Origin of the sequence: Candidatus Alistipes pullistercoris (assembly GCF_027665465.1) — a bacterium.
Taxonomy (GTDB): Bacteria; Bacteroidota; Bacteroidia; order Bacteroidales; family Rikenellaceae; genus Alistipes_A; species Alistipes_A hominis.
Window position 1 is genome coordinate 13,010 of sequence record NZ_JAQDED010000004.1, and the last position, 115,343, is coordinate 128,352.

Sequence of the window (115,343 nt, forward strand, 5' to 3'; positions counted from 1 at the left end):
GCCTTCCCGGCGCCGGGTTACGGCCTCGTGTTCTTCTCGCACGGCAGCGGCTGGCTGCCGCAGGGCGCCCTGCAAAGCCCCGGCCGAACGTCTTCCGGCACGATAGGCAGCCGCTCGATGGGCCGGGACGAAAGCGACGAGCAGACGCCGCACGCGGAGATGGAGCTCGAAGAGTTCGCCTCGGCCATCGCCGACGGCTCGCTCGATTTCATCGTCTTCGAGGCGTGCCTGATGGCGGGGGCCGAGGTGGCCTACGCCCTGCGCGACAAGGCGGAGTGCATGCTAGCTTCGTCGGCCGAGATACTCTCGCCGGGGTTCACGCTCGTCTACGGGAGCGCATTGAAATACCTGCTCGACGCTTCGGCCCCCGCCCCGGAGTGCCTCGCGGCATTCGGCAGTGCCTATATGGGGCATGTCGCCACGCAGACGGGCGTCTACCGCTCGGCGACCCTGTCGGTCGTAGACCTGCACGAAATGGAACCGCTGGCCGCCCGGATGGCCGAGCTGCCGACCCTGTCGATCCGTGAGTCTGACATAACGGACGACCTGCAGCGTTTCGACCGTCCGGGCAGCTACGGCGACAATCCCGCCGTGGCCCGGTATTTCGATCTGGAAGAGTGCGTGCAGCGCCTGGCGGGCGAGACCGGGGCTTTGCAGGAACAACTCCGGCGCACGGTGGTGTGGAAAGACCAGACCGAGCGGTTCATGGTCGGCGACGACGGCAACTACGGCCGCTACAACGGCTTCGACATCACGGCCCACTCGGGACTGACGGTATACCTCCCCCGGGCGGAACTGGCGGCGCTCAACGAAGCCTACCGCCGCACGGCATGGTACCGGGCGGTGTCCGGGCAATAACCGGGGCGGGAACAGGACAACGGAACAGGAAAACACAAACATGAGAAGGCAAGAATATAACAACGATAATATAACTAAAAAATAAACGCGCATGTTACAGCTTATACGAAACATCCGAAGTGCGGGAAGAACCTGGGTGCTGGCGCTGACGGCGCTGACGGTCGTTTCCTGCGCGAAGGATCTCGGGGCTCCCGAGATCGTCGAACGGGCGGGCCTTACCATCAGCCTGACCGTCCCGCAGAGCGTGGAGCGGGAGATGAGAAATCCGCGCACCTATGCGGGGACGGAACCGGGCTACGGCCAGGAGAGCGTGATCAACTCGCTCTACATCGTCTTCTACTCGCGCAGCAAGGAGGCGCTCGGCGCCCGGGCCGACTGGAAAGAAGTAGCCACAAAAACGCTGGAGAAAGAAGACCTTCCGAGCTTTACCGGGACGACCGGGGGTAACCCTACGAGCACCTTCACGGTGGAGGGTATTCCGGTGACCCCCTCGGCGCTGGATGGGGGCACGGAGCTCAGGGCCGTGATCTACGCGAACTACAACCAGAATCCGGATGCCATCACCGCCGAGAGCGACCTCTGGAAGGGCTCGACGCTCAATCCGCTGTTCTTCACCGGAACGGGCGTGTTCGGCAAGGTGAACGACACGTGGACGGCGAATGTGAACCTGACGCGTCAGGTCGCCAAGCTGCGCATCAAGGCGGGCATCCACCCCGACGCCGTGCCTTCGACCCTTGAGATCGATCCCCGGAGCATCAGCGTGACGGTTGAAAAGATGGCTTCGGCATCCCCCACGACGGACGACGGGAATAATCCGGATCATAAGGACTACGATCCGGGAGATACTTTCGCAGGTATGGAGCAGACGATCGTCCGGAGCACGACCTCCGGCACGCCGCTGCGCATGGAGGAGAACTGGGCTTCGGGGATGAAGATCGACTCGCTGTACATGCACCCGCACGACGCAAGTACGGACAAGGAGAAGGCCACGGTGGTCAAGATCAGCATGAAGGTCTCGGACCCCGTTTCCGCCGAGAGCAAGACCCTGACGCTCGAATACCCGCTGGGCAAGCTGAATGCGGAGACGGGGCAAATGGACTATACGATCAAGCGCAACACGATCTATACGCTCGACGTTCAGGTGCAGTCCATCGAGAGCGGAGGGAGCCTGAACGCCAATCTGGAGATCCATGACTGGGACGACGCGGTCATCGACATCGACGCCCCCTGGGGCGAGGCCGTGACCTCGCATTCGGCGCTCTACGTCCTGCCGGGCGAAGGATCGACGGTGATGACCGTCGCCGCGGGCGGCGGTACGGAACCTTTCTCGGTCACGCTCATGAAGCCCGACAGGTCGGGAACGTTGGACGCCTCCTTGGCGTCGCTCTACCGCGACGGCTCTTTCGCTGCGGGCAACACCTTCCTGCTGGAGCCTTCGTCCAAAGCGGAGGTGCAGTTCACGGCCACGGAGCAGTTCGCCGGGGCATGGCTGAAGATCGTCAAGACCAAAGGGGGACAACCCGCCGGGCTGGCGCGTTATATTCCCGTGGGCAAGGCTGAATTTTCGGCCGCAAACGGGAGTGCGACCTATGCAGGCGGAGATTTCGCCTCGCAGATCGTCTGCCGGGCCGCTATGCCCGACGGCACGACCGAACCGCTGGAGTGGACGGCCGAGACCGTGGATGCGGGCGGCGCTTCCGCCCCGGTTCCCGACTGGCTGACGATCCAGACCTCGACGGGAAACCTCTCGGGCAGCGTGGCGGCGCAGGAAAACAGCCATCGCATGCAGACGGAAGCCGCTGTCGTCAACTACGACCTCTCGACACGCGACGGACTTATGAACACCGCCAACTGCTATCTCGTGCATGCTCCGGGTACCTACTCGCTGCCGCTGGTCTACGGCAACGCCATCAAGGACGGGGCCACGAACGCAGCGGCTTATACCTCGACGGCCAGCGGGACGAACATCCTGAATCCCTTTTTCAACCACTCGGGTACAATTACCAATCCCTATATTTCCGATAACGGCATCACGCTCACGGATGCCAAACTGCTGTGGCAGGACGTGAACGGGATGATCGAGGAATCCTCGGTACAGCTCAGCGGGAATCGCCTCGCGTTCCGGGTAACGGACAAGATCGACTACGGCAATGCCGTACTGGCGGTCTTCGCAGGCAATACTATCGCCTGGAGCTGGCATATCTGGGCTACGGACTACGACCCCTATGCCGCGGACGCCACCAAGACGGTGCAGAACCGCACGTCGCCCAACACGCAGTTCGACTTTATGACGCAGAGCCTCGGCTGGTGCCCCGAAAAGGAGTATGCTGCGCGGGAGGCACGAGTCAAGGTTACGCAGTCGGAGACGGGCGCGACACGGATCATAACGGTACAACAGGACTACGCCTTAATATCGGCCAACAGCACCTGCTACCAGTGGGGCCGCAAGGACCCGTTCCCCGGATCGAATGGCAACGTCAACAAGCCCACCTACGGGCCGAATGCCTGGTCTTCGATCACTGGCGCTCCGCGTCAGATCAGTACAACGTCCATTCAGATGTATATCAAGAATCCGTCTGCGTTCTGTATCATCTCCGGTATGGATGGACAATATTACAACCTCTGGTCCGCAAACAGCAACGTTACCAGCATTAATACCAATCAGGTCGTCAAGACGGTCTACGATCCCTCGCCGGCCGGGTTCTGCCTGCCGCCCAGCGGGGCTTTCACCGGGTTCACGACTACTGGTAACGTTACCTCCACCGTTACCGATTTCAATGTTTCCGGCGCATGGGACAACGGCTGGCACTTCTACTGCAATACGGACGGTACGGGCGAAACCATCTATTTCCCCGCTTCGCGCCCTCGCTACTACACGATGGGTACCCCTTTCGCCGTCGGCAACTATTACTGCTGGTCCGCGGGTTCGGGCTCGGATAATGGTACGGGTAGTAGCATGTACTGCAATCAGACGCGCGTCGACACGCAGGCCAACGCCTTCCACCGCAGCTACGGCTTCTCCGTCCGCCCCGTGAAGGAGCAATAGAGACCCCGAAGGGCGAACGGTAGATACAGGAACGAATAAAAAGCGAACCCTTTCGATAAGCCGGGTGCAGAGCCGAACCCGTTCGGACTCTGCCGGGGCGGAAAAAGATACGGAAAACGAACAGAAAAACGAAAAATAAAAGCAACGGATCAATGCAACGGACAGTATTAAAACAGAGACTATGTGCGGCGCAGAACGTCGCACGGCGCTCCCCGGGCGCGGCACTCCGGGGACTGCATTCCCTGCTCCGCCTGACGGCGGTCTTCGCGCTGCTGCTGGGGAGTTGTGCCAAAGACCCTGTCGGGCCGGGCGGTCCCGACGAGGGCACCGATCTCGCCCTCTACATTCCCGCCCCGGAGCGGGTGGAGACCTACTCGGGCGCGACCATCGACGAGTGCCGCATCGAGAATGCCGTGGTGCTCGCGTGGAACAAGACGGACGACCGGATCACGGGTGCCGAGGTCGTGGCGACCGTCATGGGCAACGGCACGCAGCAGCCCACGCTGCGCTTTAGAAAGCTCGCACCGCAGAGCGGCGAGACGATCGTCGTGCTGTGCAACCTCGACCCGACAACCGTGAACCAGGCGGAGGGACTCGTAGGCCAAAATATGGCTGCGGCGCAGAATACGCTGAAGCCCCGCAGCGCCGCGGGCGGCACTTCGGCCGATATGAAAGCCCCGCTGACGATGGCCGGCGATGCCGTATGGAACGGCCAGAACGTACAGGTTCGCATGAGCTTCCAGTGCGCCAAGATCAGCGTGGTGCTGGACCCCTCGCTGACCCAGACGGGCGGGCCGCTGGCGTGGACGACCGTCCGCACCACCTACCTCGACCACATGCCCGCAACGACGCAGTGGACAACGGCAAGCACGCCGGCTTCGCAGAACGAACAGGGTGCGCTCTCTCAGAGCGGCACGCCGGGCTACGACCCGGATGCCGACCCGATGAGTTTTCCCGCGCTGTACACCTACGAGGCGGCGCAGCCTGCTAATTGGCCGACGAACCGGGCGTTCAACTACGTCCTGCTGCGGGTCGCCGAGACCGAGAGCGGCCCCATGCAATACTACTGCCTCACATTCGACGACACAAATCAGGGCACGATCGCAAAACGCAACGCCTTCGAGCGTGGCAAGCACTACGTCTTCCGCGTGAAGGACATCTACAAGCGGGGTTACGATAATATCGAAGAGGCGCTGGACAACCCCTCCAACGCCGTCTATGAGATCGGGATTCTGGATGACTGGAGCAAGAATTGGGAGTACAACGGACAGTACGGGGTGACGGCCGACCGCGATACGGCCTACGTGTGGACCGCAGCCGAGGCGCAGCCCCTCTACCGTTTCTCGTGGCCCCAGCCCGAGAACGACCCGGACGGAGCTCCGGCGACCAGCACCGTGACGCTGCTCAATGCCGCCCGAACGGCTCCCGTAGCGACCGAGCTCGTGCAGCTGCTGGACAAGGACGGGAATAACATACCGAATAACACCTTCACCTTTAACGGCCAGACCTCTCCCGAGGAGGGCTATCAGTTCTCTTTCAAGACGGGGGACAAGGCCACGGCGCAGGGCATGTGGCTGCGCGTAAAGTGCGGCAATATCGAGCGGTTCGTACCCGTGGGATGGGCGACCCTGACGGTGCATGATGTCTCGGGCTACCAGCTGGGCGGATCGTTCAGCCAGCGCGTGAGCAGCAACGTCGTGATGCCCGACGGAACGAGCAAAGAACTGCCGTGGGAAGCCGGGTTCGTCGACAAGGATGGTGTCGGGACGAGCCAACCGAACTGGATCACGGTGGATAAGACGTCGTTCCCGGACGGCTCCGGCGACTTTTCCATTGCCTTCGATCCCATGCCTCTGACAAAGACGGAAGACCCCTATAACGAGCGGCTCAATGGTCGCGACTTAGTCGGCACTTCTACCGAGCCCAACCAGGATTCGTCTCCGCGATACGACCTTTCGAGAGATCACTCCCAAGGGCTGGATACCCGCGAGACGGCCAACTGCTACATCGTCTCCGCACCGGGCTACTACCGCATACCGTATGCGTACGGCAACAGCCTTATAGGCGAATGCGTCGACATAACGGACGAGAACACCACCTCTTACAACAGAAACACTACTACTACTACTACTACTACTACATGGCTGAGCTGGTTCCTGGATTACGATAATCGGAGGATCCATAGCGGCTGGATTCAAAAGGACCTGCAATATAACGATACGCATCAAGTCGCGGTAACGGGTACGGACGCTGCTCATTCGAACGGCCATCCCACCCGCGTCGACGTGCTCTGGCAGGACAATCCGAATATGATCTCCAGGATGTTCTTCACGGAACACCCCGACTGCTATATCTGCTTCGACGTACCGAAAAATACCAATTTGAAGACCCCCATGCAGGGCAACGTCGTATTTGCCGCGTACGATCATAATGACAAGATCATCTGGACATGGCATGTCTGGATTACGGACTACGATCCTGAGGAAGCTCCGGCAGTGCAGGATACCTATAGCCCGTACGACCCCATAAAGGACTGCAAGATCACGAACGCAACGGGACAAGAGTTTATCCTGCAGGGCCAGAACCTGGGTTGGTGCAGCGGCGATGTCAACGTCTACGAGGGCCGCAGCGCGATAGTGCGCATCACGCAGGCGAGCGGCCTTACCCGGGATATCACGCTCGAACAGCCCCGTATCGAGATCGAGTCCTCCGGCAACAACCCCTTCTACCAGTGGGGGCGCAAGGACCCGATACCGGCGGCTGTGAACCAAAACGGCTCGATAGTCAACAAGACCGTATATAACAAGGATGGTGCTCCGCTCGCGACGCCTTTCCGAACAAGTTCAACCCTATATACGATCGGCCAGGCCATCCAGAATCCGAACAGCTTCGTCTGTGGTGGGAGTATTAGTAATTGGATTGCTGCAGCATCGGATGGTGCTGCCGTGAACTACTGCAACCTTTGGAACGCCCAGCTTACGGGCAGCTCCGGCTACACGATCGGTGACGGCTACAAGTTCGCCAAAACCGTTTACGATCCGTGCCCGAGAGGTTACCGCATTCCCGATCCGGATGTGTTCACGGGTATGACATATGATGGGAGGACGTATACCCAACCGCTGGGAAGCAACTCCTATTTCGGCGATATTTACAACTCGCCCTTTACGGATAACTCCGGACTCCGATCCGTCTACGGCTGGGTGTTCTATGCCAATCTCATGTCAGGGAGGGGAGCATACGATCCCTCGGGAGGAGTATACTACCTGAGAGCAGGCGGATTTCGCCATAAAGATAACTTAGAATCGGAGGCAGTAGGCCGTGTCTCCTACTATTGGACAAATATGCCCAGTAGCACCACTGCCGCAGGTAACAGGGATAAGGCTTATACTCCGACGCTTCGCATAGACAATGGCACTATAGCAACGACGGTAATGCCGCTGAACGCCACCGCACAATCCAAAGCCTTCGGTTATGGCATAAGGTGCATCCGGGATAATGTGCGCAAATAGGATCCGGCATTCCCGCGGTCTGCGCGTCCCGGCCCGAAAGGCCGGGGCGGCGCGGAACGATATGCCGGAAAAACGGACGGTAACGGAAAGAAAGAACGAAAAAACGCAATATGAGAAACGAGATAACCCCGGCCGATCGTAATGGTCGGTTCCCGAGAGAGTGTTCATGGGCAAAAAAAGAGATACATACCGTCCGAACGATCCCGAACGCTGGGAGGACTACCGCCTGAATATGCCCATACTGGACTATAACGGGGATGTAAGGAGGCTGCACAGGCGGGAACGGAGACGGGCGAGGTTCCGCCGGTACTTCGTCCGGCTGCTGTGCCTCGCGGGTATCGTGCTCGCATTATGGCTGTTGATACAGTAAACGCCGCGCGGGACGGAAACGGCAACGTACGATGGCAAAAAAGAGAAAGAAAAGAAAACCGACCGGAACGCGAACACGCACGGAACGAAAACCGATCGCACCCGACCCGATGAACGGGACGAAGCCGGACACGCCGGAGGAGGACGGCGGAAGGCAATCCGCCGCCGAGCGGATCGTGGCGGTCGCAGCGGCCGTGGTCGGCATCGCCCTGTGGGGAGGAGCGCTGCTCTATTTCTCGATCATGGAGCTGATCGCCTGGTGGGAAAAGTAGCGCTGCCGGCAGCTTCGGATGATTATTCGACAACTTAAAAAAACGGATCTTATGAAAAACATGAAAAAACTGCTTCTTTCGGCCCTGCTGCTCCTTTGCGGCCTTGCGCCGGCCCATGCCGACGGACATGAGGAGCCGATCACCTTCGACCGCCTGCCGCAGGCGGCGCAGACCTTCCTGAAAACCCATTTCGACACGCTGACGGTGGCCTACATCGTGGCCGACCGGAAGTTTATGGGTGTCGAGTACGAGGTGAAATACACCGACCGCACGGAGGTCGATTTCCGCTCCGACGGACAGTGGGAAAGCGTGGAGCGCAAGTACGCTCCCGTTCCCGCAGCCATCGTCCCGAAGCAGATCTCGGATTTCGTGGCGGCGAACGAACTGTTCGGCCGGCAGTTCATCAAGAAGATCGAGCGCGACCCCTACACGTGGGAGATCGAGCTGTCGGGCGGCCTGGAGATCAAGTTCGACACCAAGTTCAACGTGATCGGCTACGACGATTAACGATACGACAGCCCGACCATGAAGGATGCCCGTTCTCCCATAAGCCATGCCCTTCGCCGCGTTCTGCAATGGCTGTTGGACCGCTTCGGTGCGTGGTTGCAGTGGTTCCATACGGTGCCGCAGTCGGAACGGTTGGAGGATTTCACGGCGCAGCACCGCCACCGCCACGAGGGAATCGGCCTTACGCGCAAGCGGCGATGATCCCGCAGACGGTGCATCTCGGTTCGGTCCCCCTGCTTCTTAGATAAGACCCCAATTTTCACCTATTATATAAATTTTCACGAACAACTTTATGAAAAGGAACACGATTTTGATGACCTTGCTCGTGAGCACGTTGGCTCTGGCAGGTTGCAACAAGGACGAGGACAACGGGTCCCGCGAGCCCGCCGTAAGCAAACAGGCGCAGGCCGCTCTGACAGAAAAGTACCCCAACGCTACCAATGTGCGGTGGACGGCCAAAGACAAATATGTCGTGGCGAGCTTCTCGCTGCCCGAATCGCGCGCCGCCGAGGCAGGCATCGACCTCGCGGCGTGGTTCGACAACGGGGGCGCGTGGTACATGACCGAAACGGACATTCCCTTCACGGCACTTCCCGAGGCTGTGCAGACAGCTTTTGAGGCCAGTGAATACGCTTCGGCTCCGTGGCGCACGGACGACGTGGATATGCTGGAGCGCGAAGGCGTGGAAACGATCTACGTCATCGAAGTAGAGAAACGGGAGAACGGCATCGAAACGGAGATCGACCTCTACTACTCGGCCGACGGCGTGCTGGTCAAAATGCTGACGGACTCGGCACCCGATTACGATTACGGAGACTATATCCCGTCGACGCCCGCCACGGGCATCGAGGAGTACATCCGCACGAACTACCCCGACGCCCGCATCACGGAGATCGACTACGAGCACGGTATGACCGAAGTGGATATCATCGACGGCCGCACGCCGCGCGAGCTGCTCTTCGACGGCAGCGGCGCGTGGGTCTACACCAAGACCGAGGTTTGGCGCAGCGATGTTCCCCAGACGGTGATGCAGGCTCTTCAGAACAGCGAGTGGGCCGCTTACCGGATCGACGACATCGACCACTACGAGACTCCCGACAAGGAGTTCTACCGCTTCGATCTGGAGTCGGCGCAGGGCGACGTGAAGGTGGACGTCACGCTCGACGGCACGGTGACGCTCAAGCAGTCCGACATGCCCGCACAGGGCAACGGCCAGTTGGTCGATGCGGAAGTCACCGGGTTCATCTCGTCGAAATACCCCGGGGCGCGGATCGTGGAGTACGATTACGACAAAGGTCTTCTGGAGGTCGAGATCTGGCATGAGAACCGCGAGAAGGACGTTTACTTCAACGGACGGAACGAATGGGTCTACACCGAATGGGACATCCGCCGCAGCGAACTTCCGCAGGCCGTTACTGCCGCTATCGCGGCTTCCGAGTGGGCTACGTTCTCGATCGACGATATAGAGTACGTGCAGACCCCGACTGCGGAATACTACCTCGTGGAACTCGAACGCGGCAACCGCGAGATCGAACTGCGCATCGCCGCCGAGGGTACGATCCTTTAAGCCCGTTCGATGATGAGAGCGTTGAAATCTATGACGGTGCTGGCGACGATGGTCGCCAGCCTGCTTTTACTGACCGGATGCGCTTCCTCGCGCATCTCCTACCGACGATTACCCGCCGAGGCCAGGACATTTATCGAGCGGTATTTCCCGACCGAGAGTTGCGTTTATGCCGAGCGGGAGCGCGATGACGGCCGCCGGGAGTACGAGGCGAAACTGTCGAACGGTACGGACCTCGAGTTCCACGGCACGGGCCAGTGGAAGAAGGTGGACTGCGGCTATTCGTTCCTTCCTGCCGGGATCGTTCCGCAGGCTATCATCGAAGATCTGGCCGTGCGGTATCCGGGGGCGAAAATCTACAAAGCCAAACGCGAACGGGGTGGCTACGAGATCAAGATCACGGGCGGGCTGGAGCTGATCTACTCGGCCGACGGTACGTTCGTGCGGGAGGATCGCTCCTAAAGAGAACGTATCGGAGCCTGAAAAACAGAAAATGGTATGAAAAAGTTGAAGAAACGATATTATGCGCTTGCGGCGGGCGTGGTCGTCGTCGGAGCTGCGCTGTACTGCGCGTTGGCCGAGATGCGCATTCCTTGTCTCTGGCTGCCTTCCGGGGCGAAGACTTTCATTGCAACCTATTTCCCGGATGCGAGCTGCATCTATGCCGAGCGGGAGCGGGAGGACGGACATCGCGAGTTTGAGGTAAAGCTTTCCGACGGCACGGACATCGAGTTCCACGCCTCGGGAGAGTGGAAAAAGGTGGACTGCGGCTACTCGTTTCTGCCTGCTGGTATTGTGCCGGCGGCGATCGTCGAGGATCTGGCCGTGCGCTATCCGGGGGCGAAAATCTACAAAGCCGAACGCGAACGGGGCGGCTACGAGATCAAGATCACGGGCGGGCTGGAGCTGATCTACTCGGCCGACGGTACGTTCGTGCGGGAGGATATGTACTGACCCGTTGAGCCGCGGTAGTGAAAGGTGAAGATCTATGCGGCGATTCCGGGCTATATCCGGTGCCGTAAGGGCTCGGCTTCGGACTTTCGTCCCGAGCGGGCGGTCGTGTGTGGGACGGTCTTCGGAGATCTTGGCCGGAACCTTCGGGAAGCTCTCCGGACCAACGATATAGAAAATAGAATGGATGATCGCGGATTCCGGGTTTCTGTGCGGTACAGGAGCCGGAAATTTCGTGGATTTATAGTCCCATAAATCTAAAGATATAGATTATGAATAAGCAAGTATTGGTTCGGGACGTCGCCCGCGATCTGGGCAAATCCCAGCAGGAAGTTTCACTTGTCGTCAACGCGCTTTTCGCCCGGCTGGCCACGGCAATCCTCGACGGGGAGAGGATTACGATCTCTTCGTTTGGAACGTTCACTCCGAAAGACCGGCCCGAGCACAACGGCTACGATCCGCACCGAAGGGTTTCGATGAGGATTCCTGCGTGCAGGACGGTTCATTTTACCGCCTCTTCGGTGCTGCAACGCCGTATCCGTGAACGTCATGACGCTTAATGCTCCCGGTCCGGAAGTTTTTTTGCCACAACCGTAAACATATTCCCCGGCGGGGCCTCTATCCTTCCATAAACCATAAAAACACGAGATATGACGGAAGAGAAGAGTTTGACCCTGGAGCAGCGTGCCGCATCCGCGAGCGCGTCGAGGGTCTGAAAGCCGAGCGCAAGCTGCGTAAGGTGTACCCGATGGCAGTCTTCGGGGACACGGAGTGCGGGGAGAGGAAGGTTTACGTCGCCTACCTGGGCGAGCTCACGTTCCCGCAGTTTTCGAAGTTCATAGCCGCATCCAAGAAGGACGAGGTCATGGCTATGCGGACCTTGGCCCGCGACTGTTTTTGGAGGGTGACCGCGAGCTGGTCGACGACGATTTGCTGTTCCTGTTCGGGCTGATGGGCCAGCTCGCGGAGATCATCCAGACGCATCAGTCGGCGCTGGTAAACTGATCAACGGGGCGGCGGTGCAGGACGTGCGCCCGTAAGGGCACTTGATAAATGTGTGTAGCATACACCAGGCGCGTGTTTATATGCCTGTAAGCAACCGACTTATCTGAAAGGGAAACTGGACAGGGAGTGTAGCATGTCGGGAAAGCTATAAGTCAGTAAAATGTCATACTGCGACTGAATGGGGAGCTGAAACGATAGATATAAGGATAAAATCTGGATTGATTGAATGATAGCCCAAGCGGTACCCACTGCGACTGCAACGGAAGACATTTATATACGTTGTATTGCAATGCCCCAACCTCTCGTCTGGGGATAAGGCATAAACAAATTGCAGCGCATGTGCGATAAGCATAAAACGGCGAAAGTCATATCCGAAAATCTATCACGCTAATAGTTATTAAGTGTCTAAACGGGGATTACCTAAACCGGAACGCCGCAAGGCTATGGAGTCTGCTCCTGAATATCCGGCATGGTAACGGAGCCGCCGTAGTAGTCCGAGCGCGGGAAAGCCTCGTACATGGCGATTTGACAGGACTGATTATTGAGAAAGAGGCGGATAATCCGGATGAAAAAGTCAATCCGACATTATTTCCTGTGGTTTATTCGGATACTATGTATAATGCGACAGAAGTTGCAAGTTGGTGGTTGGTAAATTCATTTTTGACATCAAACGGATTGCCATCTACAATGCCTTTCCCCGATTTATTGTATTGGTACAAGGCATTCTTATTTAAAGACATTGCAGAATATAGTATTGAAAAGGAGTGGCGGTTTATATGTAAATGCGAAGCAAAATCAAACGATCCATTTTTAGAAATATCTTGCGGCAACAGGTTAAAAGCCATTTATTACGGGCCATATATCGAGGCAGACATAAAAGACCATTTACGCACATGGGCTTATAGCCACAAAATTGAAGAATACGATGTTTCACTTGACAATAAAAGTGACAAGTTTGATTTACTCGTACATCCATTGAAATAACATACACATGTATGTTCTTAACGAATAAGATATCCCATACGGCGGTCTGCGGGCGGGTGTTTCTCTATCCCGAAGCGGGAATGCGTGAAGTGCTGAAACAGAACTACCGATCAAACAAGGATCGGTAAACAAAAGAAACGGCGGACTGAAAAGTCCGCCGTTTCCTATTTCGTTCTAATCTCTTTGAAAAAATCCTCAAAAGAAATCTGATAGAATTTACACAACTCGGATAAAGAACTCATCGTAATATTAGAATTTCCCGATTCTATGCGTCCTATATGAATCTTGGTTTGTCGGTAAACTTCTACTTGCGTCAATTTTTTCGCACTTCGCAACTCTTTCAGCTTTTTCGCGATCATCCCGAGTAATATGTCATTGCGTCTTTGCTTTCTCATATAACAAAGAACCTGAATAATGACATATCCTGCTTTCGTGTATTTGTCATTGAAATTTATTTTATATATATTTGCTTTTGATAACGGTGTAGGTCTGCGATAACAGACTTCATAATATACAATTAGGAACGGAAATAAACACTCCTGCCCCTTAATTGTTTTTCTTTATTCGTATTCTATTCCGTCTGCGGTTCTTTCCGCCCGACATCGAAACTCACGGTCAGTTCGGTCTGCTGTCCGAAATTATCCCGGACGATGAACCGTACCTCGGCGTTTTTGTCCGACAGGCTGCGATATCACAGGGTAAACACCTGCCGCATCGGATCGCTCCGGTCGATCCCGGCATATCGTCCAGCGCATGGAACTCGCGGTTTACCAGCAGCGTATGGAAGCGGGCGACGGACGATCCGCTCTCTTAGCGTCAGCAACTATATAGTACCTGTTGTTTTCGATGACACGATTTGCATTTGTAGCGTTGCCTGCCGTTGCTCTGCGTTCCGTCTTTTACACATACTCCTCCGCAATATTTACATTCTATTTTTACTATTCCCTAGTTTGAAACATGAAGGTCAAAAATCCACTCGGAGAATTCATTTTCGAAGGATTTAAGGGTGCAAAAATAATAAAAGCGACTGAAATAGTCGCTTTTAATTTGTTGAAACGATGAAGATAATTCTTGGTAATCAATGTTTTAATCATTTGATTTTATCAATCCCCTAATTTGAAACATTACCCGCCCATAAAACAGTCGGGATTGTGTTGACCGACACTGCGAAGTTAACCGGAATTTGTGTAACGACAAATCAGCTTCGCGTTTTTGATATAATCTAATTCCCATATTTGATAAAATGATCCGGAATTAACAGCAAATGCCCTTCAAATGCAAATTTAGGCGAGGTTTAAGCCAGCTACGCAGTTTCGTCTACCCGTAATCCTCCCATTACCAAGATTCAGTCTATAAAATCTTCATTATATCGTCATCGAAAGTATCTTCGTTTACGGCCCGGCCCCGGGCCTTGCTCCTGTAGTTATACACCGATTGGAGCGTAATGCGGAAAAAGGAGGCGATCTGTTTGTTATCGGCAACGCCCAGTCTTACCAGCGCCAATATACGTAACTCGGTATTCAATTTATTGGCCGAATTCTGATCGTACGTATATAATTGATTCGGCTTGAGCAGTTTATTGACCTCGTCGGCAAAATGGGGAAAAAGGTCGGTGATCGATTTGTCAAAATCGGCCAATAGGCTATTATAATCCTCGTTCATATCGAACATAGAGGATATATCCTGCTTTATTTTTTCGCAAGACGTACTGCCGTTTAGCATTTTCAATAGCTGTTTTTTGTATTTTTCTGCCTTTTCTATCTGTACTAAATTTCGGTTGATGAATAATTTAAGATATGCCTCCATCCTCAATGCGGAATCCTGCAGGCGGGCATTCGTTACCGACAATTTTTTACGGTTGTTTTTGTTTTCTTTGTTGCTGCGCAGCAACAAAAACAGAAAGAACCCCAGCGTCACTAAAAAGATGGAAACGACAACAGCGACTATTTCTAACGTTTTTTTGCGCGCTTCAGCTCTCTCCAGATTGATCTGCAATGTGTAATAATAGGTGGATTTGATAAGATCCGCTCTATAACTGTCTCCGAAAATAACCGCATCTTCGACGGCAACATTTATGTATTCATCGGCCATGTATGCGTAAGGATTGTCAGAATTGATCAGCAATCTGCCTACATATAAAAGTGACAGCAAATTTGTCATAGCCAACTCATTGGAAATTATCGCGCTTCTTATGAATGCTTCGAGAGACACACGCTTATAGCTATCCCCCAGTTCGAGATAAACCAACCCCAGATAATACAGATATTCGGCACTCATATAAGGCTTGACGTCATCCCTTTTCTGCAGGGTTTTAATGGTATTGATGGCTTGTTGGTAATTTTTTTCCAAATAAAATTTGTAAGCCTGGACACTTAAATATTCCGATTCGTCGCCTCTTTCCAAGGCTAGGTATGAATCCGCATTCCGAAGCGCCAGCTCTATGTATTTATCCCTGTAGTGAGAGTCATTCTGAAGCTTGGTGTAACTGTGGCATACGTGCATATACACTTTATAATACGTTTTCCGTAATTCAACGGGCAGCTTATCGGGATCAATTGATTCCAGGATGGAGAGGGACTCGTGTGTAAGCCCTGAAAAGCGCAGGTAGTTTGCCCGGCGCAGGAGAGATTCCGTAATGAGGTTCCGGTCGCCCAATTGCCTGGCTATCTCCAGACATTGGTCGGCATAATATAATGTGGGGGCGTTTTCATAATTGCTGTATTGAGAGACCAATTCTTTGGAAAGCTCATATTTCTGTTCCAGCGAAGCAGCATTGAGCAACCGGTTTTTGAGCTCGATCAATGTATCGTTCTTTTGCTCTATGTAAAACGAACGGTTAGCGATCGACGCATCCAACCTGATGAAAAGCGAGTCTGGCGCCAATGATTCTCCGGACGCCACGCGGCACCCCAAGAGACATAATATCAAAATTATAGTCTGTTTCATAATTTCCGTCACAAAAACAACAATCCCTTAAACATGTTGACAACTGCCGTTCATTCGTGAAAGTTACACGCGGCTATATGAATTTGAATTGTATGCCAAAAGTATGCATTTTCCGTGCAACTAATCCCCATACCCTTTCTCAATCTGCATTTACCTTCAATCAATCGAATTAGAGACCTACTATACTACATAACATATACATAACATTATATAATTGTAAATCATATGTATGTCGCTGATAATTAATCGTTTTTCTGATTCATGGCACTTAACCAAAATACTAATATTACAGCTAATTACCACAAAATCAGGCATAACAAAGTCTAATTTTACAGCGTTTTTCACTAAATCAAAGATGACAAAATTTAAAGAGTTTATCCGCAACCAGTTATGGCATTCTCTGTACTCCTGAAACTGATTGAACACGAATATATTTCTTTGTAATTATCAGCACCACATTAATAAAAAAATGAACAGATTGAACAGACATATATTATGGCGCACGCTCATGTTGTCCTGGATATCACTGTTTTTTGGGGCGACAAACTACAGCTATGCCGCGTCTCCCGGGTATCGGCAGGATACATTGACTGCGGTATTTTATTTTGCCAACAACAGTTCGCTTCTGATGCGGGAGTACTGCACCAACCAGGCCGAATTGAATAAACTGGAAGAAATATTCCGGGATATAACGGTTAGATCCGCATTGGATTCCATTGTCATTCAAGGAAGCTCTTCCCTTATCGGATCGTTCCGGACCAATTCACGCTTATCGTACGAACGTGCCATGGCGGTAAGAAGTCATATACGATGGAAATTCCCCGATGTGGAGTTGAATGAACAGAAAATATTTATAAAACCGTCGGTTATCAATTGGAGCTACCTTTTCGAACAGGTCCGACTTGACAGGATGGTTCCATACAGGGATGATCTTCTGCGCATACTTTCGATGCCGCTTGATGAAGAATCGAAGTTCATTAAGATAAAGTGTCTGGGCGGCGGCGCAACAGAGAATTACCTGACACGCAACTTTGCCAGGCTTATGCGGTCGGGAACAAGCGTTGTTTTCTATTTAAAGGAAGAAAACCCTGAAAAGGCGCAGCAACGGGAAGAGATTGTCACGGTACCCGTCCCGTCAGACAGTCCCGCGATAGAAACGACTATTGATTTTCCCGGGCAGGTGGTGGGGCCGGAGGCTGGCAATGACTCGGTAAACGATCCGAGCGACACCTTGTCAATTCCATCGTTGCCGACAATGGCACGCAAACCGCTTTTTGCGATGAAAACCAACCTTCTGTACGATTTAGGATCTGCGGTCAATGCCGGTATCGAAATCCCCATGAGGGAGCGCTGGTCATTGGCTATGGAATGGGTGTTCCCGTGGTGGCTTTTTGAAAAAAAACAACACGCCCTGGAAGTGCTGAACGGGAACATGGAATTGCGTTACTGGTGGGGCGAGCGTACAGGACGCAATCAAATGACGGGATGGTTTACGGGCCTATATGCGGGCGGCGGTTATTATGATGTGGAATGGAAGACAAAAGGATATCAGGGCGAGTTTGTTTCAGCGGGTATTACCGGAGGTTTTGCCCACAGCATCAGCAAAAACTGGCGGATGGAGTATTCGCTCGGTTTAGGATATATGGGAAGCAAGTACAGGGAATACGCTGCCGAAAAATGCGGAGAGGACGATCAGTGGCACCTTATTCTCAAGAGCCGGGGGAACTTCCACTGGGTTGGTCCGACCCAATTGAAGGTATCCCTGGTATGGATGATTAACCGCGGTTACCGCAAGTAAGAATAAGAAAGCGAATAATGAAACGCATATACAATGAATATACAGTATTGATACTGGCCGTCGCGCTGCTTTTCAGCAGTTGCCGCCGCCCTATTGAAGAAGTGGTGGATCTGCGTGCCGTTATCCCCATGGGAACGCTGTGGGAGAAAGCCGGTATAGTCCCGCAAAACGTAACCGCATTGTTTTACAGTAAAAATGACGGCAAATTGGTTCTGGAACACCGTTTTGAAAACAGCGCCAACCGGATACAGACCTATGCCTATGTGCCCGAAGGGGGCTACACGGTTGTCGTTTTCAATGAGATCCGGGGACAGCTATATGGGGTCGGTATACGCGGATATGAGAATCTGTCGACACTCGAATCGTACGCCACGATCAATTCCAACCCCACCGTACCGTTAAGGTTGGGCGATGTTCCGTACGTTTACGAACCAGATATCCTGGCTTCGGTTACGGTACGTGATTTCGAAGTGAGTTGTGCAATGGTCAGGTATACCCAGAATCCAGAAGGGCAGACGCCTTCTCCGGGGATGCAGGAATCCATCGAAGCCCTGGTAGGATTGATACCCGAACGTAAGGTGCACGAATTGAATGTCACTGTCCATGTGGAGGGTTTGAATAATGCCCGTATGCCGGCATTGATCGATTTGAACGGGATGGCGGGGGCTTATAATTTCAGCGGGGACAGGAGTACACTGCAGGCCGTTAGCCAGCAGTTCACCATAAACAACAGAACCTATAACCCCGGCTCGACCACGGCGGGTACGATTTCAACCACTGTCCGCACGTTCGGGATCCCGGGCCAACAGCCCTCGTCGCTTACTCCCCAGCCCGACCGTCAGATCGCAATGGACTTTTTCTTCATCTTAAAGGACAGAGACCGGACCGTTGTGCACCTGCGGGCGAATGTTACCGGGCTGATCCGGTATCTGCCGGGGCAGCATGGGGCGACGACTCTCGAAGTGGAGGTGGACTTGCCCGAGCGGCTGCCCGATGTGGAGCCCGAGGAAGGAGGTTCCGGTTTTGACTCGGAGCTTATCGATTGGGATGTGATAGATGTACCCTTAACCTCGAAATAAGATATTGGTTATCAATAAATAATATTGTTTAAAGACGTGATAAAGTAAAAAAAAAGCGATTACCGACCGGACAGGGGAACACTCCTAATTTTCACCTTTGCAAGGCGAAAGTGAAAATAAAGAAAACAAAATTTTAAAAGATTAACGAACGACGCATAATTCGAATCAAAATGAAAAAAATCTTAATGGCTCTGGCAGCGGCGGCCATATTAGCAGGCTGTTCGAAAAACGAACAGGAAAACGTTGACGGATTCACTCCGAAGCAGATCAAATTTACCAACCTGAACGACAAATTGACCCGTGCCGCAAACGATGGGAATGATCCTTACCGGGTTTATGCGGCTTGGAGTGGTGGGACAGGCTGGTTTATCAACGATCAGGTAAGTGCAAGCGATGTCCCCAGCGGCGGCCCTTACTACTGGCCCGCTTCCGGTAGTGTGGATTTTTACGCATGGGCTCCGGCAGACGTTGCGGCGACCGGAACTTATCCGACTCTCTCAATCGCCTATGAAGTTCCAGCAAATGCCAACAAGGATTTTACCATTGCCGCTCCTCAACTGGGCCTGACTTCCGGCACTGTTGGTTTGGCTTTTTCCCATATGTTGGCCAAAATCACCGTTACAGCCCAATTGCATGATGACTTGTCAGATGCTGGCTACCAACTCAGCACAATAGGGCTTACTGCCAGTCTGGATGTTCAATCGACAGGAGGAACAATTGATCCGACGGCCACTACTCCTGCATGGGCCTCTCCTAATTCAACGTCTGCAACCTATGCAGGAGCAGCGTCTTACATGATTATGCCGCAAAGTTCGGCAGGATGTAAAGTGAAGATTACAGCCGGCATAACGATAACGAAAAACGGAACCACAATCTACAGTGGCGATCTGCAGCAGTATACGATTGCGACTGGCAATATCCCCGCCGATGAGTTCGAAAAAGGCAAGCATTATTTGTTGAAGATGATTATTGACGCCGATTCGCACGGCGGCGGAACGGATCCGATTTTCAATATAATCGAATTCGAGTCTTCCATTGCTGAAGATTGGACTGCTGTGACGCCCGATCCCGAACTTCCTCAGCCATAAATAAAGGAGACGTTTTGGTAACACAGACCGGAAGAGGGTGATACCTCTTCCGGTCACTAAAGATTTAAAAATAGATACGGTTATGAATACTATCAGATTTATAATAATAAGCTTGACCGCAGCTGTTGCAGCTGTGTCCTGTACTAAAAACGAAATGGAAGGTTGCGGGTACGGTGACGGCAGGATCGGTTTCATTGGTAACCCGGGTGATGCCTTCACCCGCGGAATGCCGGTGGAATCGGTAGCGGACATCCCGAATATGGGAGTATTTGCATATTATACCGGCAACGGAACATCCAATAACTGGGCGGCGAACGGAGCGACAGCGACCCCTGATTTTATGAATAACGTGAAGGTTTCCCACAACAGCGGCTCCTGGACCTACGACAATCCGGCCTACTGGCCTCAGGCCGCGGATGCGAATATCAGCTTTTTCGCCTATTCGCCCCACGCTACCGCTACTAACGGGATAACTCCAAATGTTACTACCGGCATTCCGACCATCAGCTATACCGTTCCCACGAACTGCTCCGACCAGCCTGACCTAATGGTTGCGGCTCTTGTGGCAGACCGCAACAAAACCAATAACGGCTCTGCACCTGTCAATTTCCAGATGAGACACGCTCTGACATGCATCGGATTCAAGGCTTCCGGCAATGGACAGCAAATCACTAAGCTTGAAATACAGGGGGTTAAGACCAATGGCATCTTGACAACCAATGCAGACGGAACATTCTCATGGAATATCGCTTCCTCCTCCACAGGAAATTTCGAAGCCACGGTGGATACGGATGTATACTTGGATCCTTCGTCGCAGCTGGTCAATACCGGCGGCGGTTACTTGATGATGATTCCGCAGACTCTCCCGGCCGGCGCCAGGCTGATCGTGGGTGTCGATGACGGGCGTCCGGATGTTGAATTCGACCTGAGCGGAATTACATGGTCGTCCGGGCAGCGTATCAATTACAGTTTATCCGTATCCCCCGATGCCATCATTATGCTTACCCCGGAAAGAATCGTTCTTCCGCCTATGGGAGGGTTCTCGCAGTTCAACGTGATCGTGCAAAACGAGTCTCCCAAGACCTGGACCATATCGGGCACCAATTTCTATATCTGTGACAACTTCGCCGACCTGCAGGGCTGGGCGGCCGGAACGCTCACTGCCGCCAATGTGAAAAATCTGGATGGAACCATTCCGGTTATTGGCTCTTACAGCGGATCGGGAACGACGACGCTCTATGCATGGAAACCCACCTCTAACAACAGTACGACGAATGAAATAACCGGGACTATTGTTAACACGGACGATACGGACATAAAAATCAACCTTGTGCAACTGCCCGACTATGCGTCATCAGTGATACACGCCAGCTATATCCACGATCAATACGTCGGAGCATACTGGAAAAACAATCAGAAAGGGGAGCGTATCATACGCATACCTGTCAGTTCATCATTGCTTGCGGGAAGCTGGGATGCATCGGTGTTCTGGCTGGGCGACGGATGGAGCCCGGGTGATATTGTATTCAGTACGGAGGATTCCGACGATGCGGGCATAACTTATAACCGCAGTACTGAAACTCCGGTCGATATGCTTTTGCCGGCCAATGACGCCACTTTTAGCGTTTCCGGGCATTTGTCTTCGGCCTCAGGAAGCGTTGTCAGCGGAGCCGGCAACTATATTTCTTTCCGCATAGGCCTGACCTCCACCTATACGCCTACCACTTCTGTCCCAGTCCGCTATGCTTTGGTGTTGCTGCGTTACGGGTCTCCCCAAAAATATCATGTAATATTTATACGGCAAGGGGAAGAGGCCGACTACCTGATGTACCCTGGCGATGGCGGTCGCGGTTTATCGGCTGTGCGTTTTTCTGCCTACAATGCCACGGCATCAGATATGGCCAATTCCAGTATTTATACCGATATCCTGGGAAATCTGTCGAATGCCGCGTTCACGGATTATCCTTCACAGGCCGGCGCTCTCTTCCAATGGGCACCTCTCTCTTATCCGCGACGCACTTATAATGCCGACATTACGACGGTACCGACAGGGTGGTTGTCTCAAGCAAACCCAAACTTTTGGGAAAGTATAAAAAACACATATGAAACTTGCCCCCCGGGGTACCGCCGGCCGAATGACGGTTTGACTTCTGCAGTCGCGTTGAATAACTCGGCATCAAATATATCCAATTCGGAAATCAGGCAGTCTTTGTACGCCGACCCTCCCATTGGGGGGAATCAATCAAACGGCAATATGAGATGGGGCTTTTATGCGGACGGTTTTTTTGACCGGAGAGCTCACAATAACCCCTATGTAGGGCCAGGCGTAAATGGGTATGATGTCAGGGAAGGCAATACGGCCGTGGCATGGGGTACCAAAGACATAGCCTATATAGGTACGCTGTTCTTCAACCCATCAACGAACAGTCCCCGCCGAAATGCGTCCATTTTTGTGCCGGGCGCCGGATACAAATATTCTTTCGACGGAGAACTTATAGAAGCTGGACAGTGCGCGGCCCTATTAACGGCCTCGGCTCCCGACACAGAGAATATGTGGTATCTGATAGGTACGGCTAATGCTCAACAACTTGAGAGTTCGAAAGCTTCCGCTATGAGTTTACGGTGCGTCAAGGCGGAATAAGAAGGGGTAAAATGGAGAGGATATTCGATTGTACAGGATAACGTAAAATCTGCGCAAACCAATATCTTGTTGCTAAGATAACCGATCTCTGTTTTTATACCCTCCTGCGTCAATCTTTTAAAAAGCTACATATTGTATCGCCTTAAAAAATTTAACCGCATTATAATCCCGACAGGTCCACTTTATAGTAGGCAGGAGCCGTATTCTCTTTTTCGAGGAACATCGCCATATAGACGGGAGCATAGACGATCTTACCCGCGACCCTCAGGTTGTCGTTATTGAATACGACAGCCTGCTGCAGGTCGTATTCCTTGCAATCCATAATGTTGGACAGGGCGCGGTGCGTTTCGTAGTCCTTGCCCGACTTTACCTCGATGGGCAGAACCTTACCGCCCAGTGCGATGACGAAATCCAACTCGCCCCGTTTCTTGTTGTTGTAATAATATGTGGCGATGCCGTGCGCCGCCAACTCCTGCGCTACGGCGTTCTCATAAACCGAGTCGAAATTGATGTCCTTGTCTCCGTTGATAATGCGTAGCTGGATGCCCTCGGCATACTGGCTGGCCAACAGTCCCACGTCATTTTGGAAGAGTTTGAACAGGTTGCGCGAACGGGCCAGTAAAAGCGGGACTTTCGGTTCCTCCACGTTATAAACCGGCAACGCCGTTCCTGCGTTGGTCAGCCACAGAAAACTGCTTTCGACCCGATCGAATTTCGCATGTTCGTTCAGCCTCTTCAGAATGAAGCGTTTGTTTTTGGCATTCAGCTCGGGCGGAATCAGGTTGAAAATCTCCTCGATATAGAGTTTGTTGCCCGGGTCGTACCGGGCAATGTCCCGTTTGTACAGGCGGATGATGTCTTGCTGTACGGCCATTACCTCCTGAAGATTATTGCTCTCGATGTACCTGCTCACAGCGGCCGGCATACCGCCCACGATGAGATAGAGCCGGAACAGTTCCATGATCTTGCCGTGAACGAACTCATTGACGGCCTCGCGGCGCTTCCACGCTTCGCGCAGCGACCCGATCACGGCATCGCTGATACCCACGCATGAAATGAACTCCTCGAAATCGAGCGGGTACATATCCTTGACACCAATATATCCGACCGGCTCCGAACGCAGGTCTTTCAACTCCACCCCCAACAGCGAACCGCTGAGGATATAACGGTACGAGCCTTCGTCCACAAGGAATTTGATCGCCGTAACGATCTCGGGACACTCCTGTACCTCGTCGAAAAAACGAGCGTTTCCCCCTTGATAAGCGGTACGGAAGTCAGGGCGGACAAGCGCAGCAGCATATCGCCGCTGCTCTTCGCCCCTTTGAACAGCTCCACCGCTTCGGGCATCTCGATGAAATTGATCTCGACGAAACTTTTGAACGATTTGCCGAACTGACGGATCGAATAAGTCTTGCCGATCTGCCGTGCGCCGGTAACGAGCAGTGCGTTACGGGTCGTTTCATAATAATTCCGGATGTAGTCGTCTGAGCATAACTGGCTTTTATTAAGGCTGTCTGCCGACCTATTTGGTACTGAATGCCGTTTTTCCAATGATAATTTCCGCGTATTCGCCTCTTTTCAAAGATAAACGTGTTCGTTATCATCGCGGCTTGCGATTTCTTCGGGCAGATGCCACGAGGTCAGTCGGAAGGGATAAGCCTGCTTCACGTCGATTTTATCGTTGCAGGCCCAAAGCGCCAGCGCGGTCAGCAAGACCGTACAGCCGGCCGCTATCGTCTTTACCATAACGGTTTCCATTTTTTTCGTTTCTAATGAATCATAATCCTCAGCCCCGCGCCCAGCAGCGTATGGAAGCGGGCGACGGACGATCCGCCCGTTACCCGCTCTCTTAGCGTCAGCAACAGCGCCACCCGGTCGCACAGATACGCTTCGCCTCTCAGGGCGATCTCCCCGCCGTAGACGAAACCGTTTCCGCTGACCAACGTAGCCCCGTCATAGAGCCGCTTCCCGCCCCGGTTGACCGTCTCGTACCCCAACACCCCGGAGAGCCCCGCCGTTACCAGAAAATTGTCCCGGCGGTCACGCGCAACGGGAACGAAGTATCCCACCCGGCCGTAAACTGCTCTTTGGGCAGCATCGCTTCCCGATACGGGTAGTCCTTTCTCAGATACCCGGCTCCGAACTCCCAGTAACGGGTTTTCCGGACATAGCGGACTACCGACAGTTCCGCATGAAAGCTCCACGCTCCGTATTTGTCGCGCAGCAGGAAACCGCCGCAAGCGCCCCCGCCGAGCTGAACGCCCGTCTGTCCGGGCAGACACCGCTGTGCGGATAGTTCGGCCGCCGGCCCCAGCAGTCCCGCCGCGGCCAGCAGAATAAAAATTCTCCTTCGCATCGCCTATTCGATTTTCAGTTCATCCATCTCGCGCGCTCCGACCAAACGGACGTTTTCGATTTCGAAATGCTGGTGACGTCCGCCGCCCCGCTCGTAAACCTCCATGACCAGCACCTTATCGTCCGGAATCGTAAACTTGCGGAATACAAATACGTTCCTTACCATAGCCTCCGCATCCACGCGCGTGATCTCGTCGAATACCCGTACCGGGTTCACGAAGGTCTCCTGCACGGCCGTCCGGCGTGCCGTTTTCCGGTCGCAGACCTTAAAGCGTATGTAGTCGATGTCGAAAGCCACCTTCGAACGGTTCCGCATCAGCACGTGCAGATAGAACAGATCGCCGTGCACGTAGACTCCGCGCAGCAGTACCTCCATTCCGAAACGCTTGCTGCCGACGCTTCGGATGTCCCGAGCGTTCCGCCTGAGAATCGTGTACATGATCCGGTTGACCGTAAGGGGCGTCTCCCCGGCGAGTTCGTCGAGACGTATGTACGTCTGCCGGTTCGCAAAATCCGAGTAGGGATCTTTGTGCAGTCAGTCCTCCATCTCGATGTTGAGCCGGGAAGGATTTTCGGAATAGACCGCCGTGAAAGAGTAGAAGCATCCGTCGGCCGTGATGACCGAAAAGTTCGTCTCTTCCTCGAAGCCCTGTTTCGCGGCTTTGACGCGCACGACGTTCCGCGCCCCGTCCGCCTTGTCCGCGATCAGGTCGAGACTCCCCAGATCGACATAGACCGCCTCCGAGGGGAAAAGGATGTGGAGCGTTTTGCTGAAAGCGACCTCCACCCGGCAGGGCTCCACGACCTGCCGCTGTGAAAACGTGCGGACGGTATCCTGTGCCGGTGCTTCCGCAAAGTGTGCGGCTGCTCGCTGAAAAAGGATACCGACATCGAGATCAATCCCAAACCGACCCTCGTGGTGGAATACCGGTACACCGATAAAAAGGGAAATAACACGACGCATGAAGAGGTCGGACATATGGCCTCCCTGCTGTTCGACCCTACGGGAGTGTTTCTGCGGGAAATAACCGCTTTCGGGGAACGCTTTACCGACTCGATGGCCTTGCGATCGGAAGAAGAGACGATCGCAGAGATTTCTTTGTCCGACTACCTGGTCCGGTACGGCGAACGGATCGATTATCACTGCGGTAAAGAGGTGATAATTCCGATCCACATCGACGTCACATCCTCTGAAATTACCGTTACGGTCAGCGACTGGGACGAAGGAAAGGTGCAGATTCCCGTGCTGGGGAAATAGAATTAAGGTAAATGTTACTCGGGGCTTAATTATCACCTCGTAAATACAGAGGGTTTTAGCAAATTGATCCGTTTATTGTTAGTATTCATATAGTAATAAAAGCTACACAATAACTTTTTTTATTTATCTTTATTTACAACTACAACCAGAGGACTTGTTTTGTTATTTCCGCAGGAGCGCAGGAACACTGTGATAAGCTTTATTTTTATCAACGTCGGAATACATGCTGATTCTAAATTCTACAATACCCCCTTTAATTTGGAGAGTTCATCGGAGGTAAGCTGAAGCTTCTTGAGTTTTTGAATAGTTTTCATGATTTTACGTTTTTAATGTCAAACTAAGTAAGAAGTTATTGTGTGGCTTTTGTATAATTTAAAATGTATTCATACATACCTTTATACGAATCCTCTTTTAAAATTTTAATTTTCTCCGATGGATTACATTTGTTTGCATCAAAATTCCCAGAATAAGAATGTTGACTGCATGTGCCGAAGCAAACAGGGACTAAAATGTAATTTTTACATTTCGTATTGTCAAAGGGAATCTTTATGCGTTCATAGTAAGATTTATTCCAAACCGGAATGCCATCGTTTTGTAATTCTCCAACACAAGCTTTAGAGTCTTTTCAAAAATCACAAGCTGTGCATTTATATAATATTTCTATCGTAGTTAATGACAATTTGATTGTAAGAATCAGCATGACATCTGTATTTCTTACCATAATCTCCTTGATTATAATCCTCACAAGTAGTGAGTAAGCATCTTTTAGCTAAATCATATAGTCCATAATTATGCTGTCATCAGTAAGTTATGGACTTTTTTATGAATTCACCATATGTAGCAAAACCGAAACACAAGGGTAAAATGCATCCCTATGCGTCCCAGGTCTTCGTGTTTCAGGCTATTCGGTTAGCAAGGGTATGTGGTCCGTTATAACCTCTATGTGACCCAAATCCTCTCCCCGGCAGTCTGATAGTCGGTGAGCGATCCGGCTGGCACTTTAACGCAATCATCTGAAATAGCGTTATTAAATGGTGTCGGATTATTGGAAACAGTGACAACTTGCAGTATGTACCTTGCCCGGCAAATTACCTTTTTTACCGATTCCCGTTCGAAAACGATTCTTCTGGGGCCGTTCGATTGTCCGGAAGAAGACGGCCGCAGATGTCAGACCCTCCGTTGCATGTCGACAAACAGACAAATAAGCGTATCTTGGGGCCCTTATGTATCATTTCAGACACGGGTAATGCCGCAAGGAAACAGAGAAAAAATGGAAAACTACAAATACCATCATGCAGAATTCCCGATGCTTCCATTCGAAGGGCCGTAGTGGGAACACCTGCACTTATGCTTTCGGGTGTGCTTTACCGGTGTTTATCGCAAGAGTTTATAAACCGATCAAAGCACAACGCAATGAAAACCTCCATTACCCCCAGGCTCAACTACCGACCAGACTCGGCGGGGCGCCGTGCGCTTATCGTCCAGGTGATCCACAACCGCCGCCGCAGCATCCTGACCACCCCTTACCGCCTGCGCCCCGAAGAGTTCGACGCCCGGAGAGGGCGTGCCGTGGCTACGAACCGCGGCAAAGCCCACCTCACCTTGATCCGCGATGCGAATGAGTGCATCGAAGAGTATATCCGGCAACTGCGAGCCATCGCCGACCGCCTTCACGAGACCGGCAAACCTTACACGGTATCGGACATCACTGGAACGTATAAGCTCGGCGGCGACAACCGCTACGTGGAGATCTTCGCAGAGCATGTTGCCCGCGAACTCGAAAATGCTGGACGCTTCGGCACGGCCCGCTCGTACCGCTCGCTCCGGAGCGCGTGGGTCAAGTTCGCGGCCCACCGCCAATGGCGCTTTTCGCAGCTCGACGGCGGTACGGTCTCCGCCTTTGCGGCCTACCTCGAAAGCCGGGGCCGCAAGCGCAATACGGTAACATTCTATCTGAGGACCCTGCATGCACTCTACAACCGCGCCCGCGTGTACGGCTGCGCCCCCATCCACCGGGACCCGTTTCCGAACGTGTCGTTCAAGCCCGCCCGAACCCCGAAACTGGCCGTCAACCGCAGTCTGCTGCGTATCCTCGCCACCAGTGATTTCGGGGACCGCGAACTGAACGAGGCTCGCGATATGTTCCTGTTCAGTTTCTACGCACGGGGCATGTCTTTCGTCGATATATGCTATCTGCGTAAGGAGAATATCCGTGGCGGCACGCTGCACTACGAGCGGCAGAAGACGCACCAGCCGTTCAGCGTGGCCCTTACGCCGCAACTGCAGGAGATCATCTCCCGCTACGACGATCCCGCCTCCCCGTGGGCGCTTCCCTGCATGGGGCGGGGCATGATCCGCTCGGCATTCAGAAACGAAGAGATGGCTGGCGACATGCCACCCGGAAAACTATATACCTTTTACCGCATGGCCCTGCAATACTATATCACACAACTGAAGAAAGTCTCGCGGAGCGTGGGCTGCCGCCGGCTGACCTTCAACGTGGCCCGGCATACGTGGGCGACCGAGGCCCGGGGCATGGGCGTCCCGATGCCGCATATCAGCGAAGGCCTGGGCCACACCTCGGAACGGACGACGCGATGCTACCTGGCGCAACTCGACAGCGGCACGGTGGACCGGATCAACGAAAAAGTCACGAAGCTGTATTGAAAAAGAGGGAACGGGGGAAACCGCCCTAAGCATGCGATTCGCTATGTTTAGCGAAAAACCAAAGTAAAATCGCTATGTTTAGCGAAAACAAAAGATAAAATCGCTATGTTTAGCGAATCTTGTCTGATTTCGTATCCTTGCTGCCAACAAACAGACAAAACCGGACTGGTCTTCATTTTATGATACAAAAATATATATTATCTGCGTTTTATGCAAGAAAAAATATAAAAACAGTAAATCAGAATAGTCCGGGTACGGAGCTTTCTTGATAAGTCCGTCCGTTTTACCGCGTCCCCGATTGTTTTACCGCATCGTGTCCTATTCGTACCTGTTATCGCCATGCAACCGGTCCCTCCACAAACCGCACAGTAAGCGGTCTGGGATGCTTTTTTTTCGTACATCTCCGAGCCGTCTTGCAGTGCATTGTTTTACCGTTTCGATATTTGCCGGTCTCCCGCAGTCGGGTTATAACCAATGCATTATGTCCCGTATCATTTACCCGGAAATGCGATTTCGTTCCGGTAAAACATTGTCCGTGATATTTCAGGCTGCGTATAAGCGCATTATACACAGCAATCGTTTCTGGTTTTTCGCTAAACATAGCGAATTATTTGTTAAATTGCGGCATATGGCACCATAACCGGTTAGTTTTTAACACAAAACGAAACCCGTATATGGAGAAAAGGCTGTATATGCTGTGGCTTACTCTCTGCCTGTGTTTCATAGGTGCAGGGGCTTTCAATCTCCTTCGCGCCCAACAGTCGGCGTCAAGGCCGATCTATCGTACGGAGAGTGCTGTCATCGGATACCGATCGGTTACCGGTATCTATAGTCTTTTTATAAAAAAATCACAGTTTTTTTTCGAATCCACCGGCTTGCATGGTGGGAATGCCAGTTTCCGATATAGTTCGGGAAAGACACCGCATGTCGTACGGTTCTCGGGAGAGGGTCCGTACCGGTGTTTAGAGAATGCGATTTGTGCCGGCAATGTTTTGTACGCCGGAACGAAGGCGTCCTTTGTATCAATTGACTCCCGCCGCTTTCCGGAGGTGTCTATCATCATACCTATCAACGATACATGCCAGACCATGGAGTTGCCGTGTCCGTCTGTATTGCCGCTTTTTATTGCCTGGGCTGAAGCATCGTAGTTAGATATTTGAATAAATGATATGGTAAAACGATAAATAGAAGATAGAAAATGAAACGCGCGCTTTTATTGTTTACGATAGTCGTTTCCTGTGTCTCGCAGGAACTCTATGCGCAGAAGGTGGCGGTGAAAACCAACCTGCTTTCCGATGCTTTTTTCAGCCCGAATCTGGGCGTTGAAATAGGGTTCGCCCCCAGGTGGACATTGGACGTGAGCGGACAGTTCAACGGATGGACGCTTTCGCATGACAGGCGGTGGAAGCACTGGGCAGTGCAGCCGGAAGTTCGCTATTGGCTATGCGACCGCTTTGGCGGACACTTTTTCGGTGCGCATTTACATGGCGGACAGTACAACATCGGCGGATTCGACGGGAAAATCAATATGTTGGGCACTGACTTCCGGAAGCTGAAAGATACCCGCTATCAAGGCTGGTTTATCGGTGCGGGCGTATCATACGGCTACGCCTTTATCCTTGGCCGCCATTGGAATCTGGAAACGGAAATCGGTTTGGGCTATTCTTATACCCGCTATGACAGGTATCGGTGTGCCGGATGCGGCAAAAAAGTGGAAACGGACAAGCCCCACCACTACATGGGCCCCACCAAAGCGGCCATCAACCTGGTTTATCTATTCTAAAAAATGCAACTAACATGAAAAGAACAATACTCATACCGGTAATCCTGTTGGGATTGGGACATTTGCCAGAAGCGGTAGGACAAAATACCGATACTGTCATACCTGGTGTTTCCGTCGAAAATTCCAACATGAATCGAGAGGGAAAATACCTTGCCGTGGAGATAAATTTGGATATAAACAAACTCGATGTGGATGCCAACCGTGCCGTGCTGCTCACGCCGCGTTTGGTCAACGGGACGGATTCTCTTGACCTGCCCTCGGTGGGAATTTACGGGCGCAGGCGGTATTACTATTACGTACGGAACGGCATAGGCAGTATCTCGGGTGAAAATGAAACGGTCTATCGCGCGTCGGGCAAACCGAACAGTCTGGCATACAATAACCTTACGGAGTACGAAGACTGGATGGACGGGGCAACGCTTAAATTCCACCGCAGCGATTGGGGGTGTTGTCACGAAATATTGGCGGAATACGAAGGCGTATTGGGGCGTCATCGAGAGGCTTTCTTCCCGGAATTGATATTTGTGCAACCCGAAGCGGAAATCATGAAAAGCCGTTCGTTATCCGGATCGGCATACATAGACTTCCCGGTCGACCAAACGGCGATTTATCCCGATTACCGTCGCAATACGGTCGAATTGGGCAAGATACAGGCGACTATCGACTCCGTACGCAACGACAAGGATGTCTCCATCACTTCCGTGTGGCTGAAAGGTTTCGCTTCGCCGGAAAGTCCCTACAAGCACAACACGGAGCTGGCCATCGGGCGTACAGCCGCACTTAAAAAGCACATCGGGCAGCTGTACCACTTTGCAGACAGTATCATCCGGACAGACTACGAACCGGAAGACTGGGCGGGCCTGCGCCGTCAGGTGGAACAATCGAACATTAACCATCGCGGGGAGATTCTGGCTTTGATAGACAGCGACATGGAACCGGATGCCAAGGAGGCAAAGATCAAGCGCACTTACCCGGAAGAATACCGCTTCATGCTGCAACATTTCTATCCGGCGTTGCGCCATACGGACTACCGCATAGACTACGCCATACGCACGTTCAGCGAAGTGGAAGAGATAAAGCGCATTATGGCTGAGCAGCCGCAGAAGCTAAGTCAGAATGAGTTCTACCTCGTTGCCGGAAAGTATGAGCCAGGCACGGATGAGTTTACCGATGTCTTTGAAACAGCCGTGCGTATGTTCCCGAACGATGAGATTGCAAACCTCAATGCCGCCAATGCCGCTATCCGGCGCGATGATTTTGAAACGGCACATAGGTATCTCGACAAGGCAGGCGACTCCGCCGAGGCTGTCTATGCACGGGGCGCATTAGCCATACGCAAGAAAGATTATAACACGGCACGCCGGTACCTGAGCAAGGCGAAAGAGATGGGATTTGAAAAGGCCGGCAGGACGCTCGACGAACTGAACGAAAGATTGCAATGACCTCAAATAGACAGGATAAACCAAGAGATAAGGAACAATATTTTCAAACATTTTAATTTATCGACAATGAAAAGAAATTTTTTATTCATGTCCATGCTGGCAGCCCTGTTTATGGCAGGATGCTCACAGGAGGAGATTACTCCTGGCGGCGAGGACAACGGTAACGGTGAGGCCAATACCAGCTATATGGCCGTAAACCTGATGTCCTCTGATGTGACAGGTACTCGTGCCGCTGCCGGTTACGAGGATGGAAGTGAAGCCGAAAACGATGTTGAAAAAGTCCGTTTTTATTTTTTCACCGCGAACGGCGCCGTTGCTAACGTTAAACTTTTAAACGGCAGCTATGTAAACTTCTATGACTGGGAACCCACTGATGCGGATCAGACGTTTCCTGACGGAAATGGCAACGATGATATCGGAAGTAAACTCAAGGCCACGATTGTCATCAGTACCAAGGACGGAGACAGACTTCCGCAGAGAATTGCGGCTGTGCTGAATCCTCCCAGAGATGATGATGGTAATGTCCTTTTGGGTAACACATCAATGAGCCTTACCAATCTGAAGGCTGTTGCCGCCGATTATGCCGCCACCGGTCTGACCACAAAAGGCAAATTCGTGATGTTCAATTCCGTATATGGGGAAAATAGCGCAGAGGTATGTGCTGTCCCTATCGAGTCTGACCATCTACAGAAAACTGAAGCCCTTGCCAAGGCCAACCCCGTCACAATCTATGTCGAGCGTAGCGTGGCCAAGGTCAGCGTTGCCCTGGGTTCTGCTGTAAGTGCTGCCGGCAGTGACAAACTTGCACTGAAAGATAAGGATGGTAATGACCTCAAAGTATCAGTAGATGGAGAACAGGTTTACCTGAAACTCAACGGTTGGAGCCTGACCGCCGAAACCGATGAGGGCAGATTGGTCAAGGCTATTGATCCCACATGGACAAGTAGTTGGTGGAACGGCACACACCGCAGTTTCTGGGCCATCAATTCTGAGGATGCCGCGAACGACTATGATACTTACAACAACACTATCAATAATGCCTTTAGCACTTCATTGTACACCAATGAGAATGCTTTGGATTATGCGAGTTCCTCTATCAACCGCACCAAGGTTATCCTCAAGGGGACTCTTTGTAAGGCAGACGGTACAACGCCTTTCACTATTATAAGACACTTGGGTATCTATTCTGCCGACACATATTCTACGACCGAGTCTTCAAACCTCCCCGTATTGAAGGCAAGTATTCTCAATCAATTGACAGCCGGTGGATATACTTACTATTCGGGAGACAACACGACACGTACAGGGCTTAGTGCCAGCGATCTTAAGATTGTAATCGTGGGACAGGCAACATCCGAGCCAAGCGATGGAAAAGCGCGCAACTGCTATGTATATGCCCAGTTGACAGATGTCGCAAAAGCGAAGAAGTGGTACACTTCTTCAAACACCGCCGTGACGGCAACTGTTTCATCCGATGTCATTAACGGCAAACTTGCAGACAAGGATATAGTTGACAGGGCTCTGGTCTGGAAGTCCGGTATGACCTACTATTACTATGAGATTATTCATCATAAAGAAGCTAATCAAACTAACGAAACGGCTACCAAAGGTATAGTTCGCAATCACATATATAAAACAACCGTGACTAAGATCGCCGGTCTCGGCACCCCTGTTTACGATCCCGACCAGGTAATTTATCCCGAGAAGCCCGAAGACAATGACCACTACATCGCTGCTGAAATCGATATCCTGTCTTGGCGCATTGTCGAGAACAACTATGAGTTGAAGTGGTAATATGAACCCGGACGCCCGAAGGCGTTCCTGATACATACAGTGTGGGAGGCGGCTCCCGTCTCCCACACATATTAATTAAACAGAATAACGAATACAGTACCCGCCCACCGGTACACAAGGGAGGTGCGGCATCGGAGACCTGAACGCAAGACAGGTATCCCATTTGACGAGAAAATCCGGATGCGGAAATTCCGCACACAATATATAAATATCAAGAAAGAGTAAACGATATGGATATACGGGCAATGATAAGGAATTTGGCAGCCAAGGTCTGCGTGGCGTCAGTCTGCCTGTCGGCTCTTCCGTCCTGCGACAGATGGTTCTACGAGGAAGAAGGCGACTGTTCGGTATATTACCGGCTCAAATTCCGTTACGATAAGAACTTGAAGTGGGCTGATGCTTTCGCAAACGAGGTTTCATCAGTTCACCTGTATGCCTTCGACAAATCGGGTGTACTGGTATGGCAGCGTGAAGAACAGATAGATCCGACTACGGCGGAGAACTACTCGATGTCGCTCGACCTGCCCGCCGGCGATTATCGACTGTTGGCATGGTGCGGTCTCCGGAACGATGGCGAGCGTGAAGAGTCTTTCTCCGTACCCGAAGCCCGTGTCGGCGAGACCCGTATGAAGCAGTTGCAGTGTGCCCTGAACCGTAAGTACGACGAGTCCGGCGCATACAGCAAAGAAAGGCTTTACCGGCTCTTTCATGGCACTTTGGATGTGTCGCTGCCCTCGAACGATGACGGGGGCAGTTACGATTACACCATGTGCCTGACCAAGAACACCAATCATGTCCGCGTCATACTGCATCACCTTTCGGGAGAGGATGTGGATGTGAATCAATTCGCCTTCCGTATAGAGGACGAGAACGGTTTGATGGCTCATGACAATGAATTGATGGAAGACGAGAACATTACCTACCGTCCTTGGAAAACGCAGAACGGCGAGGCTGGCGTAGGAAAAGATGATACCCGTGCCGTCATCCAAGTAAAGGGGGCCATCGCCGACCTGACCGTGGGACGTATGATGGAAACACATCGTGAGAAGATGTTTCTGACCATCGCCGGCAAAGAAGACGGCGAAACGGTGGCCCGCATCCCGGTGATAGACTATGCGCTGTTGGCAAAGGACTATTACGAGGAAGAGTACAACCGTTCGATGACCGACCAGGAGTTCCTGGACCGCGAGGACGACTATGTGATGACATTCTTCCTTGACGAGGACAACCAGTGGATCAACAGCTACATACTGATTCACTCTTGGCGTGTGGTGCCGAGTAACATTGAAATTGAATAATCAGGAAGAAGGGTTGGACTGATGAAACCGAACATTATACATAGCATTGTAATCTGCCTGACGGCATTCGCATTGCTTTTTATGGTGGCGTGCAGCAGTCAGGAAGAATCCTTGCCGGACAACGTTACGGAAGCTGCCCTGTATCTGAATATCGCCACCATAGGACAAACAAGGGCGAGTACGGCAGAACTGCCCGACAACGAGAAGATGAACAGTGTACGCGTGGTTGTACTACATGCGGCTGACGGAACGGTGGAACATAACCGCCACTTTTCGCTGGAGGGTGCGCAGGCACAGAAAACCATCTTACTCAAGGTAACACCGAACGAAAAGAAGAAGATATTCCTCTTCGCCAATGAAGAGAGCGTGTCCACGGTAGAAGGTGTAACTGTAGAGGGTGAAAATCAAACGCTGACCGCTTTCTTCAACAGTTATACAGAAGGAATGCCCGGCTTTGAAGCCGCGGTGAACAACCTCTATTTCGCTCCGGACTATTCGGGCGGAAAACCCATCCCGATGTCTTCCATGTACGAGATAGATTTTCCTGAAAAAGGGAATTTCGACGGGACGTTCTACGTGGTACGTGTCGCCACCAAATTCATGGTGAACTTTATGAACTGGCGTGGAGAGGAAGTAATTGTGGACAATTTCACCATAGCGAGCCATGCCGACAAGAACTTTCTGATGGCGCATGTCAATGACAGCGAACAAAACGAGCAACTTTTCAACGGAAAAACTTGGATAGATTGGTTGAAGGAGGTTTCCGACGCCTCGTCCGAAAATGACGATTACGCCGTCACGGAAGCCGCCGGCTGGCTGAAAGACTACGAACTGCCGGCACAAGCGGATAAGGCAATCACCTATACCCACGGGACGGTTACCGTTGGAAAACCGACAGTGGATATAGACAACCCCGATAACTCGAAACCGGGTGTGGCGAAGAATATTCCCGTTTTCTACCTGCCCGAAAGCAAAAGCCCCAAAGCGGGAGCAACAGACGGCGAGCAGGAGTACACCCTGACAATCAAGATAACCGGAAGGGATGAACCTTTCGTCTGCAAGTTACCCAACTTGAAGGCACTTTTCCGCAACACCCATGTCGTGGTGGATATAACAATGTATAATAGTAATGAAATCATAGTGGATGTGATTCCATATAGCGAGGTAATCCTTGAACCGGAATTCGGATTATAAAACAATAAATAAGTATATGAAGCATTTTGTACGACATACCGTTCTCTTCCTGATGATTTCAACCGTTACAGGTTGTTATGACGAATTTATGAAGGAAGAAACCATAGGTGAAGGCAAGGCAAGTATATCTGCCACGCTGGACTTCAAACCCATGTCCTCGGCACTGAGCCGGACACGGGCTGCCGGAGATGCATTAAAGGGTATCAATAGCTTGCATATATTGTTGTATGATCACAGTACAAAGAAGTTAATAAACAGTTGGGAGATAGAAGAATATTCCGTGTCCGATGAAAAACGTGATGATACGAATGCTGAAAACGGGAACAGTGCGGAAACAAGTACCAAACGCGCCACTTTCAAGCTGCCGGAGGAAATCAACTTCGGCAAATATTATATGTATGCCGTGGCGAACATCCCAGACCTGCTTACAAATACGGCCTATTCTGATGCCATACAAACGATAGACGAGCTCAAAAGTATTCCCCTCACATGGGACTCCGAAAACGTGACCAACAATGGCCAGATGATTGGCTTTTTCACTAAAAGCTCCGTTCCTGCTCTATCGGCGGACGACGAGTCTCTTGTAGTAAATGAAAAAAGCATAAAACTCCACGCGTGGCTACGCCGTGCGGCTTCTAAAGTGACCGTGGCATACGACGGTAGCGCATTGAAAGAAGGAGTGTTTATCTATCTCCAATCCGTGCAGATTAAAGATATTCCTTTGCAATGCTATTTGGGAAAGGAAAATAATGTGGGAAAAGAGGGGTACACCTTGGATGTACCAGAGACCGGGCCTGATATGATTGATGGAGAAATCATTACTTATCATGAAGGAGATATAACAGAGGATTTTGAATACGGGGAAGGCTGTGCAGACCATCGTGTCACGGTAGGTAGTCCCCATTTCGGTTCTCACGATGAAACAGCTCCCGCACTATACTTTTACGAGAATATACAGGGAGCGGGTAGTAGTATGCCTGACAAGAGGCAGGATTCAGACGGTAACGGGATATTGGATTTCCCCGGATTGCCGAACAAGCCGGATAAATACCCTGATTACCGCCTAAAAGATAACGTACCTTACGGTACATACATTGAGGTACATGCGCACTACATCTCCAACAATTCCGAGCGATTGGGTAACGGGCACATCATTTATCGTTTCATGCTGGGACAGGACGTGATACATGATTATAATGCCAAGCGCAACTGCCACTACAAGCTGACATTGAAATTCAAAAACTTCGCGAACGAGGCGGACTGGCATATCGAGTACGAGGAGCCGGAGCCGGGCGTGATGACTCCTGAGCCCTATTATATCTCATACCTGTACAACCATTCCATGATGTATCCCATTAAGGTGAATACTGGCGGTCGAAAGATAGAGTACATAAAAGCGGAAATCAAGGAAAACAATTGGGCGCCCCATAACGCCAGCAGCGATATTTATTATACGGGTGCTCTGAATGGTGTTGACGCACCGTGGAACGGTTTCCTGTCATTACATAAAACAACGGAAACGGTCCTATATGCAGATAAAATCGGAACAAATGAGCAATACTACAATACTGTTCCTAAACGAGGAGAACGTGAATATAAAGATTTTATTTTGCCCGACGGTAAAATATCCGAAGATTTTACGACTGCCGGTTCTGAATCGGACGATAAATACCGTGTAGAGAAACATCCTACGGAAGAGAATACATACAACATATATATTCCTATGTACACGTGCGCCAAGCAGATGATATCAACGACCGGATACACCGGAAACAATCCTTACGTGGCATATCAGAGATTGGCGAGAGTCGAGATTACAACTAAGCTGGAAGGATTGGATGAGTGCTTTTATAATGAAGTTCCGATATACCAGGTACGTCGTGTCGTGAATCCGAAGGGCATATATCGATCTTCCGAAAATAATAAGTCGTTTCATGTCGTGTTGAAGCGATTGCCGAGAGAGAATGACCAAATATTCAAGACATTCCAATCCGAAGGCCCATGGAAAGCCTATGTCATCAAGAGATATAACGGAGATGGAATCACCCTGTCGGTAACATCGGACAAAACAGAGTTAAAGGATGATCCGGAATATGGAAAAGCCATATATGGTAAAACCGGCAGCGAGATTGACTTCAGCGTGGATTTCTCCGGGAGTTCGACAGAGAACCGTTACGCTATTATCCGCGTGGAATATCACAATTATACCTGCCAGCATCTGATTTTCATACGGCAAGGTGACAAGCCTGACGATTTGGTTACAGGCGGCGTGAAGTGGTATGCCAAGAATATGAAGACTTCGACCGACCTGGCTTCCACTCCGTTGGACGAAGGGTCGCTGTTCAAATTCGGAAATTGGAATCAGCCGATAGACGCATTGAGCAATAAAAACCCATTTGAACCGTGGATAAATGTCACGCCGGAAGATTTCAAAGTATATCCTGAAGATGGCTTTACCAATGCAGGAACTGGAGTCAAAATGGAGTGGACAACCATTACTAATCTTGGTAAGGACAATAAGTTCGGTGCTCCTCAAATGGCGAATGCCAGGGTGGCTACAGCCGCAGACTTTTGGGAATTGAGGGCGGATAATGTAGAGCAGGGATACGGTGTATTGTACGGAGATGATGCCACGGAAACGGCCGATGATATCGTAGATGCTTACGGCTATGACTATGAACACAGTACGTCTGGACGTGGAATGAGAGGCTGTTTCGCGTATAACAGCGATACGGGCAAAAATCTGTTCTTCCCCATTGGCGCCTCCGGCTACGGACACAGAAAACAAAGCTATACTGCCAGTTGGGGAGATCCTGAAATCCTCAATGGAGTATTAAGATATGCTGGCGGCCGAACAAAATTATATCCAGATCCTAAAGATCGTCCGTTGTTTTACGACATATACAAACGACCGGGAGCCATCTATTGGTTAAACGCGGAGATTCCTAAAGACTACTTTACGCCGACGGATGGTGCCAGCCTGGGATGGGATATCAACTATTTTTCATTTGATTTCAATTTTATCAGTACGGACAACCTAATTAGATCCGGAGGTTCGGATGCTTGCTTTGTGCGTTGCGTAGTAGATCCATAATCATGGGAGAAGAATCAAATTTGACGATTAGCGGTGATGTAAGTAAATTGTGTATCAACGGGAAAAGTAGAATAAAATCGGAGCAGCCTTAAAAGAGAACAAATGTAACCGGACAAGAGAGTGCAAGCTGGAGATGGAAGCAAAATATCATCCGACACTGAATTGTACGCAGCCACCGACCTCTCCTATATCGAGATATGCCGGCAGTGCGGGGGGACTCTCAACGGATTTTCCCGTTATGTCAGTACCTACCATCGCCATTTGATGCAGGAACGCAACGGTATCAAATGAGTCCTGAGGAAGCCGGTAATATCAAGATGAACCAGCGGCACGGAGTTCTGAAACCCTACCTCGACAGTCTGACTGAAGCGTTAATTAAAAGGGTGAAACGTGGGAAGAAAGGTCGGAAATAAACGGCCGGGCGGGGATTGCATTCCCAATTACGTGTCCTGTGTAGGTTGGCAATAATAACATAGGCAACACAAAGAGAAAGGACAGAGTTTAAAACTTACGCAAGGCACATTGAGTATTCAATGAAAAAGCACTTGCAAAGGAATTTGCAAGTGCTTGATTTTTAAGCTCCTCAATAAGAAATTTTGCAATTTTTACAGTGTGGTGTATTTCAGTCTTTTATAAAGATGTCTTTCCCGTTTTTCTCCGATTTTGCACTATGCCAGTCGCTTTATACTTCTGACTTTTGCACATCATCAGTTAATATTTGGTCTTTCCAAGATCAACTTCATTTGCAAATATATATGTGTTTTTTGAAAAATCCTAGTATCGTCTTTATTTTAGTTTATGCTTTTGATATATTTGTAAATAAATAGTTCTAATGTACATGCAATGAAATTTAAGAGCATAATATCTCACATTGAATCTTGAAGTTGCTATGGTTAAAATTAATACTAAAGAAAAGAAATTCACGCGTGTTGGTATAAAATGCCTGATGGAGCAAAAATCTATCATATCTAATATTAATTGAAATAAAGAGTCTCATAATACGTTCTCAAAAAATTTTATAAAAATGATTTTCTTATCTCACAATTCAAATGACAAGCCTGTTGTAGAACAGGTTGCACTAAAATTAAAAAACATTTACGGACAAGATAAAGTATTTTATGATTCATGGTCAATTCAGCCCGGGGAAGGGATAGTTGACAAAATGGATGAGGGATTGACCAATTGTAGATACTTTTTCTTTTTTGTTTCTGGTAATAGTTTAAAAAGCAATATGGTTAAACTGGAGTGGCAAAATGCCTTGTTCAAAGCTGCACAGAACAGAATCCAGTTCATTCCTATCAGAATGGACAACTCCCTAATGCCCGCTTTATTAACTCAGTCTCTGTATATAGATTTGTTCTCTCATGGATTAGATGTTGCCGTGAGACAAATTGTTGATGTCGTTAACGGAAATAATACTTATCGAGAACCTCTAAAAATGTTCTCAAATATGGTGGCCTACAAATACAGAGACGGCGATAAGTTAGTCGTGGAATGTCATGCAGAACATTTTTTTGAACCTATTTCGTCGTTTTTGTTTTGCACACAACAGAATGTAAATTCCATTTCTGCTCACATTCGAAAAGCAACATTATACAGAACTAATGAAATGAATGATTTCCGATTGGAAAATGGCTATAAAACGAATGTGATCATGCGAAGTATTCCAAACGGAACAGTGCCGGGGTTTCCTTTTATTGTTGAGTTTAAGTCTAAGAATAATACTCCTTTTGATATTGAAATTGTTATGCATGAAAAATCTCAAGGTATGTATTATCCTATTCCAATAATTAATGGTAGGAAGGAATAAGACAACGTTACGGTAATTCATGCCGGAGACGCTGATTGTATTTCATTGACAGATATAGCCAATATAAGTCGAATGAATCGGCTATCGTGATCCGAAACTGGTTACGAAACCGAAAATTATTGAATATTTAGGGATATGGGAAAGTTTATATAACCCCGGTTTTAAATCCCTCGAATTCGAGGGGTTTAAAAAGCAAGCCGGGTTAAATGCTTTTACGCTTTCGCCTCAGAAATAGGTTAATGCAACCGGGGCTATCGGTATCATATCCATACCGACGCCGTGAAACAGCATCTTGTACCGCCGCAGCTTACTCCAGCCCAGAGCACAGCGTCGTATCGAGCCAGAACTACCTCGATAAAAATCCCGACAACCTGATCGACGAATCCGGGATCGTCATACCGGAAAACGACGAGTAATCATAGATCACCCCCCTTATTGGGTGGCTATGCTATAATTGATTTTCAGCTCGTCATTATGGTATCTCCGGCGTAAGAAATGCTGAATTTCATGCACGTATTCAAAGTCCTGTTCGCGTACCAAATCCTGAAGCGTTTTATCGGAATTTTCTAATTTTACTTTAGCAAAGGCATCGAGATAATACGTGTAATCCGTAGTGTGAACCGGGACAGGTTGACCGGGAAGAACAGTCGATCCGGCAATGATCGGTCTATAATAAATAATACGGTCTTCTATCCCGTCGATTTTTATCGGAAGAATATCTTCTGTCGTTACGGCTTGTTTCAACCCGGACAAATTGAATCTATCCGGATTTACAGCAGCAATTTTAAATACATTTTCATTGAAAATGAATGATTTGTCTATTTTTTGGGGATTGACGAGTTTGACTATATCCCCGATCTCGAATGAAGTGTTCATAATAATGTAAATAGTTAATATATTACGTTTTCCGCAAAGGAAAAACCATTCGGCACAAAAAACAAATTTCTGACGGAATAATTTGTGTATCTTTTCTTTGTCTAATTCAATCAATTAAAAGAATGGCAAGATTGAACTGTTTTAAAATAAGTGTCAAAAAATATGTTGCCCGAACTAACGTTGTTATCTTTGTATTTTGGAAGATGATAAAAAAAGGCGGGTGTTATTTGTGAGAGGGGACGTACTTATGTACGGAACAGGGGATTTACTTTCGGTAAATCCCCTGTTTATGTTTTGCGGTTCGCAAGTACGCAAACCAACGATCCGTACAATTTTAAAGTAGCGACGCGCAAATATTCCGAATTGCGTCCAGACGGGCAAGCGTTTTTTGATCTTTACGGGCGAGGGTAAAGTTGTAGCGGGTTTGCATCCGGCCCAACAAATCGGCACTGATTCCTAATGCAGCTTCGACACTCAGGGCAAATTCGGCGGAAACCGGTCGTTTGCCATTCAGTATTTCATTCAACATAGAATAGGGCATACTTACTAATTCGGCGAATTTCTTTTGTGAAATCTGCCGGTATTCCAATTCTTCTTTAATAACCGCCCCCGGATGGGTGGGAATATATGCTGTCAATTCGTTCATGGCTGTTATTTATAATGGTTCGTAATGTCAAGTAAAATACAAATAACGATTATCGGTTCTTTACCCTCTTGGTCGATAGTAAATTCCAATCGGTACTGATCGTTTATCCGCACGGATGAAATTCCTTGTTTATCCCCTTCGAGGGTTTTATAGTTTAACGAGTTGAGCGGAAATAGTTGTTCCACATTTTCCGCATCACGAAGCGTATCTACCCGACGAATATAATTTTTAATCACTCCCGGTTGGAACCGGTGTTTTTTATCCGAACATTTACCCGTAGCATAGATTTCTTCCAAATACTCCTGACTAAATTTTATCAGCATCCTGTCATTTGTTTAACGTAACAAATATAATGCTTATTATCGAATATTCACTAAAAAAGTGATTTCCTTAGTGCTTCGATGAATTTGTAAGGAATCTTTAAAGGTTCGATTTCCTGAAAAAGATCATTGTAAAAAATTACTACTGCAATATTCTGATTCTGAGAAATTAAAGCGGCAGCCCTTGCGGATTCCAAAATAATCCGTATGTTTGGGCCGTTATATTATCGTCAAACTTGATTGATTATGGAGACTATTGCAGATAGTGACAGGTGTGCCGATAGGCGCATGAACCGTAGCAAATAGTCCATTCCCTCACCCGGCATGGACTGTTTCGGCCCGTGCCCTTTCCCACATCTTACATACAAAACTGCTAAATCCCGCGCCCTACGTTTGGTCCGGGAGACTGGCTGGCTTTATCCAAAACGGGACATTTCCTTTCCGGTCCGATTTGATGCAAACAAATTGCGAATCAGAAAAATGCCCGAAATCGCGGAAAAAGCAAAATAGTTCTTAAAAAGACACAAAATCGGAATACTCGGTTGTTGTTCATTGCGATTTGTTTCGTATATTTGAACAATGATTCGCCGAAATAGGTGGGTTGTTGGCTTTGTCCGCCCTTAAAATCTGGTACATTTTGAGAGACGAAGCACAAGAAAAGCCCTCACGCATTGGCCTACGCCTAATGCGGGGCATCCGATTTTGATTCCACGCATAGGCGTGGGCATCTTGTGCTTATATTCTCAGTAGGTTTACCAGAGCCTTAGGGTGGTATTTGTCACAATGATGCTCACGTTCTTTTTTTCGACGGATAGGAAACTTTAAAAATTATAAAGTTATGCTATCTTTGTGTGGTCACAATACGGTTTAGATCGTAACATATTGTAAAGGTTAAGACACCTTTATGCCTTTGGGTAAACTTACGAACTGTTATAGCGATATAACAGGTTTAGTCCGGCGTAAAATTGTCTGAAACCTGAGCTATGCCCCGGCACGTGCTGTCGGGGCGGGCTTGGGCGTAAGGATGATTACCGGAGAAGGCATCGTAAGGCCGACCCAAAGGGATTGTCCAAGCGTCCTCGCCCTTTTTTATTGCCTTACCGCAACGGGCCGGACGCCGGGAAATCGAATGAAGTATCAACTTCTATCCCGGTTACTATGTTACGGCCAAAATCGAAACCCTGTCATTTATCCGCAGCCGGAGAACTCCGGCCATGCGCGGCGTATTCCGATCCGAGCGTTCGGGAAAGCCCCGTATTTCCAAACCGAAAACTAAGGGAGTGCGCGGCGTTCGCCTGTTCCTGTGGGGGCGGCAGGCCGGGCAATCCCGTGCCGTCGCACTCCCTTTCCAATACAATTTTTCTCTACACCGATATAGGCCGGACACGCCCTGATCGGCCTTTTCTTATTCTTACCCACCGCTATGAGAATCGAATATGACAACCTGCAAATCCTGAGCGACATCGATCCGTCGCGTGCGGCAGCTTTTTCAGGCTACCGAAAGGAGAAAATCAAACTGACGGAAACGGATGCCGATTACACGTCCGTCCGCGAACGCATTGTCCGGCGCACGGCAAGCGCAGTACTGCTGCTGCACGATCAGGGGTACGATACTTTCCTCTGCGGCATGGCTACGGGCTTCGACCTGTGGGCGGGGTTGGCGGTGCTGTCGCTGAAAAAACAACTGACCGACCTGCGGCTGATCGCCGTGGTGCCGTTCCGGGGGCAGGCGCAAGGTTTTCCCTACGAGTTTAAAGAGCTTCATTCCGCAGTGCTGGCCGCAGCGGACTGTCGGGTGTGCCTGCATCAAAACTTTACTCGTTCGTGTTTCCATGAGCGCAACCGGGCGATGCTCGATCATGCGTCTGCGCTGGTGTGTTACTACGATGGGCAGCCCGGCGGCACGGCCTACACGGTGGACTTAGCCCGTAAGCGGGATATGACGGTACTGAATCTGTGCGACGACGCACCGGAGTATAACAACAAAGCGGACGACAGACTGATTACGGAGATAATGAAGATAAAATAAAAGTGATGTATTGTGTTTATAACAGGGCACGAACCGAACTTGTCTTTGCTGCGCAGGCGATTGGCGTTGCCTTGGATGCTGAAGGCAATACGGTTTGCGCTTTTTTTATTAACCATTTTATTTAAATAATTATGAAAACGAAAAATCCACAATTCAAAGGTTCGCCGGTCGCCGCCGCCAATTTCAGGTGGAGCCTCGACTTTTTCCGGAACCACGACGTTACAACCGTCGGGTACAATTTAATTCCCGACGAGGTGTTGGAAGCATGGGTCGCGCCCGATCCGCAGCAATTACTCTCCGACATGGCCGACGGGAAGGCTGATCCGGACAGCACTCTGCCGTTCGCCGTTTATTCGTGCGCCTACGGTTATCACGACCAGATTTACGCCGCGATGCTCAACGATGATTCGTACAGTACGCCCTACGAGAAGGTCGTCGAAGATTTCTTTCCGTTTCAGGAAGCGTTGCATTATATCGTGGAAATGAATAAAAAGCGGTTTTATTTCCTGTCGTTTCCTATCCTGCATTTCAAAGCCCTGCCCGAAATGCTTCCGCTGTTAAGAGAAGCCGCCCGAAGATTCGGCATTTTACAGAAATAAAGCCGATTTGTCCGTGCGGTAATCAGGCTTACTTTCCAATTCCGGACAAAACGGCAGGGGAACGGGACGTACCGGGATACCCTTTCCCCTTTTTTGAACCTACTACCTTTTCATCATAGCCCGAACCGTTTACCCTCTAACCTGATAATTAATGAAAACGGCGACGGCCCAAGCCGGACGGAGCGATCCGACCGGCTTTTTTATTTACCGCTACATGATTCTGTAACTATATCGGGCCACAGTGAACGAAAAATAATCACAAAAAAATCAGACTTCACAGAAAATGCGGACAGATTGCAGATACGAAAGGTAAAAAAAGAAAAATGATTAGTTAAAGATTAGCGTTGTTGTTCCGATTCATATATGGACATAAATGTTTCTATGTTTTTTTCTTTCCTTCTTAATGTTGGAACACGTTCTATTTCTTTTTGTAACTTTTCGTAAACTAGTTTTTTATCAAACAACTTACAGAATGGTTCGTAGTATTTAGATTCGCCATTGTAAATTAATGTATTAATTAATTTTGCGATATTGAAATCATCTTTGGGGATATGTCGACGTATAAAATCTTGATATTCCTGTTGGTTTGCTTTTTGCCACACGGGAAATAATTCGAGTATGCAGATTTGCCCTAAATCAAATAAAGCGGTTTCAGATTTTTCTTTAATGAATCGTTTTATAGCAACCATGACAATTTCGTTTAATCTGTCTTCGTTTCCATAACCGGCAAATCCTTTTCTTAAAAATTCGACAACAACAAACAGACTAAATAAAGCTGGAGAATATTTAGTGATTTCCTGTAAAGTCGTAAGGATCGTATCGAAGTCTTTGATAGGCGAACCTTCGTTGTCATAATTATTTATATGGATATTGAGCGTGTCTACAATAAAAAGCTCCCATTGTTTGGCATGATCTGTTTCCGTGAATCTAGTACGGGAGCTATTGCTTTTTAATAATGATAAAGCAACACATAGTTTGCCGATATTTTCTTTTTGTAAAGTTCTTTTATAGAGAATCAATTGTAATACACGGGTAAATTCATCTATGGAATACTTCTGGATATAGTAATCGAACGTACTATTTAGGCGCTTTGCATCAATTGATGTTTTGATTTCGTTGGTTAAAACATCAATATTGTCTTCAGAAATAATGTTCGAAGGAGTGTCGTATATAAAATACTTTTCAAAATATCTTTCAGAGCATAATCTTTTGGATGAGTCATATTCTAATGTAGGAACTGTGGAAGAATAAAAATATGAAGGAAGAATTTTTCCAAGTAGATAATGTAACTCATATTGGTAATGATGCGGAGTATTTATTGTTAACATTTCTATGAAATCCTGTTTTTCTTTCTCTGCGGCCTCTTTTCTTTCTTGATCAGAAGCAAAGCGAACTAACATATAGACACTATCAGGCATTTGACCTAAAATTCTTGCTTTGTTGTTTCGTATTGTTTTATATGCTTCGGGACTGACAATTTTTAGCGCTTCTAATAAGCATAAATCCGAGATGTTAACTTCGGTATATAGTAGTGGCAACGAGAATGACAAGACATTAATGTATTGAATTATTTGTCTGGCAGTTTCAAATAAAGGTAATGCATATTTATGAATGTTGTATTGAGCTTCTAATATTTCCCGCTCGTCAATTAAATCTGTATTTGGCAGATTGGACAATATTGCTTTGAATTTTAAGGTAAAATATTGTAACAACTGACCTTGCGAGATTTTTGGGAGGTACAACTGTGCTTGGATGATCTTTTCTATGAAATTATGTCCAGCTTGAATGTCTCCGTTTTCATAAAATGAACATAGTGCTTTCGCAACCATTTCTTTATCCATAGCGATAATAAAAATGGTATTGTCGAAACTAGCCGTTTGTTTAATCAATTTGAATAGTGCATGTATTTCACTCTTATCAAGTCGATCAACGTCATCAATTATAATTACTAAATGTTTCTGAGATTTTACAATCTCTTCACTTAGCTGTTTCTTTCTTGAATTAACATTTTCTTTTAAATCAGGAAGTTTGTCTATAAATGTTGTAACACCTTTCTCCATCATTGTTCCTGCGCCCGGAGCGAAAATATTGACTAATCCCGAAAGTCCTAAAGATACAATTGGGGCATATTTTTTTAATCCCTTTACAAAATCTTGACTTATATTTTTGCCGTCTATCGAATTGAAGAAATCTAATAGTAAGGATTCTTGATCTTTAAATAACCATGGGTTGAAACAAGAAATAATTATATTTTCTTGTTGGTTTAACTGTTCAGAAATGAGGTTAAGAGTCGATGTTTTACCGTCTCCCCATTTTCCGTATATTCCAATCGTAAAACAAGTATGTTTCGATTGAGATTTATTGATAATAGTCTGTACAACTGCGTCAACAATTCGTTTACGTCCGAATACGTCATCTTTTGCTGTTGTTATAGGAGAATCTTCTGAAATGTTAAATGATAAATTGGGATTCATAGTTGCTTATACTTATGTATGTTAATACAAAGATATGATATAGTCCGTAAAAAAATACACACGTAAAATCAAGTATTTATCAAAATACAATCTCGTTATTTTTTACACCTCGTTTTATAGATTGAAACGGTCAAATATTAGTAGGTTACAATACTAATATACTTGCATTTGAAAATGATGGTTAATTTACCGCACTATACAATCTCCCTAAGGGAAAACCTTTAATTGGCCGTGAGTTAATGAATTGAGATCAATAAGCCTGCAAAATAAATTTAAAAACGCTTTACAAATTTTATGTAAGGCGTTTTTGTAAGTTGTGTGCAAATTGTGTGCACCAAAAAGAAAAGGGGTTGCGATTTTCATCGTAACCTCTTGATTTTCTGGCTCCTCAACTAGGACTTGAACCTAGGACCCCCTGATTAACAGTGGCCTAAAGTCTTTTTTATCATTCATCATAAATTTGTTAAATGGTTAAAAAACAGATTATTATGATAGAAATTAGTTTTTCGGTTTCACAACTTTGTACTCCTTTTTACGGAGCCATTAGGCACTTTTTTAGGCACATTTTAAAGGTTCTTCAGACTCCGTATGATTGCACATTATCAGTACTTTACTGTCTGTTGAAACAATCCGCTGATAAGCCTATAATTAGGCACATTTTAAAGATTCTTTGGATTCGACTTTATGGTTCATTTTCGAACCCTTGTTTTAAACTAAAACAATCTCCTAATTCGTTTTATAATAAGTATAATAGCTTGTATTGTAAACTATTGTGTTTGCGATATTGTGTTGTTAAGTCTTGTTTGAATCCAATAAAATCTTACTGAAACGATGGAAACAATTAATAAATATGTAACGGCCACACTAAGGTTGGACAAACGTAGATTGCTCAAAAAATCAAACAAATATCCGATTAGGCTTGAAATCTATTTTCATTCCACAATTAAAAGATATTCTACAAGATATTTATGTACCGAAATCGAATGGAAGAAAATAAATGCAAAGCATTTATATGATGAAAATTTGAAAGAAATACGACTCGGTATCACTGAAATCCAAAATAAAGCAAATAAAATTATCAAAACGCTCGGTGCTAATTTTTCTTTTGAAGGTTTCGACAGATTGTATTTAGGTATTGAGGCCAAACCTTTTAAAGACAAGCAAAATGTTTATGATGCTTTTCGCAGGAGGTCGAATGAACTCATGCAGGAGCACCGTTTCGGTACTGCGAAATCTTACAAGAATGCGCTTGTTTCGTTAATGAAGTACAAAAATAGATTGAATTTTTCTGATGTGACTGTTAATTTCTTGAAAGGATATGAACGGTTTATGCTTCAACAAAATAGGTCTACAACGACTATTGCAATGTACATGCGTTATCTACGGGCCATTGTCAACGAGGCTATTGCAGACGAAATAATGTCTGCCGATCAATATCCGTTTGGTTCTGCGCGGAAACGAAAATACGAAATTCCAGAAACTAAAAAGGTAAATAGTGCACTTGATCTTGACGGATTGAAAGCGATAATAAATTATAAACCTGAATTTGAATCGGAGGCGAAAGCGCGTGATTTGTGGTTGTTTAGTTTTTATTGCTGCGGTATGAATATGAAAGATATTTATAACCTGAAATATGCTAATTTACAAAATGGTTTTATTGTCTTTTATCGTCAGAAAACTATTCGTACTCGTAGAACACATGTACCGATCCAAGTATTCATAACGAAACCCGTGCAGGACATCATCGACTTTTGGGGGAATGAAGATAAGAGTTTAGACAATTACATCTTCGGAATATACAAGAAGACTGAATCCGACGAACGGAATTACGAACTTGGAAAATTGTACACTCACGTAATTAACGAACGTATGAAAGAAATCGGGAAAAAGGTAGATATTCATGTGAGCCTGACTACCTACGTTGCCCGGCATACCTACGCCACTACTTTAATGAGAAAGGGAGTGAATATTGCTTTTATCTCAGAAAGTTTAGGTCATACCTCGCTAAAAACTACTGAAAGTTATCTCGATGGATTCAGACGGGACGATAAAATGGAAATCGCGGCAATGCTAACAAAAATTGCCGAATAATATTTTAACTAAGATTTAAGTCATGGACGAATTTATCAAATCCTTTGAAAAGTATTTCAAAGAATGGATGCGAGAAGTTTTAAAAGAAAAACCGTATTCCTCAGAATTTTCAAAACCAGCCTTACCATACACTTGGGCAAAATTTGTGAAAATCGAAGAAGCCAGTCTAATAACCTGTTTTAGCATTGGTACGCTTTACAATCTTGTAAACAAGAATAAGATCCCGTTTCATAAAGTTGGGCGATCCATCCGATTCGATCCGGAGGAATTGCAACTATGGATGAAAAAGGACCGACCGGAGATCGTAAAGCTGGGAATCCGAAAACTAAAAGAAGAATAAACACTGACAAAAGCAACGAAAGGCATCGGTTTTTCGTTGCTTTTTCATCTATTATTGCTAATAACCACGTATATATGATTAATTTAGATGTGTCAATTTAGGTTCTTTAGTCATACGCTACAAATATCCCAACTTATTATTCACTTCTAATTTAAAATGCTATGAAAGAATTTATTTTGGAATGCGAATCATCGTGTGAGTATGATGAGAAACTAACTCAATTAGGACTTACCGTAGTTTTGAAAACGTTTAATTCATGGATTAAAGAGTTTTACAGTCAGGAATTTAATCTTGCAAAACGACTGCGAACCATCCGGCAGATCAAGACCAACATATCAATGTTGGTAAAAAAAAACACCGCCTAAACATGCTGATTACCTATTACTGCTTTTGTCAATCGAAGAAGATATTACGGCGGCGTTGATTCGAGATACACGTCAAATTTATATAGGTCCTTCCAACCATTTTTCATCCCCCCTTAAATGGAGTGGATCGGCTATCGACCTTGCCGAATTAATCTACGCTCTTTTTCTCTCTCAATCTTTAAATAACGGCGACATTCCCATTAAAGAGATCGCCGTTTGCTTCGAACAATTCTTTCATATTAAACTCGATGGTGTTTACCAAAGGTTTTCTAAAGCACGTTCGCGTAAGAAAGAACGCACTTCATTTATTAATAAATTGCTTGATATGCTGACAAATAGAATGGATGAATTAGATGGTTGAGCGCAATAATTTGTAAAAAAAAGCGGGTAAGTTACCGGGTAACTTATCCGCTTTTCTTTTGCCGTTACTCCACCTTTGCTTTCGAATAAAACGATAGTTCCATGCAAAGAATCGAAGATATGTTTATAACGATTAAATCGCTGCTGGATCGGATCATGGACGAACTGCAAACGATTCGTAACGAGATTAAAGATAATCCTCATCCGGAATCTGCCGATGATGTATTTCTCGACTTTAACGAAGTGTGCGAAATCACTAAAATGAGTGAACGGCAGGTGCGGCGGTATCGGGAACAGGGAAAATTGATCGGGTTCCAACTCGATGGCCGCCGATTATACCGTAAATCGGAAGTATTGGATTTTATAAAAAAACGTGTGAAAGATTCCGATGGCTGGGTGCGGAACAGACCAAAAGACGGTATCCGGCAAATTCCGTCAGAAACTGTCGATCTCGACGATTTCGATATAGACAACGATCCGGAGGGTTTCGATGATGAAACCGACGATTTTTAATCTTATAAAACTTACATTATGGAAAAGAAAGAGTATGTATTGGTCGAACGCGAAACGGTCGTTCAACTGATTAAAAAGAATTACCGGGCTATGTACATGATCCTGATTTTGGAATATGTAGCCCAACAGAAGAAAGCATTTATTACTTTATCCGCCAACGAGGTATGCGAAATTTTGCATATCAAATCCCTTCAGTTGGATGAATGTCGGAAACGAAAATGGATAAAATCGGTTCGGCTGACGGATCAGACTTTCTTGTATAGTGCATACGATGTGGCATTATTAGCTGAAAAAATCAGACGCAGAAAAATTCTAAGGACAATCGCCAAAATTCCGACGGTAAACAATGCCTAATCAATAAAAAAGACTGCATAAGCAGTCTTTTTTATTGATTACATATCAGGATGCCTTTCCTTAATATTTGTTTTAAGTTTCTCAAATATAGTTTTATAGACATCACGCCAATCCTCTTTATTCTCATTTTTAAAGGGGAGGTATTCGACACCAAAAGCAGTCAATAGCTGTTCTTTACTTTTAGAATCTTGACTCAGTATATCGTAATAATATATATTATTGCTATTTACAGATTTTCCTTTGATATAACGTGCTCGCCGTTCCAGTAACCACCATAAGTCCGTTTCGGAGTAATCCATACTTAACCCGATAATATGAATATCCGTTGTGAAAAATAATTCTATCCATGAAAGAGTATCGTACTGATCCTTTTTCAATTTATTAGTAATTCTATTAATTTTTTGATTTTCAAACTCCAATTCCCCGATCGTATAAGCTATTACTTTACGTGTGGCCGCACAATATTGATCGAATCCAAGTTGAATCGTATTTTCTTTTATTGCATTTCCATGAATGTGCCAAATTTTGGTATTTGTACCCTCTATTTCCATGTAAGTAAAAATGCTGTACTTAGTTTCTTTCCCGTTGTATTTCCATGCATATCCATCTTTCTTAAACTGTTCTTCCAGCGTAAAATCATAATTGGTCGTAAGATAATTTTGAAGTCCGAACTCCGATAACATTTTATAAAATTCATTGATTTTATTTTGTTTAACAAATTTTACCACTTCACTTTTAACCTCTTTTTCGTCTTCTAATTTTAAAAGTTCATTTCTTAAAAACAGTTCTTCGTAGACCATCGGATAAGGTTTGTGGTCGGGAATCAAATCATTACCATATTTATCAAATAATTCTTTAAGAAGTTTTGTCCATGTTTTTTGTGGTTGAGATATTAAATTCAAACCGTTCCCATACAAAATAGTTGCTTCCATAATTTTTCATATTACATTTTATCCGTCTAAATTACCCAATTATCAGACAATTTCAAATCCCTCATCCTAAGAATACATATCTGTTTTGGTATCGTGTAAATGTCGGTACTCGCTCATTTCCTCTCAAAATTTTGTATAGAAAAAATCTGACCGCTCCCTGCGGTCGGGTAGATTTTTTCGACAAAATTTTGAAGCCGGAACCGCTCGCACCGGGTTTCTAACACGAAACCATAAACAAGTCGATAGAGAAAGAATAAATAGTTTTCTCAAAAGAAATTCAATTTTCTAATAATCAAATTATTAATCGCCGAGAATATTATTCGCGGCTTAAAACTTTATGCCTATGGATATAAAACAGATTGTAAATGAACTGCTGAAAGCAATCGCGGATTTCGAACAAACAATCAATCCTTCAGCGGAAGAAAAGCGAATGATCGAAAAAGTTAAATCCGGACTTCGGAAAGTGTCCGAACGGGCAGATGAAGTCCAAAAACCAATTAAGCCATTATAAACCAATAAATTTTAAAGTTATGAAGACTAAAAAAGAAAGTGCGAAAACAAACGAAACGATGAACGCAGAAAAAATGGTCGAGGTGATTACCGCCGATCTGAACGTTCAGCATGTGGAACTGTCCCGGATCAGACCGAATCCGAACAATCCGAGAAAACAATTCGACGAAGATTATTTGCTGGGACTGGCCGACAGCATCCGATCCGTCGGAATTATCAACCCGATCCTCGTCCGGCCGCGAAAATCGGAACAGGACGGGGAATCCGTCGTAGCCGATACGTTCGAAATCATTTGCGGCGAATGTCGCTACCATGCTTCGGTCATGGCCGAAAAACAGACGATTCCGTGTTTTGTAGCCAATGTTTCCGATTTGACGGCAAAAGCGATCGCCATAACGGAAAACACCCAGCGGAAAAATATGACGATCTGCGAAGAAGCACAGGCGATAAAAGATTATCTGGAACTTTCGGACCGGGATATTGCGGCTGCCGCCGCAGTATTCGGATTCAGTAAGGCGTATATACAAAACCGACTGAAACTGCTCGATTTGATTTCCGAACTCCGCGCCTTGCTCGACGAGGAAAGCATTACCGTCTCGATGGCGTTGGAGCTGTGCAAATACGAATCGGAAGTACAGCAGGAAGTTTACGACGAACATTTGAAAGAGAATTGCCTGCGGGGATCGTGGCGGCCGCTGAAAACGGCCGATTTCGCAAAGCAATTGCGCGACGCTTACACTACGAAGCTGGACGATTTCTATTTCGATAAATCTGAATGTGAAACTTGTCCCCAAAACACACTTTCTCAACTACTGTTCCGGTGCGATACGGACTGTGCACGATGTCTGAATAAAAGCTGCCTGCAAGATAAGAATACGACCTATGTAATAAACACGGCGGTAGAGTGGGCGGCAAAAAATTACGAAATCGGCGTAATGAAATACAATCATAACACTGAAGCGGTCAATTATCTGCTAAGTGTCGGTTATGAGATTACCGAAGTAGATTATTATTCCAACCGGTTTATTTACCCGATGGACAGACCGGAGGAACCGAAAGCCGATCAATTCAAAGACATAGAAGAATACGAATCGGATATGCAACGGTACAAGACACTTTCGGAAGCCTACAAAGAGCAGACCGAAGAAATCGAATGGGGCGTTAATGAGGAAACGCTGAAACCGTACATTGTCGTAAAAGAAAAACAGGTCGTTTTCTGTTATGAGAACCTGCTTTTCGATGCAATGAAGCCGAACGCCGGATCAAAAACGAAAGAGCAGGAATTGGAAGAAAAAGCGAAACGGTTCGGAGAAATCAAAGTGGAGCATATTATCGAAGATACCAAGAAAATATTCTCCATACAGAAAGTACCCAATACTCCGATCTGCGGCGTCGAGGAAAAGATCAGCTATTATGCCATGATCCAAGCGATAAAACCGCGTTACCGGGAATTGCTCGGATTTAAAGGGATCGAAGAATTCAGTATGCCCGACGATGCGCTATTGGCTATCGTAAATAGGCTGACGGCCAAACAAAAGAACCGGATTCAGCGGGTATTCATTATTTCCAATCTCAGCGACGTGTACCGAGATTCTCCGCGATACGGCTTTTTTGAAGAATTTGCCGCCCTGCACTATCCGGAAAAGCTGGAAGAAATCAAAGCGATTTACAGCGCCAAATACGATCCGAAACAACAGCGGGCGGAAATGGAACTGGAGCAATTCAAAGCATCGAAGCCGACGGAAGCCGAAGAAATGGAAGCGAACGAACCGGAACAAACGGAAGTCGAATCCGAAGAGATCCCGGAAATCGTTGAAGTTCCGCAGGAAGACCAGCCTCAGGCGTCGCCGACGGAGGACGCTCCGGTAGTCGTTCCGGAAGAACCGCAGGACAATCCCCTGCAACCGGAATTGCCGGAAAAGCCGGTCACGGAACCCGATGAGAAACCGGAGCCTGAAAGGGAAGACGCGCCGGATGTACAGTTACCCGAATCTGATGACGATTGCCCGTTCATCGAACCTTACGATCTGATCGAACCGGTAAAAACGAAAAAATCGAAACACGGCCGCCGGAGCCGACCGGCAGCTTGACATATTTACCGATAACCGTAAAAGGGTGGAGAAATCCACCCTTTTGCTTTTTGTCTAATCTTTAAAATTATCATTATGAAATACTTTGGAACAATTATGAGTTTTGCCGATCTGAAACGGCAGTACCGTAAACTGGCAATAGCAAACCACCCCGATAAAGGCGGTTCGACACAGGCCATGCAGGAAATCAACGCCGAGTTCGAAACCCTGTACCGCATCTGGGAAAAACGCCGGGACGAAGAACCGAAAGTGGCCAACGGTTACGAAAACGACTATAACGGCGCGACGGCAAAAGAATATACTTCGCACGTATATAACGAGTACCGCTGGCAGGGCAAGAACTACAACGGGCAGCGCCCGTCGGAAGTCGCCGACCTTTTCCGCAAATGGGTAAAAGAAACCTATCCCGGTTATAAATTCTCAGTACGGGTACGCAATTACGACAGTATCACGATTCAATTACTCGTGGCAGATTTCGCCCCGTTCACAGAATCGTCCGGAATTACCTGCAATTGTTCCGTAAATCATTATTATATCGAACGTGACGATGATTTGACCGACCGGGCTAAGGAAGTGATGCAGAACGTTACCGATTATATCATGTCGTACAATTACGATGACAGCGACCTAATGACCGACTACTTCAATACGAATTTCTACCTAAGTCTGTATATCGGTAGTGGTACGCATCCGTATAAGATCGTTATTCCCAAATCCCGGCGAACAGGCGGCCAAACCGTTCCTGTTTTCAAACGGCCCGAAGGTCCGGCGAACAAGGCAATCCGCCAAGCGATGGGGAAAGCCATATTCAGCAATTACAATTCCCAACGGCACGGACAGCAGACTTTGTTGGGTGTAATTCGCTATTCTTCAAACGGAGAAAAACATTTTTATCCGCTTAGTTATGCAAGTGAAGCGACGGCTCGCAAACGCATGGCAAAACTCGATGTCGTAGGCATAGAAACCCGCACGACCGGGTATAACGGCGGCTATATCGAATTTATCCGGTTCAAACCGGAAACTTTCGAGAAACTGACGGAAGAAGATCGGCAGGCAGATGAAGCCGAAAGACTTTGGAAAGAAAAGCATAAATCAGCTTAACGATACGGGCAACCCCAGAAAGGGTTGCCCTCTTCAATCAAATAACTAATCATGTACAGGAAAAATTAAACCCTGCTGTACATAGGGAAATCAAAATGTTATATATCATTGATTCACATTGAACCATACAGTCTTTACTATAAAATCCGTTCTATCGTGCGGTTGCGCGGTAGAACGAATTTATATTGCTTAGATCGTTAATGAATGTGATTTTAGAGCCATATAATCAGTGCATTGTGCATTATCCAGAAACAAAACACAGCATTTTGTCCTATTCTTACTGCTCATATATACAATTCCATTTATGGACGGTTTTATATTGTATCGGAAAAATTCAGTCATTACCTGTGTCGGAACATACTCCATAGTGTTCCTGTTGGAAATAGGTTTCGATACTTCTTTCGTAAACTCGTGCAAAAAACGAATACCCCAATAGTCGCTTTTGTCGAAAATAGTAGGACGCCGGGGAATATCCACAAGATTTAAAACCCTTATTTCTTTTACAAACTCGAATTCTCCTAAATAGGCATATTTATTTCCGCTTCCGTTTTGCGCTTCATCAAGAGGTGTCTGTTTATCCATTGAACCGTAAAACATTGATACCCCCGCAGGACTCATACGGTTTGGAATAGTTGCATATTGTACCGGTGGGGATGCTAATTTACTCAGACAGATTTTTTTCAGACGAGTCGAATATTTTACACAGCGGTATATCAAACAGCCTTTATTCAACGAATCAATCAGGAATTTTTTGTTACTTTTAACGATGGTAGCAACTTTTCTTAATACATTTAAGTTACTCTTTACCATATCTTGAATACTCATTCCGTTCGCAGACTCTTTCATTGTCTTTCCACAGAATTTTTGCCATTGCGACTCCATTTCCTCGCTTTCGGTATTCCCGTATGGATCATGGTACACCCACCTGCAATACTTAAAACATTCAATAATATCTTCGGATAATTTATCGTCATACGTCCAAAATTCTTCCGCTGAAAAAAGTTCTTCACCAGTCAATAATTTCCGATCGCCAAACAGTATATAACCATTATAAGAAGTTATTCCGGGAGCATCCTCTTCAAATCCCGAATCAAATCCGACACCTTCGTCATCCGGATCGCCGTAATAGTCGTTAATTGTATCCCTAATCAAAATAACAATCTTTTTCAGATGGACTACATTTGATTTTTTTCCGGTATAACTGCACAAACCGCTTTTCCCATTCTTCCGGATATAATTTTTAATAAAAGAGTACGGGAACAATCCTGCTGAAACCATTTTGTCAGGCGGGGTGTCAAACCCCTGACTCATTTCTTCACATATTTTGTCTTTCCAATAATTCATAGATTAAATTTTATATATAAGATTCAATTAAAGCTGTTTACAAAAATACAAAATCCGTGTTTTTATTTCAATGGACAGATTGTTTTTATTTATGAGTGACTTAATTGCGTATATTTGTGATACCCAATAAAACTTATATAATATGGAAAAGGAACAACCGGAATATTTGTACCATTATACTACCATGTCGGCACTATTCGCGATGCTGAATAACATAGATAAAGACGACTCCATCAAATTCTGGGCATCGCATATCTCATATATGAATGATCCCACAGAGTATAATTTCTTTATTTCGGCACTGTCAAATGCAATAATTCAGTATGAAAAACGAAAAAGTTTACCAATAAAATCTTTTGCTTTAAAAAAGATATATGATACCGTTGCGAAAATGGCCGGAGATATGTTTGTTTTATCTTTATCAGAAAAAGAGGATGATATATCCATGTGGAGAGCATACGGAGCCAATGGACGAGGTGTGGCAATTAAATTTAAAGCAAAAGACATAAAACAGATAGTCGAAGAAAAAAAAGACGGTTGTAAAATAAAACAAATACAATATTTTGATAAAAGAACACTGATAAAACAATTTAATGAACAAGAGATTCAGGACGAATACGAAAAATTAAACCATCAAAATTATTTAATAAACCCATCAATCTTAGAAAAAAGAAGCATTTTCAAAGATGAAACATATGCGGATGAAAAAGAGTGGCGTATCATCAAACAATGTGTAGATTACAATTTCAGAGAAAAAGGTGGTTTAATCGTCCCTTATGCCGAAATAAATATTCCATTGGAAACAATAGACTGTATTATAATTGGACCATGTGCCGATTTCGGATACTCCAGAATGTCTCTTGAAATGATGTTAAAAAAGAAATTTCATAATCCGAATATTGATATTCCAATTTGGAGTTCCGTTCGCCCGTATGTAATTCGATGATGATAATTATATTTTAAAAATCAGCGGTTTGTTGCTAAAATAAACAATTATGAAACATTGGTTCAAATTATACGTGTGCACTTTAAGAAAAGATTTGTCGATCATTCTGGCTATTGCGATTCTGTTCATATTTGTAATGGATATGTGGCTTAAAAACATTCCGGCTCCCAACAGTTTTTTTGTAGCGATAGGAAATTTCTGGTATGCCCTTTCAATAGCTTATGTATCTTCATTCGTATTCTATTTTTTCGTAGTGCATTATAATAGGCAGAAAGAAAAATCTTTACTTTATGGATATATAGGGGGCCTATTTAATATGATTATAAATGACGGTAAAAGTATTTTTGCCGATATGGTAAAAAAAGCAGGACTAAATATTGATCCGAAAAAAATGACACAAGAGCAAATTGAAATAATGTGTTCTTCTACAAATCCACTTGCTCCATCTACCATTATGGATTTTAATGGCACTCATTATATTAATTGGCTCGAATATTTGGACTATTACAGAAATCGAAAAGAGGAATATCTGAACAAAATATTAAAGCAGATGCAATATCTCGATGTTGAATTTGTCAATATTCTTAATCAATTCATATCACCTCAGATTTTCATATCCTTGGATTTGCAATTATATATGTACCGGCATAATAAATACGGGAATAAAAAATTTTGTAATGGTATTGAAACAACTTTTGTTGAATATTACTTCCTTTTAAAGAAATCAGAGGATTATTATAAAAAAGTATTTAAGTTATATGTAAGTGAAATTAAGACAGAAAAAGAAAACGATTAGCTTCCTTTTTCTGTCTTATTTTACCCTTGCCTCAGATTGCAGCAATCGTTCGGATTCGGATTGACTGTTTGCGCTCAGTAATGATAATGTTCGGTCACATCCTCGCAGACGGAAAGCTGCCCGAAACGGGGCAGTTTCGACAGATATTCGATTTTCTGTCCCAGCGATAAATGCAAGTATCCGCTTTGATGCAATGTATATTCCGATAAATCGACATCGAACCACCGCCTGATCCATCCGTTTACCCGCAGGAATTCAACCAACACTTTGTCGCAGCGAACCGTACCGAGCAGGGGCGGATCGACGAATTGCGGGATGAACGGAGAGAGCCGCAGCGAAACGTCGAATCCTGCTTGTTGCAGTTTTTCAACGGCCCGAATCCGCGCCGACGGCGGACTGGCCCGTTCGTAAGTCCGGGCCAGCGCGTCGGACGTGCAGCTAATCGAAATTTGAATATGAGCCAGTTGTCGATCCATGACGGCGAGGTATTCGTCCGTCGCCAATAGCGGGGATTTCGTAACGATCAGGTATTCCACGCCTTGTTGGTTGAGTTCCCGGATCGTGCGGTAGGTCGCGCGAAATTTGCTTTCGGCAGGCTGAAAACAGTCGGTCATCCCGCCGAGCCGGACAACAGAACCCGGAGCGATACGCCGGACGGTTTTTGCAACCCTTTCCATCGAAGCGACGGCCGGAGCATCGGCATTTCACATGCCCCGGAAGTCCAGCAGCGAACGCGCATAGCAATAGGAGCAATTATGCGAGCATCCCCGGCCATATAAGTCCAGCCGGGTAGGGTACTTGCATTTTGCGCCTTCGTTTCCTTTGACGGTTTTGTAAAAAGATTTGAATTCCTGTGATTCCATTCTGCTTATCGTTTTAAAATTGTTCGGGTTCAAAGGAATTATGAGAAGCTTTGCATAATACGTTTTATGTAAAGGAATAAGTTATGTGAAGAATATTTATTAAGCATGTGATATTCAGTAATATTAATAGAAATGACTTCACATGAAATTCTAAGTTAGACATTGTAATTCATATAATAAACATAAAAATAAGAGGACGGAGCCGGTATCCGGCTTCGTCCTCTGTATCGTATTGACTTCCGTATCTGTTGAGTAGAATCTACTTCTTTTCCCAAAGACCGGTCAACAAGTCTAATGATCCTTTCACAAACTAACGGATCATTTATTGCATCCACAGGAATGGGTATCGTTTTTTATTGCAGTTTTTTCGTCCTGCTTTTCATCGGTAACAGGCTGTGCCTCTTGTTTCACTTCCTCAATGACTGTGCTGCCACACGAGCAAGAACAACTCGGCTTCGGCGAGAATAGCGATGCCCAAAAACCTTTCTTTTCTTCTTTCTTTTCCATTTTTTTTGTTTGATTTACAATAAGATATTAAACAGATAACCACCTATTACCGCCGTGAGGAAAATCGTGGCTACGATCATTGCTACAAGTCGTTTCTTGAAGATGCTGGCGAGCATTGACATTTCGGGAATCGCCATTCCCGCGCCGCCGATAATCAGGGCGATGACCGCACCGATACTCATCCCTTTCCCCATCAGTGCGATACCGATCGGGATTGCGGTTTCAGCACGGATGTAAAGCGGTACGCCTAAAACCGCTGCAACCGGTACGGCAAAGGGATTGTCCGGGCCCGCTATTTTCAGGACAAAATCCTCCGGCATATATCCATAGATGGCAGCACCCAGCGCAACTCCGATGAGCAGGTAGCCCATAATCGGGCGAAGACTGTCCCAAGCGGCCTTAAATGCAAGTTTCAGTTTGGCTTTGAACGGCAATGACCGCTTATCGACAACCTCTTCACCACCACCGCAGCATGCCGGTTTTACGCGGACGTTTTTCACGTACTTTTGTCCGCCGATTTTTTGCAGGATGACTCCGAAAGCTACGGAGCAGACAAAAGCGATCACAAAATAGATCACGGCGGCTTTGATTCCAACCAGTGCGGCGAGCATTCCGATAATAATGGGATTGAGCAGCGGTGAGGCGATCAGGAACGACATCACTGATCCAAAGGGGACTCCGGCATTGAGAAATCCGACCGTCATGGGAATTGTCGAACAGGCGCAGAACGGCGTCAACGCACCGAACCCGGCTCCCAGCGCATTCCCCAAAAGCCCTTTTCCCGATAAATATTTCTGAATCTTATCGGCAGGAATATACATCAAAACAATTTCGACCAAAGCACTGATAAACAGAAAGAGTGCGATTAGTTCGATGGTTATCAATACAAAGTATTGAAGCGTATCTAATAGCGTATTCATCGTATAATTTATTGAGGGCAGCAGCCCGGTTGTTGATCTTGAGTTTGTTCGACAGGTGCAGGCGGAGCCACTTCGGGGGCTTTAGCTTCTTGGTTCCCCATAAAAAGCATGGCGATTACCACGATTGCCCCGATCCACAAAAACACCTTCTGAACAAGCTGTGATTTCGGTTTTTCTTCTTTCTCCGCTGTTTCGCAGCAACCGCTCCCGGAAGCGCAGCACGATGACCTTTTCTTGAAATAGACCTGCCAAAAGCCAAATAGTAATGCGACGATTGCGATTCCTATAAATAGTGGGCGATATTCCGCGAAGAAGCTCAACTGTGAAGCCCCTATGCCGAGCCATGCAAGTATTCCTGCCGCGATAGGCATCCCGCAGCAAGAAACCACGCCTAAAAAGGCAAGAACTGAAGAAAATAACCCGACAGAGGTAGTTCCTATAACTGTTTTTTTACTCATAATTATTTTTAGTTTTTAATAAAACGTTCATTGGATTGCCTTTATTTCGTAAAATCACGAACAATATCTTCAAACTAATAGCTACTGATTTCGCTATTAATAAATTAGGTGCTGTTAGATTTTTGTCGGAAACCACCCCCGCGTGTAGTTGGCAATCCGTACAAGCAACAGCATCACTGGTACTTCGACAAGCACCCCGACCACCGTTGCCAATGCCGCGCCGGACTGAAGTCCGAACAGCGATATGGCGACCGCCACCGACAACTCGAAGAAGTTGCTCGCTCCGATCATTCCAGCAGGGGCTGCCACATTGTGAGGTAGCTTCCACCACTTTGCCCAGCCATACGCGACAAAGAATATCAACACGGTCTGTAAGATCAGCGGGACAGCGATCAGGGCGATATGCAGCGGGTTTTTAAGAATCGTTTCGCCTTGAAACGAAAAGAGGATAATGAGCGTAAGGAGCAGGCCGCCGATCGTCCAGTTGTCGAACTTTTTGACAAAGACGTTGTTGAAATAGTCTATACCCCTGCGTTTGACCACCGCCATCCGGGTCAATACGCCCGCTCCCAGCGGAATGACGACGAACAACACCACCGACAACAGCAACGTGTCCCACGGAATCGACACCCCGCCCACGCCGAGCAGCAGCGCCACGATCGGAGCGAATGCGACAAGGATAATCAGGTCGTTCACCGCCACCTGTACCAACGTATAGGCCGCATCGCCCCGGGTGAGATAGCTCCACACGAACACCATCGCCGTACAGGGTGCAGCCCCCAACAGCACCGCTCCGGCAAGGTATTCATGCGCCAGCTCTTCGGGAATCAAAGCTTTAAAAATAACATAGAAGAATAGCCATGCGATGCCGAACATCGTGAACGGCTTAATAAGCCAGTTGGTCACGCACGTTACGATGATGCCTCGCGGCCTTTTTCCGACATTCTTCACGCTCTGAAAATCCACTTTGAGCATCATCGGGTAAATCATCAACCAGATTAGAATAGCGACGGGGATCGACACGTTGGCATATTCAAACTTGCCAAGTGCGGCGGGAACACCGGGCAACCATTGCCCGACGCCGATTCCCGCCATGATACACAACGCCACCCATAAGGTCAGGTAACGCTCGAAAAATCCAATACCTTGTTTATTTTTTTGAGTTTTCATAATCTATTTCGCTAATTTTAATATGCGCACTGCACCCCGAAGGACGATGATAAAGACAATGATGCCGACAACCAGATCGGGGATGCCGCTGTCCAGCCACCAGACCAGCAATCCGGCGGCAATGACCCCTGCATTGATAATCACATCGTTGGCAGAGAAAATAACGCTCGCCCGGATATGTGCCTCCTTGCTATTGGTGCGTTGCAGTAACCACAGACAAAAGGCGTTCGCAATGAGGGCCAGCAGGGATATCCCGATCATCGTCTGGAAAGCGGGAGGAGTTTCCGCGCTGATAAAACGCCGGATTACCTCAGTAATTCCCCCGAGAGCCAACACGATCTGGATATAGCCGCTATAACGTGCTACCTTCTTCTTGCGAGACAAAACTGCTCCGACGACCATCAGGCTCATCCCGTAGACCAAGGCATCCGCCAGCATATCCAGACTGTCGGCTACAAGTCCCATCGAACCGGAAATAATCCCCGTGGCTATCTCCACCAGAAAAAAGGCGAAATTGATCAACAGGACGATGATTAAAACCCGGCGCTGGATGGACGGTTCGTTGGGCTGTGGCCGATCCTCCGTTTGCTCCGTGACAATCAGCGCAGCTCCGAGTCCGAGGGTTTTCAGAGCAGTTTCCACCGTCCCCGGATCGCCGGTATGCAGTACGGTCAGCTTCCTTTCGGCCAGATCGAAATCGAGCCGGAGGATGCCGTCTACCTCCTGCAATTTCATCCGTATCAGGTTTTCTTCGCAGGGACAATCCATCTTCGGGATGGAAAACACGGATTTATAAACGTTGTTTTTCATTGAAGATGTGTTGAGTAAAAATCATGGAACCGCGCCTTTATTTCATCGCGCACCCTCCGGAACTCTCCGACGATAAATTCAGGCGTTCCGGTCGCGTGGGAGGGATCGTCGAAACCGATATGCACCCGTGTTCCGACTTTGCCCGTAAAGAGCGGGCAATTTTCGTTCGCCCCGCCGCAGACGGTGATCACATAATCCCACGCTTCACCGAGGTATTCCGCGACGTTGTGGGGCGTATGACCGCTAATGTCGATCCCCGCTTCGGCCATCGCCTCGACCGCCTGCGGGTTTACCCTTTCGGCAGGCTCCGTTCCGGCGGAAAAGACCTGCGAAGTCGGATCGAACGATTGCAGGAAGCCGTGCGCCATCTGACTGCGGCAACTGTTTCCGGTGCATAAAATCAGTATCTTCATAGTTTATGTGTTTTTCCAGCCGATAAGAGCCGTATTGCCGTCGGAAAGTTGTTTGACGCGCTCGATCCATGACAGTTCGCCCTGCGCTTTGGATTGCAGGAACGGATTGTCCGTAGCCACCAGCGACAGGCACGAGTTCACGACCCACCACTTATTCCGGATTCCGGCACGGTGCAGGTCAGCCTGCAAGCGTTCGGCCTCGAATACGGGCGTAGCTTCGGGCAGTGTAACGATCACCACCTCAGTCTGCTTCGGATCACGCAGGCGCGGCAGCAGGTGTGCGACAGCTCCTGCAACTTCGCCCTGCGTGCGCTCCACTTCCTTGTGGTAGCTCTGCGTAGCATCGAGCAGCAACAGCGTGTGACCAGTCGGAGCGGTGTCGATCACCACCACCTCATTTTCAGCTTTCTCCACAATATCGGCAAAGGCTTTAAATACGGCGATCTCCTGCGTACACGGGGAGCGCAAATCCTCTTCGATATACGCCATATCCTCGGCACTCATGCCGTTCGCCTGCGCTTTGGCCCGTACTTCATTTTTATAGGCTTCCAGCACAGCCGCTTCGTCGATGCGGCTGACATCCAAACCTGCGCCCGTCGCCTGTTCATAGTTGATATGGTTGGCCGGATCGGTCGTCGTTAGGTGTACTTTTGCGCCGAGTTCTTTCAGCCCCAATGCGATGCGGGTTGCAACGGTGGTTTTGCCGACGCCGCCTTTGCCCATTGTGAAGATTACGCGCTTGCCCGAAACATGAAGATTCTGCACGAGATCGTCCAATGTCTTTTCGCCCGTAAGGGGACGATAATTTGCAACACCCGCCACGCTGTCCGACGAAAGCATCCGACGGATATTGGCGATATTGGAAAGGTTATAGGAGCGCAGGGGGACGCTGAACGCCGGAAATTCGCGGAGCGATTCGGGCATTGCCTGCATAGCATCCTGCTGACGCTCGAAGAGCTGCCGGGTTACGGAGTCGGTGTCGTCCGTCTGCTGGAGCAGGCCATTTATCACAAGTGTTTGGTTGTTGATACCGAGTCCCTGCAATTCGTGCGACGAACGCGCAGCCTCTTTCAGCGGTGCGACATCCGGACGACTTACCAGCACGAGACGGGTTGCCGTAGCATCGGAGAGTGTGCGCACAGCCTGCTTGTAAATCTCTTTGCGCTGTTCCAAACCCGACAACTGGCCGAGGCACGACGCGCCGTGCGTACTTTCGCTGATGAAGGTACTCCATGCCGAGGGCAGTTGGAGCATCCGCAGGGTGTGTCCCGTCGGAGCCGTGTCGAAAATAATATGGGCGTACTGTTGCTGAATCTGCGGATCTGTGATGAAATCGGAAAAGGCATTGAACGCTGCAATCTCCACCGTGCAGGAGCCGGATAGCTGCTCTTCCATATTTTGAATGACACTTTCGGGCAGTTTGCCACGATAGGGGCCGATTACACTCTCACGGTATTCGGCGGCGGCCTGCTCTGGATCGAGGTTTACGACCGTCAGCCCCGGCACTTCGGCGATAGCCGTGCCGTGACCGTTCAACTCCTGCCCGAACACATCCTGTAAATTTGATGCAGGGTCGGTGCTGATAAGCAAAATTTTCTCACCGAGATCGGCCAACCCGATTGCCGTAGCACAAGCGACCGAGGTTTTACCCACACCGCCTTTGCCTGTGAAAAATAGGTATTTTGTACCCCGTATTACTGATAAATCAAAGAATTTCATAGTTGCAATTTATTTTAAGATGGGAATATAATCCAGCGATATACCCGTCCACTCCGCGAGCTGATCGTTGGTCGGATAGCCTTTCTGTACGGTAACGATACCGTCCACCAGCGTTACGGGCAGGCCGTCGGCTCCATGTTTCATCAGGTAGTCGTTTACGGTCTTATTTGTCACATAAAGCTGCGGTTCGTCGCGCAGGTTATGTCGTGCAATGGTTACGCCTTTGCGCTTGAGGTATTCGACTGCGGCGGCAATGCGCATCAGGTCGGGGTTGATATTCGGCCCGCACAGTCCCGTAGGGCAACACAAGGCCGGATCGAAAATTTCAATAGTTTTCATATTTTGGTCGATTATAAATAGAATGTGATTGCGTAATAAATTCCGACTGCGATAAAAAGCAGGGCAATAATCTTATTCATCCACTTTTGAAATACCTGCATTCGGTTGTAAAATTTTCCAAGGCCAGCCACGCTGTACGCCAGAATCCAAGCCACGATAATCACTGGCAGCCCCGTGGCGATGGCAAAGACCACCGGAAGCAGATAACCGCCCGTTTCCGCCGCCGACATCGGCATCAGCATCCCGAAGTAGAAAACGCCGCTTGTCGGGCAGAACGCCAGCGAAAACAGCACCCCCAAGAGCAATGCGCCCCACGATCCTTTGCTTTTCAGTTTTTCACTGCCACTGCCTCCGAACTCGAACTTCGGCAAATTCAATCGGTTTCCGAACAGCATAAACAATCCGATCAGGATCAGTGCCGGAGCGATCAGCATTTCGCCGTATTTGCTGACGGCTTTCTGTATGGCAAACATACTCGCTCCCTCATGCAAAATCGGGATAAGGATAAATCCGAGGGCGGTATAGGTAATGATGCGTCCTGCCGTATAAAGAATACCACCCCAGAAGATACGATGCTTGCTCTCGATGTCTTTGCTGATGTATCCGATTGCGGTTATATTGGTCGCCAGCGGGCACGGGCTGATCGCGGTCAGGATGCCGAGCAGAAAAGCCGTAACCACGGGGATGCTGCTGCTTTCCAGAAGTGATTGAATGAACTCCATCGGCGGCTTATTTTAGTAGTTCCTCGATTTTCTTTTTCACCCCGGCCTTGAACACATCCGGCGAGCCTTTGGCATGGGAAAACCCGAAATCGGTCATGTTGTTTCGGCTCTCCTTGCCGTTCTGCCACTTATTGATATAAAGGGACGACCATGTTACCTCGTATGTATTGGCAATCTTTTCGCCCTCTTTGGTGGAGATGTCGATTACCTTAAAGATGATCTTGCCGTCTTTAAGTTGCTGTGCAAAATCCTGCTCAATGACCTCTTTGGTCAGGCGTTCAATGGCATTGCAGGTAATGCAACGCTGCTTGCCATGAAAATAGAGCACTTCGACCGCATCCTCTTGTTCGATTTGGGCGGCAGCCTGAGTATTGGCATTTTGGTTGTTGCCACAGGCGGCGAGGGTCAATATGGCCAACAGAAAAAATAGTGTTCTCTTCATTTTTCGTTCGGATTATTCGGTTATAAATACTTTAACTTCCGCAACGGACAATTTCTTTCCAGCGGAGACGATCTTTTCGTCGATCACCAAAGCAGGCAACGACAAGATATTGTAGCTGATAATTTTCAGCACATCTTCCTCTTTGACAACAGTAGCTTCGATGCCCGATTCATCCACCGCCTGCTTGACGGTTTCGTACAACGCCCTGCAACTGGGGCATCCGGTTCCCAAAATTTTAATTTCCATATCTTTCTATTTATTAGTGTTTGTAGTTCGCAAAACAACGAACATGTGGTACAAAAAATAGTATTTAATTACGAACAACTGCTGTTCTCCTTGGGCTTGCAGCTACACATAAAACCACCGATAAGTTCTTTTGCCAACGCCCAATTCTCTGCATTGATACAGTATTTCACTTTCGGGGGCAAAATCGTTCCCTGAATTAATCCGGCATTCTTCAACTCTGTCAAATGCTGCGATACGGTCGCTTTGGCAATCGGCAACACTTCGTGAATGTCTCCGAAGAAACAGCAACTCTGCGTGGACAAAAACTTCAGGATCGCAATGCGTGCCGGATGCCCCAGTGCTTTCGCAAAACGGGCAATCTGCTCCTCCTGTTCCGTATATGCTTTTTTTACCATGTCGTTATTTATTATTCGCAAATATACGAACAATGTTTATTCCAACAAACTATTTTAATTATTTTTTTGAGGTAAAAATATAAACCGTGATATATTGGAGTATTAAGGTCGCAGCGAAACACATTGATTCACTACGACCTTTGAACACAGATATACGTTTTAATACTGGCTGATTTATCAATACATGAGAAATATATTTATGGAAAGAGCTTATGTAAACAAAAATAGATAACCTTATTGGAAACTAAAGATTTGAAATTAAATTTATGCAAAAGCTTTACAAATTGGTTTCCTCTACATAAAAGGATACGGTCAATTCCGTTTGTTGTCCGAAATTGTCGCACACGATAAATTTCAGTTCCGATTGTTTGTCGGAAAGACTGCGGTAAAAGAGTGTGAAAACCTGTTTTACGGGATCTTCTTTGTCGATTCCCGCCATGTCGTCGAGCGCGTGCAATTCCCGGTTTATAAGCAGCGTTTCGTTGAGGTCGAACACTTCTCCTTTGCCCCCGGTCTGGATATAGCCGATGTAATATTTCGCATCCTCGTAAACCCCGGAACGTTCGAGCGTAAAACGGATTTCCACCGCCTCGCCGTTACGGATGCTTTTTTGAAGATACCAAGTGTACAGCTTGAATGGGTAAGCCTGTTTGATCTCCAGCGAGTCGTCACAACGGGCGAACAGCAGCAGGATAACGGCAGACAATACGCACAATACCGTAATTTTCATTATGATTTCCATTAATTCGTTAATTGATGGTTATATTGATTCCGAAGCCTGTTTGCGTATGAAATTTTCCTGCACCGGAACCGAACAGGCATTGTTCCCTGAAGAGCAGCAGCAGGGCGATCCGGTCGGAAACGTAGGCGGTAAGTTCGGCCGACAACACCGGCCCGTAGACGAAACATCCGCCGTTTTCCAGCCTCGCCCCGTCGGGCAGCAGTTTTGCCCCTCAGTTGGTCGTTTCGTAACCGGCGGCGGCCGAGAATCCCCCCGACAACACCACATTGCGCCCCCGGTCCGACAGCAGCCGCAGCAACAGTCCCGCATCGGCTGTAAACTGCGATTTAGGCAGATTGATGCTTTTGTAGGTGTAATCCTTTTGCAGATAACCGATCCCGAAAGCCCAGCGGGTTTTGCCCGCGTTGAATCGGTTTACGCCCACCCGCACGAAAAAGCGGCGGGCGGCGTATGGATTCCGGAACAGAAATCCGTCGAGGGTCCCGGCGGTCAGTTCTACGCCGATCTGCCCGGGGATACACCGTTGAGCGCGGGCTGGAGCACTCAGACCCAGCGTCAAACACAGGGCCGAGCAAACGATGATTCTTTTCATGTCCTATTCGATTTTAAGCCCGTCGAGCGACCGGGCGTTTACGATCTGAGAATTTTCTACGGAGAACGACAAATGCCGTCCGCCGTTTTTTTCGTATATCTCCACGACGAGGGCCTTTTTATCCGGAATCGTGATTTTACCGAATCCGTAAACGGTTCGTGCCTCTTTTTTAGGTCCGACGGTCGTAACGTCGTTGTAGATGCGGACGGGTTTTAGAAACGTTTCCTGTACGGCCGTGCGGCGGGTTACCTGTTTATCGGCGATTTTGAAACGGATAAAGTCGATGTCGAAACCGATGTTCGAAAAGTTCCTCAGCGATACGTGCAGAAACAGCAAATCGTCGTGAACGTAAACGCCTTTTAACAATGCCTGAACGCCGAATTTTTTACATCCGACGGTTTTTATGTCCCGTGCGTTTTTTTCGTGGATCGTGTACATTATTTTTTGCACGACAAGCGGCGTCTGGTTGCCTAATTCTTCCAGCCGGATATACATCCTGTCGTTGGCAAAATCGCTGTACGGATTCTTTTTCAGCCAATCGTCCATTTCGATACTCAGTTGTTTCGGCTCGTCGGCGTATGTAGCGACGAACGAATAAAAGCAGCCGTCCGAACAAATGACGCTGAAATTGGTTTCTCCGTCGAAATCGACGGCGGCTTTGATCCGCACGACATTTTCCGCGCCGTCCACTTTCCCGGCGATCAGGTCAGTGCTTCCCAGATCGACGTACACGACCTGCGAGGGAAACAGGATGTGGACGGTTTTGGCAAACGTTACCTGCACCCGGTACGGTTCGATTACCTGTTTTTGCGGAATCGCTTTCTCGCCGGGCTGCTGCGTGAAACCGGGCAGCGACACGGTAAGCGCAGCAGCCAGCAATGCAATTTTTTTCATCTCGTTATTCTTTAAAAATTAATAAAATCTGGTAGTTCGACTTTACGGTTACTTTAACCTCTCGCAGCTTTCCGGACAGGTATTGCGAACCGCCTGTTATCAATCCGCGTGCAACGTCCATCGCAACCTGTTGACCCGCGCTGCGGGCGATGGATACGCTCGTGCCGAATCCCGTTCCGATGTTTGCTGCGGCTTCTTTTGCGGCGGTGCGCTCGGGCGAATCCGGTATGTACAAACCGGACTGTCCGTCCACATCGTAGGCCGTCAGTTCCACCGGAATGATGCTTCCGCCCGTTTCGATACTCGATATGACGATCCGTAGGCGCTGCCCTTCGATTGCCGCCGTGCCGAACAATTCCGTCCCGGCCGGTATGATCGTTTCAGCCGCCTGAATTGTTTCCAGCAACCGGATGCGCGCGCGCGATCCTGCCGCAAGCGTCTGATCTCCGGCGATGCAGGCGCGGATCGCATTGCGCCGCAAGTCGTGTTCTCCGCTTCCTACCGCCGTATGAAACCCGAAATTGCGCGGCTCGCCGAAACGGGCGATCATTTCGCTGTCCGTCATGGGCTGTTGCAGGGCAGATACCGTATTGTCGGCAATCTTCCGCACGGTTACGTTTTTCGTCGGTTCGGCAGTCGTTCCGCAGGCGGACGCGGCGCCGGACTGCCGGGGCGCGTTCAGGTACTTCGACGCCAACGCATACGAACGTTCGACCATCGCCATCGGATCGGTTTTCTGAGCCTGCTCCTTTTGTTCCAACTTTTCAGTCAACTCGGCGATCTGCCGTTGCAGTTGTTCGATGCGCGGGTCCTTTCTCGGTTCGTTATAAAGACTGTTCATTTGGCGCGTCATATCTTCATACGCCTGCCGGGATTCTTTGATGTTGTCCTGCGGGGACGCCTGCCGCCTGTTCGGTTTGCGGTCGGCGATTCCGTCCAGCCGAATCGGTGCATTTGCCGTATCGCCCGATTGTTCCTGCGGCTTACGCCCGAACTCCACCCGGTCGATCGCGCGGGTTTTGGAACTTTCGGTAATTTCCACTTTCCCGGCGGGCAGTGCGGTATTGAGTCCTTCGTCCGCTTGCTGCTCTTGCCGACCGCCGTAAATCAGATACATGAGAATCAGAAACGGAACCGACAGTATGCAGGCGACAAGTACGGTTTTACGTTTCTGCTGCGCTTTGGGGGTGGCTTTTTTTCGCTGGGGTTCCTGCTGTTCTTTCGGCTTATTTTCCTGTGGCATGATTATCGGTTTAAAGGTTCGATGTTTCCGAAATCGGCACAACTCCCGCCGCCGCATACGCCTTTGACGATGTAGCATACGTCGATCACGAAAAAGAGAGCCAGCAGGCCGTACACGATCCGTTTGCGCTGACGCGCGTTCAACCCGTTCCAGTAGGTTTCCGTTTTGCCTATCGCATGGTCGCGGAGTGCGCGGAGCACCCGGATAATTCGGTTATCTTTCATAGGTTTGCAAATCTTTGTTTTCAATGACATTCAGATTTTCCAGTAAGAATCCCTGCGGATTGGAATTCGACCGAATCGAATTTACCAGACGGCAAGTCGTAATCAGACTGCGCTCGGTAACGGTGCTTTCACGGATGATTTTCTGACGCGCATACGTTTTTACCCGATAAGGGTACGTTTCGAAGTCGCAAATCACGCTGTCTACCTGCGTAAGCTGCATAATGTTCGCGGCAATCAGCCGGTTGAAGTAACCCGCTTCCGCCAAGTTGTTGTAATAGGCGACGGCGCTCCGGTCGGCCATCAGCAGGGCGCGATTTATATTATCTTCGATCGCGCTTTTATCCGGAGCGAACGAAAAAAAGAGCGTATGAAAACGGCGGACGTGCTCGCGGGCTTCTACGGGCCGGTTCTGTGCCAAATCCTGTGATAATGCCAGCATCAGCGATTTTCCCTGATCGAGCACGTATATCTTTTGCCGCTGCCGTTCTGCAAAATCGTATGACTTTCACAATCCGTACAATACGACCAGCGTACAGGCAAAGAGGAACACGATCCCGAACAAGCGTAATTGCCTGAAACTGCTTTCGAGATTTTTTAAACTTTTGAATTCCATAACGGTTTTGTATTAAGGGTTAAGATTTGGCCGATTCTTTTACGGCTTTCCATGCGCCTGCGACGGCGGCTTTCGCCTGTCCCGCCATATAGCGCGTAGTGCCGCCGCCGATTTGGGTAATGCGCCGGTTATAGGCTCCCATGCCGCCCGACTGGATGATCCAGTTCGATATGGTCGGGATCATAAAAAAACCGACGATACCCACCAAGAGGAAGATCACGTAAACCAGATTGGAACTGTCGAACATATAGAACGGATCGCTGCCCATCAGTTCCAAATCTTTTTGCAGCGATATGGACTGGATCTTTGCCAGCATCGCACTGAACAGATCGGCGATCGGAAGCCAGAGATAAACGCCGACGTACCGGGCGAGCCATTGGGTCAGCGTCGCCTGAAATCCGTCGAACGTGCTGATCGCAAAGGACAGCGGCCCGCAAATAGACAGAACGACCAGAAAGTAAGTACGCAACACGTCTATTATAAGCGCAGCGGCTTTGAATAGAACATCGAATATACTGGAGAGCACGCTCAAAACCATATTTTCAATACCGAAGCTGTCACATTCGGCGTTCATGGTCATTAAGGTATCCTGTTCGTCCGCGCCGATGCCGAGTTCTTGCAACTGTTTATCGAGTTCCTCGTCACGCACCAGATAAGCGCCCGTCGGATCGCGGTTCTGACTCTCGCTTTCCAGCTTTTCTTTGTCTGCTTCCAGTTGCCGGATATTCAATAGTTCCGCCTGCATCATCGTATGCGTGCCTTTGACCAGCGGGTTTAAAATGCCGTTGATCGAGCCGAGCACCAGCGTAGGAAAAGCGGCAATGCAGATTCCGATTACAATGGGCCGCAGCAGCGGCAGTATGTCGATCGGTTCGGCACGGGCGAGCGATTGCCACACCCGGTAGGAAACGTATAACAAGGCTCCCAAACCCGCGATGCCGGAAGATAGCGCCGTTAGATTCTTGCACATCGGCATCATCCTGACGTACAGATCACGCAGGATTTCATGTAGACTGTCCCATTCCATCGCTACCAGTATTTATCCTCGTCTTTCCCGTACAGGGACATTACCCGTTCCATGTCGTTGCGTTTTTTGGAACGCACCATCGAAACGCCGATCGTTTTACGCGTGTGGTAAGCGGCCAGATTCCGGTTACGCATGAGTTCGGCGTGCACGCCGTCGATCCTGTCGAGCCGTTCTTTGTCGGTCATAGACATGCCGGTCGGCGTAATAACGTCCTGCAAATCTTTCAGCGCCATAGTGCTTTCCTGCAAGATCAGCGTATATCCGTGCGCGACGGCGGAAAGTTCCTTTGCCGAAAAATTTTTGTCCGCAAGCATTTTTTCATAATTGTTGACATAAATGCCCGAAATCTCGCCGACCAGCAGGATACATTTCTGAATTTTACGGGCCGAACGTACCGGATCGCTCACGGCTTGCAGCTTGTCGTAATAGGCTTTGGCCTGCTGGTATATTTTGACGGTTTCCTGAAAATTTTGGAGCATGTTTTCGGCCGTCGCGGAGGTATTGACCATTTCATTGGTCGAGTTGATGATCCCCTGCGTCAAGTTGGACGGGTCGATTACCGTCCACTGCGCCCGCGCAGCGTTTGCGGCCAGCATAAAACCCAAGATCAAAAATAGCATGTTCGCTTTCATCGCTTTTCTATTGACAATTGAATCCGTATTCATCTTCATACAGATTTGCCTCTTGGATCGGGGCGTTACGCAGAATCTTTTCCTCGCGTTCGAACGCTCCGAAACGACCGAAAATCAGTATGTCGGTTCGATGATCCAACCGCACCACGTCGGGGAGTTTCTCGTCCGGAACCGCAATCAGTAAAATGCCTTCGCAAAGGGTAATGGCAAATTCATCGACGACGACCTTATATAGCCGCGCGGTGTCGCAAAGCATTGCATTGTATCCGGATTCCGTTTTGCTGACCGACAGCGAATAACCGCCGTTCGCGGCGATCCAGCTTCCGCAGATGCGGTCGCTTTTTATCTCCGCGACCATGCGGAAAAGTTCTTCGTTGAACCTGCGGAGCAGATTTTCCGTCCGCCGGGCAACCCCCGTCAGGTAGGCTGCCGGATGATGCAGATTATTTTTCATAATAAAAGGGAATTGTAAGGGTAAATATTTCCCGTTCGTATTCGCCGTATCCGGGCAGTACGAGCATCCGGCCGTTTTTCGGGAAATAAAATAAGTTGACTTCCTGCCCGTCGTCAAAGGTAACGCCGCCGTAATCCTGCTGTTCCAGCCGGTAGCTTCTTTCCTCGATCCGTCCGCCGGAAAGTTCGCGCCGCACGATAATCCAGAAATTTTCCTGATCGCGCACGATCAGCAGCGACGGCCCGTCTTCGGTACTCCTTCATTTTCCGCAAAGCAGTTCCAGATTGCTTTTCAGATTTTCGTTCCGGTACATCAAGTAACCGGCGGCGATAGCGACCGCAAACAGTACGCATAGCAAAATGACGATCTCTTTCTTTTTCATAACATAAAGGGATTAAAGGTTTTTGTTTTCATTTTTGGATGCCGCGATCCGGCGGATCGCCTGCTCCAGATTACCGTCGAGCTGTTCGGCCAGCGCAAGCACTTCCGTTTTTTCGGATTCTTCGGTCGTGTACGTGAAATACTCCTGCGGAGAGACTTCGACGGCATACACGGCGGACTGCACGCCCCCTAAACCGATCCAGACTTCTTTATAGTTCCGGTTCGGATGGTTGTTCTGATTGATCGAAAGTATTTGCGCTTTTTCCTTTTCGGTCAGGCCGAGCATGGACTGAATCGCATCGAACTTATTCAGGTATTTTTTCTGATCGAGCAGAATCCGACAGTCGGAGTTATTTACGATGGTTTCACGGACGATCGGCGAGGATACGATGTCGTCGATTTCTTGCGAAATGACGACTGTCTCACCGAAATATTTTCTTGAGGTTTTGAACAAATACCGGATATATTCGCTCATGTTGGGCGTCATAAGAGCCTTCCAGCATTCTTCGACCAGAAAGACTTTGCGGACGCCTTTAAGCCGCCGCATTTTGTTGATAAACATTTCTATAATGATCAAAGTCGTTACCGTCAGCAGAATTTTATGATCGCGGATATTGTCCAGTTCAAAAACCACGAACCGTTTATGCAGCAGGTCGAGTTCCTGATCTGAATTAAGCAGATAACCGTATTCGCCGTCCCGGTAATACGGTTCCAGCGTGTTGAGAAAATTGTCTATGTCAAAATCCTTTTCCCGAACGTTTTTTTGCCGGAGAACGATCCGGTAGTCTTTCCGGATAAAGTCGTAAAAAGCATTGAAAGAGGGCTTTTCCGCTCCCGCTATTCGAATTGAGGACAAATACAGGTTTACGGCATTCGATAACGCGACTTCTTCGGCACGGCTGGGCAGTTCGTTTTCCCGCTTCCAAAGCGAAAGAATCAGCATCTTGATACTTTCCTTTTTTTCGATGTCATAAGTTCCGTCTGCGGAATAAAACGGATTGAACGTGATCGGACATTGTTCGGTATAGGTAATATATACGCCGTCCTCGCCGTGCGTTTTTTCCCGGATCAGTTCGCACAGTCCTTGATAGCTGTTCCCCATATCGACCAGAACGACATGCGCCCCCTGTTCGTAATACTGGCGGATCATGTGGTTGGTAAAAAAACTTTTGCCGCTTCCGCTTGGGCCGATAATAACGCGATTGCGGTTCGTTATGATTCCTTTTTTCATGGGTAAATCGGAAAGATCGACGTGCAGCGGAATTCCGGTCAGGCGATCGACCAATTTAATCCCGAAAGGAGAAAGAGAGTTGTGGTAATTCGTTTCAGCCGAGAAAAAACAAAGTGCCTGTTGAAAAAACGTATAAAATGTTTCTTCGGCCGGAAAATCCGCCGCATTGCCGGGAATACCCGCCCAATAAATTACCGGAACGTCTACCGTATTGTGATGCGGTGTACATCCCATCAGGGTCAGTTGCGCCCCGACTTCGTTTTTTATCCGTTTGAGTTCTTCCGGCGTGTCGGCCCATGCCAGCACGTTGCAGTGACAACGCACGGCGGTAAGGTTCTGCGTATGCGCTTCGTTTAGGTAAAGTTCGATCCACTCCCGGTTTACCGCATTGGCCCGGCTGTACCGTGACAGGGAAGTCATGTTGCGGGCCGATTTTTCGAATTGCCGCAGAATTTCGTCGTGGCTGTCGATAAAAATATACTGATTATAGATATGATTGCATCCGAGCAGTAGCCCAGCCGGAGCCGCAAAACTCAGCCTGCAATCCGTCCGGTCGGTCGAAAGCCGTTCGTAACGGGAATCCGTGCCGACTTCCTGCGGCAGCAGATCGAGATCGGACAGTGTGTGCAGGCAAACGATACGGTCGCCGATGCGGACTTCCGCCGGATCGAAACGTATATCTTCCAATACCGGGATCGGACGCTGCGACAATGAAAAATAGCGGTTCAGCAGTCCGGGCCGATCTTCGGTTCCTGTGATTTCATGGTCCGTAAGCCGTTCCAGCCGGATCAGACCGCTTTCGTTCAGAATACTTACGGCCTGTTCGACGGCATCCCGGAATCGGGCGATCGTGTCCGGGTCGCGTATTTCCTTCGGCAGCAGATACCCCCGGCACAGCGTCGAAAAATTGCTTTGTCGGCGCGAGCGTTCATGGGTGGTTTTCGTAATATACAGATAGCACGAATGCGAGAGGAACGGGCGTTCGTTGAAATGCAATTCGAAATTGCGCGAAAGAAAAGACGAATCGCCCGTATCGGCTTCATAGCGTTGTTCGATGAAAAAGTCCTGCTTGTGTACTACGGTAAAATCGGGAAGCACCCGAAGCGCTTTTATCCATGTGGCGTGCAGGGATTCGTATTCTTCCCCGCTTATCGTAAAGATTTCGGGCAGGTGCACCCGAAACGCAAGCGTTATATCGGCATTTTTACTGACGATACAGTCGTTTTCCACTGCCAGCAACGGAAATTGACGCTCCAGCGTCGAGGTTTTAAAAATACTTCGCATAATTAATAAGAGGTTGAATTTGTTTTGAATATTCGCCGGATGCTTTTTCGGTGTACGATCCGGCGCGGGCGGCGTCGGGCCGCAACCATTTTCATCAGTCCGTAAGGGCCATATTTACGGTTCAGGGAAAATGTAATGAAGACGACTCCGGAAGCCGAAAAGATTCCGGCAGTTATACAAATCCACTGACTGATTCCGGCGATAAACAGCACGATCAGCAGAACGAATGAACCGAGCAGTCCAACAGCGAATATAATTAGATACTGTGCGGTCAGGCCCCGGAACTCCACCTGTTTGCCGACACCTTTGTTGATCGGATAGGAAATCATGTCTGTATAAAGAACGATTTAAGGATCGTGCCCGCTACGATCATAAAAATGCACGCACCGAACCAGCTTGCCGCCGTTTTAGAAGTATCGGGATCGCCGCTGCTGAATTTTTGATACGTGCGGATGCCGCCGATCAGTCCGGTAATTGCCGCAACTCCGTATATCAGTTTCGTGAGCGGTTCGAAATATCCCAATACCAGCTTGGTCGCATCGTTGATCCCCTGCATCCCGTTTCCCTGTGCGAAAGCATCGGCTGTCATAACGGTCAGTCATGTGGCGAACAACAGGAATTTCGTTGTTTTCATATACCTTATTTTTAGAGATTAGAAAAAATGCCCCGTCCGGGAAACGGGCGGGGCGGCTTACACAAAGCGCGTCCTGTCGGGGACGCCGATTCAGGTTCAGCCCGAATCGCCGCAAATCCGTTTCATAGCGAATGTTTTTAAGGGTTGGACAATAGGTGGATACAATCCGGCAGGAACCGCCTACCGGTTCATTTCGTAGAGGATCATCTGTTCGTCGGTTTCACTTTCCCGCACGTCGGCGAGCAGTTCCGCGATAGCGTCCTGTGTTTGCTGGGATAATTCGTCGGGACGTGATTTTTCGGTCAGATCGTGTGTCCCGTCCGAACCGAGATTGCCCCAAAGGTCCTTTTGCGTATGATCGGCCTTCTCTTGGTTCGCCGGCAAAGAATCTCTCGGAACACTCCGATCCGCTTGCAGCCCGTTCGGGCCGGTATCGGATTTTCGTTCCGTTGAAGCAAAGTTATCGCTTTGTTCGTCGTTTGATTCTCCGTTTTCCCCGGTGTCCGTTCGAGGCCGTTCAGGGCCGTTCACATAGACAACCCGGACGACGGGATCGGACGATACGATCGGTTCTTGCGGCTCTTGGGCTTCCGTTTCTTCGGGCAGGACAGTATCGAATATCCGGCAACTGAACCGCCGCAGGCGACGCCACAAGGAACGGTTCCGCAGGCGGCAGGTATCGCGGAGCCGTTCCCACATGCGCCCGCCGAAAACCAGCTTTTCAAAAAGTAAGTAACATACGATAATCCAGCCCGACGCGGCAAGGGCTAAAAGTAACTTCGTTCGCATGGCATCAAAGGATTTCACGGTTCTGCCGGTTACGGTAAAGCCGGTTGATTTCGTCCCGGTAAAGATCGAGATGATGCGACAGGATATTTTCGACCAGCCCGGAAATCGACAGGTCGGGCGTTCCGAGGTATTGCACGACCGCCGACAATTTCTTTTTCGTGTTTTCGCTGATGCTGACAGTCATGCGGTGACGGACGGTTTTACTCTTCAAAAACGTGCTTTCGTAATCGGGCAGCGTGACTTTCCGGCGGCGGACTTCCGGACTCGTATCGGCGGCTTCCGCTGTTTTCATTGACGAAACGTCGGCCGGTTCCAGAGGAACAGACGGTATCGGCACAGCATCCGGACGAGGAACGCCGCCGACCAGATCGCGCAACAAATCTTCGTCGATACTACCCGGATCGACTATTTTTCGCGGCATGGTCCGTCGAGATTTAGTAGGGAAAGGATTTCATCGGCCAAAGCATCGAGACGGCAATCCGCCGTAAATGCCGTGTCCGGCGCAAGGATCGTCGAACGGTAAACCGCATTGATCCCGGCTTGCAGTTCTTTGCTGAATTTGGAACGGGCAGGAATCCTCGTCGATAGTTTTTGCAGGCCCAATGCGTCGAGCACCTTTTCATACTGCGTGTAGAGTTCTGTACGTTCGCGCCCGTCGATCAGCGTCCAAAACAGGAAGATCCCTTTAAGATTCGTTTTCCCCGGACGGATCAGTTGTTCCTGAATGATTTTCGCATAGGTAATCGTACTTTCCATAACAATACGATCGGCCTTCATCGGGACGAAAAGATAATCCAGCGTCGAGAGCGTGTAAAATACGCCTGTTGTGTTCAATGTTCCCGGCAGATCGTAAAACACCAGATCGAACTGTCGCGGATCGTGTTTCAGAAATTCCGAGGCAATGGTTACGGCACATTCGGGCTGCGTACTGAGAATCGGATACGCCTTTTTTCCGCATTGCCTGAATTGTTTGACAAGTTGCACTTTGTGCCATTGGCTTTGATCCAGCAAAGATAACTCCCGCTGCCGCAGCTTGAAAAAACTGCCCTGCGGAAAATCGCTGTCAACGACCAGCACGTTGTACCCTTTGCGGTAACACAAATAGCTGGCAAGTAAAATCGTGTAGGTCGTTTTGCCTGCGCCCCCCTTTTGGTTGGCTACCGAAATAAATAAAGGTTCTTTTCCCATATCGAATAGAGTTTAAGTGAAAGTGCATTGTGTACCGCAGCATCCGACGGCTTGCGTGTAGTGTCCGAGTGCGTACGTGCGTGTAGCATCCGACTGCTTGTGTGTAGCGTCTGTGTGTGTGCTCGCATGCAGCGTCCGACTATCTGCGTGTAGTGTCTGTGTGCGCTCGCGCATGTAACAACCGTTTGCTTACGTGTAGTTGTGTAGTCGGTCGCTACACGACTACACGAGTGCGCGCACCGGGTGCTTAGCTGCGTGTAGCAACTACAAAATAACAGGTAAAAAGTCCGGTAAATGCGGTTAACCGGACGGTGGCCGTTCAGGGCCGTTGCAGGCCGTCCAACGCATTATGCCGGGCGGTAAAATATCATTAACATTGCGCCGTAAGGCGCTCCTTATGCGTGTGCGGGGGATTTCTGAGTGGTGGAAGCTGTAAATCCATTCTGTGAATGGATTTTATTAGCGTCAGCTAATAGCGAGCTGTACTTTTGTCGGACAAACTTCGTTTTGTCCGACAAAAGTGCTCGCTGCCCCGTAAACGGGGGCCGTTACTCCAAAGTCGGACAACCTTAACCTATCAGGATATGAAAAATGCAGCAAACAAGGGCCGGGACTTTTCCGGCAAGCGTTCTTTTCGATACACGTTCCGGATGAGCGCCGCCGAAAATATCCGCTTTCAAAAGATGCTCAGTGAAGCGGATTGCGAAAAAAATATCAGCCGTTTTATTCTCGCACGGCTGTTCGGCTGAGAGTTTAAAGTCGTTCGGGTAAACGATTCGGCCGTCCGTTTTTACAAACGTCTGAATAATTTTTATTATCAGTTTCAGGCAATCGGGAACAATTACAATCAGGTCGTACATGCGATCAACCGGGGATTTACCGAACAGTCGGCGCGGCTGCTGCTGGCCCGTCTGGTCGAACAAACGCGCGACCTGAAACGCCTGAGCGAGCAAATTCTCGCGCTTGCCAAAGAGTTTAACGAACGATTCAACGCCGATGGTAGCGAAAATAACATCGGGTAAGTCCCTTTACGGCGTACTGGCCTACAACAAAATCAAAGTGAACGACAGCAAAGGCCGTGTGATTTTCTGCAACGACATGATCGTACCGGAAGATCCCGCACAAATAGACATTAAATCGTGCATGCGCTCTTTCGAACCGTACCTGAACGCAAACCGGAATACGAAAAAACCGATTTTCCACGTATCGCTGAACCCGTCGCCCGAAGACGTGCTGAGTGACGCCGAACTCCACAGCATCGCACAGCGGTACATGCAGGAAATGGGTTATGACGAACAGCCGTATATCGTCTACCTGCATAACGACATCGAACGGGTGCACCTGCATGTCGTTTCCGTTCGCGTGAACCTGTCCGGCAAAAAAATGGATTCGAGATTCGAGGCGCGGCGTTCGATGAAAATTCTGCGCGACATCGAACGGGATTATAAACTGCATCCCGCCGTAAAAGGAGAAAGCCTGAACGATTCGGTGAAACTCAAAGCGGTAGATTACCAAAAGGGAAACGTCAAACAGCAAATCGCATCGGTGGTTCGCGCGGTACTTTCGAAATACCGGTTTTCGTCCGTCAGCGAATTCGACGCGCTGCTTCGGCTGTACAACGTCTGCGCCGACCAAATCACGGGTTCCGTAGAGGATAAACCTTACAGCGGAATCGTGTATGAAGCATTGGACGACCGGGGAGTGCGTGCCGCTATCCCGATCAAATCCAGTAAAATCGGAAAGGATGTAGGATATGCCGCTTTACAGAAAAAGGCGGAGCAGGGCTTGGATACAATCGAACGCAGTGGGCGGGCAAAGAACCGTATCCGGGCCGTCGTGCGTCAGGCGCTCCGAGGTGCGGATGCAAAAGAACAGTTCGCCGAACGACTGCGGGCGCTGGGCGCCGATGTGTATTTCCGGATCAACGACCGGGGGCGCATCTACGGAGTGACTTTTATCGACCATCGGTCGGGAATCGTGGTAAACGGTTCCCGGCTCGGCAAAGCGTATTCTGCGAACGTGTTCGCGGATTGGTTCGGCGCGACGAAATCCCAACGACAGGATTTGTTGGAACGGATCGAATCGAACGGGCAGCAGACGGAACAGGATGTTCCCCGATCGCTGTTTGCGGAAATTACGGCGAACCGGTCATTGTCGCCCGAAGAATGGGACGATATACTCCGGGAACAGCAAATGCGCCGCAAAAAGAAGAAGCGGCGACCGATGAAATTATAGAAACGAAAAAGCCGGGCGGATCGCTCCGTCCGGCTTGGGCCGTCGCCGTTTTCATTAATAATTAGGTTAGCTTAGAGGGTAAACGGTTCGGGCTATGATGAAAAGGTAGTAGGTTCTAAAAAAAGGGAGCGGGTATCCCGACGCGTCCCGCTCCCCGCCGATTTGTCCGTAATTGGAAAGTAAACCTGATTACGGTACGGACAACTCGGCCTGTAACCGGGATAACAGTTCCGGATAACGGTCGAAGTCGAAAATCCGGAAATCCCGTATTGCGATCCCGTTGCTGCGGGCATAGCTGGCGTTGTAAAGTAGTTTTTGGTATTGGAGAAAATGCAGCCAAACCGTTTTTCCGTCCCGCAGGTCTGCCGACGGTTTACCGTACCGGCGGCCCCCGTAAGCATAAATGAAAACCTGTAACGGAATATCGTTCATCAGTTCGTCGATCGGTTTTTGTTCCAGAAAGTAAGGTTTGTATTTACCGGCATCGGGCACGATCCAGCAGGATAAAAAGTCGTCCGGGATTTCGCTGATCCGAAGATTCAGCGGTTCGCCTTCCGGCGTTTTATCCATCATCGCGCGAATGGTAAAAAGCATCTGTTTCAATTTCATGTCCATAACAAATCGTTTCATTACGGTTTATACAGGTTGACAATTCGCAGTCCGGGTTTTCTTTCGGCCAGACTTATCAGGTGGCAGGTTTCCGCTTCCCGGATCAATTCGGGACGGTAACAGCAAATCAGCCGGGACGAACGATCCACGATGTACCGGTTCTTTTGCGTGTAATCCGTCAGCCGCGAATCCTGCCTGACGGGTTTTAGATTGTCGGCGGTTTCCACATACTCCCACAAATCGCGGTCGCTCCCTTTTCCGGAAAGATACCGGGCATAACCCGAACATTCGCACGGGGTCATTACGACCGTCAGCGTCATATCCGGCATTTTGGTTTTAAGTTCAGAAACGATCCTTACGGCCATCTGTTCGAATTGGCCGCTCATGCCGGTTACGATGTGTTTGAACCCGGCGTTATAACAGTCCATGACCGTCTCGGACAACCGCCTTTGCATGTCCTTATCCGGAATCCGGTTTACCGGGAAACGTCCGCAGATTCCTGCACATCTTTGCATCACACCGGCGTTTTATCGAAACGGATTCCGAATCGTTGGGCGATCTCCCTCAGCACGGGCAGCGTCTGCGGATAAGCATGAAAGTGCAGGATTTGAAACGGCACAACGTACATATTCCGTTTATCCAGTTCGACGATGTAGTACAGGGCTTCCTGAAACTGAAAGAAATCCATGATGATTTTCTCATTTGGCGTTCGGTACGAATCGTCGTTGAGTTTGGCGGCATAAATCTGGTCGTGATAACCGTAGGCGCACGAAAAAACGGCGAACGGCAGGGTGCTGTCCGGTTCGGCCTTGTGGTCGGCCATATCGGATAGAAGCTGTTGCGGATCGGGCGCGACCCATGCCCGCAGCAGGTCGTCGGGAATCAGACTGCACCCGACGGTCGTAACGTCGTTTTCCCTGAAAAATGCGATGCTCCACTTGAAATAATTAACCGCTTTCGGCGAACCGTTAAACTGTTGATTTTCTGTTTTCATAAGTATTTATATAAGTTAAGTAATAAAAAAGGCACAAACCATCTGTCTCCCGGTAGCCGAGGTAACGCCAATTACCCTTATATAGCAAAGAAAACAAGATCAGTTCGTGCCTGTTATAGACACAATACATCACTTGTTTACTACCTATACTAAGGTTTTGGCGTTTTTCGACTACGTAGTAAACAAATACTATTTTGAGGAACCTATGGCGATTTCATAGCTTGTTTTAGATTTTAAATTCTGCGTTATTTTATCTTCATTATCTCCGAAATCAGTCGCTCGTCCGCTTTGTGGTTATACTCCCGTGCGTCATCGCACAGATTCAGAATCGTCATGTCCCGCTTGCGGGCTAAGTCCACCGTGTAGGCCGTGCCGCCGGACTGCCCGTCGTAGTAGCACACCAGCGCAGAGGCATGATCGAGCATCGCCCGGTTGCGTTCGTGGAAACACGACCGGGTAAAGTTTTGATGCAGGCAGACCCGGCAGTCCGCTGCGGCCAGCACTGCGGAATAAAGCTCTTTAAACTCGTAGGGAAAACCGTTTGCCTGTCCCCGGTACGGTACGACGGCGATCAGCCGCAGGTCGGGCAGTTGCTTTTTCAGCGAAAGCACGGCCAGCCCCGCCCACAGATCGAAACCCGTAGCCATGCCGCAGAGATAAGTATGGTAATCCCGATAGCGTAAATCCAGTACGGCCCTCGCCGTGCGCCGGACGATGCGCTCGCGGACGGCGGCATGACCGGCAGCGTTTCCCGGCGGCACGATCTTTTCCACGCGGTAGCCCGAAAAAGCTGCCGCCCGCGACGGGTCGATGTCGTTCAGGATTTGCAGTTTGTCATATTCGATTCTCATAGCGGTAAGCGAATGTTGTGGATAAAAATGGGCCGAACGACCGAAACGTTCCTGTAAACGCTCCGGGATTCGGCCCATCCAATCTAATGTATTATGAAAAATTGCTCGTAGAGCCTAAAAAAAGAGGGGCGCAGGCCCTGAATGCCGCAAACGGCAGCCGGACGAACGCCCCCTGAAAAAGTTAGTAAAGATTGAGACATCCGCACGGATAATCCGTGTTCGCGGAGAGAGGGTAGAACGGACAGGGACGGCCTAATATTCCCGCGTCCGTTCCGGTGTGAATTTCTGTTATGAAAAAGAATCAAAAGATGCCGTAAAAATGGGGGACAGTATTCAGGAACGCGCACACGGCATAGTCCAGAAAGTCGATGCGCCTGCCGGAACTGCCGTCCCCCCGAAGTGAAGTTAAGTTTTGAAACGGAAAAAGAGGGATGCACGTACCGAATGTCGTATGAGCCAGCCGGAAGAACGTCCCCTGAAAATATTAAAACGAATTGATTCATACGCACGGACATGCCGTGTTTGCAGTGAGAGGATAGAACGGACAGGGACGGCGTGGTATTCCCGCGTCCGCTCCGGGAGAAACTATTACCATGAAAAAACAACGAAAGATGCCGTAAAAATGGGGAGCCGCCCGCAGGCTGTTGCGCCCTCCGAAAGTAAGGATTCCTTTGTTTGGACACCTGCCGGGACTTACGCTCCCCGAAAATGAAAAAACTTGTATTGAAAAAAGGTGATGCAATAAGCCGGGGCGCTGCCGATTGTCTACTAAAAGTTTTCACTCGAGATGAAAACAAATCGGAACGTGTCCGGCCTATATCGATGTAGAGAAAAATTGTATCGGTAAATACAGGCGAGGCAGCGGCGCATTGCGTCGCTGTTCGTGAGATAAGTTGCGCTTCAATTTTTGCTGCCACAATCTGCCCGTTTACACTGACAGTCTATGAAAAAAACGGACATAGATTGTCAGCAATGTGGGCAACAGGCGTGGCAACCGTTCGGCACAAGTGACAAATCTATGCCCGCTATGGGCATAAACGCAATTATCACTTATCATTCCCGGATAAAAACTGCCACGTTCGTTGCCGAAATGATAAATTGATGAAGTATTATAACTTCATAGCAAATATAATATAAAAAAGAGAATATTGATTAACAGAAATAAAAAAAAGGACATGGAACAATACAAGTCGGCAACAGGTGTGGCTAACCTCTCGGAAACGAGTAAAGTCCATGCCCCAAAGTATGCGAGCATGAACTCCACTTACTCATCCCCCGATAATAAAAGCCACTTCGTTGCCGGACGGATAAGCAGAATATATGCGAGAATTTTACCTAACGTAAAATAATCGAGTAATCTTAATACGTGTAAAATTCATTACAAATATAGAAAAATATTCATGCTCCAACAATAGGCATAAGTAATTAATCTTAATTATTTTGCCTATTAGGATATTTCAAAGAACAAGGAAATCACAAACGTTCATTTACGGACACACCTGATAAATCTCCCGGACCAAACGTAGGGCGCGGGATTTAGCAGTTTTGAATATAGATGTGGGAAAGGGCACGGGCCGAAACAGTCCATGCCGGGCGAGGGAATGGACTATTTGCTACGGATCATGCGCCTGTCGGCACACCTGTCACTATCTGCAATAGTCTCCATAATCAATCAAGTTTGACGATAATATAACGGCCCAAACATACGGATTATTTTGGAATCCGCAATAAAACAACCATCCGATAAGCAAGTTCGAATTAGTTTTATATTTGTTTCATGTGAATTACATACGATATTCTGAACTTCGACTTAACAAATTCTGATAATACTCATCAAAAGAATGTTCTTTAAATTCGTCTAATCCAGTTGCATGGTGTATGCAAAGAGGAAGACATAAAGATTGAATGGATATAGGTGTATCTTTTATTTTAGGATTTGCTTTAATAAGCGAATTATAATATTCCTGTCTTTTTACATTTAAAAAAGATAATATTTCTGCATCATATTTTTCTCTTAACTCAATATATATCGGCTTGATCATTTTATATATGTTTCTTGCAAAACGAAGGGCTTCTTCTTTTTTTGGAAAATATCCTTTATGTACAACTTTATTTCTAAACTCAACCGATTTGTTAGGTAATAGTTCAGGTATATCATTATTTGCTTGAAAATACATAAATACAAAAGCGCCATATTCACGTTCAGAATTATTTGAGATTTGTTTATATGCATTATCAAGTTTATCCGCATCAATATTTCTGGCTCGACAAATAATATTAATATAAAACTCGTAAAACCTCTCTAATGCAGCTTTAAAACTCAATACAGATTCAAGATAAAAACCATTGACATGGGCAATCAATCCAGATTCAAAAAGCACCTCAAAAGGAAATGCTTGTAACTGAGCAATATATTGATGTCCTTTATCGCATGTAAGAAGGTATGTAAATTCATTTTCAATAGCCAGTTGGCAACCTTTAACATCTAATCCATTAAATCCCCCTTCTATACTATTTTCCAGACAATCTGGACAAAACATCATTATTTTCATAATATTCAAAATAAAAGATTGGAAGCAATATTAAACAAATCAATCATATTCAAAACAAAATGTAGGTAAAAGTATAAATAATTTTCGCTTTTATGTTTTTATATTATGCCATTATATTTTGTGAATGCAGGTTGATTTAGCAAGGACAAGATACAATAATGGTCGTGAGCAAAAGTCAGAACTTAAAAAGCAGTTGGCATAGCGCAAGATCGGAGGATAGCGGGAGAAGCATTTTTATAAAAGATAAAAATACATCTCACTGTAAAAATTGCAAAATTTCTTGTTGAGGCGGTAGTTTTTTGTCCGTAGTTTTACCGAAGCAGTTTTTTACTTTCGATATTTTCCAGTATTCCCATTTGATGAATGGCGATCTGATTCAACTTCAGCAGCCGTTCTTTTTGAGGCATGCCCTCATTGATAAAAACCGCATTTAGATTTTCCATATTCGACAAGCAGATCAATTCGTTGATCGTTGCATAATCCCGGATATTTCCTTTCAGTTCGGGATTGGCTTCCCGCCAGTCCTTAGCCGTCATGCCGAACATTGCCATGTTCAATACGTCCGCCTCGTTCGCGTAAACGATCGACGCCTGCGCCGGGGTAAGCTGCGGCGGCACAAGGTGCTGTTTCACGGCGTCGGTATGGATATGATAATTGATTTTCGACAGTTCCCGTTTGGCCGTCCAGCCGATTTGCGCCTGTTCCTGCTCTTTGAGGCGTTGAAAATCACGTACTAAATACACTTTGAATTCGGGACTGATCCACATGGCAAACTCAAACGCTATATCCTTATGGGCATACGTTCCACCGTAACGTCCCGCCTTAGCCTGCAATCCGATTGCGTTCGTTCGCTCGACGAATTCTTTGACACTGATTTTAAACCGATTCAATCCTGACTGACTTTTAATTATGGCGAATTCGCCATAATTAAAACCGGGATTATATACTTTCTCCCAAATTCCGAGAAATTCCAACGTATTTCTGTTTCGCAGCCAGTCGGTAATAAAAAAATCGCCGTCTTTCGCCTTTAGCATATCGGTAATGCAGATATAATCGTCCTCGTGAACTTTTACAATAGCTACATCAATTCCTTGAACAGAAATTTTTGCCATATCAATCGGTTTTTTACAAAGGTAGTAGAAAGTACCTCAAAAGATTATAGTTGAAGGCCAAAAACAAGCGCCATCTTTTCTATCCGTTGAATTTTAAGGGTTCATAATATACACAGGATTCTATATTGACAATATGTTGATAACATGATTTTAGCATCGTAAACAAGATGACATTAAACTTTATCTTTGCAATAATCCAATAAGTTAAAATTATGAATATAGAAGAAGTATATGGGTTTATAAGAAGTGAAGATGCTGTTTTATGGGTTGGAACCGGATTTTCATTATATGCCAATTATCCTTCTGGCAAGGCTTTGGCCGATCAGATTAATGCCAATCTTCCTGACAAGGAAAAAGAAACCGATCCCCGATTAATGGAAGTCGCATACAAATATGAATTGATTAACGGACGAAAACAGCTAATAGAATTTTTAAGCCAAATAATTGAAGCAACTCCATTTAGTGATGAAAAATGGCATAAAGAATTGGCGTTAATACCTCACATAAAAACGATTATTACAACCAACTACGATAATCTGTTTGAAAAAAATTACGGCGATAAATGTGTGGTGATCCGAACGGATGCAGATATTAAGAATATAGACGAAAACAAAACCGCTATATTTAAAATTCACGGCGACTTTTTAGTGCCTGACAAACTCATTATTACACGTGACGATTATGCCAAATGGTTAGGGGAATTTCCGAAAACGCCTCTTTATAATTTGGTTGTTTCACGACTCATAACAAAATCGGTCATTTTCTTAGGGTATAGTATCGAGGATATAAATGCCCTGACGCTCATCAATACGATTAATTCCCAACTGGGAGAAAACCGTCGGCAATGGTTCTATGTTTCTCCGGACATTCCGGATATAAAAGTAAAAGAACTGCAATCGAAGAACATTACAGCCATACCCGTAGCAGGAGAACAGTTTATCGAAAATCTTACATCCGATTTAAATAATCATGTATTAGAAGATATTACGACCTCTCATTATGGCGTTACATCGAAATTGCTATATGCGAAAAATCGTGACGTCAATGTGAAAATCGAACCTTCTGAACGAGGATATAAAATAGCTGGTCTTGCCCTTTTGAAAAAAGACCTTGACAATAAATTGACATTTAATATAAATATAAACACCCCGAATGCTATTTCCGCATTTCTCAATCATATACAAAGTAAAGATTTGGTAATTCCAGCATCGGCAATTTCTGACCTTGAATATAAAGTTGGCCCGTTATTGCATCCTTATATAAAAAAAGAAAACATTTCAGAAATTATTTTAACCGATATCCCTTTTGAAACGACTTTCGATATTAGATTCTCCGATATTGATTTTGATTACAATGACATTCCTGTAAAAATTTATCGGAGCAATAATATAGTCGAAATATTTTCCTCGTTAAATGTTGGTACTATTTATTTAAAAATCAGTTTAAATAATGTGAGTAAAAAAAGCATTGACTTTTTAATGAGAGTAAAACGCCATGATCAATATAGGTACAATAATACATCAGATGAATTAAAATTTCACAAACTGATATCGTTAATATTTCAGCAATATAAATTCAGGATTATTTCAGGTAATTATAATATAGAGCACTCAATACCAGTTAGAAAGGATGAGCACATAAACTTTTACACTAAATATATGAATTTCTTTACTCAACTGAGGTTTATCGAAAGAAAATTAGGAGTAGCATTTAAAGATTATACGATTTCAGAACAGGATATAATTAACGTAAAGGACATATATACCAAATTAGTCAGCCCCAACTACAAGTCAGCAAAAAAGTCTAAAAAAATTCATTTATTAAATGCGACTTTTGATTGGCCTAAATAAATACGGACCATAACTGTAAGTTTCCGGCCTGACGAGATTAATAAGTAATCCTCTGTTTGATAGCCCCATTTCTGAACCATTATGTAATATGCTGTTTATTTGTAATATGGTGCATTGACGGCAACTTCAATTTCATTGTAGGTAATTTTTAATATACTTATTATCAACGAATAAAATCGTTTTTCTGTATTCCGATTTTGGTTCATATAAACATTCCAGATTTATACGAAAATCAAAGGGTAGGGCGTACCATGTATCGCACTAAAACTTACCCACCATGCAAAACGAAGATGATTTGCGCGGCCTTGCCAAAACAATGCAGCTAATGCGGGCAATCAGCGTTATTCTGCTGGTTGTTCATCTGTATTGGTTCTGTCACAACTGAATAGCCGGTTTGGGCTGGAGTAACGCGACGGTCGATCAGATCCTTTCCAATTTCCAACGAACCTGCGGGCTGTTTTCGTCCACGTTGACAACCAAACTTTTCTGCGTTCTGTTCATCGCCCTTTCCTGTTTGGGGACGCGGAGCGTCAAAACCGAAAAGATAACCCGAAAGCATATCCTGATCTGTTCGGGGATCGCCTTTCCGCTGTTCTTTCTCAACGGCTGGCTGCTGAATCTATCCGGTGGCCCCGTGATTTATGCCTTTACGTCTCTCGCCGGATACCTCGGTCTGCTGCTGGCCGGATTATGGATCAGCCGACTTTGGAGCGTTCGGCTGATGGATGATGTTTACAACACGGAGAACGAAAGTTTCCAGCAGGAAACGCGATACCTATATAATGAATACTCCATCAATCTTCCGACGCTTTTCTATTATAATAAAAGGTGGAATCCGGGTTGGGCGAATGTGATTAACCCGTTCCGGGGATCGGCGGTTATCGGACTTCCCGGCAGCGGGAAATCTTTTGCCGTCATTAACAGCTACATCAAACAGGGCATCGAGAAAGGATTTTGTCTGTTCCTGTACGATTATAAATTCGACGACCTTTCCCTGATCGCCTACAACCATCTGCTCAATCATCCGGGAGGGTACAAAGTTCCGCCGAAATTTTGCGTGGTAAATTTCGACGATCCGAGGCGTTCGCACCGCTGTAATCCGATCAATCCAGAATTTATGAACGATATTGCGGACGCATACGAAGCCGCATACATCGTTCTGATGAACTTAAATAAATCGTGGCTCCAAAGATCCGGCGATTTTTTCGTAGAAAGTCCGATCGTTCTGTTTGCGGCGATTATCTGGTATTTAAAAATATACGACAATGGAAAATATTGTACGTTCCCGCATGCAATCGAATTACTGAACTGCGATTACAAAGATATTTTTCCGATCCTGATGGCCCGAAAAGAGTTGGAAGGCTATATAAGTTCATTCGTAAGCACATGGCGATCCGGTGTTCAGGAACAACTGCAAGGTCAATTATCATCGGCGAAAATTCCGTTGTCGCGGATGATCTCGCCGCAACTGTATTGGGTAATGTCGGGCGATGATTTCAGCCTGAATATAAACGATCCTGAAAATCCCGAAATCATGTGCGTCGCCAATTCCCCGGACCGGCAAAGTATTTATTCGGCAGCTTTGGGATTGTACACGGGTCGTATCGTCAAATTGATTAACAAGAAAAAGCGGCAAAAGTGCATGGTCGTAGTCGATGAACTCGCAACCATGTATTTTAAAGGTATCGACAATTTGCTCGCAACCGGGCGCAGCAATAAAATTGCCGTCTGTCTTGGATTTCAAGATTTCGCACAGCTACGACGCGATTACGGGGAACGCGAGAGCAAAGTGATTGAAAATCTCGTAGGAAATATCTTTTGCGGACAGACCACCGGGGAAACGTCCAAAACTTTGTCGGAACGTTTCGGCCGCATCGTACAGAAACGCCAGAGCGTTACGATCAGCGACGGGGGAAAGTCCACCTCGCTCAATACCCAACTGGATTACATGATTCCGGCATCGAAAATCAGCAATTTATCGCAGGGGATGTTCGTCGGTTCGGTCGCCGACGACTTCGAACAAAAAATCGAACAAAAGATTTTTCATGCCCTGATCGACATCGACACGAAGAAAATCGCCGAAGAAGAAAAAAACTACGTGCCGATCCCGCAAATCTCCGATTTTACGGATGCCGACGGCAACGATTGTATGAAGCAAGTTATCCAAGCAAATTACGATCGGATCAAAGCCGACGTGCATCATATCATCGACGCGGAAAAAAAACGGATCAAGGCCGATCCGCAACTGTGTAAACTGCTTCCGGAAACTCCCCCGAAAAAACAGAAATAAGCAGTTTTTTGGGGATTCCGAGGCCGTTTCGACGGTCTGGAACGGCCCCGAACGGCCCCTTTTTAAAATCGGTATTTATTGCTGATATAGAGCGTATTTTAGCGTCAAATCATTTACCATAACCTTTAATAATTTCAATCATGGCAAAAAAACAAGAACAACAGACGCCGATTCCCGAACCCGAAAAATCCAGTGTCAAGGAAACGATCCTCGTAGTGGATATAGAACAAAAAGAAGTTCTTGCGGTCAGTAACATCAAAGAAGTTTCCGGAGATAAAAGAATCGAATGGGTAAGGCCAGAACAAAAAAATCAACCTGCATTCTATTCCGTGAAAAGCAGTCCGTTGATTGCCGGTTATTTGACCGAACTGATAAAAATTGCGATGGATCGTGATCGGGCGGCAGGAATAGACACGAGAAACAAACCGGCCCGTTACGCTTTCTACAAAGTTCCGTTCGGACAAGTCGAGAAAGTCGCCGGAGCAGTGCGGCAGGTACTTGCGAACAATAAGGATACGGAAGCAAAGCAGATCATCAATCCGTACTACACCACAGCCCGGAATCTTTCCAACGTCAAACACGAATCCTATGAGATTCCCAAAGAAGAACTCAAAACGTTGTACGGAATCGACCTCGATAAATACCCGGACGCGCTCAGTAAGCTATCTTCGAATTTACACTGTTCCGAATTATTCGATATAAAACAGCAATTAAGCGATCGCATCGGTATGCCCGGAAAAGTCGGCCTTGAATTTTACAAGGACGAAAACGATGTTACAAAGGTGGAAATTATTATTCCCAGTAACGTCCGGGAATACAGAACAGAGGAATTAAGCAAATATTTGTCACGGTCTGAAATCATGGAACTCAATCTGAAAAATGAAATCGGACATTTGGTCGAATTTCCGGACAGACATACCGGAGCGGTAAATGCCTGTCATGTGGCCTATGATACGAAACTGGGCCGAACGGTAGCTGTTCCACGCAAAGAAGCCCGTATTACGTCGTATTATGCAGGCGTATTCTTAGACGATGATAAAACAACGAAACTTTCCATCGGCGAAACCCTTTATGTAGAGGGCATGAAAACGAAAGACGGAGCCGTTTACAATGGAAATGTAAAATACAGCCCGATCGAAGGCACGCTTGTTACCACCAATCAAGTATATAAAGAACCCTATATTTTCCCGGCCATCCGTTCGCAGTTGAATAAGCAGGATCTTGAACAATTATACGCCGGACAAGCCATAGACGGACGCAAATTGGTTACTGCCAAAGGAACACGGATGAATTGTTTCGTTTGGATCAGCCATGCGACGAATGGAACCGTTTTCGGAACCCAGAAAGGTTGGGAAGAAGAAAATAAGGCGTATTTGGCCCGTGAAGCTGAAAAACAGGAACAACAAAGTCAGTCGATACCCGAACAGGCGGAAGAAATACCGCAACAGAGACAGGGACAGTCGATGAGACATTAAACCGGCAAACATTCAGAAAATGAAAAAAATAAAAATGTCGATTCCGGTTTCACATTTTCGGCGCAGGCTGGAATCATTCATTAACGAACGCCATCCGAATCTAAAAAATGCCAAAAGGTTGATAGCGACCCGGTCCGTTCAGGCGGCGCAGGCGTTTTCATCAGCGGTCTTAGCCGGAGATTCCGAAACCGCCGCGCGGACGAAAGCGGACGCCCTGCTGTTCGAAGGACTGCTTTTTTCCAAATACGACACGATCCGTTGTATCATTGCAACGGAATTTCCGAAAATTCCACCCGACTGACAGCGGACGCTTTCGCTCGAACTGATCGAATCCTGTAACGATATTTTTTCACGCTATGCGCTGACCGACAGATTAATCCGGGAACCCGCCTTTAATCACATGATCGTCGAATTGACCGAAAGGATCAAAACCCACATCGACCGAAACGATCTCGGATAATTATTTGCAAAACCTAAAAATCGAAACTATGAAAATTCGGATATTATCCGCAATCGTACTGATTGCGTCTGTTTCCTGTACTAAACTTTCCACCGACGAACCGCATCGCGCAACCGATGAGCGACAGCCGACCGTCTCGATCCGCTTTGCTTCGGAACCTGCGGAGCCGGGCACGAAAGCCTTTTTCGATTCATCGACCGAAACATGGGAAAAAGCACTCGGTACGCTGACCGTACTCGTATTCGACAATACTGGCGCACTGATGGTACAGCGGGATTTCACTTCAGCGGAACTTTCCGCAAAAAAAGCGTTGTTCGCCATCCCGAAAGGGACAGCGGGGACAACCTGTGATTTTTACGCAGTGGCAAACACGCCGGTTGCAAACATCACGACCAAAACAGGTCTGCTGGCACTGCTGGAATCCTCTGCGGCCGATTACAACGGCACATTTGCAGAAGTGACGACCAAAGCCAGACGCGCGGGCGGGTTCGTCATGTCTGGCAGTGCGACAAAATCCCTTGCAGCGACGGGAAGCCAAACCGACGTAACCGTTGCATTGAAACGTACCGTAGCTAAAGTAGCCTTACAGGTATCGCTGGCGTCGGACTTCGCATCAAAATATCGCGGAGCGGTTCGGATCAATTCCGTAAAACTGTCCAAAGCCGCCGTGCAAACTCCCGTTATCAAACCTGCAAGACCGAGCACGGGAGCAATGAACTATTCATTTACGCAAACACCCAACACCGTATCGAACACTTATCAAAACCTGTTTTACATCTATGAGAACGGGGCATTGGGAATTGGAAGCCGGGTATTGCTGGAAATGAACGCGACGTATGATCTGGATGGTAACTACTCCACGACAGGCGATCAGGCGGCTATGACGTACAGTGTGGAACTGGACGGCAAAACGGGCGGACAGATCGAACGCAACGGATATTATAAAGTCAATGCCGTACTGAACGGATTGGTCGGAAACAATGTTTCAGTAACGGTTTCCGTCGCGGATTGGGAAACTCCCGTAACCCAATCGGTTAATCTGGGCCAATAAGTTTTTCTTAAATCGAACCGGGGCAGTGGCCTTCGCTTCTGCCCTTTATTCCGACTTCACGATGAAAACAACCTTTTATAATCTGATAATCTCGCTGTTCGCGCTGTACTGTTCGTGCAGCCCGTTGACCGGGGATGCCGCCCGACTTCCGGACGGCGATTCCGTAACCGTCACTTTTGCCGTATCCTGCCCGGAGACCCAAATCGCCACCCGTGCGCTCGACCCGTCGCAGGAGAAAGCGATCCGTAACCTGAACGTCTACCTGTTTCACAAAACAACGGATATTTCGAAACACATCTATTCCAACGACGGGACCCAGCGGATCGACGCGACCCTCGTAAAAGGGGAATACGACCTTTTCGTGATCGCCAATGCGGGCGGGAACCTCGGCGAACTGACGCGGGAGCAGGCCGAAACCCGCGCCCTGAATATTTCAGACGAATCCGACCTGACGCGAAACGACGCACTGCCCATGTCGGCCCGGCAGCCGGTTACGGCGAATCAAAATGCCGTGATTCCGGTATCGTTGGTTCGCCTGACGGCCAAAGTGGAGTTCTCGCTTACCATCGCCCCGACAGTATCGGGCCAGATCGTCTTGCAGACCGTACAACTAATGAACGCACCCCGTTCGGTTTCTTATTTCGCCGACAACCGGACATCCGGGGAATTGCTGAACTTTCCGAAACAAAACATCACGGGCAATACGTTTTCCGGAACTTACTACGTGCCCGAAAACCTGCAAGGCATTAATGCCGCGATCAAGGACCAGAAAGACAAAAACCCGTCGAACGCACCCGTCGGGGCTACCTATCTGTACGTGCAGGGCACGACCTACGGGCGGCAGGTTGCCTATTATATCTATCTGGGCGGGAACAATATCGACGATTTCAATATCCAACGGAATCATCAGTACGTCGTACAGGCCAACATCAGCGGAATCAATACTATCGACACCCGCGTATCGACGGTCGATCTGACGTTCGGGGCGATCAAAAACCCGTGCAACGTCGGGGAAACGGTCACATCGAGCGTAACCCTAAAATGCACGAACAGTCCCGCCCGTCAAATCTACCTTTCGGCCATGCTCGCCGAGGGCGGCGGAACGCTGACCGTAAACGGCTCCGCATGGACCCCCGGCGCGGCCATGCCTTTTTGCAAAGGAAACGAAGCCCGCACGGTTCCGGTTACGTTGGTCCCAAATCGCTCCGGACTGATCCGCATACGCTTTACCGTCTCGGACGATCAGGGATATATTACCTATCTGGAGCTGACTACTTACTGTCAACAGTCTTATCCGGTAACGACGGTATTCAGTGAGAACAGTTGGAGCAAAACGGCGCATACACCGCTGAAATTCTCCGTCAATACCAATCAGCAAAACAACACTTCCGGATTTAATATTAAATACGAATTGCTGAAAGGCGCAGGGGATATGTACTACGGAAGCAGTATCAAACTGACGGACGGACAATCGTTGACCAGCGGCTCAAACAATCCATCGACGGGGCTGACTTTTCCATTCAACTTTACGCCGACCGCTATCGGCACGGTGTCGTTCCGGCTGACGTTTACCGGCGCGAACGGGCAAGCGTCCGTCGTCGAAAAGACCTACGACGGGATCGCACCGTACAAAATCAATATAACCCCGGACTTCGCCCATATCCAGCCCAGCGGAACGAGCGTAACGTCCGACGGATACACCGGGATATACTACAAGAATTTCACAGTCCGGTTACTTGCGTCCGCAGATAAAGCCCTCGTAAAACCGGTGTCACTCAATATTGGTTTACAATACAAGTTAGGGGAATACAAAACCTCGCTAACCCCGACGATCACAACGCAAAACAAAAACGGCGAGGTTACGATCAACGCCGGAAGCAAAACCGGATATACAGCCCTGATAACGTATGCCGCAAGCTGTATCGGCTATAATGCGGGCATGGGTTCCAAGATTATTTTTCCCGGTTTTTACATGGTTCCCAAACAAAATTACGCAACGGGCGAACACCGCGAAGATGCTTCTATTACCTCGTACAAGATAACGAGCGCCGCCGACAACACGATAGAATACACGCTGCTTACACCACCGAAATAACGACACTATGAAAACGCATCTATTATTGATTCTTTGGGCCGCAACCATCTGCGGATGTTCAAAGTTGGTACATACCGAGGGACCGCAGACTGCAACCGAGATTCCCGTCTGTTTCCAAGTGGAGTGCCCCTCATTAGACGAACCAGCGAAAGCCCTGAGCGACGCACAGGAAAAAACGGTCAAAGACCTGAACCTGTACCTGTATTGTAAAAACGCCGCCGGAAAGGACGAGCACATCTATTCGGCGGGATCGGCGAACATTACCCGCAAACTGACCGTAGGCGATTACGACCTGTTCGTGATCGCCAATGCAGGGGCCGATCTGGGAAACATGCCCCGCACACAAGTGGAACAGTCGGCCCGTACCGTCGGCAGCGAATCGGCGCTCGAAACCGGCTCTGCGCTGCCTCTATCTGCGAAAACGTCCTTTTCGGTCAAAGCGGCCATGACCGTGCCCGTTACCCTGCGGCGGATCGTGGCGCGGATCGACCTGAAACTGTCGGTCGCCGCCGCACTCGCCGGGCGGATCACACTCAGTTCCGCCCAAGTCGTATCCGCGCCCAATACCGGATTGTACTTTGCGGACAACGCGCCAGCGTCGGACGGCAAGCTGATAAACTACCCGAAAATCGCCCTTACGGGCAGTTCGCTGACCCGTTCGTTTTACCTGTTGGAAAACTTACAGGGAAAAGTGCCGTCCATCACATCGCAGACTCAGCGCGATCGGACGAAAGCACCGGCGCGGGCGACCTATATTCATATCGAGGGACAGGCATCCGGCAAAAAACTGGATTATTACGTTTATCTGGGCGAGAACACGACCGACGATTTCAATGTCCGCCGAAACAAGCGATATACCCTGAACGCCGTCGTATCGGGCGAGAATACCATCGACACCCGCGTATCGTCGGCGGAACTGCAACTGGGCGCGGTCGGTGCGCTCTACGCTCCGAACCAAACGCTGTCCACGACGCTCGCGCTCGTAACGCAGAACAATGCCGGAGAAACCTACCAACTGAAATACCGGCTTTACGAGGGATCGGGAACGCTTAAAATCAACGGACAGTCTTACGCGCAGGATACGCCGATTTCGATTACGGCGGTAAACGGCGCGAAGCAGATTCCGATTGCCTATACGCAGGCCGCAGCGGGAAACGTGCGGATCGGGTTTACCGTCACGGACCGCTACGGGTATGCGCTGACCAAAGAACTGACGACCGCATACAAGGCCAATAACCCGATTACGGGCAGCGTATCGAACTTCATCAATAAAGAGTGCCACAAAAACCAGTATTTCACGCTGTCGCTTTCCGAGAAAGACTATGCCGGAAAATTCAGCGTCAAATGCGAATTGGTAAAAGGTGCGGGAACGCTCTATTACAACACGACGACGAACGCCGTAGCCAGCGGGTCGAGTTTATCATTGGCTGCCGGGACGCATACGTTCTACTACAACGGAACGCAGGTCGGGGAAACCGTGATCCGCTTTACTGTAACCGATACCAACGGCCAGACCAAAACGATTGACCAGAATGTAACGATGGAACGGCTGACGATCTATGTTCGTTCGAAATTTACGTGGGGGACGCAGAAAGTCGTATCGGGTAACGAGGCGCGTCTGGACAGCTATATCGAGTTCGAAATACGGTGCGAAACGCCGCCGCTGCATACGCTTCCGGTAATGTACAAAGTCGGTTACAGCATGGTTAATACAATGGTTCCGCCAACGACTAAGGGAAAACCGTCGCAAACCTACAACTGCACCTTATCGCCGTCCAGCCTATCATTTTGGACGCGGGTAGTTTACAACGATTACGAAGGGCCGAAATATTATTGCGACAGTTACGGCAACATAAATTACAGTTACATTTTGCTGCACGGTTACACGATCAGCGGGCTTGCGCTGACCACCGTGGAAGTGACCCGCCCGGACGATCCATCGGTGCAATACTATTGTTACGGTCAGGAAATGGTAAGGTTGGATAAATAGCAATGGTTATGAAACGATTCCTTACCATCGCTGCGGTCGCTCTGCTGACGGTCGCAGCGCAAAAAGCGTCCGCGCAGTTCTATGCCGTGCGGTTCAATACGCTGGCCTTAGCTACCGGGACGATCAGCGGGGGAATGGACGTTGCCGTTTCTAAAAAAACGTCGCTCGATCTGACCCTCTATTGGAATCCGCTGCGCTTTTCCTCTTTCCGAACTACGTTTCTGATCGGACAGGCCGGAGTGCGGTTCTGGCGGTTCGAACCCAATGTCGGGCCGTTTCTCGGCATACACGCCGCCGGGGGACGCTACGACATCGGAAACCGAAGGCTGCACTACAAAGGATTCGTCGTCGGTCTGGGCGTATCGTATGGTTATTCGTGGCTGCTTAGTAAACGCTGGAGCCTGACCGCCGAGATCGGCGCGGGCCTTTTTTATACCAACGATACCCGGCGCGATTACTTTACGCCGTGGAGCGACGACGAACTGATCCGTCATAACCGGCGGCTGACGGTACTGCCGTCGAAAGCCGAGATCGGTTTCTCATACCTGTTCTAATTTCCGTAATCCTATGAAAATCTATAAAATACTATTTCTGTCCGCTTTGCTGTTTTGCGTATTGTCGTGTACCATGATGCGCCGTTTGGAACGCAGGGAAGCGAGCGCCGGGATTTCGCTGATCCGGGAAAAACAGGCCGAAACCCCGAAAGAAGCCTACAAACCGAACTATACCCGCGTGGCCCGGCCCTTAACGGGGGATTCGGTTTATTGGGGCGAAGCCGTGACCGACAGCGACGGGCAGCGGGTTATGTCCGTCGATTTGCAAGAGGTCGAAGTCGTGGCTAAAAGCCGTGTCGTGGTCGAACGTCTGGGAAAAGTCGCCATCGACTTTCGGATCACTGTCCCCGAAGAACTGCAAAGCAAATGTTTCGGAATCGTCATAACGCCGCGCCTGCAAAACAACGGAGCGGATACTCCGTTGGAAAAACTCGTAATTCGCGGGGGACTTTACAGCCGGGTGCAGGAACGCGACTTCTGGCAATTCGACAAGTACCGCAGCCGCCTGTTATCGTACCGCTCCGATACGGCCTATTGGAATGGCAGGATCGAGCGGGCGTACCGGCAATTGGTAAAGTTCCCGTATGCGACCGATGCCCGGTTGGATTCGGTCGTCAGTCAAAACGAAACGATCGTTTACTATTACTCGCAGGACGTGAAAACCGAGGACACCGGCAAACAGCTTTCCGTAACGCTCGACGGGCGGGTGCAGGCCCTCGATGGAAGCAGTTACCGGCTGCCGCCCTCGGACACGATCAAATACACGATTTCCTCGATGCTCTCTTTCGTCGATACGCTGCCGCGATACCAGATCAAAGTGATCGACAAGTACGCGGTCGTGCGGGATCGGAATTTCGTGACGTTTCGGGCGAACGATACGGCCATCGCCGATACGCTCGGCGACAACCGCAGGCAGTTGGACCGGATCGTTTCGCTGATGGACAGCCTTATCAATCAGGAAGAATTTTACATCGACAGCATCACGCTGACCGCTTCCTCGTCGCCGGAAGGCCCGTATGTCCGAAACGATGCGCTGGCGAGGGATCGCGGCTATGCGCTCAGGGATTATCTTTCCGGGCATTTCGGGCGGCAGACCGACACGATGATAACTGTGCGGCGGAACGCCGAGGACTGGACGGAACTCGACCGGCTGATCCTCGGCGACGACAGCATCGACAATCGGGAACCGATACGCCGGATTATCGAAAGCGAACACAACCCGGACATCCGCGAAAAGCAGATCCGGGAACGGCATCCGCAGGATTATGCCTATATCCGGCGAAAACTGTACCCGCAGTTGCGATCCGTCGCGTTCAAATATAACCTACGGCGCAGGGGTATGATTCAGGACACCGTGCACACAACCGAACCCGATACGCTGTATGCGCGGGGTGTGGAATTGCTCAAAAGGCGCAGTTACACCGAAGCGATGAACGTACTTTATCCGTACCGTGACCGTAACAGCGTGATCGCCCTGCTGTCGCTCGGTTACGACCGCACATCTTATGAAATCGTGCGGGAACTTCCCGCCGGTCCCGAAAACGATTATCTGCACGCGATTGTAGCCATGCGATTGGACTTGCGCGACGAAGCCGCCGAACATTTTGCGCGGGCTGCCGAAGCCGAACCGAGAATGAAATTCCGCGCCCGGCTCGATCCCGAATTAACCGAACTCGTACAATAATACGTAACCCTATGAAACGAATAATGATTTTTTTCCTTGTAGTAGTGCTTTGCGCCTGTTCCCTCAAAGAGCGAACGGACATCGAAATAAACCCGAAACCGACTTTAATTGTGAATTATCAGTACATAAATAACGATGGAATAAATACCTTTCCGGAAGAAGTCGATTTAATAACCACGTTTTTATTCGATCAAACCGATCTGTTTATCCGGTCGGAAAGTTTTAACCGATTCGCTTTACCCGACACTTTCGGATATACCCTGTTATCAGGCGTGCCGGACGGCTACTATACAGTTGTGTCATTTGCCAATGCGGAAAAAACCGAATTTGAAGAACTCACGCCCGGAAAATCACATCTCTCAGACCTGAAAGCCTATTTGCATGACAGCACACGTTCGTCCGATAAATTATTCCACAGCCTGAACCGTTATCATGTCACACGCGGAAAACCGGTCGTCCGTTCTATCGACCTCGACAAGCTGTTCTACCAAATCGACCTGACAGTTACCGGCGCAGACAAACTCAATGTCCTTTCCGAAGATTTTACAGTGTTGTTTACCGGGATTCCATCAGGCGTAAATTTCGTGGGGGAATCGCTTCCCGAACAAATATCCTACAAACCCTATCTCCGAAAAACACCCGAAAACCGGCTTATAGCTCTATTCAGCACGCAGCGGTTCGAAAAAGATAGCCCCGTCCACATGCTGATCCGTGCCGGTAATGAGACGATAACCGATATATCCCTGTCCGAATATCTGGAGCAAAACGATACCGGCATCGACTTTCATAACGACAAAGACGTTGTAATTCCTATCGACATTGACATCACATCGACCGGAGTAACAATAACCGTGAATGAATGGGACGACGGCGCAATTCAAATTCCGGTTATAGGAAACTAAAAACTAATAAAAAACCTTGAAAAAATAATGAAACAAACATCTAACACCGCAGAACGTCAGCATGTTTTTGCCACTCTAAACAAAGAAAGTAAGATATGCGACTTTTCTACGAGCCATAAAAATTTTAACGATTATATTCGAGACAAAGTTGAAAACACAGACCCGTCCCGACCTATCCCGATGAATTTTCTGGTTCATTTCGATTTTCCTAAAGAGTGGTATATGGAAATGCGAAACCTGATGCCTTTTCAAACTCTTAAAAATAATATACATTTTATCGGAGCGAGGGAAGGTTATTTTCCGGAAAACATCATGTCGTTTCGGAAAGCGGTTTTTTGTCACCGCAATAAATTGGAATATAATAAAACGCTCAATTCCCGTGAAAATAAAGAATATCAAAACTTTTTCACAGACCAAGTAAAAGGGCGGTCAACACAAACAGAAAAAACGCAGGATACCGCAAAACCACAGCGGATCGTCGTAAATGCCACCGACGTACCCATCAAAAAGAACCATATAAAAATCCGGTAGGTAATATGACGCAGAAAACAACGACCGACGAATTTAAGTCATTCTACAAAACAGTATCGGGAGCAGAAGGCGAAAGGTGTACTTATCCTACTCGCTTAGATTTGTATGGACGGGGATGTTACCATGATTGTACTTACTGTTACGCCAAATCTTTGCTAAGTTTCCGGGGATTGTGAAACGCCGCTAATCCTGCGGTCGCAACATTGGATTTATGTCAACAAGAAGATTATGTAAACATTTACATAATTGCGTGAATGCGAAAGGCATATACCGTAAACCGCCCCAACTTGGGGTCGCATTTTGTGACCTCAAACAGATATTTTGTATGTTACGGTATTCGTTTTCGGTAATTTCAAACATAAAATCCGAAGGAAAACGTTTTATGTTTCGTCGTACGGCCTGTTTCATTTTTTTAGTTTCTACTTGGTATAATTCGGCCAAATCATAATCGAGCATAACACGCATACCGCGTATGATGTATATTTTATCTTTTTCATCTTATAAAACCCCAAAGAAAATCTTCTTATCAATCCAGAATCAAAAGCCAGCTTTACAATCTTTTTAAGATATTGCATATGGTTATAAACTATATTTCGTATTACATCTCTTTTCCGTCCTTATAAAGACCTCAAAGTTTTGAATAAGGTCATCTGCACTACTGGCCTGATTAAAATCCTCAACGATCAGAAACGCATCCAATCAAAACTTTCATTTTCCATGAACAATACCGTCCACAAGACAAGCTGACCAGTTTTATAGGAGACTGAAACATAAACTGTATTTCATTCACAAGCGAAGGTATATAATTTAATTAATTTTTGCTATTTTTGAAAATGGTCATGGTTTTCCTGATCCAAATTACCGTTTATAGAAGATTCCGGACGTTCCCAAAATCATAAGATTTCTGTTTGAGTTTTATTTAGAATTAAAACATAAACTTATATTTATCTTGAAATATCTATTACAATACTTAATGACCATAACAGTAATATTATTATTTATGACAATAATATTACCTTGCTATGAAGATATCGGCCCACAAACAAATTGGCTTATAATATTAATATCCATTTTATTAACATTCATATTATTATATACTGCTTTAAATGGCAAACTTAGATTGAATATTATTGACATATTATGTTCATGCGCCGTCTTATATACATTATTACAAGGAAGTATATTAAATGGCATAAACTTTACTCCTATTCAATACAATTACCTGTATTTATTTTTCTTGTATGTTGCATTTCGATGTTATGGTATTTTTATAAACAACGATTCGATAATTTTTATTACCATTATTTCATTAGGAATTCCCCAGTCATTATTTGGCATATTGCAGTACTTCAACTTGTTAAACTCCTTTAATTCATACAATACAATTACCGGAAGCTTCTTCAATTCAGGTCCATATGGAATATTTCTGGGAGTAATACATATTTTATCTTTCACATATCTTACCAAACATTTTCAAGCCACAAGAATTCAACATCCGGATTGGGATATATCATGTTCTCCCAAAATCCGAAACATGCAAATTAGGATTTTATATATAACAGTGTTGTTGTGTTATTTTTTAACACTAAGTGTTTTACTTATAACATTAAGTCGGGCTGCTTTTGTTGGGGTCGTTTTTTCTTATAGTTTGATACTCATGTCTTCAACGAAATTCCAATCCACATTTAGGAAATATAAAAAAATAACAGGACTATCATTTCTAATTTTATTTTGCGTGTTTGGAATTACACTTTTTTTGATAAAACCTGTTTCTGCAAACGGAAGACTGTATATATGGAAAATTTCGGTTATCGCAATATCTCAGAATCCCATTTTTGGATGTGGACAGGGAAATTTCCCTCGAAGATTTACTCAAGCACAAGAACAATATTTTCTCAATAATAAACTGACAACTAAAGAAACGTTATTAGCTGAACCTGTTAAATATGCATTCAATGACTATTTAAACATTCTCACAGAAAAAGGTTTTATAGGCTTCTTATTTTTTGTTGCTATATCTGGAATTTCTATATGTAATTTATTTCGGAATAAATCTATTTACAGATATGCCACAATAGTCTTATTCATTTCTGCTTTTTTTTCCTATCCATTTCAAGTTCTTCCTCTACAAATATTATTCATTGCTTTCTTGGCAGATAAAACAAATGATACCAAATTGATAATCCCACTAAAAAAATCTGTAGGAATTTTGATTATATCATGTATTTATTGTATATCATGGTTGTGCTATTGCAATTATAAGCAGATAATTTATCATTATAAGATTTGGACGCAAGAAAAAGAATTTATATCTTTGAGTAGGTACGAATTTAGAGATTCCCAAACGTTCAAACAACATTATAAATATCTTCAATATAATGCTTTTTTTTTATATGACTACGCTAATTTTCTTTATAAAAAAGGAGAAATAGATCACGCTTTATACATCAGTAAAGTCGGTGCTGAAAAATTCAATCTCTCTGAATTTCATAATATATTGGGAACGATTTATCAAGAAACTGAACAATTGTACGAAGCGGAAAGCCATTTCAAACGATCTCTAGCAATCACTCCTAATAAATTATATCCCAAATTTAAATTAGCTATGTTTTATTACGATACAGGTCAATACAAAAAAGCTTGCGAGACGATTTCTTATTGTCTGAAGGCTCCAATTAAAATTGAATCAGAAGCCACCCGAAGCATGATAAGTCAACTCGCAAAAATTCATGAAGAACTTCAATGCAATTCAATAAACTACTAACAATTTAATATCAGAATTTATGCAAGTAAAAACTTTATTCAATGTCAAGCCATCGATTTTGGCAATTTCTCCGACTCATAAATGTACCGCTGCATGTGAAAATTGTTGCATAGGTTGTAATCCTAATATAAAAGAGATTATGGATTATAATACCATGATAAGTCACATCGATAATAGTTTTGCAGCTTTCCCCAAAATTAAAGTTGTAGTTTTTACCGGAGGTGAGTGTACTCTTCTTGGCGAAGATCTGGTTAATGTCATTAAGTACGTCACAGATAAGTATAAAACTGTAACGCGAATTGTAACCAATGCTCACTGGGCAACTTCTTATGAAACAGCCTATAAAAGACTAAAAGAATTGAAGGATGTGGGTTTAACCGAATTAAATTTTAGTACCGGTGACGATCATCAGAAATTCGTTAAGGTCGAAAAAATAATAACCGCAGCAAAAGCAGCGTGCGATCTTGGATTTATGACAGTATTAATTAACATTGAAGCTGCAACAGACAGAAATTACACTTCAGAGAGATTGAAAAATGATGAAACTCTTGCTGACTTAATTAATGAAAAAAAAGTTATGTGTAGTTCTGGCGCATGGATGCCATTCAAAAAATATTATGAAAATATAGCAAGTAAAAATTTCCTTCCCGAACAAAATTTTGAACGCTGCACTGAAATCTTCAAATCGATTACTATTAACCCATATTCACAAATGTTGGCATGTTGCGGGCTAACCGTAGAATACAACAAATTCCTTAAATTGGGAGACATATCAGACCCTTCCATTTCGATAAAAGAACTCTATTACAACCAGTTTAATGACCTGTATAAAATATGGCTTTATACTCATGGACCTGCTTATATATTAAAAAAACTATGTGAGCATATAGGGAAAGAATTCACACCGAAAAATCACACTTGTGCTTATTGCATCGAATTAATTAAACCTGAGTATGCAACTACTTTAAAAGAAATAATGAAAGATGAACTGCAAAGCATAATTTTCAAAGCTAAGATGCTAAAGACTAATTTTAATATTAAAGAGAATAAAGGAAATAATACACCAAATTATATATAGGAAAATAATCTAATCAAATTTATTAAGAGATGAAGAAGAAAACTAAAAACCTCGTAAAAACCGGTTTGACCGGAGCTATTGGCATTATCTCCATCGGGTTGGCGCAAACTTCATGTAACACAGACTACTACAATTTAGATGATAATTTGTATGGAAACTTTGCTCCTAATACTAAAAGTGGAGAGACATTCTTTAATCTTTCAATGATGGGTTATACTGATGACGTAGTTAATTATACTCGTGCCATAACTGTATTGATCCAACAATTCACGCTCGATGAAGCCGCCGCCCTGCAATTCCAGCAAAATCCAGAACTATATGTTAATGACGTAAAGAAACAGTTGAACATTAATTTAACACAAGACGATGTTACTTTTTTAAAAGCGTTTACGGATCCAGAGATAAGAACAGCAATACTGAATAATGATCTTAAGGCGTTCCTTAATGTCACAGTCAAAAAAGGTTACAATAAATCCCAACTCTCAATCAGTAAGGTTCCGCTACGTGACAGATTTAAAACAGAAAAGGATTACAATGCTTACCTTCAGAGGTTAGAACAGTACGAGCAAAAATATGGCCCGTTACCGGGTCCGCTTGAAAACGATGCTATTGCTCCCCGGCAGGCTGTTGAAGTCCCTCTTGTAGCAGTCACAATTGGAGGAGCGGTTGAAGCTATAGTCGCTCATGAAGAAGTCGCCGTAGATGAAGCCTATTTGGTACATGAAAACGGATATGCTGTCACAGATGAAGGAGCGATTAATACTGAAACAGCAATTAACAACGAAAGTTGGGTCTGGAATACAGAAAATCTTTTCTGGGGCGAAAGTTCCAAGGCAATGATGATGAGAGGGCTTAACAAAAGTGTACCCACATTAAGACTATGGACTGACAATTTTAACGAAATGGATTCCGAAAAAATCTACAAAGTTTTGGTCGATGAACCTGTTGAACAAATTATGGAGGTTTTTTATCCTGAAGCATCAGATAAATTCAAAGAAGAAACAAAAGCATTGCTCAAAAGGAAGTTAGAGGCAAATTATGGAATAAGTATGTGATAATTTTAGATTCAAGATTGGATAAAAATAATTAACTTTTATCCAATCTTGAATCTAATTTTGTATAGAGAAAACAATTTTGCTGGAAGATCACGACATTATAAGTAATAGAGGTACTGTCCATACGATAGGATAAAATCGAATCTTCAGAATAAAGTACAGTATCATTACAAATAGTTATAATTTACTAATTTATAGACATTCATATTATTATAAATGTTGTTATATGAGTGAAAAAAGAATTATACTAAACTGCGTTCCGCCTGCATCTTTGAAAATACCTGTTCCGGGCCTATCGATATTGAAATCATGGCTTTCAAAAAATGGTTATAAATCTACTATAATTTACTGGAATCTAATCTTTAATAAGATTGAAAAATATTTCACAAGTGGTAATAAATCTTTTTTTGATCATGCAGTTTATGTGAATTATTATATTCATAAAATAAAGAAAGAAAGTTTACGCCAATCTTTGAAAAGAATTATTCAAGAAGCAATTCCATCAAAATTAATGACCGCTCCTGATTTTTATGATCAACATATGAATGAATATGTAGATAAGATTGATCAGACTATTGAAGATATAATTTATAAGTATCATTCGAAGAATGTATTATTTTGGGGATTCTCATTGAAAATGGATGGATGGATAGTTTCTTCAATAATAGCTAAAAAACTAAAAAGTATTGTTCCACATATTCCGATAATAATTGGTGGTATAGATACTCCGAAAGAAGCTAAAGCTTTTTTAAAGAATTTTCCAGAATTTGATATAGCTGTTTGGGGTGAAGGAGAAATTCCAATTATTCAATTGGTTGATATTATAGAAAACGGAGGTAATCTGAGTAACATTGGCAATATTGTTTACCGAGATAAGACTTCAGAAATTATGACGACACGCCAGAACAATTTTTTTTCAGATCTTTCTGCGGATTATTTTCCTGATTATTCTGATTATTTTCTCCAAAAAAAGGAATTGAATTATTATGGATCTTGTGTTATTCCTATAGAAAGAAGTCGCGGCTGCCATTGGAACAGATGTAAATTTTGTTATCTAAATCGAGGTTATAAATACCGACTCAAATCCACCGAAAAACTATATGAAGAAATCGTTTATATGATTGAGAATTATGGTGTATATGAGTTTGAATTTTTAGATAATGATTTTATAGGAACAGACTTACAACAATTTGAGACATTACTTAAAGTTTTAGCTAAAATTAAAAAAATCTACCCTGATTTTAGGATAATTGCAGCAGAAGTTATAACCAAAGACTTAAACCATTCTATTATAAAAAAAATGTACGAGATTGGAGTTGATTATGTGCAAATTGGATATGAAAGTACAAGTAATAATCTTTTAAAAAAAATTCATAAAAAAAACACTTTTGCGAGTAATCTTTTTTATGCTAAAATTTCGACTCAATACCGTAGACCACTTACATTTTTAAATGTCATAACGAATATTCCCGATGAAACGCTTGACGATATACACGAAGCCATTGATAATTTGAAATATCTGAGGTTCTTTATAAGACCTGAGATTTTCCAGCATCGCTTGATAAACCTTCATGTAAACTCAAAAAGTAAATATTTCCCCCAGCTAAAGAATCAGTTACCATTATATTCATATACCCAACCAGCATATGATTTTTTAGAACATATTATTGATGAAAATGATCGATGGGATATTTTTACCTACCATAAAACGGACATTAATTACATGTGGAAGGTTTTCAGGCAAATCGAGTATTTTTATCTAACTAATAAACATGAATACTTTATATCTAAAAATGATGCGATATACAAATACGTTGAATATGTAAAAGGAAATGAAATTACGAATATTGAATTTCATGAAAATTCATTGGAAGCAAAATTACTTTATTTATGTAATGATCAGGTAGTTTCATTTAAGACTCTAACAAATCAAATAACTTGTTCGACGGATAATGAATTATATGTCACAATTAATTCTCTAAAAGACAAAGGGCTTATATATTGTAATTCAGATTATAGCGAAATTGTAGCGGTAATTGATATTGAGAATGGTAGAGCCGTCAAACCGCTACTTTAAGCTTGAGTTTATTGCCATATGCGACCGAAAATTTAAGATAGAATACTTTTCTACAAACCAATATTAATTTCCTGCAAGGTATCTTTAAAACATATTTCTATGAAATGGATATATATAATTTTTTTAATGCTTTATGCTTTTCATTTATCTGCAAATGATATGGGAGGCCGGTGGAAGGGTAATATAGGATCAGATGATAAGCCTTTCTTTATAATCTTTAATATTGAGATTCATGCTGATTCAATCAGTGGGGTAGCTGATAGCCCTAATCAGCATAAATATGGAATTCCGATTACGTCCATAATAGTAGAAGATAAAAATGTGGATATCAAGATAACCCCATTCAATCTAAATTTTAAAGGTACTTTTACATCTGAAAATACCCTTGAGGGGAATATCGTGCAAAATGGAAAATCTTTGACATGTGTATTCAATAAACTTGATAGGCCGCAGGAACCTCGTCCCCCATATAATTATGAGTCTAAAAACATTGTTTTTAAGAATGAGATAGAAAACTTCTACCTCGCTGGTACTCTGACAATTCCTAATAAAATGAATGGATTTCCTGCAGTGGTATTAATTTCTGGATCAGGATTGCAGAATCGAGACGAAGAAATCTTTGATCACCGGCCATTTAGAGTGATCGCAGATTATCTTTCAAGAAGAGGGATAGCGGTATTGCGTTACGATGACAGAGGTTATAATTGGTCGAAAGGACGCGCCGATTCAACAAGTATGGAAGGGTATATGTTTGATGCCATGAGTGCAGTAAATTATTTGAAAACAGTTCCCGGTTTAGATACAACACGCATAGGACTTATAGGACATAGCGAAGGAGGAACAATTGCATTTATGGCAGCGGCAAGAAATCCTTCTATATCATATATTATTTCGATGGCGGGCATGGGGATCCCCGGAGATTCCCTCATGTTGATCCAGAATAGAGATATATTATTGGCAGAAGGGTATTCTGAGGAAATTTCAAGTAGTTATTGTGCATTATTACAGAGGGTTTTTGATATATACAAAACATATACGACAGAATACATTTTAGATAATCTACAATCATTAATACAAGAAGTTTATACTAACAATCCTTTGGACTTGCCGGATGAACTCAAAAAAAATATTACTTTATTGTTAAAGACTCCAGTGTCTTATTATTTAAAAGATTTTTTGAAACATAATCCGATATATGATCTTGCCCAAATATCATGTCCGGTGCTCGCTATTAATGGCGAAGTAGATTTGCAAGTAAATTCTTTTCTGAATTTGAACGCTATATATAAAGGCGTACATAATAATGGAAATGATAAAGTGACGATAATTGAATATCCGAATTTAAATCATCTTTTTCAAACCGCTCAAACAGGACGTATTTCCGAATACGGGTCAATTACAGAAACTATTTCTCCTCAAGTTTTGGAGGATATGTACAACTGGATCACACAAGTTGTTTCAACTTTACAATAATAATGAAGCGATGAGAAAGGATGTATCTTAAAAAAAAACTATATATAATTATTATGATTAATACTTTAAATTCCTGAAGAATTGAAATCGGAATTTCCTAATTCTGTATTCTCCGAAAAGTACAATGGTTAAGTCTATATATAGATTTAACCATTGTACCTTATCCTGCCACAACCAGAGTCTCCTGAACGGGATTAACTTATACCGCCCATCCCTTTCCACATCATACTTAACTATTCGAACTGTCAACACCCAAATCAATCTTCGATATATTCTATTATTTAATTATCAAATAATGACAAAACATATAATTTGCACTACACTTATAGTCGTATTATCATTGATCTCATGCCGGGATTCTGAAAAGCAGTTGCAGAAATCTTTAGAACAAGCTGGATTTAACCGTATGGAGTTCGAAAAAGTTTTAGTTCATTATCAAAGTGACCCTCAAAAACTTAAAGCTGCAAAGTTTCTGATCTCCAACATGAAAAACAAATGCAGCATAGACAGTACGTCCATTATGTCGGTACAGCCGTATTATGATGCTCTGATAAATTATCTGAAGAATCACGGGGATTATGGCCCAACCATGATGTATTATCTATGTGATAGCATAAAGAACAAAACAGCCGGTTCTCCATCCCCAACTCCGTTGTATAATTATGATCTGCAAATACTTACTTCTGATTTTCTGATAAGTCATATTGACAACTCATTCGAAGCATGGCAAAATAATCCGCAAACCCGGAATATTGGCTTCTCTGATTTTTGTAAGTTCATTTTACCGTATAAATGTGATAATACGTTTTGGGCTGACGTGTTCCCATATCTGTTTGGATGTTACAAGCATATCGCCGATACTCTAAAAACAGAATCGTTTATTCAAATCGGGAAATCCATTGATAAACAAATAAAACATAACTTCCGGCAGGATGGTATTTTCTTACTACAATATCCATTTTTACAACCAACGACCAAATATAATTACACGATGGCCCGGCTGGGTTCTTGCGCTGAAGCCAACTACACCGTTATTTCCACACTCAGAAGTTTAGGTATTCCCGCCGCTTTTAATCTTATCCCGTATTGGGGAAATTCCAACGCAGCCCATTCATGGACGGAAATAATCGGCGACGAACCGTCCAAATACTATGACAATCAACAAACCCAATACGACGGCCCCCAAAGTATAATTATCAGCGATATGTTTTGGTTCAATCGTCATTTCGATTTCTTCGACGGCATACCTGAAAACGTTTCTATTCGCTGGTGCAGAACCGTTCCAAAAGTATTCCGGGAAAATTATGCGATACAGAAAGATAATTTGGCAAATATATCCGGATTTATAAACATTCCCGAATTTTTCAATAATCCCGGACTTGAAGATATATCGGACAAATACATCGAGTGCACAGACGTAAAGATCCGATTGGACAAAGATTCGGTTGATAAACGATTCGCTTATTTGTGCTGTTATGTTCCCGAAACTTATTCATGGACGCCGGTAGCATGGGGGAAAATCAAAAGCAACGGTACGGTGCGGTTTGAAAAGATGGGTAAAAACATTGTTTATATGCCTGCGTATTACAGAAACGGTCAAATCGTTCCTGCGGCCTCGCCCTTTTTACTCGACGCGAAAGGAGAAATCGTACCGTTGGAAGCGTCACAAGAAACCGAACCGGAAGCGGTATTTTACAGCAAAGTTCCTTATCGAAGCCATATTCTATACTATGCGTTGGATATGCTGAATTGCTGTTTTCAGGTAGCAGATAAAGCCGATATGTCCGACACGGCAACCATTCATCGAATCGGTAAATTACCTCACTATGGTCAGGAAATCGAAATCGAAAATGCACAACCGGGAAGGTATGGAATATACAGTTTTCCGGCAGGTCGGCACGGTTTCATATCCGATATTGAATTTTACGGACCGGATGAAAACGGGAATGAGACGAAACTCGTCGGTAAACCTATCGGGAATCCGGGAATATACGGAAATGGTTTGTGTGAATTATTTGACGGAAGCCGCATAACTTACTATGCACAAGACCCATCCCGTGGAATCAATTACGTCGGAATGGATTTCGGGAAACCGGTTAAAATTACAAGAATCGTTTATTATCCTCATACCGACGATAATGGAGTCGTTCCGGACGAACTTTACGAATTGTTCTATTGGGGAAGCGGCGGCTGGGTATCCCTCGGCAGACAAACGGGACGTAACGACAAGACGCTCGTTTACAAAGATATTCCTAAAAATGCACTAATGCGACTACATGACATCACGACAGGAAATGAAAACCGAATTTTTATTTACAAAGACAGCAAACAAATATTTTATTGATCTAAGAAAAACTAACGATAATTTTTATTACAGTCAATTTATCAGGCCCGTTATTTTGGACAGAACCCGGAAAGTAATTTCGGTGTATTGGCCGACAATGTCAAACATCCGTTCAATGAATTTTTATTATTGATCGTTGAATTCGGGATCATTGCCTTTTTGATATTACTTCTATTGGCGGCAAGTCTGATACGAAGCTATTTAAAAAATAAAAATGAAGAATCGTTTGTATTGATCTTATGTTTGGCCGCAGTTTTTATTTTCTCCTGTTTTTCATACCCGTTTCAGTATCCGTTTACATGGCTTATCGTTGGTTTTTGCATAAGTTATTTATCTTCCACCCTCTATAACTATCAAGAGCGATCGCCAAATAAATTTCGGATTTTC

General features: G+C 46.6%; 100 protein-coding genes and 10 pseudogenes. 59 read left to right on the forward strand and 51 right to left on the reverse strand.

All coding sequences use genetic code 11. The features are described from left to right. The first annotated feature begins 27 nt into the window (after positions 1 to 27). From PGR91_RS06980 to PGR91_RS07030, 12 genes and pseudogenes are all read left to right on the forward strand, one after another. Positions 28 to 858: a clostripain-related cysteine peptidase gene (locus PGR91_RS06980; protein ID WP_270399321.1), complete on the forward strand. Its 831-nt coding sequence runs from the start codon at positions 28 to 30 to the stop codon at positions 856 to 858. 91 nt (positions 859 to 949) lie between these two features. Next, a complete protein-coding gene (locus PGR91_RS06985) occupies positions 950 to 3,904 on the forward strand; it encodes a hypothetical protein (RefSeq protein ID WP_147387373.1) in 2,955 nt (984 codons plus the stop codon). Between the two features lie 362 nt (positions 3,905 to 4,266). Further along, entirely contained in the window at positions 4,267 to 7,413 is a 3,147-nt protein-coding gene (locus PGR91_RS06990) for a hypothetical protein (RefSeq protein WP_147387374.1), read from the forward strand. 166 nt (positions 7,414 to 7,579) lie between these two features. Beyond that, the gene (locus PGR91_RS06995) at positions 7,580 to 7,783 is read left to right on the forward strand and encodes a hypothetical protein (RefSeq protein ID WP_118655969.1); all 204 of its coding nucleotides are present in this window, start codon (positions 7,580 to 7,582) and stop codon (positions 7,781 to 7,783) included. 31 nt (positions 7,784 to 7,814) lie between these two features. Continuing rightward, entirely contained in the window at positions 7,815 to 8,054 is a 240-nt protein-coding gene (locus PGR91_RS07000) for a hypothetical protein (RefSeq protein ID WP_118655971.1), read from the forward strand. A gap of 51 nt (positions 8,055 to 8,105) precedes the next feature. Continuing rightward, positions 8,106 to 8,561, forward strand: a complete 456-nt coding sequence (locus tag PGR91_RS07005; RefSeq protein WP_118655973.1) for a PepSY-like domain-containing protein — start codon at positions 8,106 to 8,108, stop codon at positions 8,559 to 8,561. 313 nt (positions 8,562 to 8,874) lie between these two features. After that, complete coding sequence (locus tag PGR91_RS07010; RefSeq protein ID WP_118656250.1) at positions 8,875 to 10,128, forward strand: PepSY-like domain-containing protein; 1,254 nt, start codon at positions 8,875 to 8,877, stop codon at positions 10,126 to 10,128. A 9-nt stretch (positions 10,129 to 10,137) separates the two neighbouring features. Beyond that, positions 10,138 to 10,587, forward strand: a complete 450-nt coding sequence (locus PGR91_RS07015; RefSeq protein ID WP_118655977.1) for a PepSY-like domain-containing protein — start codon at positions 10,138 to 10,140, stop codon at positions 10,585 to 10,587. A 36-nt stretch (positions 10,588 to 10,623) separates the two neighbouring features. Further along, positions 10,624 to 11,079, forward strand: coding sequence for a PepSY-like domain-containing protein (locus PGR91_RS07020; RefSeq protein WP_118655979.1), 456 nt, complete (start codon positions 10,624 to 10,626; stop codon positions 11,077 to 11,079). 269 nt (positions 11,080 to 11,348) lie between these two features. Further along, positions 11,349 to 11,636, forward strand: a complete 288-nt coding sequence (locus tag PGR91_RS07025; RefSeq protein ID WP_118655981.1) for an HU family DNA-binding protein — start codon at positions 11,349 to 11,351, stop codon at positions 11,634 to 11,636. Between the two features lie 90 nt (positions 11,637 to 11,726). Then, positions 11,727 to 12,081: pseudogene (locus PGR91_RS13520) on the forward strand (hypothetical protein). A 525-nt stretch (positions 12,082 to 12,606) separates the two neighbouring features. Next, on the forward strand, positions 12,607 to 13,065 hold the full coding sequence (locus PGR91_RS07030; protein ID WP_147387375.1) for a hypothetical protein: 459 nt from the start codon (positions 12,607 to 12,609) through the stop codon (positions 13,063 to 13,065). A 164-nt stretch (positions 13,066 to 13,229) separates the two neighbouring features. On the opposite strand, the gene PGR91_RS07035 is transcribed toward PGR91_RS07030, so the two are convergent. Continuing rightward, complete coding sequence (locus tag PGR91_RS07035; RefSeq protein ID WP_180951550.1) at positions 13,230 to 13,460, reverse strand: helix-turn-helix domain-containing protein; 231 nt, start codon at positions 13,458 to 13,460, stop codon at positions 13,230 to 13,232. Between the two features lie 155 nt (positions 13,461 to 13,615). On the opposite strand from PGR91_RS07035, the gene PGR91_RS07040 reads away from it, so the two are divergent. Further along, positions 13,616 to 13,879, forward strand: a complete 264-nt coding sequence (locus PGR91_RS07040; RefSeq protein ID WP_101572717.1) for a hypothetical protein — start codon at positions 13,616 to 13,618, stop codon at positions 13,877 to 13,879. A 2-nt stretch (positions 13,880 to 13,881) separates the two neighbouring features. On the opposite strand, the gene PGR91_RS13580 is transcribed toward PGR91_RS07040, so the two are convergent. Together PGR91_RS13580 and PGR91_RS07045 are read right to left on the reverse strand one after the other, a co-directional pair. Continuing rightward, positions 13,882 to 14,007 carry a transposase-like zinc-binding domain-containing protein gene (locus PGR91_RS13580; protein WP_420095094.1) on the reverse strand — a complete coding sequence of 42 codons (126 nt, stop codon included), beginning with the start codon at positions 14,005 to 14,007 and terminating at the stop codon, positions 13,882 to 13,884. 408 nt (positions 14,008 to 14,415) lie between these two features. Beyond that, the gene (locus tag PGR91_RS07045; RefSeq protein WP_101572719.1) at positions 14,416 to 16,011 is read right to left on the reverse strand and encodes a DUF6377 domain-containing protein; all 1,596 of its coding nucleotides are present in this window, start codon (positions 16,009 to 16,011) and stop codon (positions 14,416 to 14,418) included. 469 nt (positions 16,012 to 16,480) lie between these two features. Between PGR91_RS07045 and PGR91_RS07050 the strand changes: the two genes are divergently transcribed. The 4 genes from PGR91_RS07050 (at position 16,481) to PGR91_RS07065 (ending at position 22,617) form a co-directional block, all read left to right on the forward strand. Beyond that, positions 16,481 to 17,809 carry a DUF3575 domain-containing protein gene (locus tag PGR91_RS07050; RefSeq protein WP_147387376.1) on the forward strand — a complete coding sequence of 443 codons (1,329 nt, stop codon included), beginning with the start codon at positions 16,481 to 16,483 and terminating at the stop codon, positions 17,807 to 17,809. Positions 17,810 to 17,826: 17 nt separating this feature from the next. Beyond that, positions 17,827 to 18,888 carry a DUF5119 domain-containing protein gene (locus PGR91_RS07055; protein WP_101572722.1) on the forward strand — a complete coding sequence of 354 codons (1,062 nt, stop codon included), beginning with the start codon at positions 17,827 to 17,829 and terminating at the stop codon, positions 18,886 to 18,888. A 170-nt stretch (positions 18,889 to 19,058) separates the two neighbouring features. After that, positions 19,059 to 19,976 (forward strand): fimbrillin family protein, encoded by a 918-nt coding sequence (locus tag PGR91_RS07060; protein ID WP_118655985.1) that lies wholly within the window; start codon positions 19,059 to 19,061, stop codon positions 19,974 to 19,976. An 82-nt stretch (positions 19,977 to 20,058) separates the two neighbouring features. Continuing rightward, positions 20,059 to 22,617, forward strand: coding sequence for a fimbrillin family protein (locus PGR91_RS07065; protein WP_145996548.1), 2,559 nt, complete (start codon positions 20,059 to 20,061; stop codon positions 22,615 to 22,617). 160 nt (positions 22,618 to 22,777) lie between these two features. On the opposite strand, the pseudogene PGR91_RS07070 reads toward PGR91_RS07065, so the two are convergent. Further along, positions 22,778 to 23,916, reverse strand: a pseudogene (locus tag PGR91_RS07070) (ATP-binding protein). Here PGR91_RS07070 and PGR91_RS07075 point away from each other — a divergent pair. After that, the gene (locus tag PGR91_RS07075) at positions 23,873 to 24,013 is read left to right on the forward strand and encodes a hypothetical protein (protein ID WP_228385795.1); all 141 of its coding nucleotides are present in this window, start codon (positions 23,873 to 23,875) and stop codon (positions 24,011 to 24,013) included. The pseudogene PGR91_RS07070 and the gene PGR91_RS07075 sit on opposite strands and share 44 nt — an antisense overlap. Positions 24,014 to 24,195: 182 nt before the next feature. On the opposite strand, the gene PGR91_RS07080 is transcribed toward PGR91_RS07075, so the two are convergent. From PGR91_RS07080 to traN (PGR91_RS07095), 3 genes and pseudogenes are all read right to left on the reverse strand, one after another. Then, complete coding sequence (locus PGR91_RS07080) at positions 24,196 to 24,363, reverse strand: TraQ conjugal transfer family protein (RefSeq protein WP_172970793.1); 168 nt, start codon at positions 24,361 to 24,363, stop codon at positions 24,196 to 24,198. 23 nt (positions 24,364 to 24,386) lie between these two features. Continuing rightward, positions 24,387 to 24,973: pseudogene (locus tag PGR91_RS13585) on the reverse strand (conjugal transfer protein TraO). Positions 24,974 to 24,976: 3 nt separating this feature from the next. Then, positions 24,977 to 25,855 (reverse strand): annotated as a pseudogene (traN, locus tag PGR91_RS07095) (conjugative transposon protein TraN). Between traN (PGR91_RS07095) and PGR91_RS07100 the strand changes: the two are divergent. The 10 genes and pseudogenes from PGR91_RS07100 to PGR91_RS07145 form a co-directional block, all read left to right on the forward strand. Beyond that, positions 25,829 to 26,230: a hypothetical protein gene (locus PGR91_RS07100; RefSeq protein WP_101573134.1), complete on the forward strand. Its 402-nt coding sequence runs from the start codon at positions 25,829 to 25,831 to the stop codon at positions 26,228 to 26,230. The pseudogene traN (PGR91_RS07095) and the gene PGR91_RS07100 overlap by 27 nt on opposite strands. A 1,413-nt stretch (positions 26,231 to 27,643) precedes the next feature. Further along, positions 27,644 to 28,897 carry a site-specific integrase gene (locus PGR91_RS07105; protein WP_172970794.1) on the forward strand — a complete coding sequence of 418 codons (1,254 nt, stop codon included), beginning with the start codon at positions 27,644 to 27,646 and terminating at the stop codon, positions 28,895 to 28,897. 1,198 nt (positions 28,898 to 30,095) lie between these two features. Then, entirely contained in the window at positions 30,096 to 30,680 is a 585-nt protein-coding gene (locus tag PGR91_RS07110) for a DUF3575 domain-containing protein (RefSeq protein ID WP_118655995.1), read from the forward strand. Between the two features lie 14 nt (positions 30,681 to 30,694). After that, on the forward strand, positions 30,695 to 32,122 hold the full coding sequence (locus tag PGR91_RS07115; RefSeq protein WP_081032564.1) for a DUF3868 domain-containing protein: 1,428 nt from the start codon (positions 30,695 to 30,697) through the stop codon (positions 32,120 to 32,122). A 66-nt stretch (positions 32,123 to 32,188) separates the two neighbouring features. Then, positions 32,189 to 33,916: an Mfa1 family fimbria major subunit gene (locus tag PGR91_RS07120; protein ID WP_118655997.1), complete on the forward strand. Its 1,728-nt coding sequence runs from the start codon at positions 32,189 to 32,191 to the stop codon at positions 33,914 to 33,916. A 230-nt stretch (positions 33,917 to 34,146) separates the two neighbouring features. After that, a complete protein-coding gene (locus PGR91_RS07125) occupies positions 34,147 to 35,214 on the forward strand; it encodes a FimB/Mfa2 family fimbrial subunit (protein ID WP_118655999.1) in 1,068 nt (355 codons plus the stop codon). A 21-nt stretch (positions 35,215 to 35,235) separates the two neighbouring features. Then, positions 35,236 to 36,408, forward strand: coding sequence for a hypothetical protein (locus PGR91_RS07130; RefSeq protein ID WP_118656000.1), 1,173 nt, complete (start codon positions 35,236 to 35,238; stop codon positions 36,406 to 36,408). A gap of 16 nt (positions 36,409 to 36,424) precedes the next feature. After that, positions 36,425 to 39,502, forward strand: coding sequence for a DUF4906 domain-containing protein (locus PGR91_RS07135; protein WP_118656001.1), 3,078 nt, complete (start codon positions 36,425 to 36,427; stop codon positions 39,500 to 39,502). Positions 39,503 to 40,526: 1,024 nt separating this feature from the next. After that, on the forward strand, positions 40,527 to 41,312 hold the full coding sequence (locus PGR91_RS07140; protein ID WP_118656002.1) for a toll/interleukin-1 receptor domain-containing protein: 786 nt from the start codon (positions 40,527 to 40,529) through the stop codon (positions 41,310 to 41,312). A 15-nt stretch (positions 41,313 to 41,327) separates the two neighbouring features. Further along, positions 41,328 to 41,544, forward strand: a pseudogene (locus PGR91_RS07145) (KilA-N domain-containing protein); the annotation flags it as partial. Between the two features lie 200 nt (positions 41,545 to 41,744). Here PGR91_RS07145 and PGR91_RS07150 read toward each other — a convergent pair. The 3 genes from PGR91_RS07150 to PGR91_RS07160 all read right to left on the reverse strand — a co-directional run bounded on the left by PGR91_RS07150 (position 41,745) and on the right by PGR91_RS07160 (position 43,157). Further along, entirely contained in the window at positions 41,745 to 42,188 is a 444-nt protein-coding gene (locus PGR91_RS07150) for a hypothetical protein (RefSeq protein ID WP_118656003.1), read from the reverse strand. Between the two features lie 334 nt (positions 42,189 to 42,522). Then, on the reverse strand, positions 42,523 to 42,834 hold the full coding sequence (locus PGR91_RS07155; RefSeq protein WP_118656005.1) for a HigA family addiction module antitoxin: 312 nt from the start codon (positions 42,832 to 42,834) through the stop codon (positions 42,523 to 42,525). 5 nt (positions 42,835 to 42,839) lie between these two features. After that, positions 42,840 to 43,157, reverse strand: coding sequence for a type II toxin-antitoxin system RelE/ParE family toxin (locus PGR91_RS07160; RefSeq protein WP_118656007.1), 318 nt, complete (start codon positions 43,155 to 43,157; stop codon positions 42,840 to 42,842). A gap of 1,420 nt (positions 43,158 to 44,577) precedes the next feature. On the opposite strand from PGR91_RS07160, the gene PGR91_RS07165 reads away from it, so the two are divergent. Both PGR91_RS07165 and PGR91_RS07170 read left to right on the forward strand, forming a co-directional pair. Beyond that, positions 44,578 to 45,183 (forward strand): SLOG family protein, encoded by a 606-nt coding sequence (locus PGR91_RS07165; protein WP_118656009.1) that lies wholly within the window; start codon positions 44,578 to 44,580, stop codon positions 45,181 to 45,183. A 131-nt stretch (positions 45,184 to 45,314) separates the two neighbouring features. After that, complete coding sequence (locus PGR91_RS07170; RefSeq protein WP_118656011.1) at positions 45,315 to 45,782, forward strand: hypothetical protein; 468 nt, start codon at positions 45,315 to 45,317, stop codon at positions 45,780 to 45,782. Between the two features lie 338 nt (positions 45,783 to 46,120). On the opposite strand, the gene PGR91_RS07175 is transcribed toward PGR91_RS07170, so the two are convergent. Further along, entirely contained in the window at positions 46,121 to 48,256 is a 2,136-nt protein-coding gene (locus tag PGR91_RS07175; protein ID WP_118656013.1) for a KAP family P-loop NTPase fold protein, read from the reverse strand. Positions 48,257 to 49,087: 831 nt separating this feature from the next. Between PGR91_RS07175 and PGR91_RS07180 the strand changes: the two genes are divergently transcribed. The 5 genes from PGR91_RS07180 (at position 49,088) to PGR91_RS07200 (ending at position 52,279) form a co-directional block, all read left to right on the forward strand. After that, positions 49,088 to 50,347 (forward strand): tyrosine-type recombinase/integrase, encoded by a 1,260-nt coding sequence (locus PGR91_RS07180; RefSeq protein WP_118656015.1) that lies wholly within the window; start codon positions 49,088 to 49,090, stop codon positions 50,345 to 50,347. Positions 50,348 to 50,369: 22 nt separating this feature from the next. Next, complete coding sequence (locus PGR91_RS07185) at positions 50,370 to 50,687, forward strand: helix-turn-helix domain-containing protein (RefSeq protein WP_118656017.1); 318 nt, start codon at positions 50,370 to 50,372, stop codon at positions 50,685 to 50,687. A 390-nt stretch (positions 50,688 to 51,077) separates the two neighbouring features. Further along, on the forward strand, positions 51,078 to 51,413 hold the full coding sequence (locus tag PGR91_RS07190; protein ID WP_182424223.1) for an RteC domain-containing protein: 336 nt from the start codon (positions 51,078 to 51,080) through the stop codon (positions 51,411 to 51,413). Between the two features lie 101 nt (positions 51,414 to 51,514). Continuing rightward, positions 51,515 to 51,925 (forward strand): helix-turn-helix domain-containing protein, encoded by a 411-nt coding sequence (locus PGR91_RS07195; protein ID WP_118656021.1) that lies wholly within the window; start codon positions 51,515 to 51,517, stop codon positions 51,923 to 51,925. Positions 51,926 to 51,943: 18 nt separating this feature from the next. Then, positions 51,944 to 52,279 (forward strand): hypothetical protein, encoded by a 336-nt coding sequence (locus tag PGR91_RS07200; RefSeq protein ID WP_118656023.1) that lies wholly within the window; start codon positions 51,944 to 51,946, stop codon positions 52,277 to 52,279. A 38-nt stretch (positions 52,280 to 52,317) separates the two neighbouring features. On the opposite strand, the gene PGR91_RS07205 is transcribed toward PGR91_RS07200, so the two are convergent. Next, positions 52,318 to 53,211 carry a hypothetical protein gene (locus PGR91_RS07205; RefSeq protein ID WP_118656025.1) on the reverse strand — a complete coding sequence of 298 codons (894 nt, stop codon included), beginning with the start codon at positions 53,209 to 53,211 and terminating at the stop codon, positions 52,318 to 52,320. Between the two features lie 343 nt (positions 53,212 to 53,554). Here PGR91_RS07205 and PGR91_RS07210 point away from each other — a divergent pair, with 343 nt between their 5' ends. The 3 genes from PGR91_RS07210 to PGR91_RS07220 all read left to right on the forward strand — a co-directional run bounded on the left by PGR91_RS07210 (position 53,555) and on the right by PGR91_RS07220 (position 56,912). Next, positions 53,555 to 53,722: a hypothetical protein gene (locus tag PGR91_RS07210; protein WP_182424224.1), complete on the forward strand. Its 168-nt coding sequence runs from the start codon at positions 53,555 to 53,557 to the stop codon at positions 53,720 to 53,722. A 58-nt stretch (positions 53,723 to 53,780) separates the two neighbouring features. After that, on the forward strand, positions 53,781 to 55,811 hold the full coding sequence (locus PGR91_RS07215; protein WP_182424225.1) for a ParB/RepB/Spo0J family partition protein: 2,031 nt from the start codon (positions 53,781 to 53,783) through the stop codon (positions 55,809 to 55,811). Between the two features lie 75 nt (positions 55,812 to 55,886). Beyond that, on the forward strand, positions 55,887 to 56,912 hold the full coding sequence (locus PGR91_RS07220) for an LPD29 domain-containing protein (protein ID WP_118656029.1): 1,026 nt from the start codon (positions 55,887 to 55,889) through the stop codon (positions 56,910 to 56,912). 189 nt (positions 56,913 to 57,101) lie between these two features. On the opposite strand, the gene PGR91_RS07225 is transcribed toward PGR91_RS07220, so the two are convergent. Then, positions 57,102 to 58,256, reverse strand: a complete 1,155-nt coding sequence (locus tag PGR91_RS07225; RefSeq protein ID WP_118656031.1) for a HEPN-associated N-terminal domain-containing protein — start codon at positions 58,254 to 58,256, stop codon at positions 57,102 to 57,104. A gap of 142 nt (positions 58,257 to 58,398) precedes the next feature. Between PGR91_RS07225 and PGR91_RS07230 the strand changes: the two genes are divergently transcribed. Further along, the gene (locus PGR91_RS07230) at positions 58,399 to 59,202 is read left to right on the forward strand and encodes a DUF2971 domain-containing protein (protein WP_118656033.1); all 804 of its coding nucleotides are present in this window, start codon (positions 58,399 to 58,401) and stop codon (positions 59,200 to 59,202) included. Between the two features lie 49 nt (positions 59,203 to 59,251). Next, positions 59,252 to 59,998: a hypothetical protein gene (locus PGR91_RS07235; protein WP_118656035.1), complete on the forward strand. Its 747-nt coding sequence runs from the start codon at positions 59,252 to 59,254 to the stop codon at positions 59,996 to 59,998. Positions 59,999 to 60,072: 74 nt separating this feature from the next. Here the strand turns inward: PGR91_RS07235 and PGR91_RS07240 are convergent, their stop codons facing one another. The 31 genes and pseudogenes from PGR91_RS07240 to PGR91_RS07390 all read right to left on the reverse strand — a co-directional run bounded on the left by PGR91_RS07240 (position 60,073) and on the right by PGR91_RS07390 (position 80,930). After that, entirely contained in the window at positions 60,073 to 60,675 is a 603-nt protein-coding gene (locus PGR91_RS07240) for a radical SAM protein (protein WP_220452155.1), read from the reverse strand. Positions 60,676 to 60,702: 27 nt separating this feature from the next. Then, complete coding sequence (locus PGR91_RS07245; RefSeq protein WP_147387377.1) at positions 60,703 to 60,861, reverse strand: 4Fe-4S cluster-binding domain-containing protein; 159 nt, start codon at positions 60,859 to 60,861, stop codon at positions 60,703 to 60,705. A 318-nt stretch (positions 60,862 to 61,179) separates the two neighbouring features. Continuing rightward, on the reverse strand, positions 61,180 to 61,368 hold the full coding sequence (locus PGR91_RS07250; RefSeq protein ID WP_118656037.1) for a hypothetical protein: 189 nt from the start codon (positions 61,366 to 61,368) through the stop codon (positions 61,180 to 61,182). 14 nt (positions 61,369 to 61,382) lie between these two features. Beyond that, complete coding sequence (locus tag PGR91_RS07255; protein ID WP_118656039.1) at positions 61,383 to 62,288, reverse strand: permease; 906 nt, start codon at positions 62,286 to 62,288, stop codon at positions 61,383 to 61,385. Positions 62,289 to 62,296: 8 nt separating this feature from the next. Then, positions 62,297 to 62,746: a mercuric transporter MerT family protein gene (locus PGR91_RS07260; protein ID WP_118656041.1), complete on the reverse strand. Its 450-nt coding sequence runs from the start codon at positions 62,744 to 62,746 to the stop codon at positions 62,297 to 62,299. 114 nt (positions 62,747 to 62,860) lie between these two features. Then, positions 62,861 to 63,916, reverse strand: a complete 1,056-nt coding sequence (gene arsB / locus PGR91_RS07265; protein WP_118656043.1) for an ACR3 family arsenite efflux transporter — start codon at positions 63,914 to 63,916, stop codon at positions 62,861 to 62,863. Positions 63,917 to 63,919: 3 nt separating this feature from the next. Further along, positions 63,920 to 64,726, reverse strand: coding sequence for a cation transporter (locus PGR91_RS07270; protein ID WP_118656045.1), 807 nt, complete (start codon positions 64,724 to 64,726; stop codon positions 63,920 to 63,922). Beyond that, entirely contained in the window at positions 64,723 to 65,139 is a 417-nt protein-coding gene (locus PGR91_RS07275) for an arsenate reductase ArsC (RefSeq protein WP_118656047.1), read from the reverse strand. The genes PGR91_RS07270 and PGR91_RS07275 overlap by 4 nt, the downstream gene beginning before the upstream one ends. A gap of 3 nt (positions 65,140 to 65,142) precedes the next feature. Further along, positions 65,143 to 66,858, reverse strand: a complete 1,716-nt coding sequence (gene arsA / locus PGR91_RS07280) for an arsenical pump-driving ATPase (protein WP_118656049.1) — start codon at positions 66,856 to 66,858, stop codon at positions 65,143 to 65,145. 9 nt (positions 66,859 to 66,867) lie between these two features. Further along, positions 66,868 to 67,197 (reverse strand): arsenite efflux transporter metallochaperone ArsD, encoded by a 330-nt coding sequence (gene arsD, locus PGR91_RS07285; RefSeq protein WP_118656051.1) that lies wholly within the window; start codon positions 67,195 to 67,197, stop codon positions 66,868 to 66,870. Positions 67,198 to 67,208: 11 nt separating this feature from the next. After that, complete coding sequence (locus tag PGR91_RS07290) at positions 67,209 to 67,919, reverse strand: aromatic aminobenezylarsenical efflux permease ArsG family transporter (RefSeq protein ID WP_118656053.1); 711 nt, start codon at positions 67,917 to 67,919, stop codon at positions 67,209 to 67,211. A 7-nt stretch (positions 67,920 to 67,926) separates the two neighbouring features. Then, positions 67,927 to 68,361, reverse strand: coding sequence for a nitrophenyl compound nitroreductase subunit ArsF family protein (locus PGR91_RS07295; protein WP_118656055.1), 435 nt, complete (start codon positions 68,359 to 68,361; stop codon positions 67,927 to 67,929). Positions 68,362 to 68,373: 12 nt separating this feature from the next. Further along, positions 68,374 to 68,607, reverse strand: a complete 234-nt coding sequence (locus PGR91_RS07300; protein ID WP_118656057.1) for a thioredoxin family protein — start codon at positions 68,605 to 68,607, stop codon at positions 68,374 to 68,376. Between the two features lie 68 nt (positions 68,608 to 68,675). Further along, complete coding sequence (locus tag PGR91_RS07305) at positions 68,676 to 69,002, reverse strand: ArsR/SmtB family transcription factor (protein ID WP_118656059.1); 327 nt, start codon at positions 69,000 to 69,002, stop codon at positions 68,676 to 68,678. 277 nt (positions 69,003 to 69,279) lie between these two features. Next, positions 69,280 to 69,735 (reverse strand): TraQ conjugal transfer family protein, encoded by a 456-nt coding sequence (locus PGR91_RS07310; RefSeq protein ID WP_409049099.1) that lies wholly within the window; start codon positions 69,733 to 69,735, stop codon positions 69,280 to 69,282. 16 nt (positions 69,736 to 69,751) lie between these two features. Further along, positions 69,752 to 70,336: pseudogene (locus tag PGR91_RS07315) on the reverse strand (conjugal transfer protein TraO). 3 nt (positions 70,337 to 70,339) lie between these two features. Then, positions 70,340 to 71,230, reverse strand: coding sequence for a conjugative transposon protein TraN (traN, locus tag PGR91_RS07320; RefSeq protein WP_118656065.1), 891 nt, complete (start codon positions 71,228 to 71,230; stop codon positions 70,340 to 70,342). Between the two features lie 4 nt (positions 71,231 to 71,234). Continuing rightward, positions 71,235 to 72,473, reverse strand: coding sequence for a conjugative transposon protein TraM (gene traM / locus PGR91_RS07325; protein WP_182424226.1), 1,239 nt, complete (start codon positions 72,471 to 72,473; stop codon positions 71,235 to 71,237). A gap of 2 nt (positions 72,474 to 72,475) precedes the next feature. Continuing rightward, entirely contained in the window at positions 72,476 to 72,697 is a 222-nt protein-coding gene (locus tag PGR91_RS07330) for a hypothetical protein (protein ID WP_147387378.1), read from the reverse strand. Continuing rightward, positions 72,687 to 73,310 (reverse strand): annotated as a pseudogene (traK, locus tag PGR91_RS07335) (conjugative transposon protein TraK). The gene PGR91_RS07330 and the pseudogene traK overlap by 11 nt, the downstream one beginning before the upstream one ends. Positions 73,311 to 73,329: 19 nt before the next feature. Further along, the gene (gene traJ, locus PGR91_RS07340; RefSeq protein WP_118656069.1) at positions 73,330 to 74,337 is read right to left on the reverse strand and encodes a conjugative transposon protein TraJ; all 1,008 of its coding nucleotides are present in this window, start codon (positions 74,335 to 74,337) and stop codon (positions 73,330 to 73,332) included. 2 nt (positions 74,338 to 74,339) lie between these two features. Continuing rightward, the gene (locus tag PGR91_RS07345) at positions 74,340 to 75,002 is read right to left on the reverse strand and encodes a DUF4141 domain-containing protein (RefSeq protein WP_409049096.1); all 663 of its coding nucleotides are present in this window, start codon (positions 75,000 to 75,002) and stop codon (positions 74,340 to 74,342) included. Further along, the gene (locus tag PGR91_RS07350; protein WP_118656072.1) at positions 74,977 to 75,423 is read right to left on the reverse strand and encodes a hypothetical protein; all 447 of its coding nucleotides are present in this window, start codon (positions 75,421 to 75,423) and stop codon (positions 74,977 to 74,979) included. The genes PGR91_RS07345 and PGR91_RS07350 overlap by 26 nt, the downstream gene beginning before the upstream one ends. Next, the gene (locus PGR91_RS07355; protein WP_118656074.1) at positions 75,413 to 75,649 is read right to left on the reverse strand and encodes a hypothetical protein; all 237 of its coding nucleotides are present in this window, start codon (positions 75,647 to 75,649) and stop codon (positions 75,413 to 75,415) included. The genes PGR91_RS07350 and PGR91_RS07355 overlap by 11 nt, the downstream gene beginning before the upstream one ends. 33 nt (positions 75,650 to 75,682) lie before the next feature. Next, positions 75,683 to 75,805, reverse strand: coding sequence for a hypothetical protein (locus PGR91_RS07360; protein ID WP_259336717.1), 123 nt, complete (start codon positions 75,803 to 75,805; stop codon positions 75,683 to 75,685). Between the two features lie 12 nt (positions 75,806 to 75,817). Then, complete coding sequence (locus PGR91_RS07365; RefSeq protein WP_118656076.1) at positions 75,818 to 78,319, reverse strand: TraG family conjugative transposon ATPase; 2,502 nt, start codon at positions 78,317 to 78,319, stop codon at positions 75,818 to 75,820. Positions 78,320 to 78,321: 2 nt separating this feature from the next. Then, on the reverse strand, positions 78,322 to 78,648 hold the full coding sequence (locus tag PGR91_RS07370) for a DUF4133 domain-containing protein (protein ID WP_118656078.1): 327 nt from the start codon (positions 78,646 to 78,648) through the stop codon (positions 78,322 to 78,324). Then, a complete protein-coding gene (locus tag PGR91_RS07375) occupies positions 78,645 to 78,908 on the reverse strand; it encodes a DUF4134 domain-containing protein (protein WP_118656080.1) in 264 nt (87 codons plus the stop codon). Before PGR91_RS07375 ends, PGR91_RS07370 begins: the two co-directional genes overlap by 4 nt. Positions 78,909 to 79,133: 225 nt before the next feature. Further along, positions 79,134 to 79,742, reverse strand: coding sequence for a hypothetical protein (locus PGR91_RS07380; protein WP_118656082.1), 609 nt, complete (start codon positions 79,740 to 79,742; stop codon positions 79,134 to 79,136). Positions 79,743 to 79,746: 4 nt separating this feature from the next. Further along, on the reverse strand, positions 79,747 to 80,163 hold the full coding sequence (locus PGR91_RS07385) for a DUF3408 domain-containing protein (protein WP_118656084.1): 417 nt from the start codon (positions 80,161 to 80,163) through the stop codon (positions 79,747 to 79,749). Continuing rightward, the gene (locus PGR91_RS07390) at positions 80,148 to 80,930 is read right to left on the reverse strand and encodes a ParA family protein (protein WP_118656086.1); all 783 of its coding nucleotides are present in this window, start codon (positions 80,928 to 80,930) and stop codon (positions 80,148 to 80,150) included. Before PGR91_RS07390 ends, PGR91_RS07385 begins: the two co-directional genes overlap by 16 nt. An 800-nt stretch (positions 80,931 to 81,730) precedes the next feature. Between PGR91_RS07390 and PGR91_RS07395 the strand changes: the two genes are divergently transcribed. Both PGR91_RS07395 and mobB read left to right on the forward strand, forming a co-directional pair. Continuing rightward, a complete protein-coding gene (locus tag PGR91_RS07395; RefSeq protein ID WP_259336724.1) occupies positions 81,731 to 81,952 on the forward strand; it encodes a hypothetical protein in 222 nt (73 codons plus the stop codon). Then, on the forward strand, positions 81,927 to 83,165 hold the full coding sequence (gene mobB / locus PGR91_RS07400) for a conjugal transfer protein MobB (protein WP_118656088.1): 1,239 nt from the start codon (positions 81,927 to 81,929) through the stop codon (positions 83,163 to 83,165). Before PGR91_RS07395 ends, mobB begins: the two co-directional genes overlap by 26 nt. Positions 83,166 to 83,354: 189 nt before the next feature. Here the strand turns inward: mobB and PGR91_RS07405 are convergent, their stop codons facing one another. The 6 genes from PGR91_RS07405 to PGR91_RS07430 form a co-directional block, all read right to left on the reverse strand. Beyond that, entirely contained in the window at positions 83,355 to 83,795 is a 441-nt protein-coding gene (locus tag PGR91_RS07405; protein ID WP_147387379.1) for a hypothetical protein, read from the reverse strand. Next, the gene (locus tag PGR91_RS07410) at positions 83,795 to 84,289 is read right to left on the reverse strand and encodes an SLOG family protein (protein ID WP_118656092.1); all 495 of its coding nucleotides are present in this window, start codon (positions 84,287 to 84,289) and stop codon (positions 83,795 to 83,797) included. Before PGR91_RS07410 ends, PGR91_RS07405 begins: the two co-directional genes overlap by 1 nt. Then, positions 84,289 to 84,768, reverse strand: a complete 480-nt coding sequence (locus PGR91_RS07415; protein ID WP_118656094.1) for a hypothetical protein — start codon at positions 84,766 to 84,768, stop codon at positions 84,289 to 84,291. The genes PGR91_RS07410 and PGR91_RS07415 overlap by 1 nt, the downstream gene beginning before the upstream one ends. Positions 84,769 to 85,013: 245 nt before the next feature. Then, the gene (locus PGR91_RS07420) at positions 85,014 to 85,619 is read right to left on the reverse strand and encodes an SLOG family protein (protein WP_182424228.1); all 606 of its coding nucleotides are present in this window, start codon (positions 85,617 to 85,619) and stop codon (positions 85,014 to 85,016) included. A gap of 1,784 nt (positions 85,620 to 87,403) precedes the next feature. Further along, positions 87,404 to 88,171 (reverse strand): hypothetical protein, encoded by a 768-nt coding sequence (locus PGR91_RS07425; RefSeq protein ID WP_147387380.1) that lies wholly within the window; start codon positions 88,169 to 88,171, stop codon positions 87,404 to 87,406. Between the two features lie 311 nt (positions 88,172 to 88,482). Continuing rightward, positions 88,483 to 89,283, reverse strand: a complete 801-nt coding sequence (locus PGR91_RS07430) for a KilA-N domain-containing protein (protein WP_118656100.1) — start codon at positions 89,281 to 89,283, stop codon at positions 88,483 to 88,485. 212 nt (positions 89,284 to 89,495) lie between these two features. On the opposite strand from PGR91_RS07430, the gene PGR91_RS07435 reads away from it, so the two are divergent. From PGR91_RS07435 to PGR91_RS07485, 11 genes and pseudogenes are all read left to right on the forward strand, one after another. Further along, the gene (locus PGR91_RS07435) at positions 89,496 to 91,133 is read left to right on the forward strand and encodes an SIR2 family NAD-dependent protein deacylase (RefSeq protein ID WP_118656102.1); all 1,638 of its coding nucleotides are present in this window, start codon (positions 89,496 to 89,498) and stop codon (positions 91,131 to 91,133) included. Positions 91,134 to 91,410: 277 nt separating this feature from the next. Beyond that, a pseudogene (gene mobC, locus PGR91_RS07440) lies at positions 91,411 to 93,423 on the forward strand (conjugal transfer protein MobC). A gap of 140 nt (positions 93,424 to 93,563) precedes the next feature. Next, positions 93,564 to 94,898: a DUF3945 domain-containing protein gene (locus PGR91_RS07445; protein WP_118656104.1), complete on the forward strand. Its 1,335-nt coding sequence runs from the start codon at positions 93,564 to 93,566 to the stop codon at positions 94,896 to 94,898. Between the two features lie 34 nt (positions 94,899 to 94,932). Further along, positions 94,933 to 95,358 (forward strand): annotated as a pseudogene (locus PGR91_RS07450) (DUF1896 family protein). A 4-nt stretch (positions 95,359 to 95,362) separates the two neighbouring features. After that, the gene (locus PGR91_RS07455) at positions 95,363 to 96,409 is read left to right on the forward strand and encodes a fimbrial protein (RefSeq protein WP_270399315.1); all 1,047 of its coding nucleotides are present in this window, start codon (positions 95,363 to 95,365) and stop codon (positions 96,407 to 96,409) included. Positions 96,410 to 96,470: 61 nt separating this feature from the next. Then, on the forward strand, positions 96,471 to 98,504 hold the full coding sequence (locus tag PGR91_RS07460) for a DUF4906 domain-containing protein (RefSeq protein WP_118656110.1): 2,034 nt from the start codon (positions 96,471 to 96,473) through the stop codon (positions 98,502 to 98,504). 7 nt (positions 98,505 to 98,511) lie between these two features. Further along, positions 98,512 to 100,494, forward strand: coding sequence for a DUF4906 domain-containing protein (locus PGR91_RS07465; RefSeq protein WP_118656112.1), 1,983 nt, complete (start codon positions 98,512 to 98,514; stop codon positions 100,492 to 100,494). 8 nt (positions 100,495 to 100,502) lie between these two features. After that, positions 100,503 to 101,048 carry a DUF3575 domain-containing protein gene (locus PGR91_RS07470; protein ID WP_182424229.1) on the forward strand — a complete coding sequence of 182 codons (546 nt, stop codon included), beginning with the start codon at positions 100,503 to 100,505 and terminating at the stop codon, positions 101,046 to 101,048. A gap of 13 nt (positions 101,049 to 101,061) precedes the next feature. Further along, positions 101,062 to 102,732, forward strand: coding sequence for a hypothetical protein (locus tag PGR91_RS07475; RefSeq protein ID WP_118656116.1), 1,671 nt, complete (start codon positions 101,062 to 101,064; stop codon positions 102,730 to 102,732). Between the two features lie 11 nt (positions 102,733 to 102,743). Then, on the forward strand, positions 102,744 to 103,634 hold the full coding sequence (locus PGR91_RS07480) for a FimB/Mfa2 family fimbrial subunit (protein ID WP_118656118.1): 891 nt from the start codon (positions 102,744 to 102,746) through the stop codon (positions 103,632 to 103,634). A 27-nt stretch (positions 103,635 to 103,661) separates the two neighbouring features. Then, on the forward strand, positions 103,662 to 104,165 hold the full coding sequence (locus PGR91_RS07485; protein WP_118656120.1) for a hypothetical protein: 504 nt from the start codon (positions 103,662 to 103,664) through the stop codon (positions 104,163 to 104,165). Between the two features lie 246 nt (positions 104,166 to 104,411). On the opposite strand, the pseudogene PGR91_RS07490 reads toward PGR91_RS07485, so the two are convergent. Continuing rightward, positions 104,412 to 104,648 (reverse strand): annotated as a pseudogene (locus tag PGR91_RS07490) (ORF6N domain-containing protein); the annotation flags it as partial. Positions 104,649 to 105,699: 1,051 nt separating this feature from the next. Between PGR91_RS07490 and PGR91_RS07495 the strand changes: the two are divergent. The 6 genes from PGR91_RS07495 to PGR91_RS07520 all read left to right on the forward strand — a co-directional run bounded on the left by PGR91_RS07495 (position 105,700) and on the right by PGR91_RS07520 (position 114,956). Continuing rightward, a complete protein-coding gene (locus tag PGR91_RS07495) occupies positions 105,700 to 106,929 on the forward strand; it encodes an O-antigen ligase family protein (RefSeq protein WP_182424230.1) in 1,230 nt (409 codons plus the stop codon). 19 nt (positions 106,930 to 106,948) lie between these two features. Beyond that, positions 106,949 to 108,007, forward strand: a complete 1,059-nt coding sequence (locus PGR91_RS07500; protein WP_118656126.1) for a radical SAM protein — start codon at positions 106,949 to 106,951, stop codon at positions 108,005 to 108,007. A 29-nt stretch (positions 108,008 to 108,036) separates the two neighbouring features. Further along, the gene (locus PGR91_RS07505) at positions 108,037 to 109,062 is read left to right on the forward strand and encodes a hypothetical protein (RefSeq protein WP_118656128.1); all 1,026 of its coding nucleotides are present in this window, start codon (positions 108,037 to 108,039) and stop codon (positions 109,060 to 109,062) included. A gap of 226 nt (positions 109,063 to 109,288) precedes the next feature. Further along, entirely contained in the window at positions 109,289 to 111,139 is a 1,851-nt protein-coding gene (locus PGR91_RS07510; RefSeq protein WP_118656130.1) for a radical SAM protein, read from the forward strand. A gap of 99 nt (positions 111,140 to 111,238) precedes the next feature. Further along, entirely contained in the window at positions 111,239 to 112,612 is a 1,374-nt protein-coding gene (locus PGR91_RS07515) for an alpha/beta hydrolase family protein (RefSeq protein ID WP_118656132.1), read from the forward strand. A 295-nt stretch (positions 112,613 to 112,907) separates the two neighbouring features. Further along, positions 112,908 to 114,956 carry a transglutaminase-like domain-containing protein gene (locus PGR91_RS07520; protein ID WP_118656134.1) on the forward strand — a complete coding sequence of 683 codons (2,049 nt, stop codon included), beginning with the start codon at positions 112,908 to 112,910 and terminating at the stop codon, positions 114,954 to 114,956. Positions 114,957 to 115,343: the final 387 nt, after the last annotated feature.

What these genes read in the sequence shown, in the direction of transcription:
- PGR91_RS07250 (WP_118656037.1), bottom strand. Translation starts at nt 61,368, where the DNA reads ATGGAAAAGAAAGAAGAAAAGAAAGGTTTTTGGGCATCGCTATTCTCG.
- PGR91_RS07260 (WP_118656041.1), bottom strand. Translation starts at nt 62,746, where the DNA reads ATGAGTAAAAAAACAGTTATAGGAACTACCTCTGTCGGGTTATTTTCT.
- PGR91_RS07465 (WP_118656112.1), top strand. Translation starts at nt 98,512, where the DNA reads ATGAAAACGCATCTATTATTGATTCTTTGGGCCGCAACCATCTGCGGA.
- PGR91_RS07515 (WP_118656132.1), top strand. Translation starts at nt 111,239, where the DNA reads ATGAAATGGATATATATAATTTTTTTAATGCTTTATGCTTTTCATTTA.
- PGR91_RS07475 (WP_118656116.1), top strand. Translation starts at nt 101,062, where the DNA reads ATGAAAATCTATAAAATACTATTTCTGTCCGCTTTGCTGTTTTGCGTA.
- PGR91_RS07065 (WP_145996548.1), top strand. Translation starts at nt 20,059, where the DNA reads ATGAATACTATCAGATTTATAATAATAAGCTTGACCGCAGCTGTTGCA.
- PGR91_RS07160 (WP_118656007.1), bottom strand. Translation starts at nt 43,157, where the DNA reads ATGCTGATAAAATTTAGTCAGGAGTATTTGGAAGAAATCTATGCTACG.
- PGR91_RS07060 (WP_118655985.1), top strand. Translation starts at nt 19,059, where the DNA reads ATGAAAAAAATCTTAATGGCTCTGGCAGCGGCGGCCATATTAGCAGGC.
- PGR91_RS07425 (WP_147387380.1), bottom strand. Translation starts at nt 88,171, where the DNA reads ATGAAAATAATGATGTTTTGTCCAGATTGTCTGGAAAATAGTATAGAA.
- PGR91_RS07385 (WP_118656084.1), bottom strand. Translation starts at nt 80,163, where the DNA reads ATGCCGCGAAAAATAGTCGATCCGGGTAGTATCGACGAAGATTTGTTG.
- PGR91_RS07050 (WP_147387376.1), top strand. Translation starts at nt 16,481, where the DNA reads ATGAACAGATTGAACAGACATATATTATGGCGCACGCTCATGTTGTCC.
- PGR91_RS07420 (WP_182424228.1), bottom strand. Translation starts at nt 85,619, where the DNA reads ATGAGAATCGAATATGACAAACTGCAAATCCTGAACGACATCGACCCG.
- PGR91_RS07405 (WP_147387379.1), bottom strand. Translation starts at nt 83,795, where the DNA reads ATGAAACGATTTGTTATGGACATGAAATTGAAACAGATGCTTTTTACC.
- arsB (WP_118656043.1), bottom strand. Translation starts at nt 63,916, where the DNA reads ATGAAAACTCAAAAAAATAAACAAGGTATTGGATTTTTCGAGCGTTAC.
- PGR91_RS07140 (WP_118656002.1), top strand. Translation starts at nt 40,527, where the DNA reads ATGATTTTCTTATCTCACAATTCAAATGACAAGCCTGTTGTAGAACAG.
- PGR91_RS07205 (WP_118656025.1), bottom strand. Translation starts at nt 53,211, where the DNA reads ATGGAAGCAACTATTTTGTATGGGAACGGTTTGAATTTAATATCTCAA.
- PGR91_RS07020 (WP_118655979.1), top strand. Translation starts at nt 10,624, where the DNA reads ATGAAAAAGTTGAAGAAACGATATTATGCGCTTGCGGCGGGCGTGGTC.
- PGR91_RS07025 (WP_118655981.1), top strand. Translation starts at nt 11,349, where the DNA reads ATGAATAAGCAAGTATTGGTTCGGGACGTCGCCCGCGATCTGGGCAAA.
- PGR91_RS07150 (WP_118656003.1), bottom strand. Translation starts at nt 42,188, where the DNA reads ATGAACACTTCATTCGAGATCGGGGATATAGTCAAACTCGTCAATCCC.
- PGR91_RS07505 (WP_118656128.1), top strand. Translation starts at nt 108,037, where the DNA reads ATGAAGAAGAAAACTAAAAACCTCGTAAAAACCGGTTTGACCGGAGCT.
- PGR91_RS07275 (WP_118656047.1), bottom strand. Translation starts at nt 65,139, where the DNA reads ATGAAGATACTGATTTTATGCACCGGAAACAGTTGCCGCAGTCAGATG.
- PGR91_RS07295 (WP_118656055.1), bottom strand. Translation starts at nt 68,361, where the DNA reads ATGAAGAGAACACTATTTTTTCTGTTGGCCATATTGACCCTCGCCGCC.
- PGR91_RS07370 (WP_118656078.1), bottom strand. Translation starts at nt 78,648, where the DNA reads ATGATTTCCTATCCGATCAACAAAGGTGTCGGCAAACAGGTGGAGTTC.
- PGR91_RS07055 (WP_101572722.1), top strand. Translation starts at nt 17,827, where the DNA reads ATGAAACGCATATACAATGAATATACAGTATTGATACTGGCCGTCGCG.
- PGR91_RS07520 (WP_118656134.1), top strand. Translation starts at nt 112,908, where the DNA reads ATGACAAAACATATAATTTGCACTACACTTATAGTCGTATTATCATTG.
- PGR91_RS07045 (WP_101572719.1), bottom strand. Translation starts at nt 16,011, where the DNA reads ATGAAACAGACTATAATTTTGATATTATGTCTCTTGGGGTGCCGCGTG.
- PGR91_RS07115 (WP_081032564.1), top strand. Translation starts at nt 30,695, where the DNA reads ATGAAAAGAACAATACTCATACCGGTAATCCTGTTGGGATTGGGACAT.
- PGR91_RS07255 (WP_118656039.1), bottom strand. Translation starts at nt 62,288, where the DNA reads ATGAATACGCTATTAGATACGCTTCAATACTTTGTATTGATAACCATC.
- arsD (WP_118656051.1), bottom strand. Translation starts at nt 67,197, where the DNA reads ATGAAAACTATTGAAATTTTCGATCCGGCCTTGTGTTGCCCTACGGGA.
- PGR91_RS07105 (WP_172970794.1), top strand. Translation starts at nt 27,644, where the DNA reads ATGAAAACCTCCATTACCCCCAGGCTCAACTACCGACCAGACTCGGCG.
- PGR91_RS07290 (WP_118656053.1), bottom strand. Translation starts at nt 67,919, where the DNA reads ATGGAGTTCATTCAATCACTTCTGGAAAGCAGCAGCATCCCCGTGGTT.
- PGR91_RS07500 (WP_118656126.1), top strand. Translation starts at nt 106,949, where the DNA reads ATGCAAGTAAAAACTTTATTCAATGTCAAGCCATCGATTTTGGCAATT.
- mobB (WP_118656088.1), top strand. Translation starts at nt 81,927, where the DNA reads ATGGTAGCGAAAATAACATCGGGTAAGTCCCTTTACGGCGTACTGGCC.
- PGR91_RS07005 (WP_118655973.1), top strand. Translation starts at nt 8,106, where the DNA reads ATGAAAAACATGAAAAAACTGCTTCTTTCGGCCCTGCTGCTCCTTTGC.
- PGR91_RS07375 (WP_118656080.1), bottom strand. Translation starts at nt 78,908, where the DNA reads ATGACAGCCGATGCTTTCGCACAGGGAAACGGGATGCAGGGGATCAAC.
- PGR91_RS07010 (WP_118656250.1), top strand. Translation starts at nt 8,875, where the DNA reads ATGACCTTGCTCGTGAGCACGTTGGCTCTGGCAGGTTGCAACAAGGAC.
- PGR91_RS07215 (WP_182424225.1), top strand. Translation starts at nt 53,781, where the DNA reads ATGAACGCAGAAAAAATGGTCGAGGTGATTACCGCCGATCTGAACGTT.
- traN (WP_118656065.1), bottom strand. Translation starts at nt 71,230, where the DNA reads ATGAAAAAAATTGCATTGCTGGCTGCTGCGCTTACCGTGTCGCTGCCC.
- PGR91_RS07480 (WP_118656118.1), top strand. Translation starts at nt 102,744, where the DNA reads ATGAAACGAATAATGATTTTTTTCCTTGTAGTAGTGCTTTGCGCCTGT.
- PGR91_RS07380 (WP_118656082.1), bottom strand. Translation starts at nt 79,742, where the DNA reads ATGCGAACGAAGTTACTTTTAGCCCTTGCCGCGTCGGGCTGGATTATC.
- PGR91_RS07345 (WP_409049096.1), bottom strand. Translation starts at nt 75,002, where the DNA reads ATGAATACGGATTCAATTGTCAATAGAAAAGCGATGAAAGCGAACATG.
- PGR91_RS07155 (WP_118656005.1), bottom strand. Translation starts at nt 42,834, where the DNA reads ATGAACGAATTGACAGCATATATTCCCACCCATCCGGGGGCGGTTATT.
- PGR91_RS07080 (WP_172970793.1), bottom strand. Translation starts at nt 24,363, where the DNA reads ATGGTAAAGACGATAGCGGCCGGCTGTACGGTCTTGCTGACCGCGCTG.
- PGR91_RS07220 (WP_118656029.1), top strand. Translation starts at nt 55,887, where the DNA reads ATGAAATACTTTGGAACAATTATGAGTTTTGCCGATCTGAAACGGCAG.
- PGR91_RS06995 (WP_118655969.1), top strand. Translation starts at nt 7,580, where the DNA reads ATGGGCAAAAAAAGAGATACATACCGTCCGAACGATCCCGAACGCTGG.
- PGR91_RS07510 (WP_118656130.1), top strand. Translation starts at nt 109,289, where the DNA reads ATGAGTGAAAAAAGAATTATACTAAACTGCGTTCCGCCTGCATCTTTG.
- arsA (WP_118656049.1), bottom strand. Translation starts at nt 66,858, where the DNA reads ATGAAATTCTTTGATTTATCAGTAATACGGGGTACAAAATACCTATTT.
- PGR91_RS07350 (WP_118656072.1), bottom strand. Translation starts at nt 75,423, where the DNA reads ATGAAAAATAATCTGCATCATCCGGCAGCCTACCTGACGGGGGTTGCC.
- traM (WP_182424226.1), bottom strand. Translation starts at nt 72,473, where the DNA reads ATGCCACAGGAAAATAAGCCGAAAGAACAGCAGGAACCCCAGCGAAAA.
- PGR91_RS07330 (WP_147387378.1), bottom strand. Translation starts at nt 72,697, where the DNA reads ATGAAAGATAACCGAATTATCCGGGTGCTCCGCGCACTCCGCGACCAT.
- PGR91_RS07300 (WP_118656057.1), bottom strand. Translation starts at nt 68,607, where the DNA reads ATGGAAATTAAAATTTTGGGAACCGGATGCCCCAGTTGCAGGGCGTTG.
- PGR91_RS07035 (WP_180951550.1), bottom strand. Translation starts at nt 13,460, where the DNA reads ATGAGAAAGCAAAGACGCAATGACATATTACTCGGGATGATCGCGAAA.
- PGR91_RS07305 (WP_118656059.1), bottom strand. Translation starts at nt 69,002, where the DNA reads ATGGTAAAAAAAGCATATACGGAACAGGAGGAGCAGATTGCCCGTTTT.
- PGR91_RS07210 (WP_182424224.1), top strand. Translation starts at nt 53,555, where the DNA reads ATGGATATAAAACAGATTGTAAATGAACTGCTGAAAGCAATCGCGGAT.
- PGR91_RS07410 (WP_118656092.1), bottom strand. Translation starts at nt 84,289, where the DNA reads ATGCAAAGATGTGCAGGAATCTGCGGACGTTTCCCGGTAAACCGGATT.
- traJ (WP_118656069.1), bottom strand. Translation starts at nt 74,337, where the DNA reads ATGGAATGGGACAGTCTACATGAAATCCTGCGTGATCTGTACGTCAGG.
- PGR91_RS07125 (WP_118655999.1), top strand. Translation starts at nt 34,147, where the DNA reads ATGGATATACGGGCAATGATAAGGAATTTGGCAGCCAAGGTCTGCGTG.
- PGR91_RS07000 (WP_118655971.1), top strand. Translation starts at nt 7,815, where the DNA reads ATGGCAAAAAAGAGAAAGAAAAGAAAACCGACCGGAACGCGAACACGC.
- PGR91_RS06985 (WP_147387373.1), top strand. Translation starts at nt 950, where the DNA reads ATGTTACAGCTTATACGAAACATCCGAAGTGCGGGAAGAACCTGGGTG.
- PGR91_RS07390 (WP_118656086.1), bottom strand. Translation starts at nt 80,930, where the DNA reads ATGGGAAAAGAACCTTTATTTATTTCGGTAGCCAACCAAAAGGGGGGC.
- PGR91_RS07165 (WP_118656009.1), top strand. Translation starts at nt 44,578, where the DNA reads ATGAGAATCGAATATGACAACCTGCAAATCCTGAGCGACATCGATCCG.
- PGR91_RS07245 (WP_147387377.1), bottom strand. Translation starts at nt 60,861, where the DNA reads ATGGAATCACAGGAATTCAAATCTTTTTACAAAACCGTCAAAGGAAAC.
- PGR91_RS07120 (WP_118655997.1), top strand. Translation starts at nt 32,189, where the DNA reads ATGAAAAGAAATTTTTTATTCATGTCCATGCTGGCAGCCCTGTTTATG.
- PGR91_RS07365 (WP_118656076.1), bottom strand. Translation starts at nt 78,319, where the DNA reads ATGCGAAGTATTTTTAAAACCTCGACGCTGGAGCGTCAATTTCCGTTG.
- PGR91_RS07495 (WP_182424230.1), top strand. Translation starts at nt 105,700, where the DNA reads ATGCAAATTAGGATTTTATATATAACAGTGTTGTTGTGTTATTTTTTA.
- PGR91_RS07230 (WP_118656033.1), top strand. Translation starts at nt 58,399, where the DNA reads ATGGAAAAGGAACAACCGGAATATTTGTACCATTATACTACCATGTCG.
- PGR91_RS07360 (WP_259336717.1), bottom strand. Translation starts at nt 75,805, where the DNA reads ATGAAAAAGAAAGAGATCGTCATTTTGCTATGCGTACTGTTTGCGGTC.
- PGR91_RS07415 (WP_118656094.1), bottom strand. Translation starts at nt 84,768, where the DNA reads ATGAAAACAGAAAATCAACAGTTTAACGGTTCGCCGAAAGCGGTTAAT.
- PGR91_RS07180 (WP_118656015.1), top strand. Translation starts at nt 49,088, where the DNA reads ATGGAAACAATTAATAAATATGTAACGGCCACACTAAGGTTGGACAAA.
- PGR91_RS07110 (WP_118655995.1), top strand. Translation starts at nt 30,096, where the DNA reads ATGAAACGCGCGCTTTTATTGTTTACGATAGTCGTTTCCTGTGTCTCG.
- PGR91_RS07200 (WP_118656023.1), top strand. Translation starts at nt 51,944, where the DNA reads ATGGAAAAGAAAGAGTATGTATTGGTCGAACGCGAAACGGTCGTTCAA.
- PGR91_RS07015 (WP_118655977.1), top strand. Translation starts at nt 10,138, where the DNA reads ATGATGAGAGCGTTGAAATCTATGACGGTGCTGGCGACGATGGTCGCC.
- PGR91_RS07130 (WP_118656000.1), top strand. Translation starts at nt 35,236, where the DNA reads ATGAAACCGAACATTATACATAGCATTGTAATCTGCCTGACGGCATTC.
- PGR91_RS07235 (WP_118656035.1), top strand. Translation starts at nt 59,252, where the DNA reads ATGAAACATTGGTTCAAATTATACGTGTGCACTTTAAGAAAAGATTTG.
- PGR91_RS07460 (WP_118656110.1), top strand. Translation starts at nt 96,471, where the DNA reads ATGAAAACAACCTTTTATAATCTGATAATCTCGCTGTTCGCGCTGTAC.
- PGR91_RS07270 (WP_118656045.1), bottom strand. Translation starts at nt 64,726, where the DNA reads ATGAAAAACAACGTTTATAAATCCGTGTTTTCCATCCCGAAGATGGAT.
- PGR91_RS07225 (WP_118656031.1), bottom strand. Translation starts at nt 58,256, where the DNA reads ATGAATTATTGGAAAGACAAAATATGTGAAGAAATGAGTCAGGGGTTT.
- PGR91_RS07135 (WP_118656001.1), top strand. Translation starts at nt 36,425, where the DNA reads ATGAAGCATTTTGTACGACATACCGTTCTCTTCCTGATGATTTCAACC.
- PGR91_RS07175 (WP_118656013.1), bottom strand. Translation starts at nt 48,256, where the DNA reads ATGAATCCCAATTTATCATTTAACATTTCAGAAGATTCTCCTATAACA.
- PGR91_RS07240 (WP_220452155.1), bottom strand. Translation starts at nt 60,675, where the DNA reads ATGGAAAGGGTTGCAAAAACCGTCCGGCGTATCGCTCCGGGTTCTGTT.
- PGR91_RS07470 (WP_182424229.1), top strand. Translation starts at nt 100,503, where the DNA reads ATGAAACGATTCCTTACCATCGCTGCGGTCGCTCTGCTGACGGTCGCA.
- PGR91_RS07485 (WP_118656120.1), top strand. Translation starts at nt 103,662, where the DNA reads ATGAAACAAACATCTAACACCGCAGAACGTCAGCATGTTTTTGCCACT.
- PGR91_RS07170 (WP_118656011.1), top strand. Translation starts at nt 45,315, where the DNA reads ATGAAAACGAAAAATCCACAATTCAAAGGTTCGCCGGTCGCCGCCGCC.
- PGR91_RS07195 (WP_118656021.1), top strand. Translation starts at nt 51,515, where the DNA reads ATGCAAAGAATCGAAGATATGTTTATAACGATTAAATCGCTGCTGGAT.
- PGR91_RS07445 (WP_118656104.1), top strand. Translation starts at nt 93,564, where the DNA reads ATGGCAAAAAAACAAGAACAACAGACGCCGATTCCCGAACCCGAAAAA.
- PGR91_RS07430 (WP_118656100.1), bottom strand. Translation starts at nt 89,283, where the DNA reads ATGGCAAAAATTTCTGTTCAAGGAATTGATGTAGCTATTGTAAAAGTT.
- PGR91_RS07435 (WP_118656102.1), top strand. Translation starts at nt 89,496, where the DNA reads ATGAATATAGAAGAAGTATATGGGTTTATAAGAAGTGAAGATGCTGTT.
- PGR91_RS07185 (WP_118656017.1), top strand. Translation starts at nt 50,370, where the DNA reads ATGGACGAATTTATCAAATCCTTTGAAAAGTATTTCAAAGAATGGATG.